Here is a 111,838-nt window from a genome sequence, read left to right on the forward strand (position 1 = left end):
AGCTAAAAAATGGGGGTGTTATCCCCCATTTTTTATTGCTGTAAAATCTTTTCGAGCAATGTATCATCAAATTGTTTTACTTTCAGCATTTCAATCTCAAAACGGTATGGCGGTTTTTTGTTCTTTTTATCTTCACCGACGTATGGTGTTTCAAGAATTTTTGGAATGTCTTTTAACTGCTCATGGTGAACAACATATTGCAGTGCGTCAAAACCTATTTCACCAAAGCCAATATTTTCATGGCGGTCTTTTCTCGCACCTTTGACATTTTTGCTGTCATTGATATGAAGCACTTTAATACGGTCAATGCCAATGATTTTATCGAACTCATTTAGCACTCCGTCAAAGTCTTCGACAATGTTATACCCGGCATCATGTGTATGGCACGTGTCAAAGCACACTGACAGCTGCTCATTGTGTGTAACGCCTTCGATAATCTGTGCAAGCTCCTCAAAGCTTCTGCCGCATTCTGATCCTTTTCCAGCCATTGTTTCTAATGCAATCTGGACATTTTGATTCGGATCAATCACTTCATTTAAGCCTTCAATAATTTTTTTGATGCCGGCTTCAGCTCCTGCCCCTACGTGAGCCCCAGGATGAAGGACAATTTGCTTCGCTCCAATGGCCGCTGTCCGTTCAATTTCTGAACGAAGAAAATCAACACCCAGCTCAAAAGTGGACGGATTTGTCGTGTTGCCAATATTAATAATATAAGGCGCGTGTACGATAATCTCGTCAATGCCGTTTTCTTGCATATGTGCCCGGCCTGCTTCTATATTTAAGTCTTCAATTTTCTTTCGGCGCGTATTTTGCGGTGCGCCTGTATAGATCATAAACGTATTCGCCCCATAAGAGACTGCTTCCTGGCTTGCAGCCAGAAGCATATGTTTTCCGCTCATAGAGACGTGTGAGCCTATTCTCAACAACAGGTTCCCCTACTTTCTTTTCTTAGATTGGTTTCTTCTCTGTTTTTTCTTGATTTTCTCCATCTCATAGCTCATTTTCTTTTTATACCCAGGCTTAATCTTCTTCGGCTTTTTCACGAGACGATGAGCAATTTCATCCGCTTCATTCGGCGTTTTTTTACGCTTTTTGCGGCGCTGACGGTCATCGCCTTTTTTCCATTCGCCCTTTTCAAGCTCTAAGTAATCAAATTCGATGCCCATTTTTTCAAGTCTTACTAATGCATCCTCATCAGTAAGCTCATAAATGGTCATTGCTTGTCCTGATGAGCCAGCACGAGCCGTTCTGCCCACACGGTGAACATAGAAATCGAGATCATCCGGCAGCTCATAGTTGATAACATGGCTGACACCTTTAATATCAATACCTCTTGCGGCAAGGTCAGTTGCAATGACATAAGTGAATTCCAAATCATTGATCTGCTTCATGACTTTTTTCCGCTCACGTGGTGTTAATCCGCCGTGCAGCAAGCCGATTTTCATGCCTTTGCCAGTCAGATACTTGGCAATATGGTCAGCCGTATTTTTCGTGTTGGCAAACACAATCCCCAGGTATGGATTCAGATGCGACATGATGTCAAAAAGGAGCTTGTCCTTGTCACGATGTTTCGAAGGAATGAGGATATGCTCGATTTTCGCAGCAGTCACCTGTTTTGGCTCCACATGGGCATATTTCGGATTTTCCATGTATTTCTTCAAAAATGGTTTCAGCTTTTCCGGTATGGTCGCTGAGAACACAAGCATTTGCAGATCCTCAGGCATGCGGGAACCGATGTAATCTACATCTGCAAGGAATCCCATGTCCAGCATTAAATCCGCTTCATCAATAACAAGAGATTCCGCTTTATGAACACTTAACGCCTGTTCTTTGATTAAGTCAGCAATCCGTCCGGGTGTACCGACAACAAGATGCGGCTGTATTTTCAATTTATCAATTGATTTTTGTTTATCAGTGCCTCCGATAAAACATTTCGAGCGAATCTGACTGCCTTCCTCACCCTGCGTGATTTTAAGCGCTTCCTGATAAATCTGGTTGGCTAGCTCTCTTGTCGGAGCCGTAATGACTACCTGAACGACATCCTTAGCAGGATCGATTTTGTTTAATAAAGGCAGTAAATAAGCGTGAGTCTTTCCAGTACCCGTCTGAGACTGGCCGATGACGCTTTCTTTTTTTAACACTGCAGGAATCAGCCTTTTCTGGATATCAGTCGGTTCGTAAAAACCAAGGCGATGTACTGCATCTATAATAAATGGTTTTAATTCATAAAGTTCAAATTTCGTTTCTTTCATTTTTCCCAGCTCCTTAAAGCGGCACATTATGTGTCCATCATCACATTATACCCGATTTTGCTTAAAAACACCACGTTTGCAAGGCGTTTGTTTTATTCAGTTATGTAAAGCAAATACCGCAGCCCATGCATATTCTAATAGCAGAGAGAGCTGAAAGGAGGTACAAGTATGTTTTCACCGCAGCAGCCAATGAGAAATTACCCACAGCCCGGACCGCCCCGCCCCATGCCAAATCAGCGAATGATGGGCAGAAGACCGCCTAATATGCGAGGACCTTCATTTGGAGCACAGCAGCAAGGTTTTCAGCAAGCCGGACAATTTCTTCCTCAGGCAAATGCCGGAGCGAGAAATGGTGCAGGTGCAGGCGGAGGCTTAAAAGGAATGCTGTCAAGGTTCCTACCCGGCGGAGGAGGCGCTGGCAGCGCCGGAGTTCCCGGAGTTCCAGGAGCAGGTGCCGCAGCGAGCGGAGGTGCTGGCCTGCAAGGCATTCAAAATATCGCCAATCCTGCATCATTATCCAGTATGCTTGGAAATGTGCAAAAAGTACTCGGCATGGCGCAGCAAGTCACCCCTATGATCCAGCAGTACGGCCCATTAGTCCGCAATCTGCCAGCAATGATGAAGCTGTACAGCCAATTAAGTAAAAGTGATGATACTGAGACAGAGACCAATGAGGAAAGTGAAAAACAATCCGTTTCAGAAGAATCATCAGAAAAAGAAAAAGAGACTGAAACAAAAACCTCAGATGGGAACAAAAAATCAAAACCAAAAAGTTCTTCTCTCCCAAAAAAATCTAAAACAACTGACAATAAAGAACAAGAATCAAAAACATCTGCCCCGAAGAAAAAGGAAGCTGCCTCTCCTGTTCCGAAAAGAACATCAGGCAGTTCAAAACCGAGATTATATATTTAACATTCTTTGATATCTGAAGTGAGATTGGCTATAATGAGATCAGAAGAATGCAAGAATAGAGCCGTTTGATTACGGCTTTTTATATTGCCTTTACTCACTTCAGTATTGGAGGACAACCGAAAATGGACGTAATTAAAATTTCACCGCGCGGCTATTGCTATGGTGTTGTTGATGCTATGGTCATTGCCAAAAATGCGTCACTAGATAAAAGCTTGCCAAGACCCATCTATATACTCGGGATGATTGTTCATAATAAACACGTCACTGATGCGTTTGAAGAGGAAGGGATTTTTACATTGGACGGTTCTAACCGTCTGGACATCTTAAAGCAGGTTGACAAAGGAACTGTCATTTTCACTGCGCACGGTGTTTCTCCCGAAGTCAGAAGAATCGCAGAAGAAAAAGGGTTAGTCGCAATTGATGCTACATGTCCGGATGTGACAAAAACTCATAATCTAATCTTAGAGATGAAAGAAAAAGGATATCACGTAATCTATATCGGCAAAAAAGGGCATCCAGAGCCTGAGGGAGCCGTTGGCGTAGCGCCGGAGATCGTTCACTTAGTTGAAACAGAAGAAGATGTAAAGAAACTTGATATCCAAGCAGAGAAGTTAATCGTGACGAATCAAACAACAATGTCTCAATGGGATGTTCACGACATTATGGAGCTTGTCAAAGAAAAATATCCTCATGTCGAATATCACCAAGAGATTTGCCTCGCTACTCAAGTGCGGCAGGAAGCTGTATCAGAGCAGGCAAAAAAAGCGGACTTAACAATCGTTGTCGGAGACCCGAAAAGCAACAATTCAAATAGGCTTGCTCAAGTGTCAGAGGAAATAGCCGGGACAAAAGCATACCGGATCGGCGACTTAAGCGAATTGAAGCTCGAATGGCTGAAAGGCGTTAATACCGTTGCAGTTACAGCGGGAGCTTCAACACCGACGCCGATCACAAAAGAAGTCATTCACTTTTTAGAGCAGTTTGATCACGAAGATCCATCAACTTGGACAACTGAACATAATATACCGCTCAAAAAAATACTTCCAAAAGTAAAAGCAAAAAACTGAGGCTGTAAAAGCCTCAGTTTTTTTATAGAAATGTAAATGGATTTGTATCTGTTTCAGAAACAAAGATATTCACGTCAAACGTTTTATCATTACACATTGATGTCAGTTTTCTCGTGACGCCTTCTTTCATGATTTTTTCCGCGTAATGGCCCGGATCAACCACATTTAGGCCAAGCATCATCGCATCATGGGCCACATGGAAGTATAAATCTCCTGTGACGTAAACATCGGCTCCCTTTCGTTTTGCATGATGTATATACTTGTTTCCATCTCCGCCAAGAACAGCTACCTTTTTCACCATACTGTCAGCATCTCCCACCATTCTGACACCGTTGACGTCCAACTTGTCTTTCACAAATAAAGCGAATTCCTTGAGCGTCATCTCATTTTTAAGGGTTCCGACACGGCCGAGCCCTTTTTCGGCGGGAGTCTGTTCGACAGGATAGATATCGTAAGCGACTTCTTCATATGGATGGCTTTTTATCATTGCATTGATAACAGCTTTTTCGATGCTTTTAGGAAATACAGTCTCAAGCCTTACTTCATGAACAAGCTCAAGCTCTCCCACTTCACCGATAAAAGGCTTGGCTCCGTCCAATGGCTTAAAGCTGCCGATTCCTTCAGATGAAAACGCGCAATGGCTGTATTCACCGATATGGCCGGCCCCCGCATTTCCGAGCGCGGCTCTGACCTGCTCTTCATATTCCTTCGGCACGTAAACTGCCAGCTTTTTCAGAGGATCCGTATAAGTAGGTGCCAGCACTTCCGTCTCACTCAGCTCTAATACTTCAGCAAGCAAATCATTCACGCCGCCGTCCGCAACGTCTAAATTTGTATGAGCTGCATAAACAGCAATATCATGCTTCAAACACTTTTCAATTAACCTTCCGGCAGGCTGATCTGTTGAAATATGCTTTAGCGGCCGGAAAATAGGAGGATGGTGTGCAATAATCAAGTCAACCTCTTTTTCAATCGCTTCATCGATAACGCTCTCTAACACATCAAGTGTAACCATCACATTTTTAATTGGTTTGTTTAAGGTGCCGATTTGCAGGCCGATTTTATCTCCTTCTACCGCATAGGCTTTCGGGGAAAATTGTTCAAACAGCTGAATGATCTGCTGCCCATTTACACTTTTAGCCATGATCGATTACCTCCTTTAACAGCTCCATTCGATCGGCGAGCTCCTTTAATTTTTGTTTGTTTTGCTCTGTATCCGCCGCTTGGCTGATCTGTTCATAAATGCTTTGAGTGTGCTGAAGCTCTTGTGTCCACTTTTTCAAAAAGACAGCATTTTTTTCTTTTGCCAAGAAAGGGCCGACGAGCATCCCGGCTGATAAAGAAATACCGTCATAAGCCGCATCCCTGTCTCCCGCTTCTGCCACCAGCACCTCATAGCACTTTCCGTCCTCTTCAAGGATTACCTCATCTATCAGCGCATATCCTTCTTTATAAAGCCACTCCCTGATATGAACAGCATGAATATTCGGCTGTAAAATGAGCCGTTCCTTCCCCGTTAATTTGTCTTTGCCCGCTTCTAAAATGTGAGCGATCAAAGCCCCGCCCATTCCGGCAATCGTAATGGCATCAGCTTCACCTTTTTTAATCACTTCCAGTCCGTCTCCCTGCCTTACAGAAATGTGCGAGTTTAAGCCTGATTTTTCAACCTGCCGCTTTGCAGACAAAAATGGGCCGTCTGTTATTTCTCCGGCAATCGCCCCGCTGGCTTTATGATTCAGCACCGCATAACAAGGAAGGTAGGCGTGGTCAGAGCCGATATCGGCCATCACCGCTCCATTCGGTATGTACTCCGCTACTGTTTGCAATCGTTTAGATAATTTTAATTCGTTCACTTGTCATCACAACTTTTCTCAATCATTTTTTCCTTTACTATCATATAAAAAATCAGCCCGGAATCCAAGCTGAAGCAAATGATTTTGAAATTATTTCTTTTGATGCGGGTCTACACGCGGCAGTCAAAAATAAAAGGCTGTCGAGAACATCTCGGCGGCCTGTGAATGTATAAAGAGAAAAATAGTTCTTTTATTTAATTTTTGACACCCACTCTGCCATATCATCCAGCTTATCGGCCGGAACAAGACCGGAAGGCATTCCATTACCGCCTTTTTCGATCTTTGTTTTAATTTCAGCGACATCTTTCTTATCCCCTACACCTTTTAAGCTAGGACCCGAAACACCTTCATAATTTTCACCGTGGCATGCGATGCAGTTTGCCTTGTAAATTTCTTCTGGTGAAGCGTTTGCATCTTTCTTTTCAGCAGATTTGCTTTCTCCTCCGCTCGCAATCTCCCGAGAGTCATCAAGTCCTTTTACTGATAAAAAGAAAGTTAGACCAATTCCTAAAACAGCGATCAGCAAAAATGGAATAAGCGGGTTCCATTTCATTTCCCTTCCCCCTTTTTGATCCTTCCCCCTATGTAAACACTTCTAATTCTAACTTATTTTTACAAAAAGTAAATGGATTGCTATACAAAAGTTTTTTATTCACACTTTATACAAAATTGAATAGAAACATGCCTAAATCTCTAATATCCTTTTTATTCTATTGTATAATGTATTGTATACGCTTACAATAGAAAATATGGAATTAGATTTTGAAATTTTTAGCCACAATGTTCATTTGCAAATGACATCATTTTTCAGTAAAATAAAGGCATATTATCCATATATCTTTTTAAAAAAAGAAGAACGGATCTTCAAGACCCGTTCCATCTTATTCGAGGAAATCTTTCAAACGTTTACTTCTGCTAGGATGTCTTAGTTTCCGCAACGCTTTGGCTTCGATTTGTCGAATACGCTCTCTCGTTACTCCAAATACTTTGCCGACCTCTTCTAATGTTCTTGTACGGCCGTCATCAAGACCGAATCGAAGACGCAATACATTTTCTTCACGATCAGTTAACGTATCAAGCACATCTTCCAGCTGCTCTTTCAATAGCTCGTATGCGGCGTGGTCAGAAGGTGAAGTTGCTTCTTGGTCTTCAATGAAATCACCAAGGTGCGAGTCATCCTCTTCACCGATCGGTGTTTCCAGAGATACCGGCTCTTGAGCAATCTTTAAGATTTCGCGTACTTTTTCAGGCGTTAAATCCATATCTTCCGCAATTTCTTCAGGTGTTGGTTCTCTGCCTAAGTCTTGCAGTAATTGACGCTGCACACGGATTAATTTATTAATGGTTTCAACCATATGAACGGGAATCCGGATCGTTCTCGCCTGATCGGCAATGGCGCGTGTAATCGCCTGTCTGATCCACCACGTAGCATACGTACTGAATTTATAACCTTTGCGATAATCAAATTTTTCAACGGCTTTCATCAGACCCATGTTTCCTTCCTGGATCAGATCAAGGAACAGCATACCGCGTCCGACATACCGTTTTGCGATACTGACAACAAGCCGCAGGTTCGCTTCAGCCAATCTGCGTTTAGATTCCTCGTCACCTTCTTCAATCTTTTGAGCGTAGGCGATTTCTTCTTTTGCAGAAAGAAGGTTAACCCGACCGATTTCCTTTAAATACATACGAACTGGGTCATTGATTTTAACGCCAGGCGGTACACTTAGGTCATTAAGGTCAAATTCTTCTTCGGCTTTGGCAAGCTGCTGAATATTAGGATCTTCTGTTTCTTCATTCTCACTAATTAATTCAACACCTTGTTCACCTAAAAATTCATAATACTCATCCATTTGGTCTGATTCAATTTCAAAGCTGGACATACGCTCAGCAATTTCTTCATATGTCAAAACGCCACGTTTTTTACCAGACTCTGTTAATTGCTCTTTTACTTGGTCGAATGTTAATTCTGTCTCGTGGGTTTGTTTATCAGCCATTATGGATCCCTCCTTCCAAAGCTTGCAACGAATTCTATAAGCGGTATGATTCTTATTCGGTCCATTCAGGCGTTTTCTATGTGAACTGCCTTTAACAATGTGCGAATAATGAAATGACAATTCATGATGAGGTTAAGCGATCTATTTGCTCCTCCGCAAGGAATCATTGCCAATACATGCTCCTCATCAGTTCTCCAGTTATTTTAAAGATCGGTTCAATGTAATGATTTCTTGAGCCAGAGAAGCAGCTCTTAAAAAATCTTTTTGCCTTTCGGCTTCGGCTCTTTCCGCCTCTTTTTCTTTTATCATTGACCAATTTCTTTGATTCAACACTTTTTTTACATAATCTGATAACTCGGCTTCGCTAAGCTCTTGATTAACCTGAAGCATTAATATATCAGACAAGAGCTGGCTTATATGATCATCCGTCACCCTAGCCATCAGATGCTGAGGCGTCAGCTCGGCTCCCTCTTCATAAAAAGCATAAAGATAGGCGGCTAATGCCCGGTGCTCATCAATATTAAATTGAAACCCTACCCGGTCAATCACTTTTTTGATGACGCTCCGATCTCGAAGCATGTGAGCGAGTAACAGCCTTTCTGCATTTTCATACGCCGGACGCAAACGTTTTTGCCTTGCTTTTGTCGTCAGATGCGCTCGCCGCGTTTTTGTTTCACCGCTATTGTCAGCAGGTTTGTTTTGCTTGCTGAAAACAGACAGCTGCTCAGTTAAAGACTCCTGTGAAAGCGAAAACTCTGAAGCAAGCTGCTTTACATAGACTTCCTGCTCTAGAGACCCTGAAAGCGTGCTGATTTCTTTCAGTACGTCTTTAATGTAAGCCAGGCGGTCGCCTTCATCGGACAGGTTCTTTCCTTTTCGGAAATATTGCATTTTGAACGCCATTACGGTGACACTGGCGTCAATAATGTCGTTTTTAAATTTTTCCCCGCCGAATTTTTTGATGTAATCATCAGGGTCCAATCCGTCAGGAATCATTGCAACTCTGACTTTGCAGCCTTTTTTTTGCAGAAGCTCCGAAGCTTTTAAGGTGGCTTCATAACCGGCTTTATCAGAGTCATAGCAAAGAATGATTTCTTCGACGTTTCTTCTCAGGATCTTGACATGATCATCTGTAAGAGACGTTCCCATCGTGGCTATGCTTTCTTTTACACCCGAGCTTACAGCCGATATGACATCAGCAAACCCTTCAAATAAGACTGCTCTTTCCTGCTTTCTGATATGAAGGCGGGCCTTATAAAAATTGTAAAGCAGTTTACTTTTATGAAAGAGCGGGGTTTCAGGACTGTTCATATACTTAGGCTGCTGGCTGCCAAGAGCCCTGCCTGAGAAAGCAACAACAGCCCCGTGATGATCATGGATCGGAAACATGACACGGTTTCTGAACCGGTCGAAATATCCGCTTCCGTCTTCGCGTCTGATCAGGAGACCCGCTTTTTCCATTTGCGCCTCACTAAATCCCCTCTTTACAAGGAATTTCGTGATAAAGTCCCAAGAATCAAGAGCATAGCCAATCTGAAATTCATCAATCAGCTCTTTCGTAAAGCCCCTAGAAAGCAGATAATCCAGTGCCTCTTGACCTTCTTTTGTATTTATTAACAAATGATGGTAAAATTTCTTCAGGAGCTCATGTGCCTCAGCCATTTTTTGTTCTCCAGAAGACTCTGGCCGGGCTCCGGAATGGACTGTTATATCATCTGGAAAATCAATTTGGTATTTGTCAGCAAGGTGAGAAACCGACTCGGCAAATGAGTAGCCTTCCATCTGCCTTAAAAAAGAGAAAACATTGCCGCCCGCTCCGCAGCCAAAGCAATGAAAAATCTGTTTGTCGGGCGATACGGAAAACGAAGGTGTGCTTTCTCCATGAAAAGGACAGAGTCCAAAGTAGTTTCGGCCTTGCTTCTTTAATTGAACATAATCACCTATGACTTCAACGATATCTGCCGACTTTTGCACCTGATCCACAATTTCATCTGGTATCCGATTTCCCATCTTATAACACTCCGTCGTACTTATTCGATGCTTTAGTGCAAAATCCCTTCATCGTTCGACAGGATTTTTTGCAGCAGTGTAATAAATCGTTCTCGATCTTCTTTATTCAATTTTTTAGGCCCTTTGGCATATACGCCTTTTCTTCTTTGTTTGCCGGAAAAATGACGGCCCTCTAGAGCAAAATCAATCGTGTCTTCTTTGTAAAGACGACCTCTTTCCGACATAACGGAGACATTTCTGTTCAACAGCAGAGATGCTAATCCGATGTCCTGCGTCACAACAATATCTCCCGGTTTCACGTGATTTGCGATATATAAATCAGCAGCTTCTTTATGAGGATCAACATACTTCCATTTTTCTTCATTGCTTCTGGAAAGCTGATAATGTTCAAATGAAGCGACAAAAAGAACTTGAACTTCATACTCGGATGCTGTTTGTAAAATTTCATCTTTTACCGGACAAGCATCAGCATCGACAAAAATCGTCTTTTCTTGTTCATTAAAAAGAGTAATTCTCCATCCCTCCATTAAACTCCTGCATAAAAGCAAGCAAAATCGCACATCCTTTATTATTGTGGATGTATATGAATTTGTCGAAAAATTTCCGGGAGAAATTCTTGACATCTTACCCATAATAGTTTATTCGTATCACACGATCCTTAAACCTAAAATTAATCATTTTATCACAATTTTTTATTATAATACAAACTTCACAAAGATGCTATTGTTTTTCATTATTCCCTTTTGGCACAGCCAAAAACCCAGGATAGAGCGTCCTGAGTTATATGTTTTTTGTTTTGAGATGATGGATAATATTTGCTGTTTCCTCAACCGCTTTATTTGAAACATCAACAACCTGGCAGCCGATCCGATCCACAATCTTTTCAAAATACTCGAGTTCCTCTTTGATTCTGTTGATATTTGCATAAATCGCTTTATCATTAAGCCCGAGTGATTTTAAGCGTTCTTTTCTGATATGATTCAGTTTATCAGGGCTAATCTTTAAACCGATGCATTTTTTCGGATCAACGTTAAAGAGTTCTTCCGGCGGATCAACCTCCGGTACAATCGGAACATTGGCAACCTTCAGGCGTTTGTGTGCGAGATATTGAGACAGCGGTGTTTTAGACGTTCTTGACACGCCGATCAAAACGATATCAGCTTTTAAAATCCCTCTTGGATCACGTCCATCATCGTATTTAACTGCAAACTCGATGGCCTCCACTTTTTTGAAATAATCTTCATCAAGCTGGCGCACCCGCCCCGGTTCGTATTTCGCTGTTAAACCGTAGGCTGTTTCCATTTTATCAATCAACGGGCCGATAATATCATAATATAAAACATTTGCTTTTTCCGCTTCGGCTATCAAATATTCTCTGATTTCCGGCACCACGAGTGTAAAACAGATAATGCCCCCGTCTGCCTTTGCAAGTGAAATCACTTCATTGATAGTGCCTATATCTTCAACATAAGGAATTCTTCTTACATGAGTATCATCCGCCGATCCGTTAAATTGGCTGAGTGCTGCTTTTACTACCAATTCAGCCGTTTCACCGACGGAATCCGATACAACATAGATGATGCGGTTATTCATATTATCCCCCCGTTAGTTTGCAATCTTATAGGATTTCATTTTCAGATAAACTGACAAGTATTTTGGTCATATTTGTTTTTGTCACTCTGCCGATAACTTCAAAGCCTTTATCGGTGTCTTTGATGACAGGCAGTGCATCAATTTGTTTTTCTATTAAGTGCTTTGCAATGTCCATCACATAATCCTCGCGTCTGCACACCGTAATGTTCGGCATCCTTGTCATGATGATGTGAACAGGGACCGATGTAAGCTCCTGCTGGCCAATGCTCGCTCTGAGCAAGTCTTTTCGTGAAAGCACCCCGACTAAAACAGCATCGCGGTCCACCACAAACAGAGTACCTACATCTTCTAAAAACATGGTGCAAATCGCATCGTACACAGAAACGTTTTCGTGAATCACTACGGGGATAGATTGAAAGTCTTTCACCTGAAGCTTTTTGAGTTTATCCGCCAAAAGCTGTGTGCCGGTTTTTCCCGTATAGAAATAACCGACTCTCGGGCGCGCCTCGAGGAATCCTGACATGGTGAGTATGGCTAAATCCGGGCGCAATGTCGCCCTGGTTAGGTTCAGCTTTTCTGCAATATGCTCCCCTGTAATCGGCCCGTTTTCTTTTACAATCTGCAAAATATGTTCTTGCCGTTTATTTAGTTCGATCGTACTCACCACCTTTTCACTTCATAGCTATGTAAAGAAATAATAATCCATATTATAACGTAAATATCTTGTAATCAAACAAAAAACTTATAAATGGGGAAAAGACGATTACCGATCACACAGCAACCGCCTTTTCTCTCTTTATTTTACAATAAGGGCATTCATATTCGCAAAGGACTTGATCTCATCCGCCAAGCTTACCATTTGCGCTAAACGATTTGCCTTTAATGACTCATTATCCGCTATAACCATTGTATGATCGAAGTAAGCATCGATCGGTTCTTTTAAGGCTGCAAGTGAAGCAAGCGCCGCCTCATAATCTTTTTTGCTGAAGTTTTCCTGCAGATTTTGCTTCGCTGTTTGGTAGGCATCAAACAGTTTTGCTTCGTATTCATTTTCAAACAGATCAGGCTGAATGTCTCCGCGGACTCCTTTTTTGCTGATAGAGATCACTCGGCCTAACGCTTCGGCTGTTTCCTTAAAACCAGGTGCACCAAGCTTTTGCTCCAGTACCTGTGCTTTATGCAGCGCAGAGTACGGCTCAAGCTCAGAGCTTTCTAGCACGGCGTCAATGACATCATGTCTGATTTGTTCAGCATTCAAGACATATTTCAAGCGCTGAGTGAAGAAATCCAGCAGTTCATTTTCTTTATCGGTTTGTACGAAAGTTAGCAGCTCTTCAAATGAAATTCCCCAGTTGCGGTCAAGAAGAATCGCAACAATACCGCTAGCTTGGCGGCGCAGTCCGTAAGGGTCCTGGGAACCGGTCGGAATTACGCCGATAGAGAAGAATGAAGCGATTGTGTCAAGCTTATCCGCCATTGCTACAACAGCTCCGGTGAAAGTAGAAGGCGTTTCTCCGCCCGCTGATCTAGGCATATAATGTTCATTGACTGCCGCCGCCACAGCTTCATCTTCGCCAAGCATTCTCGCATACTTTTCGCCCATAATTCCTTGAAGTTCAGGGAATTCATATATCATATGCGTCACAAGGTCGAATTTAGAAATTTCAGCAGCCCGCTTCACATGTTTTAATGTATCTTCATCAGCTTGAAGACGAACGGCAAGTTTCTCTGCGATTGATGTGACTCTTCTAACCTTATCAGCAAGAGAACCAAGCTCTTCATGGAAAACGATATTTTCAAGCTTCTTCACATTTGCATCAATGTTTAGTTTCTGATCTTCCTTGTAGAAGAATGAAGCATCAGATAAACGTGCGCGCAGCACTTTTTCATTGCCTCGGGCCACATTTTCAATCGCGTGGCTGTTGCCGTTTCGGACTGTGATAAAGTAAGGCAGCAGGTCACCGTTTTTGTCTTTGACAGGGAAGTAGCGCTGATGCTCTTTCATTGTCGTGACAAGCACTTCTTCAGGAATTGACAGAAACTCGGATTCAAATGAACCGTAAAGAGCTGTCGGGTATTCTACTAAATGATTCACTTCATCAAGAAGGTCTTCGTCAACTGGAATGCTCCAATTGTTTTCAGCAGCCATTGCTTCCAGCTGAGATTGAATCATTTGCTTTCGGACGCTAGGATCAGCAATAACATGCTGTCCTTTGAGCTGCTCTTCATAAGCTGAAGGTGATTCAATTGACACTTCATGTCCGAGGAAACGGTGTCCCTGTGTTGTCCGTCCAGACTCAACGTTTGTGATCGAAAATGGAATGACATCCTGTCCAAATAATGCGACAATCCATTTGATCGGTCGGATATAACGCAAATCTTCATTTCCCCAGCGCATGTTTTTCGGGAAATGCAAGCTTGTAATTAAACCGCTCAATTCTGGCAGAAGCGACTTCGTTTCTTGGCCGGCTTGGAATTTTTGCACGAATACATACTCTATGCCTTTTACTTCTTTGATGTACAGGTCTTCCACATTTGCGCCTTGGCCTTTTGAAAAGCCGATTGCCGCTTTTGTCCAGTTCCCGTCCGCATCAAGGGCAATTTTTTTCGCAGGCCCTTTTGCTTCTTCTTTTATATCATCCTGCTTTTCTGCGACATCCTTAACGAACACAGCAAGACGTCTCGGTGTATTGAAGAGTTTCACTTCACCGTGAGTAATATTTTTTTCTTTAAGCCAGCCTGTCAGCTTGTCGCCAAGCTGAACCATGCTTTCATTCAAAAAGCGCGCCGGCATTTCCTCTAATCCGATCTCTAAAAGTAAATCCTGTTTACTCATGAGAAGAACCCTCCCCTTTAAGCATTGGGAACCCTAGTTTTTCTCGTTCCTCATAATAGGTTTTTGCTACTTTTCTAGCTAAATTCCGCACTCTTGCGATATAGCCCGTCCGCTCGGTAACAGAGATCGCACCTTTGGCGTCAAGCAGATTGAAGGTGTGCGAGCATTTCAGCACATAGTCATATGCAGGATGAACAAGTCCGTTATCCATTTGCTTGATCGCTTCTTTTTCATATGTGCTGAACAGTTGGAACAGCATATCGACGTCTGATGTTTCAAACGTATAAACAGAATGCTCATATTCAGCCATCATGAATAAATCTTTTACTGTAAACCCTGACGTCCATTCCAAGTCAAACACGTTTTCTTTATCCTGAATATAAGACGCGAGACGCTCAATTCCATACGTAATCTCTACAGAAACGGGTTTACACTCTAATCCCCCGACCTGCTGGAAATACGTAAATTGTGTTATTTCCATTCCGTCAAGCCAAACTTCCCAGCCTAGACCCGCGCAGCCTAAAGACGGATTCTCCCAGTTGTCTTCAACAAAGCGAATATCGTGCTCAAGCGGATCAATTCCAAGAGCACGCAAGGAATCCAAATACAGCTCTTGAATGTTATCAGGTGACGGTTTAATAATGACCTGGAACTGATGATGCTGATACAGTCTGTTCGGGTTCTCCCCGTAGCGGCCGTCTGCCGGACGTCTGGAAGGCTCTACATAAGCCACTTTCCACGGCTCAGGGCCGATACTGCGCAAAAATGTATACGGGCTCATCGTGCCGGCTCCTTTTTCTACATCGTAAGCCTGCATAAGCACACAGCCCTGACTGGACCAATGCTTTTGCAAGGTTAGAATCATGTCTTGAATATTCATTTCAAGCACCTCCACTTTTCTTTCATAAGTTGACTGCGGCAGCAAGCAAAAAACTCCCGTCTCTATGCTTGCCAGCCGCAAACATAGGGACGAGAGTTCTCCCGCGGTTCCACCCTAGTTGCTGAGAACAAAATCCCAGCCTCTTTTTTAAAATTGCTCAAGAATGCCTTTCGTTGCGTGCTCATCCTTAGCTTACACCGCCCTAAGGTCGCTTTCATGAGGTAAACGCAAGTACTTCTTTCTCTCACTGCAACATATTTTATAATAAATGATCATATAAAAAGATGGACCAAATGTCAACTTTTGTTTTCACCCATAAGATGTTTCATGCTTTCCATTTGATCTAAAAAGCGCTTTGATTTTAAATACAATCCCGAATATTCTTCGTAATATAAATCAATCACTTGCTTTAATTCAGCTTTTGTTTCCTCTTTTAAGGACACATTGCCGAGCCTCGACAGATCAAAATAGTAAAAGAGTCTTAACAGCCTTGCCGTTTGCGGTTTAATCGGTATCCTGTAAGGATCTTTTTCAAAACAGCGGTGGCATATAAAACCATTATCACGAACAGAGAAATGAAAGGTTCCGTCTTGGCTTTTACAATGTACACAATGATTTAGCTCAGGATACAGGCCCATGACACCGAGCATCTTCATTTGAACAATGAAGGTGATAACATCCGGATCTGTTCCTTCATTCAGCTGTTTTAATGATTCTAATATGAATTCAAATAAATAAGGATTTGGCTTTTTTTCTTCTGTGCCTCTGTCGACTAACTCAGCAATATAGGCAGCATATGCTGTTAAAAACAAGTCTTCCCTGATGCCTCTCATGCTGAGGATCATTTCCCCCTGCTGAAGCGTTCCGAGGCCCGATGTTTTTTGCATTAAGAAAGAACCATACAAAAAGGGCTGGCTGACTGCTGATAAACGGCTGTTCGGTTTTTTGGCGCCTCGTGCCATAACACCTATTTTTCCGTGTTCTCTTGTCAGTAATGTTACGATTTTATTCGTCTCTCCGTAATCATTTGTGCGAAGAACGATTCCTTCACATTTTGTCAGCATTTCCGCACCTTCCTCAAGCAGGAGCGGCCAAGAGGTTTATAAAATTGGATAATCAAATCGGGCTAGCTCATCTTCTAGTTCTTCGGGTCTTTCCATGTTCTCTTTTTCCAGTTCTTTAAAAAGAAGATACGTATCAACATTTCCTGTTTGAGAAAATACGTTCCAGGTAAAATTCAACACAAGAAACCCACCTTTCTGTAGTTAAACTAGCTTACCTAAACTCCAAATTCTTACCTTTATCTTGACCAGATGTCCTCCATTTCATGTTAAACAAAATTTGCTAATGTATCCCTGTTCCTGTGAGATAATGACACACACAGGAAGAGATTAATATTCGTCCTCTTTAAAGCCAAAATCGCGAAGCTGGGACATTTTATTACGCCAGTCCTTCTGCACTTTCACCCACAATTCAAGGTAGACACGGGAGCCCAATAGTGCTTCAATATCCGCTCTCGCTCTTTTTCCAACCTCTTTTAGAAGGCTTCCTTTTTTACCGATCACGATGCCTTTCTGAGAATCCCGCTCGACCACAATCGTTGCCGCTACGTGCACAGAACCGTTGTCCTGCCCTTTGATGGATTCGATGGCCACCGCAATGCTGTGCGGGATTTCTTCTCTCGTCAAATGCAGCACCTTTTCCCTGATTAATTCAGAAATGATAAATCGCTCAGGGTGGTCAGTTACCTGGTCACTCGGATAGAATTGCGGCCCTTCCGGCAAATACGCTTCAATCTGAGCGAGCAAGGTTTCGATGTTATTTCCTTCTAAAGCAGAAATCGGAACAATTTCCTTAAAAGGATAACGTTTGCGGTATTCGTCAATTAGCAGAAGCAATTGGTCGGGATGAATTTTATCGATTTTGTTTACGATTAAGAATACAGGCGTAGACATCGTCTGCAATTTCTCAATGATGAATTCGTCGCCCTTCCCGTAGCCTTCCTCAGCATTGATCATAAACAAGATCAAATCGACTTCTTTTAATGTATTTTGCGCCACTTTCATCATAAAGTCCCCAAGCTTATGCTTAGGTTTATGAATCCCTGGTGTGTCAATAAAAATGGTTTGTGATGTGCCTGTCGTCAGTACTCCTTGCACCTTGTTTCTCGTCGTTTGGGGCTTATCGCTCATGATCGCGATTTTTTGTCCGATGACTCTGTTCAAAAATGTAGATTTTCCTACGTTTGGTCTTCCAATAATGGATACAAATCCTGATTTAAAGCTTTCGTTCGTCATGTAAATCCTCCGATGAAAATGCGCCTGGCAATAATTCTTCCACAGTCATTTCTTTTATTTGTCCTTGTAAATTAGTCAGTACGACAATAACGTCTTTTGTGCAAAGCTCAGAAATCACCTGGCGGCAGGCTCCGCACGGAGATACCGGTCCAGGGGTGTCAGCCGCAACGGCCAGCATCTGAAACTCTGTATCCCCTTCAGAAACAGCTTTAAATAAAGCGGTACGCTCGGCGCAATTGCACATGCTGTATGCCGCGTTCTCAATGTTGCAGCCTCTGTACACTTTTCCATCCTTGGTAAGAAGAGCGGCTCCTACTTGGAATTTGGAATACGGCGCATATGCCATATCACGCGCTTTTAAAGCTTCTGTTATTAATTCTTGTCTGTTCATGTGTACATTCCTCTCTTACCTATAATGGTACCGCTATCACTTTATATTTTACATAATCGCGCGCTTTTTTTCACGCCCATTTCTAAAAATGTAAAATAAATGTAAGAATTTTCAGCCATTACAGCTTTGGCAAAAAAATAAGTAAACCAATGATACACGAAATCACGGCAAAAACGCAAACAGCCCCGGCGGCAGCGTCCTTGGCCGCTTTAGCAAGAGGGTGATGTTTGTCAGTTATTAAATCAACTGTATGTTCAATGGCTGTATTTAAAAGCTCAAGCGAAAACATACCGCCTATCAAAAGGAATATAATCATCCACTCAATCATGCTGAGCTCTACAAGGAAGCCGCAAATGAGAACAGCGCAGGCGGCTGCGGCATGAAATTGGAAATTCCGCTCCGTCCGCGCTGTTTCCCAGATGCCCCGGCCTGCATGCACGAAGCTTTTGAAGAATCGCTTCAGCTCATTTCTATGATCTTTTGAGTCCATAAGCGTCCAGCAATTCCTTTTGCTTAGTAAACATCTCCTCTTCTTCCTCTTTCGTCATATGGTCATATCCTAAAAGGTGCAGAAATCCGTGTACAGCTAGAAATCCGAGCTCTCTTTTAAAAGAATGATTATACTCCTCTGCCTGCTCTCTTGTGCGATCGGCACTGATGATAATATCACCTAAAACCGGAGGCATTTCGGCGCCCACGATTTCGATCTCGCCTTCTCCCTCTTCTTCAAGAGCAAATGAGATGACATCTGTCGGAGCATCCTTTCCCCGGTATTCTTTGTTAATCTGATGTATGTCATCATTGGAAACAATCGTGACAGAAACTTCAGCCTGGTCTTGAACGCCTTCACGTTCAGCAGCAAATTGAAGCAGATTTTCTACTTCTTTGAGCATCTCTTCTGAGACGCTTCCTGTTTCATCAACGATATCAATCAGTAAACTCATCTATTTCACCTTCTTAGTAGCCTCCGGATATTCAATCCGGGAGTGGAAAATTCCTTTTAATGTTGCACAGAGCGTTTTTGCGATTGTATCCAGCTCTTTAAATGTCAAATCGCATTCACTGAACTGTCCGTCCTGAAGCTTATCGGATATAATACCCCGGACAAGCTTTTCAATTCGTTCAGGATTTGGATTGTGCATGGATCTGACGGCCGCTTCAACACTGTCGGCAACTGATATAATTGCGGCTTCCTTTGACTGCGGCTTCGGCCCCGGATAACGGAACTCTTCCTCTGTAATCTGGTCGCCTTTTTCCTTCGCTTTATAGTAAAAAAACTTTAAAAGCGAGGTTCCATGATGCTGCTCAGCAATATCGACAAGCTCTTTCGGAAATTTATAGCTTCTCAGCATATTCGCACCGTCTGTCGTATGCGAGATAATAATATTTTTACTCAACTGAGGTGACAGCTTGTCATGCGGATTGTCAATATTCATTTGGTTTTCAATAAAATATTGCGGGCGCTTTGTTTTTCCGAGATCGTGATAATATGCGCCGACTCTTGCAAGCAAACCATTAGCCCCAACCGCTTCACAGGCTGCCTCTGATAAATTGGCAACCATTACACTGTGATGATATGTACCTGGTGTTTCTGTCAGTATTTTGCGCAATAGCGGATGGTTAGGATTAGACAGCTCGAGCAGCCTCATGGTGGATAAAATGCCAAAGCCCGTCTCAAAAAACGGCATCAGGCCGATGATCAATACAGATGAAGCAAATCCCGACACAACCCCCATGAGCATTAACGTGCCGATTTCAAGACCCGACAGCGCAGTGTTCTGGATTAATAATAAGGATAGAACAACAACCATATTAATAAACGCCACGAAAAGTCCGGTCTGCAAAATCTTTGATCTTGCATTGTGTTTTCCTAAAAATAATACACCTGAAATGCCGCTGATCAAATAATAAATCCCTATGACATAATTGAATGTTCCTGTCACACCCTGATTAAACATCATACTTCCGCAAATCGCAAGAATGATACTTCCCAAAATGGCAATGCGTTCATTCATCAGCAGTTTGATTAAGATGGCGCCGGCCGCAATGGGGACCAGATAGCCGATATTATTATACTCCATCTTCTGAAACAAACTGACAACCTCCATGATCACAAGCAAAAGTGTTGTGATAATCGAGAATAACAGAATGGATTGATTTTTAAACTTCAGATTTTGTTTCTGTTTTTCAAAATAATATACAAGTGTTGCAATGAAAAGTCCAATCATAATCAATAGCCCGCTGATCGGTTTAAAGAGATTTGAGTTATTTAATAACCCGGTCAGCTCAAGTTTCCTGTACACTTCCCGATCAATGAGGTCATTTTCTTCCACGAGCACTTGTCCCTGTTTGATTTGAACCTGCTGGACATTATCTGAGGCTTCCTGCCGTTTTGCCTCTGTTGCTTTCGGATCGAAGACGTAATTCGGAATAATAGCAAAACGCCCGATTTCTGTCGCGGCTCCCAAGTATTTAGACGGAATAGAATTGCTCTTTAGCTCTTTTTCTACCTTATCCTTTGCATCAGATAGTTTATCCGAAGGGATTTCACTGCTCATGACCGTATTTACTGCGGTAATGACCGTATCTCTGACAAAAGAAAAGTCTTCGCTGTCTGCTTTCAGCAATGTCTTGATGGAATCCTCCGATATAGAATCATTCACATCTGAAGTCAATTTGTCCTTTACAGATTTGACCATTGATTTTTCCGATGGTGATTTACTGCCTTCTTCCGATGATTTTTTCACTTCACTAATACTGTCGAATATTGATGACACAAGGTCAATCCGATTGTCTGTATATTCTTTTTTTAATGTATATTGATCTTCAACCGCGTCCTCAGCGGCTTGCTTTTTTTCCTCCGTGGCTTTTTGATCTTCCACGGTTGCCGGAGCATAAATGGTCTTGTCGCTGACTGAAAACAGGTCTAAATCAAGTGTTTCCGGCTTAACATGTACAAAGAGCAAAGCAAACATAATGGCAGCCAGCAGAAGATACAGCAGTACATGCATGGAGCGAGCATTTTTAAAACTGCTCCATTTTTTTGAGCTGCTTTTGGTCTTAGCCTTCTTTTTCAACACAAGAACCTCCTCTTGAAACATCAAGCCCATAAGCAATCATAAAAATGACCCGATAACGCGCGATCGGGTCATTCAGCATTAATTTTGCTTATCGTATGCTTCAATAATTTTCGCAACAAGCGGATGTCTGACCACGTCTGTCTGGTCTAGCTCAATCATAGAAATGCCGTCTATTCCTTTCAGCATCTCCTTCGCTACTGCAAGTCCCGATTTGACGCCTTTCGGCAGATCAATTTGGCTGACGTCACCTGTAATGATCATTTTAGAGCCAAAACCCAGTCTCGTCAAAAACATTTTCATTTGAGCAGGCGTGGTATTCTGTGCTTCATCAAGTATAACATAAGCATCATCGAGCGTCCGTCCCCTCATATATGCGAGCGGAGCAATTTCAATGATGCCTCTTTCCATCAGACGTTCTGTATGATCTGCCCCAAGCACATCATGGAGAGCGTCATACAGCGGGCGCAAATAAGGATCTACTTTTTCTTTTAGGTCACCTGGGAGAAAACCGAGGCTTTCACCGGCTTCCACGGCAGGTCTTGTTAAAATGATTTTTTTGATATGTCCGTTTTTTAAAGCATGGACTGCTTTTACGACAGCCAGGTACGTTTTCCCGGTTCCCGCCGGACCAATGCCGAATACAAGGTCATTCCGCTTCATAGCGGCCACGTATTCCCGCTGTCCCATTGTTTTTACACGGATTGATTTACCTTTTGCGTTTTTTGTAATTTCTTCTTCATACATGCTTTCAAAGTATTCAAGTTCATTCTTCTTTGCCATTTTGATGGCGTAAATCACATCACGTTCAGAGATCTCTATCCCCTTGCGAATTAAAGCGAGGAGCGATCCCAGCAGCCTGTCTGCAATCTGAAACGATTCATCATCGCCTGAAACATAAATCGTCTCGCCGCGCGTAATGATATTTACATTCAGATCTTTCTCCATCAATTTCAAAAAAGAATCTTGGTTCCCGAAGAGTGAAAGCGCCTCGTCCGGGTTTTTCAGTTTTTGATTCATCGCAAGTAAATGTTCTGTCATTCTTCAGTCTCCCTGACAATAGGTGTGGTTTGAACGATATCTTCTATAACTTGGTAGAGAATAATCAACTTTACTTTACCATTCTCAACAGTCTGGTGCAAAACTTTTTCACTTTTCACCTCGCCGTTTTCGCCTATTTTATCCTCTACATCCTGTTTACCCAATTTAATGCCTTCTTGAACTGCTTCTTCTTTCGTATATTTTCGTAAAGCCTCTTCACTTTCTCTCGTTTGCTCTTTGACATAGGATACAGGGAGCTTAAATCCGAGAAAATGAAGCGAATGCTTTTCTTGTTCTGTTTTTGGATGCTTCAATTCCTCTTTTTTAAACGTCATCCCCCAGATCGGGATTGCCAAAGAACCAAAAGAAAGCTTGTGCTTTGTCCTTACTTTGCCCGTATAGACGTTAAATAATGTTTCAAGCGGGACTGTCACTTCTGATCTATACCAGGTTTCTCCGTAAATTTCTGCTTTTGAGGCGACTTCTTGCTGATGGTCTTCGCTGCCGATCAGTCCCGAAACAAGCAGCTGCCCCTTTTCAACATGATCGTGTATGGCGGCCATGGGCTGTCCTTTTTGCACAAACATTCTCGTAATGGTTGCTTTCTTTTTGGCGACAATATTGCGCGGGCTAACATACTTTTCTTTTTCGGGCTCATTTTTCTCCACAACTTTCATGTGAATGGTCGTCCCCTTCAGATCAACTCCGACCCAAGTGATATTGTCTATTCCATTGGTTAATGATTTCTGTATTTTTTCGGGCGACATCATTAAAAACTGCAGACGGCCCTTTTTGACGCCGATTTCATTAAGATGCTGCCTCATTTGATGTTCTGTTTCAGGCTTAGCGCCTGTCACATCAATTTTCCACACCATATTGGACAGCAAAAACAAAAGGATGAAAAAAATCGCAAAACCGATCGTAAACCCTATATTCAGCTTTGATTTCAGCAACAGGAAGGGAAATCCCTTCCGATTGATAAATCGGGCTTTACATTTAAATTTACTTCTCACCCGCCGAAAGGCATGTACATCCTGAAGCTGTATATATAACGATACGGCTTCTTTCTTTTTTTTGACATGAAAGACCGGAATCCCCTGTCTTGTGCATTCATTAAGGAGCCGCTCAATCCCTCTTCCCGTCAATTCAAGCTGGACCTTACCCGAAAAAAAAGACAGCCATTTATTTTTCACAACATTTCCCCCTCGGCTTTATGACTCAACATATCGAACGACATCAATCGTACCCTCCAAAAGTATCTCTTCCGGAAGAATCGCCTTGATGACAAAATTTTTACCAGATATGATGCACTGGCCCTGCTTCAGCATCAGCCTCACTTCATTCTCACTGAAAAGCAAAAGGCCTCTGTGGTTTTCTATGTAGATATGAAGTCTGCCAACCATTGTAATCCTCGGCAGATCCATCATAACGTCCGGGGGAATTTCCAATGCTCTTGTCAGCCAAGCTTTCATACGATTCTTTCTTTGCCCCATACAAAAAGAACCCCCTTTCATCTCATATGTATGATTTGAAAGGAGGTTCTAACACTTTAATTTTTACGGGCCGGGCGCATCGTACGGTGAGGTTTTTTCGCCCGTGGAGGTCCGAACACCTCTCCTAGAACGATCCCCTGTACAACGGTGTCTTTATTCACCTGAAGCATTTTTTGTTTTGTGTATACTGTTTTTTGTTTGGCAGCAGCAAGATCTCGTTCCAGCCCTTTCAGGTTTCTTTCTGTTTCCCTGCGTCTTTCTTCTGCTTCCCGTCTTGCCTGTTCCATACGGTTAGGGATAGGTGCAGGGGCATCTTCTTTTGACTGCTTCTTTTGAGGAGAAGCAGATTGCACGTGTTGAGGTTTTTTTCTTTTTTGGCTGTTTTCCTTTTCATCTTTGCTCTTTTTGCCGAAAATCGCAGAAATGATTCCGATGATCGCTGCAATAATAAGCGGATTGGTCAGTAAATCTTCCATCAGCGTTCTCCCTTCTTAGAGAGATTATGATTTGCGGTCTTCATCCGAAGGGTCTTTCGTCAGCTTGCCGAATGAATCACGCATTTCTGTGTCAGCATCGATGTTCTTGATATTCATGTAATCCATGACGCCAATATTCCCTTCACGCAAAGCTTCTGCCATCGCAAGCGGCACTTCCGCCTCGGCTTCTACCACTTTCGCGCGCATTTCTTCTACGCGGGCACGCATTTCCTGTTCTTGAGCGACAGCCATCGCACGTCGTTCTTCCGCTTTTGCCTGCGCGATGTTTTTATCAGCCTCAGCCTGATCGGTTTGTAAAATTGCACCGATGTTTTTGCCGATATCTACATCTGCAATATCAATTGAGAGAATTTCAAACGCAGTTCCTGAGTCCAATCCTTTTCCAAGGACTGTCTGAGAAATCATGTCAGGGTTTTCAAGCACTTTTTTATGATTATCAGATGAACCGATTGTAGAAACGATCCCCTCACCTACACGAGCTACAATGGTTTCTTCCCCTGCTCCCCCGACGAGGCGCTCGATATTCGCTCTTACTGTGATTCTCGCTTTCGCTTTCACTTCAATCCCGTCCATTGCGACACCGGCAATAAACGGTGTTTCAATCACCTTAGGATTAACGCTCATTTGAACAGCTTCCAACACGTCCCGGCCTGCAAGATCAATGGCAGCACAGCGCTCGAATGTGAGTTCAATGTTAGCTCGCTGAGCAGCGATAAGCGCGTTGACGACTCTGTCAACATTACCTCCAGCCAGATAGTGGCTTTCAAGCTGGTTTGTTCCAACATTAAGTCCCGCTTTATGCGCTTTAATCAGCGGGTTAACAACCCGATTCGGAATGACACGGCGAAGCCTCATCCCAACTAGAGTGAAAATGCTGATTTTCACTCCGGCTGCCAAAGCTGAAATCCAAAGCATTACAGGCACAAATGTAAAAAATACTGCCAAAACAATGATCGCTACTGCGACAATTGCCAGAATCATAAGTGTTGACGGATCCATATAACTTCTCCTCGTTTCTATTTAAATTTCTCTCACGACAATGCGTGAGCCTTCTACTTTAATCACTTTTACTTTTTTATCTTTTTCTGTAAACGATCCCTCCGAAACAACATCAAGGCGTTCATCATCAATAATCACGGTACCGGAAGGACGCAGCGGTGTAAAGGTTATACCCACTTTTCCCATTAAGTCCGTGCGCGTTTGATTTGAAACGTAGCCGCTCTCCGTGTTTGTAGAATCATTTAATATCAATTTCTTAAAGAATTTCATACGCTTTCCCAACACCCTTGTCAGTAAAATAAAAGCTGTAATCGAAACAGCTGAGGCGATCAAGAGAGAAACCGCCATGACAGTGAAGCTCCCCGCGGCTAAAAACAGGCTCGCAATAATCGCTCCCAAGCCCAGTAATCCAATGATTCCTCCGGGAAGAAAAATCTCAAGCAGGATGAGGATCACCCCTGCTATAAAGAGGAGAACCGTCTCATACCCGGCAAGGCCGGCTGCAAGATGCCCGTAAAAGAACAGCAATAACGCAATGAGTCCAGCCGTTCCAGGGAGGCCGACACCCGGTGAAAAAAGCTCCACCGTCAGACCTAAAAAAGCGATTGTCAGCAGAATAGGGACAATGACCGGATTCGTCAGCCACCTTGCCGTCTTTTCCGCAAAGCTCTCCTTTGCGTAGCTGATCTGCGCTTTTTCGAACCCAAGCTTCTTTACGAGCGTGGACAAATTGTCAGCAGTGCCTTCTGAATAGCCTACCTCAATTGCCTTGTCTGCGTTAAGTGTCAGCAGATCTCCCTTAGGCGCGCCGACTTCCTTGGCATCTATATCCGGGTCAGCCATTGCGAGCGCATATTTTGGATCGCGGTTATTTTTCACTGCGGCATCTTCCATCTCTGCCAGCCAAAGTGATTGAGCTTTTTGGTCAGCGGCATTGCCTTGGCCATCAACAATCGCGGCGGCTCCCATTTTTCCGCCAGGCGCCATATAAATGTGATCTGCTTGAAGTGCAATATATGCACCAGCAGACAACGCGCGTTTGTTGACATATGCAGTTACGGGGATCTCGCTTTCGGTTATCAAATCGGCCATATCAATAGCAGATTTGACCAATCCCCCCGGGGTATTGATATCAAGAATAATATGGTCTGCATGTGCATCCTTTGCGTCTTGTAACGAACGGGACAAAAACGAGGCGAGACCCTGTTCGACATTTTTTTCAACCGGAATCACATAAACAGTTTGTTTTTCTGCTTTTGCGTTCAGTTGTACGCCTAATAAAGAAAGCAATAATATACTCAAAAGAGCAGCACGGAATCCTTTGATTTGAAGCAAGGGCGGTGTATCCCTCCTTCCTTTTATAATAAGTGCCTTCTCTTCATACGTAACAAATGTATCAAAGGTTTCATTTTTTTATGTATAAAAAAAGACATCTCTCTTAGAAAGATGTCCTTTTCTTTGCCATTTAAGACAGTTGACTGCTCACAAGCTTATTAATTAAACTTCCGTCAGCTTTACCTTTTACTTTAGGCATAATTGCCCCCATCACTTTGCCCATGTCCGCTTTTGAGCTCGCACCGACCTCCGCGATGGTTTCATTTACGATTGTACGCAGCTCTTCTTCTGACAGCTGCTCAGGTAAATAAACTTCTAAAATGTCCAGCTCTTTTTGAACTTTATCTACTAAATCTAAACGATTAGCGTTTGAAAATTCCTGGAGGGAGTCTTTACGTTGCTTAAGTTCACGAGAAAGGACAGTGAGTTCCTCATCCTCGGTCAAACTGTCTTTCTTAAGCTTAATTGCTTCATTTTGAAGTGAAGCCTTAACCATTCGAACGACAGTCAGTTTGTCTTTCTCACGGTTTTTCATATACAGCTTCATATCCTGGTTGAGACGCTCAAGAAGACTCATAAATCCACCCTCTTTTAGAATTTGCGTTTTCTAGCAGCTTCAGACTTTTTCTTGCGCTTTACGCTAGGTTTTTCATAAAATTCACGCTTTCTTGCTTCTTGCAAAGTACCTGTCTTTGATACACTGCGTTTGAAGCGACGAAGAGCATCTTCAAGCGATTCGTTTTTTCTAACGACCGTTTTTGACATTCTCTTTCCCTCCCTCCGAATACACCAATCGACTACCTTTAAGTTACACATATAAACATGTACTTTGACATTATAATATAAGCCATCAGTCAGGTCAACTAAGTGAGTTCACTTTTCCGTCATGAGTGCGACTGCCTGTCTATATAATGAAAGAAAGGGGTTGGTGAATAGGATGTTAATTCTGATTAGCTTTACTGCTCTTATATTATTCTTTCTCGCAGGCATGAACATGCTTCGAAAGGGCTTAATTTCAATGGCGTACTCAAAAATTGAAGAACGTTTGCTTTTATTTACGGACCATCCGTTAAAAGCGTTTCTTATCAGCATTGTATTTACGGGGATACTTCAGAGCAGTTCAGCCTTTATGGTCATTGTCATCGGCTTTGTAAGTGCGGGCGTTCTTTCTTTTAAGCGGACGATACCGATGATTCTGGGGACAAATGTTGGCTCTACTTTTACAACTGAATTTATTGCTATCAAAATGGATATTTTGATTTGGGTTCTTTTAATAGGCGGTTTATTGTTTTTTCTGACTGGCAGGTATCCTTTGAAACAGCTGGGAACAAGCTTCCTCGGACTGGGCATCATCTTCTTTTGCATCAGCGGATTCAGCCACCTTGCCGGGCCGCTGACGAAGCTGAAAACGGGAGCCGACGTTCTATACCATGTTAACGATTCAAACTGGTCCGCTTTACTCATCGGGATGGTGTTAACTGCCATCATTCACTCCAGTTCTGTCTGTATCGGCATTTTGATGAGTTTTATGAATGAAGGGATTATCGGACTGACACAGGCGATGAACGTCGTACTCGGATCAAATATCGGGACATGCATTACAGCTGTCATGGCTGCTGTATCCGGCGGATATGCGGCGAAACAGACAGCGTATGCGCATGTGGTATTTAACGTGCTAGGGGTGGCTCTAGTATTGCCTTTTCTGACCGCAGCGACCGGCTTTGTAGAGCAGTTATCACCCGATCCTGCCCAAAGGATTGCTCATTTCAGTCTTTTATTTAATGTAGTAACAGCTCTTTTATTTCTTCCGCTTACAAACTTGTTTTACCGATTGATTCACCTTCTTATCCCGGCTAAATAAAAAACCGGTACATTTTAATGCACCGATTTTTTAGGTTAAGAAGACAAACGCATGTGTTCAGTTATTTCATCCTCAACCACACGGACAAACTGTCCTTCGTTGTAAGGATAACCTGCTTTTAGGATTTTGACTTTTACGATTTTGCCGATCATATCTTCCGTACCTTTGAAAACAACCTTCATATAATTGTCTGTGTAACCGACAAACATATTTTCTTCTTCTGTTTCCTTAAACGCTTCCTCAGGGATAATCTCAAGCACTTCATTTTCATACTGAGAAGCGTATTCTTTTGCAAGCTGGTCAGAAAGAGCAATCAGGCGGTGCACACGTTCGTTTTTCACGTTTTCATCCACTTGGTCTTCCATTCGCGCAGCTGGTGTTCCTGTACGTTTACTGTAAGGGAAAACATGCAGTTCAGAGAATTTATGTTCTTTAATAAAGTTATAGGTTTCCATAAATTCTTCTTCTGTTTCTCCAGGGAATCCGACGATGACATCAGAAGTAACAGCTAAGCCTGGCAGTGCTTTTTTCAATTTATTTAAACGGTCTGCAAAGAATTCCATTGTATATTTGCGTCTCATCCGTTTAAGCACTGTGTTTGATCCGGATTGGATAGGAATATGCAAATGATTCACTATCTTATCTGAGCGGTCTAAGACCTCGATCACTTCGTCAGTGATTTGGCTGGCTTCGATTGAAGAAATTCTGATCCGTTTCACGCCTTCCACACGGGTGTCTAATTCGCTCAAAAGCTTCGCGAAGTTGTAATCTTTCATATCTTCGCCGTAGCCGCCTGTATGAATACCCGTAAGAACAATTTCCTTATATCCGGCATCAACAAGCTGCTGCGCTTGTTTAATGACTTCTTCAGGATCGCGGGAGCGGAGCAGGCCTCTCGCCCACGGAATGATACAGAATGTGCAGAAATTATTGCAGCCCTCCTGTATTTTCAATGACGCTCTTGTCCGGTCCGTGAAAGCAGGCACATCAAGCTCTTCATATACTCTTGCTTTCATGATGTTACTGACACCGTTAATCGGCTGGCGTTCTTCTCGATATTGGTCAATGTAGCCAAGCATTTTTTCACGGTCCTGTGTTCCGACTACAATGTCGACACCGGGGATCGCCATAATCTCAGCAGGTGAGGTTTGCGCGTAGCAGCCTGTGACACAGATGACACCGTCAGGATTTTGACGAATGGCGCGTCTGATCACTTGGCGGCTTTTTTTATCTCCCGTATTTGTAACCGTACATGTATTAATGACATATACATCAGCTGTTTGTTCAAAGTCTCTTCTTTCATAGCCCGCTTCTTTGAAAAGCTGCCAGATTGCTTCTGTTTCATAATGGTTGACTTTACAGCCAAGCGTATGGAAAGCAACAGTTGCCATTACTGATCACCTCTTAATAACTCTGTTTGATAAGAAATCGCGCTCAACGCGTATAGCGGAGCGGTTTCTGTCCTTAAAATTCTCGGTCCAAGGCCGCACGTCACACCGTCTTGCTTTGTGAGCCGTTCAACCTCCGCTTCTGTTAAACCGCCTTCTGGACCAAATACGATCAATAGAGATGATCCTTTCGGAAGGCTGCTTACAATCGCGCTGAATGCGCTTATTTCCCCTTGCTTCGATGACTCCTCGTATGCAACGACACATTTATCGAAATCCTGCATCCTTTGAAGAAGCTGCTGAAAAGAATGGACATCCATCACTCGCGGCACTTCGTTACGGTACGATTGCTCAGCCGCTTCCTTTGCAATTTTCGTCCATCTTTCCCGCTTTTTCTTTGCCTTTTTGTCATCCAGCTTGACAACAGAACGCGCGGCTTGGAAAGGAATAAAGGCATGAGCTCCGAGCTCAGTCCCCTTTTGGATAATCCATTCAAGCTTATCTCCTTTCGGAAGGCCGCTCGCAATATAGACCTTTATCGGAAGCTCTCTGTTTTCATTCGTCCATTCTATCACAAGGCAGGACACTTTATCTTTGGAAACAGATTGAAGTTCACATTTTGCCTCGAAGCCGTCTTGAGAGCAGCAGATAATCTGATCTCCCTCATTCATTCTCATCACGTTCACAATATGATGAACATCTTCGCCGGTAATCGAAAAAGCCGGCGCTTCCTCTATTTGCTGCTTCGTGAGCTCGATAAAATATCGTTGCATACGCTGTGACACCTACTAACTGTTATTTTTTCGCAATAATGCTGACCCAATCTTCCATTGAAAGGATTTCTACAATGGTAAAGCCAGCTTGTTCCAGTGCTTCTTTTACTTCTTGTTTTTTATGACCGATGATTCCTGACGTAATAAAGTGGCCGCCTTCTTTTAACAGGCTGTACGCTTGTGAAGTAAAGCGAAGAATGACTTCAGCCAAAATATTGGCCACAATCACATCATGTTCCCCTTCAATCCCGTCTAACAAATTGTTTTGCTTCACTTGAGCAATATCGCTGACTTTGTTCAGCTTGAGATTAAGGCGTGCACTTTCTACAGCCACGGGATCAAGATCGTAGGCATGAACCGATTCAGCCTCAAGCATTGCAGCCGCAATACTTAAAATTCCCGAACCAGTGCCGACATCAATCACCTTATCACCCTTTTGCACAAAGCGTTCAAGCGCCTGAATGCAGAGTACGGTTGTCGGATGTGTCCCTGTGCCGAAAGCCATTCCCGGGTCCATTTCAATAATCAGTTCATCAGTATGGACCGGCGTATATTCCTCCCACGTCGGCACAATTGTAAACTTTTCAGAAATTTTCACAGGATGATAATACTTTTTCCAGGCAGTCGCCCACTCTTCTTCATTTACTTCAGAAATAGTGATCTGGTTTCTGCCCAAATCAATATTGTAAAGAAGGAGATTATTAATCGTTTCTTTAATGCCGTCTACAGTTTCGCCCAGAAAACTGTTAACCGGCAGATATGCTTTGACAATGACACCCTCATCTGGGTAATCATTGGGGTCGAGCTGGTAGATTTCCCCGTACACATTCTCACGTTCTTTAATTAAATCAAGCGGGTCCTCTATCACAACCCCACTTGCACCAGCTTCATGCAATATATTTGAGATAGGTTCGACCGCTTCATGTGTTGTGTGAATGCTTAATTCGGACCATTTCAAAACTACCAACTCCTCATCCAATAATTAATCGCCTTTAAACGCGCGTTTTACCTTGTCAAAGAAACTCATTTCCTGTTCGTCAGGCAGGTTTCCGCTGACTTCGGCAAATTCGCGGATAATGTCTTTTTGTTTATCAGTCAGATTTGTCGGCGTAACGACGCGGACGACGATATGCTGGTCACCCTGTCCATAGCCTCTGACATTTTGAACGCCTTTGCCTCTTAATCTAAATTTCGTTCCTGTTTGTGTACCGGCCGGAATTTTCAATTTCACTTTTCCATGCAGCGTCGGCACTTCTACCTCATCTCCAAGAGCAGCCTGAGCAAACGTTAACGGCATTTCGCAGTAAATATCATCGCCGTCACGCTCGAAGAACTCGTGTGCGCGTACATGGAACACGACAAATAAATCCCCGGCAGGGCCGCCGTTTATTCCTGGTTCACCCTGTCCCGAGAGACGAAGCTGCTGCCCGTCATCTACACCGGCTGGAATTGTCACGTTGATTTTCTTGCGTTTTTTGATTTTTCCTTTGCCGCCGCAGTCCGCACATTTGTTTTTAATGATTTTGCCTGTACCTTCACAGTGGTGGCAGACCCGTCTGTTAACGACTTTTCCAAACGGTGTATTTTGCTCCACGTTTAACTGGCCGGAGCCTCCGCAGTGGGAGCATGTTTCTGGATTTGTTCCAGGTTTCGCACCTGAGCCTTTACATGTTTCGCACGTTTCCTCGCGGGGAATTTCGATGGTTGTTTCTTTACCGAAAGCCGCATCCTCAAACGACAGGGTCATCGTATACTGTAAATCAGCACCCTGGCGCGGAGCATTTGGATCTCTACGTCTTGTGCCTCCGCCGAAAATACTTGAGAAAATATCATCGAAACCAAAACCGCCGAAATCGCCGCCGCCAAAACCTCCGCCGCCGAAGCCTTGGTTAGGATCAGTGTGACCAAATTGATCGTAATGCGCTCGTTTTTGGTCATCTGACAGCGTTTCGTACGCTTCTTTTACCTCTTTAAATTTTTCATCTGATCCGGCTTCTTTGTTAATATCAGGATGATATTTTTTTGACAGCTTCCGATAAGCTTTTTTAATTTCATCCTTTGAAGCGCTCTTACTTACTCCCAGCACTTCATAGTAATCACGCTTACTCATCTCGCTTCACTCTCCCGAATTTCTCACATAAATTAGATTGTATCATTTTGAATTATGATTTTTCAATTCCTTTTATCCCGGGCAAGAAAAAAAGTCAAAGCCAAGAGATGCCTGACTTTGACTTTCTAATCATTGAATCAGATTATGAAATGTGTTCTTTTCGGTCAGCTCCGGAAGCGGGGCTGACACTAAAAAGAACTTATTTTTTGTTTTGGTCGTCGTTTACTTCTTCGTATTCAGCGTCGACAACGTTGTCATCCGCTTTGCCTTCAGCGTTTGCTCCGCCTTGAGCTTGCTGTGCTTTAGCAGCTTCTTCATAAAGCTTCATAGAAAGCTCTTGAACGATTGTTTGAAGCTCATCTTTTTTCGCTTTGATCTCTTCAAATTCGTTTTTCTCAATCGCTGCTTTTAAAGCGTCTTTGGCATCGTTGGCTTTTTTCACTTGTTCTTCGTCCACTTTGCCTTCAAGATCTTTTAATGTTTTCTCAGTTTGGAAAACAAGCTGATCTGCTTCGTTGCGGACTTCGATTTCTTCTTTTTTCTTCGCATCAGCGTCAGCATTTTCTTCCGCTTCTTTTACCATGCGTTCGATCTCTTCATCTGAAAGACCTGAAGAAGATTTGATTGTAATGTTTTGTTCTTTTCCTGTGCCTAAGTCTTTTGCTCTTACGTTTACGATACCGTTTTTGTCAATATCGAAAGAAACTTCGATTTGAGGCACGCCGCGCGGTGCTGGCGGGATATCAGTAAGCTGGAAGCGGCCGAGTGTTTTGTTGTCGGCAGACATTGGGCGCTCACCTTGAAGAACATGGATATCAACAGCTGTTTGGTTATCAGCAGCAGTTGAGAACACTTGAGATTTGCTTGTCGGGATCGTCGTGTTGCGGTCGATCAGTTTTGTAAACACGCCGCCCATCGTTTCGATACCGAGAGAAAGCGGTGTAACGTCAAGAAGAACAACGTCTTTTACGTCACCTGTGATAACGCCGCCCTGAATCGCAGCACCAAGCGCTACAACTTCATCCGGGTTTACGCCTTTATGCGCTTCTTTTCCAGTTTCTTTTTTGATTGCTTCTTGTACGGCAGGGATACGAGTTGATCCGCCGACAAGGATGACTTTGTCGATTTCGCTTGCAGAAAGTCCTGCATCTTGAAGCGCTTGACGGACAGGACCCATCGTGCGCTCTACTAAATGAGAAGAAAGCTCTTCGAATTTAGCGCGAGTTAATGTAAGTTCAAGGTGAAGCGGTCCTGCTTCTCCAGCTGTGATAAACGGTAAAGAAATTTGCGTAGAAGAAACGCCGGAAAGATCTTTTTTCGCTTTTTCAGCTGCGTCTTTCAAACGCTGAAGCGCCATTTTGTCTTTTGATAAATCAATGCCGTTTTCTTTTTTGAATTCAGACACAAGATGATCGATGATAACTTGGTCAAAATCGTCCCCGCCCAGACGGTTGTCGCCGGCAGTTGAACGAACTTCGAATACACCGTCGCCAAGCTCAAGGATGGAAACGTCGAATGTACCGCCGCCAAGGTCGTATACTAGGATCGTTTGATCTTCATCTGTTTTATCAAGTCCGTATGCAAGCGCTGCTGCAGTCGGCTCGTTGATGATACGTTCTACTTCAAGACCGGCAATTTTACCAGCGTCTTTTGTTGCTTGACGCTCAGCATCGTTAAAGTATGCAGGAACTGTGATAACTGCTTTTGATACTGTTTCGCCAAGATAGCTTTCAGCGTATGATTTAAGATGTTGAAGGATGATAGCAGACACTTCTTGTGGAGTGTAATCTTTTCCTTCAATTTCAACTTTATAATCAGTACCCATATGACGTTTGACTGACATAATTGTGTTAGGGTTTGTAATAGATTGGCGTTTAGCCACTTCCCCTACTTGACGTTCACCGTTTTTAAACGCAACAACTGATGGCGTTGTGCGGTTTCCTTCAGCGTTAGCAATCACTTTAGGCTCGCCGCCTTCAAGCACTGCCACACATGAGTTTGTTGTTCCTAAGTCGATTCCGATAACTTTACTCACTTGAATAACCTCCTGCTATGTAATTATTGATTCACTTTGACCATGGAAGGGCGAATGACGCGATCCTTCAGCTTATAGCCTTTTTGCATTTCCTCAACAACAATGTTGGAGCCGTAATTTTCGTCTTCAGCCTGCATAACGGCTTGGTGCAGATTAGGATCAAATTCCTGCCCTACAGCTTCGATGGCTTCGACGCCTTCTTTTTTCAAGGCTTCTACGAGCTGACGGTGGACCATTTCCATTCCCTGGAGCAAACTTTTCGTCTGTTCATTGTCGGCTTCAACCTGAAGCGCTCGTTCAAAGCTGTCAAGAGCCGGCAGCAAATCAGTCACGATATTTTGAGAACGGTATTTTTGGGACGCTTCCATCTCTAAACGGCTGCGTCGTTTATAGTTTTCAAAGTCTGCTTGAACACGCAAAAGTTTGTTTTCTTTTTCCTCAAGCAAACCTTGCAATTCGTTAATTTGGTTTTGAAGAAGTTCGCTTTCATTTGTTTCTTCCTGCTGTTCATCAGCGGCAGCTTGTTCTTCAATGATTTCTTGCTCTTCTGTTTCGTTTTGTTCAACGGTTTGTTTTTCTTCTGACATTGTGTTCACCTCCCTCAAAGTGTAAGGAGAAGGACAGGTGCTGCCCTTCGATAAAATTTGCCAAAATTCCCTTATTCATCATACAGACTTGTTAATGCTTTTGACAAGTCCGAAGTCACATGCTGAAGCAGGCTGACAACCCTGGAATAATTCATGCGGGTCGGGCCGATAATCGCAATTGAGCCGATCTGCTTCTGGTCTACGGAATAAGAAGCCGTAATCAGACTGCAATTTTCCATCTCTTCATAGTCGTTTTCTTTTCCGATTTTAATCGAAATTCCCGTGTGCGGGGATTGAACCAGCTTTAAAACATCCTGTTCTTTCTCAATTAATGAAAGCAGTGACCGAACTCGGGTGATATCATGGAACTCAGGCTGGTTCAGCATATTGATTTTCCCGCCAAAAAACAACTTTTCAACATGATTTGTGGAATGAAAGGTTGAACGAAGCGCGTCGAGTATATTGTCATAGTTCTTAATGTGCTGTCTTAGGTACATGACAACTTCTTTAAATATGCGCTCATTCAGTTCATCCATTGGAACGCCGCTTAAACGGTCGTTCAGTATATTTACCAGTTTTTCAATATCAGACAGATCCATTTTGGTCGGAAAGTTAATCGTTTTGTTTTCCACATGTCCCGTATTGGTAACGAGAATCGCTACCGCCATATCAGGCTGAATCGGAATGATTTGAATCTGTTTAAGGTAATTCTCACTCAGCTTCGGCCCGAGTACGATGGATGTGTAATTCGTCAGATCGGACAAAATTTGCGCTGATTTTTGAACTGTCTTCTCCAGCTCGAAAATTTTCTCTTTGAAGATCGAGTGGATTTGGTCCAGGTCGCTTTTCGTCAGTTTGACGGGTGACAGCAAATGGTCAACATAGTACCGATACCCTTTTTCTGACGGAACACGTCCTGAGGATGAATGGGTTTTTTCAATAAAGCCCAATTCCTCCAAGTCAGCCATCTCGTTTCTTATTGTTGCAGAGCTAAATGTGATTTCATCTTTTTTCGAAAGAGTTCTTGATCCCACCGGCTGTGCCGATTTAATAAAATCGTTGATTATAACCTGAAGGATCAGCAGCTGACGATTTGTTAACATCATCATCACCTCTGTTAGCACTCTCAATAAGCGAGTGCTAATTCTATAACAAAAGTATCAAACCACAAGAAAAATGTCAATTATAACTCACCCAAAAAAGCGCCAAAAACTTCATTGCCTAATAATTTCCCTTGATGAGTCAAATAAACGGCAGACTCCGAATTGTGAATCAGCCCTTTTTCAGCGAGGTCTTTTAACACGCTTGGGAAAAGTCCATCCAGGGAACGGCCGTATTTTTCTGCGAATCGTTTTTTGCTGACACCGGCTGTTTTTCTCAAACCTAAAAACATTTCTTCCTCAATCTGTTCTTCTGTTGTCACTTCATGTGTATCTCTGTACGGAAAACCCTTTTCAGCTATCAGGTCAATGTAATGCTTAACAGGTCCGACGTTCACTGTTCGTGTGCCGCCGATATATCCGTGAGCGCCGGCTCCGAAACCGAAATATTGTTCGTTGCTCCAATACGTTAGATTGTGCTTAGATTCCATGCCTGCCTTAGCGAAGTTGCTGATTTCATATTGATGAATGCCGTGAGCTTCCATCTGGCTCATCACCATTTCATACATTTCAGCTTCCTGCTCCTGCGGTGGAAGATGAAGCCGTCCTTTTTGCATCAAATTATAAAATACCGTTTTCGGTTCTACAATAAGGGAGTAAACGGAATAATGCTCGGCGTCCAATGATAAAGCAGTGTTTATGGAATGTTCCAGATGCTTGAGGGTTTGCCCCGGAAGCCCGAACATTAGATCAAGACTGATATTCTCAAAACCGATTTCCCGCGCTCTTTCAAAAGAGGTGAATACATCTTTTTGCTTGTGCACTCGGCCGATTTTTTCTAACAGATCGTCTTCGAACGTTTGCACACCAAAGCTGAGGCGATTTACGCCTGCTTCTTTTAATATTTTTAATTTCTCTGCGGACAAGTCGTCCGGATTCGCTTCAACCGCAAATTCCGATAAGTCGCTTGAGGGCTTCAGCACGCGGTTGATCATATCCATCAGCTTTTTGAGCTGTTCCTCAGACAGGGAGGTTGGCGTGCCTCCTCCGATAAAGATTGTTTTAAGATCAGGCTGCCCAGTTTTTGCTATTGTATTTATCATTTCCTGTTCGAGTGCGTTTAAATACTCGTCGACTGGCTGACTTTGAATAAAATATTTATTGAAATCGCAGTAGTGGCAAATATGCTCACAAAATGGGATATGGATATAAGCTGATTTCAACGGATTCACCTTCTTTACAGAAAGAAGCCGCAGTACAAGACTGCGGCGGCTTCTATTGTTTTTTCGGACTGTCGTCCATTTTCAGAACTGCCATAAATGCTTCTTGCGGCACTTCAACTGAGCCGACCTGCTTCATCCGGCGTTTTCCTTCTTTTTGTTTTTCAAGAAGTTTCCGTTTACGTGAGATGTCCCCTCCGTAACATTTAGCCAATACGTTTTTACGCATTGCTTTTATGGTAGAGCGGGCCACGATTTTCTGGCCGATTGCGGCTTGTACCGGAACTTCAAACTGCTGGCGCGGAATGAGTTCTTTCAGTTTTTCAACGATCACTTTTCCGCGTTCATATGCGTAATCACGATGCACGATAAAGGAAAGGGCATCGATTTTTTCACCATTCAGCATAATGTCCATTTTCACAAGCTTGGACGGTTTGTAGCCGATCAGTTCATAATCAAAGGACGCATAGCCTTTAGTGCTTGATTTCAGCTGGTCAAAAAACTCATATACGATTTCCGCTAATGGCATATCATAAATGATGCTGACACGGTTTGCGTCCAAATACTGCATATCAATGAAATTGCCGCGTTTTCCTTGGCAAAGCTCCATTACAGCGCCGACATAGTCATTCGGCACCATCATCGTCGCTTTTACGTATGGCTCCTCAACCCTTTCGATCTTTTGAGGATCCGGCATGTTGGACGGGTTGTCGACAACGACCTTTTCGCCGTCTGTCATATACACGTCATAGATAACGCTTGGCGCTGTCGTAATCAGGTCGATGTTGAACTCACGCTCAATTCGCTCCTGAATGATCTCCATGTGAAGCATGCCTAAAAATCCGCAGCGGAACCCGAATCCAAGCGCTTGCGAAGTTTCCGCTTCATATTGAAGGGAGGAATCATTCAGCTCAAGCTTTTCAAGAGCTTCCCTTAAATCATTATACTTCGCTGTATCAATCGGATACAAACCACAGTACACCATCGGGTTTAGCTTGCGGTATCCCGGCAGCGCTTCTTCTGCAGGATTGGCAGCGCTCGTTATTGTATCACCGACACGTGTGTCACCGACATTTTTGATTGAGGCAGTCAGGAAGCCTACATCACCGACCGTCAGTTCATTTGTCGGAGTTGCTTTCGGCGTGAACACGCCCACCTCTGTTACTTCGAATTCTTTGCCGGTTGCCATCATTTTGATTTTTTGTCCCGGCTTTACCGTTCCTTCAACGACTCTGATATAAGCCACGACACCGCGGTAGGCGTCATAAAGCGAGTCGAAGATCAGCGCTTTGAGCGGCGCCTCCGGATCTCCGGTCGGAGCTGGCACCTTTTCTACGATTTGTTCTAAAATCTCCTCAATCCCGATACCGGCTTTTGCTGAAGCAAGCACGGCTTCTGATGCATCAAGGCCGATAACGTCTTCTACCTCTTGGCGCACACGTTCGGGCTCGGCGCTCGGAAGGTCGATTTTATTGATGACCGGAAGGATTTCAAGATCGTTGTCAAGCGCTAAGTAGACATTGGCGAGCGTCTGCGCTTCAATCCCCTGGGCTGCATCCACGACAAGAATCGCTCCCTCGCAGGCAGCAAGGCTTCGGGATACTTCATACGTGAAGTCGACGTGTCCCGGCGTATCGATTAGATGAAAGATATATTCTTCTCCGTCTTTTGCTTTATATTTAAGCTGAACAGAGTTTAATTTAATGGTTATGCCCCGCTCACGTTCAAGATCCATAGAATCGAGCAATTGTTCTTTCATTTCTCGTTGAGTGATTGCCGACGTTTTTTCTAAAATACGATCCGCTAAGGTCGATTTTCCGTGGTCAATATGGGCAATGATAGAGAAATTCCGTATTCTCGATTGCCTCTCTAAACGCTTTTCTTTATCTGTCACAATCTATCACTCCTACTATTAAACGCAAAATACACTAGCTTAGATTATATCAATAGGATTGTAAAGATTCAATGTAAAACAAGAAAGAGAAAAGTTCCCTATCATATCTGGGCTGCTTTTCTCTTTCACGTACTTATTGATTCATATCCCGTATCCATTCATACATTGACTGGGCAGTATTGGTTACGGTGTCCGAAAGCGCTTTTCCGGCTTTTGAAAACATATTGAATGTCTCCACCTTTTCCAGCTCTTTTTGTTTTTCTTCTAAATCTTTTGCCGTGACTGTTTCTCCTAGGATTGAGGCTTCTTTTTCATTATCTTTTCCGTCGGTGAGCGTAAACGCCCCCTTCAGTGAAGGGTCATGATAGCCTTTCATACTCAGCATCCCGTTGTTTGCCTGCTGCATGCCGAACAGAACGCCTAAAAACATGATCGTGACAAGCAGTAAGCATTTTCCAAAGTATGCAATCAAATCAACCACCTATTTCTTATTGTTTTTTCGTCTCCCCGCTCGCTGCGTTGACCTTTTCAGCATCCCAGTACATTTCGCTGAATACGTCCGCGGCCGCGTTAGCCGCACGCTGCAGCTCTTCGAGATTATTATCTACTCCGCCAAACTCGAGCAAAAGCGCTCTATCGGTTAAATCCTGATTGTAAACACCATTATCGCCTGGCGAGCCTTTGGAAAAGACACCTGTGCTAAGCCCGGGGTATTTTTTCTCCATCAGTTTATGAAGCTCACTCGCAATTTTATAGTTTTCTTCGAAGTTTTTGCTTTTTTTCCCGACGACAAAGGCTACCCTGGCATAGCTTTTTCCTTTAATCGTTGCGGTTGTGTCTTTTTTGCGCCGTGAGTCTCTGTGGATGTCAATGATATATTGCAGATTTTTGTTTGAAGCAAGGGCGTCTTTCACGACCGGCCTTGATTCATCATAGGACCTGGCATAGTTTAAGCCTTTTTTATTCAATTTTGACTGTATATCGGTTTTATTCACTGTGGCTCCGATTCCCTGGGATTCAAGCGCTTGTCCGAACATATCTCCTACAAGCGTGACGTTGGCTTTAGAATGGCGCGCCATGTCAGGATCGGTCTCGCCTTTTAATAGAGGGAGATATGATTCCGTATTGTGTGTGTGATAGATAAACACGACCTTTTTATCACCTGTTGTTTGTTTGGGCGGATCTTTTTGCGCATTATCTGATTGCGTTTGCTGTTTTTCAATCTCTGCCAAATTCGCTTCCCTTTCTTCCTCCATCACCTTAGACGGCGGCGGCGATTCCGCAGGCATATTCGTATAATCCGTTCCTTGTCCAGCTAACAAAATCTCGGTATCAAATTGTGCAAATCCTGGCAGCTCCCGACCGAGAAAGCTCCGCGGATCTTCGAGGTTAATGCTCGTCGCCAGCTTTAAAGAAAGACGAGAAAGATGAAATGAGCTGTCTGTTTGAGAGAGGTCAGAAGCGAAATAATGGTTTTCCATCCGCAGCAAATGTGCAAATACGTCACCCGGCAATTCTTCAGCAATCCCATAAAAAGAGTCAGACGACGGCCTAAGTTCCGGCCGGAGAGACGTCAGCACACCGGATAGAACAAAAATCACGATAAGGCTTACGATAAATAGAAAGATGGCTTTTACCGCTTTCCCGCCATTTACCGCAACAACAATCTGTCTGTTTCTGCGTTTATTTCTCATTGAATCCCTCCAGCGCTTGTCTAGTAATTACTCTATGAACAAGCTAGAGGAAGTAGAACTGTTTAGTGATTGTAGGAGCCTTTGTTTTCTTGTGACACTTTTTCATGAAGCGCTGTGTTTAATCCGTTCGCTAAAACATTTGCCATATCGTCGATAAATGAATCGACTTCCTTCGGCGTAACCATTAAGTTGTGCCCTAAAGGCGAAAGCACCTCGTGAATGAGCTGCCGTTTTTCATCTTCTTGAAGGGTTCCTACAATACCTAGGAACGATTGGCGCTGCTTTTGATCGGGAAGATCTTCTTCAGTGAGCACTTTCTTCTTCCCAAACGTCATGCCTGCCGGAACAAGCGATCTTGATGGCCTGTTATCCTTCATTTCTCTGCCAAAATGTTTTAATATGTAGTCCACCGTGTCACTGGCAATTGTCACGGCATCTACTACTGTCGGAACACCAATAGCAATCACTGGAACACCAAGCGTGTCTTTGCTTAAATCTTTTCGTTTATTCCCTACCCCAGATCCCGGGTGAATGCCTGTATCCGATATTTGAATGGTTGTGTTGACCCTTTCCACCGCCCGCGCCGCCAACGCATCAATGGCGATGACAAAATCAGGCTTCGATTGCTCAATCACACCTTTAATAATGTCACTTGTTTCGATTCCTGTTATCCCCATTACACCCGGTGCAAATGCACTGACAGGCCTGTACCCCTCCTGTACGTTTTCCGGCTGAAGCTTAAACAAGTGCCTTGTTACCAACAGATTTTCTACTGCCATCGGTCCAAGCGCGTCAGGTGTCACGTTCCAGTTGCCGAGCCCAACGATCAAACAGCTCGCATCTTTTGAGATATTAAGGTTTTCAAGAAAAGCTGAGAATTCCTCCGCAAAGACAGCAGAGACCTTCTCCTGCATTTCCGAATCATTCTCCCTGATTCCCTGTGCTTCAAGCGTTAAATAGCGCCCTTCTTTTTTTCCCGAAAGCTCTGCGCCTTCCTTTGTAACATCAACTGTGCGGATTTTAATGCCGCCGTGATCACGCTCTTTTTCAATAAAGCCTTTAATTTCTTTTGTCGGCACAGCCTGCTGATTGGCCATTGCTTCCTTCGTTTCCACTGCCAAATCGGTACGTATCAAATACTGATTCACATCCAGCTCACTCTTTTTCATACAGGGGCCTCCTTCACATTAAGTACCTATATTGTTGCCATTTGCTGAATGAATCATGCTAAAAAGAGAACCTTCAATGAAAAATACTTTACATTTATATTGCAATCTAAAGGTGTGTTTGATAGAATACAATTTGTTCTATTGTGAAGAAGATTTAACCTTAAGACACTGTGCTACAGGTTGTATCTTAGGAGGTGAAACACATGCCAAACATTAAATCAGCGATTAAACGTACAAAAACAAACAACGAACGCCGCGTTCATAACGCGACAATCAAATCTGCTATGCGTACTGCAATCAAACAAGTTGAAGCTTCTGTTGCCAACAACGAAGCTGACAAAGCGAAAACTGCTCTTACTGAAGCAGCTAAACGTATTGATAAAGCAGTGAAAACAGGTCTTGTACACAAAAATACCGCAGCTCGATACAAATCAAGACTAGCGAAAAAAGTGAACGGACTTTCTGCATAATATAAAAACGATCCTCAATAATGGGGATCGTTTTTTTCATTTCTTTTTAACAGCTGTAAAAGGAACAGTTCGAGCAGGAGCTGCTTGTCCTTTTTCCCGGTTTTCATCTCATAGTCCATGACGGCAAGCTGTTCAATAATTGAACGGAGCTCCTCCTCTGAAAAAAGCCTTGCTTGATCCATCGCCAGCTTTACCCGAAATGGGTGAACTTTTAGATTAGAAGCGATTTGTTTTTGTCCGTATCCCTGTTCCGCGAAGTACTTTGTCTGCAGAATCAGCCGGAACTGGTTCGAAATAAGCGCCATAATTTTGATCGGTTCTTCATTTTGTTTAAGCAAATCATAAAAAATTTGCAGACTCTCTGTTCGTTTTCTGTTGACGATTTTATTGATCAGCTCAAAAATATTTTGTTCAAGGCTTCTAGCAACAAGCATTTTCACATCATCCAGCGTAATTTCTTCACGATCTCCAATAAACGTGCAGAGCTTTTGAATCTCCTGAAAAATCGATGACAGATGCCCGTTCACAAGCAGAACCAAATGCTCCGCCGCTTCCGTGCCGATTGTTTTCTGCTCTGTTTTTGCAAGATTGACAGTAAAGTCCGTCGTTTCCTTTGCGTTTAATTCCTTCGCCTCCATCATAAACGCGTGCTTCTTTAACGCTTTCGTCAGCTTTTTCCGCTCATCAAGCTTTTCATACGGAGCAAGCAGGACAAAGACTGTGTAAGGCGCAGGTGATTGTATATATAATTCAAGCGCACTGACGTTATGCTCAATTTTTTCTTTTTTCTTTTCACCTGTTAAAAAATATGGATTTTTCACAATGACAAGACGCCGCTCCCCCATAAACGGAAACGTTTCAGCATCTGCAATTGCTTGATCCAGCGGGTCCTCTTCCAGATCAAAAACGGACAGATTGAAATCCTTTGTCTCCTGATCAACGACCGTCTGTCTGATCCTGCTGACGGTTTCTTGCAGCAGATATGTCTCTTTTCCGTATAAACAATAAACTGGATGGACCTCTCCTTTTTTCAGGCTTTTCCACACATCAAATACCATTGTTGTACGACTTCCTCTCTTTCATCATCCCCTTCTATCCTAAATTGAGTTTGGAAAATAGTAAAGAGGAAGCCTGACTGCTGCTTCCCCATTTATATTAAACGCCTGTTCGCAAGCCCCCGGGACAGCTTGTAAAAAGGCGATAATCACCAGAACAGAAAACGTTACCTTAGCTTCTAGATTTTTCAAAACAATTCCATTATACTTAAGTCAGTCAGGAGGGATAAAGTTGAATGATTTTGAAAAAAACGTTCAAAGCAAACGAAATGATGCTGTAGATTCAGCTGTTGGTTTTGTTGTGTCCTTCGGATTTTTCGCCTTCTTGTTTGTCATGGCAACGGTTATTCACCTAGTTGGTTCATAACAGCGACTGCCCGGGCTGCTGATTTCTCGGCAGTCTTTTTTAGTTCGTCTCTGTTATATCTGATGTATCATATGGAGGATAGACAGAAAAGGTTCCAACTCTGTTTTTGTATCTATATTGGATCGTTCCGTTTTGATCTGTTCGCAGCACGCGGATAGAATGTCTCTGTAATAGTTGCAGAACTTCTTGATGAGGATGATGGTACCGATTGTTTTTCCCGGCTGAGATAATGGCCGTTTTCGGCTGAAGCTGTTGGATGAATTCTTCACCGGTAGAGCCTTTGCTCCCATGGTGCCCCACCTTTAAGACATCTGCTTTAATATTTGGAAACACGTCCATCACCTCCTGTTCCCCTTCTTTCTCCAGATCACCCGTCAAGATCCAGCTCATATCGCCCATTTCCATCCAAAGAACGAGAGATGAATTATTTTTGCTTGCCGGATCAGGTGCTCCAGGTGACAGTACATGGAACTGCAAATCCTTTATTTGCAACACATCGCCTCGCTTCACCTCTTCAATTGCCACTCCCTCTTCTCTGGCTGCCTGCAGCACTTTCTCATCTTTAGGTTCAGAAACGAACCCTTTCGGAATCACGAGGCGCTTTACTTTATGATGCTTCAGCAGAATCTCCGCCTCTCCGATATGATCTTGGTCAGCGTGCGTCAGAATTAAAGCATCAAGCTGTTTGATTCCCTTAGCAGTTAAAAACGGAATCAGCACCTTTTCCCCCAGTGAAAACGGATGCTGTTTTTCGCGCCAAGGCTCTGACGAGTAAGACAAAGTGCCGCCGGTATCAATTAAGACACGACCCCGCTGATGCGGAGCACCTACAAACATGCTGTCACCCTGTCCAATATCTATTATATCCACTTCTCCTTCGGAACTAAGACACGGATATATAAAGAGCAGAAACAGCACCGTGCAGCAAATGCCTCCGGTTACCATCAACTGCGACAAGGAGCGTTTTTCAATCGCCATAAGCAATAGGATGATCGTGACCGTGAATAAAAAAAGCAAAACAGGTGCAGGATGTGCGATCATAATCGTGAACACTTCAACATCTGCAATGTTTGTGATTAGCCTATTGGTCCAGCTTATCAATAAATCAAACCAGCTGAAAAACAATCTCCCAAACGAAGCGGAAAGACTTAATAGAAGAACACCTGCTACAGCTCCCGGCAAAATACAGAAGGTATAAAATGGTACCATCAACATATTCATCGGTACGCTGATGATAGAAAACTGATGAAAATGATATAGGAGAATCGGAAGCGAGCCCAGCTGAGCGATGAGTGATACAATTGTCAGCTGCCCCAAGGAGGTTTTAACCTGATGAAAAATAGAAGAGGATAGAATTAAAGAAAAACTGACGGCGAACGATAGCTGAAAACCGGCTTCAAAGAGATGATAAGGATTGAAGAGCAGAAGGACGATGTATGAAAGACAAATTGCAGTTGCAGAGTGGACACGCCATTTGACAAGGCTTCCAGCTAAGTAAACACCCGCCATGAGAGCGGCGCGTAGCACTGAAGGAGCAGCGCCGGTCAACATTACATAGAGCGGCAGAAATAACAGCAACAGAATTGACGCCTTTTCTCTAGTTATACCAAGGCGAATCATGATATAAAACAAACCTGCTGTCAAAATCCCCACGTGGAGCCCTGATATTGCCAAGAGATGGACAACACCAAGCTTTTGATACGCGGTAAGCACTTCATCCTCCACATAAAATCTGTCACCAACTGTAAGTGCCTGTACAATCCCTGCCGAATCAGGAGGCAGAAGGCTGTTTGTGAATGATATGATATGTTTTCTCAAGCTGAGCACCTTGTACTTAAAATTTTCAGGTTCGCTGCAGTTTTGGATAGACGTGACAGAGTAGTTCCAATGAATATGCTGCCGATAAAGATACTCGTTATAATCAAATGCACCCGGCACAGTTGCGTGATTCGGTTCTTCCAATGTACCAGTCAACTCACATGACATTCCTGGTTCTATGTATAACAGCTGTTCTTTTTCATCAGCAGACTGAATGCGATACGCAGCAGCCCATTTTTCCTTATCAGGTGTCTCAACCATCATAGACATACGGTCGCCGTCAATTTTGGGAATAGTGTCAATCACTGCCTTGAATTGATAGGTTCCCTGCCGATAGGAAGAGACATTCTGAGAATCTGTGACTGCATACAGTACAAAAAACAATATAAAAGAGAAGAAACAAACAATAATAAGAAAAGCGTGCCTCGTTTTGATTAAAATGATGAGGAGAAAGAGGATGAAAAGAAAAATAGCGGGGAAATAAGCGGCGGCAGTAATTCCAGCCGTTGCCGAAGCTGCCGCCATAGGCAATAACAAACGCGAATTACGCATTCATCACACGTAGCTCGTGAAAAGTGTATTCGCCTGTTCATGTATCTTTTTCAATTCTTCCTCCGCTAAACCGGCATCGGCCAATTTCCCTATAAGACCCGCTACAAATGAAAGCTTTTCTCTGTTTTTCAGATCAACGATCATTTCATCGAGTTCAACCTGTTCAACAGTTACACCCGCCTGTTCAAATAATTCCTGCGCATACGGATGTGTTTTGTAATCCTCAGCATAATAAACCGTTTTGATACCAGCTTGAATAATAGATTTGCAGCATTGAATGCAAGGATAATGCGTCACATAAATCTCCGCTCCATCAGTCGGCACCCCAAACTTAGAGCATTGAAGAATCGCATTCATTTCAGCGTGAATGGTTCTTGCGCAATGATCATCTATCATTAAGCATCCTTCATCTGCACAATGTACGCCGCCCGCGATTGACCCGTTGTAGCCTCCTGCTATCATGCGTTTGTCTCTGACTATAGTAGCGCCGACAGATAATCTCGGACATGTGCTGCGCAGCGCCAATAAATGGCTTTGAGCCATAAAGTATTGATTCCATGAAATTCGTTCCACGTTGTTCCCTCCAAATGTTGTGTTGCCTGACCTTTAGTTTACCTACCATAATGCATGACCGTCAAATCACTTTACTGTAATGGAAGACTTTATTTTCTCAAATGACTTTTCACCTATTCCTGAAACCTTAGTGATATCTTCAATTGTTTGGAAACGCCCTTTTTCTTCCCGGTATGCAATAATAGCTTCAGCTTTGGATGGCCCCACCCCTGAGATGCCTTGTAACTCCTCTAAGGTTGCTGTATTGATATTCACCAGCGCTCCCTTCCCTCCATCGCTTTGGACAGATCCTCCGCCACCTTGCTGCACTGCTGTTTCCTCTCCTTTTTTTGGGATGTACACCACTGTCCCGTCCTGCAGAATCTCCGCCAAATTTACTTGCGCTTCGTCTGCTTGTTCACTGGTCCCGCCCGCTTTCTCAATTGCCTGAGATACTCTGTCCCCTGTTCGCATTTCATAAACGCCAGGATGCTGAACAGCACCTTTGATGTCTATCACAATTGTTTCGCTTGACTCGTCGTTGTTTGCTTCCTGCTTTATCACTGTATTTTCTGTCTCTGTTGGTACAGCTTGCTTCACCGGCTCTTTATTTTTCCCTGTGGCCAGAAAGATCATAATCGCTGTGAAAACAGCCGCAAAAGCCGCTAAAATAATTGCTTTCTTATGCTGATTCAACCAATTCATCGTGCATGTTCCCCGCTTTCGTCATATTTTATTTTCATAACACATATGGTTTAGAGGATAATAGCTCAAAGGAGGGGAAACCATTGAAGATAGGCTTTATCGGCACAGGAAATATGGGTACGATCCTTATCGAATCATTTATTGAATCAAAAGCGGCCGATCCCTCAAACATAACAATCACAAACCGCACAATTGAAAAAGCGTTGCACATAAAAAACCGCTACAACAGCATAAACGTTACCGAAAGTCTCGAAAAGCTCGTTTCTGAGAACGAGATGATTTTTATTTGTGTTAAGCCGCTTGATATATATCCTTTACTGGCAAGAGCGTTACCTTATTTAAGAAAAGATCATATTCTCATTTCAATTACAAGCCCCGTTCAAACCGAACAGCTCGAACAATATGTGCCGTGTCAAGTGGCGCGAGTGATCCCAAGTATTACGAACAGAGCGCTGGCAGGTGTTTCTCTCGTCACTTTCGGCACAAGCTGCGGCGAATCTGCAAAAACGAAAATCAATGAGCTGATGCAGCATATCTCTCATCCGCTGCAAATTGAAAGTGACATCACAAGGGTTGCATCAGACATCGTAAGCTGCGGCCCCGCTTTTATGAGCTATCTGATTCAACGGTTTATAGATGCAGCTGTTTCGGAAACATCAGTGTCTAAACAGGACGCGATTTTGATGTGTAAGGAAATGCTTGTCGGAATGGGAAAACTGTTAGAAACCGAATTATATACCTTGCCTGCATTACAGGAAAAGGTTTGCGTTAAAGGCGGTGTAACAGGAGAAGGCATTAAAGCGCTGGAAAGCGGTGTGCAGGATATGTTTCACCGGGTATTTCAAAATACTCATATGAAGTACGAGGAGGATATTTCCGCAGTGAAAAAGCAGTTTCATGTGTAGACGAGTATGTCATACTTTCGTCTGTACTGCAAAAGCATAAAAAAGCATTTTAAAAAACCATCGTTTTAGGAAACGATGGTTTTTGATTTCTGCGCCTTGAAAAAGAGGCGTTCTGATTGTGCTGATGGCTCGGTATCCGTAAAATCAGCTGTCACGCGATGGAGCTGAAAGCCGCAGTTCTTAAGCATTTCTTCGTATTCTTCCACTGGGAACGTTCTTTGCTCGTGTGTCTCATCAAAACGATCATACGCTTCTCCATTCCACACAAAAAACGACATATCATGAATGACAGAAAGCTCGCCACTTCCGGCAAAGCTCTGCCAAATATAGCTGATATCTTCGTCCTGGTCAGCAAATGTGCTATCCGGAAAGACTTCCGCAATTTTATAAGATGAATGAACATCAAACAGCAGAATGCCTTCAGGCTTTAACACCCGAAATACACTTTTAAAGGTTTCGATCACATCATTTTTTGTTTTTAAATAATTTAATGAGTCACAGCATATCACAACAGCGTCAAACTGACCGTCAAAGCCGGTAATCTCTCTCATATCCTGCTGAAGAAATAAAATAGGCTGGCTACTCGATACCTTTTGCTGGGCGAAAGAAAGCATCTCTTCGCTGAGATCGATGCCTGTAACCTCGAAGCCTTTTTCGGCAAGCCGGATGGAGATTTCCCCCGTGCCGCATGCCAGATCGAGAATACGGCCTTTTTCCGGGAGGGATGCTTCAATCCATTTTGTCCATTGATCGTAAGGCGCGTGTGACATTAACTCGTCATACACGCTTGCAAAGCCTTGATAAATCATTGATTCATTCCAAGGTCAAGATCTGCGAGCGGAGCGTCTCCCCATAGCTTTTCAAGGTTGTAGTAGCTTCTTTCGTCCTTGTGGAAGACATGGACAATCACATCGCCAAGGTCAACGAGAACCCATCTTGCTTCATCAAAGCCTTCCATCTTTTTGACTTGAATGCCGTTTTCATCAGCCTGATCCTTGATTTCACGGGCAATCGCCTGTACCTGTTTATCTGAATTTCCGTGGCAGATCAGAAAATAATCAGCAACCAGAGAAATACCTTCCATATCCAGTGCTAAAATATCCTCTGCCCGTTTATCGTCGCAAGCCGCAGCTGCGATCTTTAAAATGGACTTTTGGTTCATTCACAAATTCCTCCTGTTCAGCTGCCAGACACAAGCCAGTTATACGTTAAAAATGTGTCTGGAAAAACCGGTTGATTTTTTTTCATAAGAAAAACCATTGTATTTTTAATGGACTGAATCAGTGCTTGATTCAAATCTGTCTCAGCAAGCTTACGCACCTCATCGACACCGGGAAATGCCCGGTTTGGCTCAATGTAATCGGCAACGTAAATGACTTTTTCTAAAAGTGTCATGCCGGGGCGCCCTGAGGTATGATACCTAATGGCGTCAAGAATGTCTTCATCTTGAACCCCTGCCTCTCTTTGGACCAAATAAGCGCCGACCGGAGCGTGCCAGAGCTCCGGATTATGATCCAATAAATGCGCAGGCATTTTTTCTCGCGCAATAATTTGTTTCATTTCTTCTTTCGGGCGGAATTTGGCGTAATCATGAAAGATCGCCGCTGTTTCCGCTTTTTTAGAATCTGCTCCAAAACGCTCCGCAAGTTCGATCGCCGTGTTCATCACGCCAATCGTATGGATATATCGGTGTTCGGTCAATTGCTGCTTAACGCATGCAAGTGCCTCCTCACGATTCATATAAACCATTCTCCTCTACATACTTCTTCACTTTATCAGGGATTAAGTAGTCAGTGGGCTTCTTGCTTTTAAACCGTTCCCTTATCATAGTTGATGATACCTCAAATTCCGGAACGTCTGCAAAGAGAAGCGGATAAGGGGTTTCAACATGAAAACCGGGGCGCTTTACTCCAATAAATTGAATGAGGTTCAGCAGCTCGTCCAGCTTATACCATTTCGGCAAATATTCAATCATATCAGCGCCGATAATAAAGAACAGCTGATCATTTGGATAACGCTGCTTCAGTAAAGAAACGGTATCAAAGGTATATGATGGCCCTTCTCTTTCCATTTCAACAAGCTCCAGCTTAAAGGACGGATTAGATTGAATTGCAAGCTTTAACATTTCCACGCGATGAAAGCTGTCGGTATAGTCTTCGTCCTGTTTATGGGGCGGAATTTGATTAGGCATAAACCAAATTTCATCAAGCCCCGCCTGGTACAGCACCTCATTCGCCATTAAGAGGTGACCATTATGCGGAGGGTCAAACGTGCCTCCGAAAATTCCGATTTTCTTCATTTCAACCACCTTTAAGGAAGCTCGATTTGTTTATTTTCCTTTGATTCCTTATATAACACAATCGTATTGCCGATTGTCTGCACCAATTGAGAGCGGCTTCCTTTTACAAGAGCTTCCGCTACATCGTTTTTATCCTCTTCGCAATTCTGAAGCACGCTGACTTTAATCAGCTCTCTCGCTTCAAGCGCCTCAGCAATTTGTTTAATCATGTTGTCGTTTACTCCGCCTTTACCTACTTGAAAAATCGGCGTTAAATGATGCGCTTTTGAACGCAAAAAACGTTTTTGTTTACCTGTTAACATTCTGTTCCTCCTAATTTTCCTATTACAATAGATCTCATTTTTTCAATATCAGGCTCTTGTCCAGTCCACAATTGGAAAGACAATGCTGCCTGTTCAACAAACATGCCCACACCATCGAGTGTTTTCAAGCCTTTTTGGCTTGCTTCTTTTAAAAGGGCCGTCTGTATTGGATTATACACGATATCACATACGACGGCACTGCTCGCGGCACGCTGTAATGAAAGCGGCACATCGTCCACGTTCGGATACATGCCCACAGACGTTGTATGGATGATAACATCATACTGCCCAAGACGTTCTTCTGCTTCTTTTATGCTTAATACTTCTTTATTGTGAAACGAGGGAGTAGCTTCTGTAAGCCGCTTTGCTTTTTCTAACGTCCGGTTGCAAATGTCAAATTTTTTCGGGGTATTTCGGACAATTGTTGTAAAAATGGCTCTCGCCGCTCCGCCAGCGCCGATCATTAAGAATGACAGTTCAGAGATGGGCTTGTCTAATACCTTCATTAATGACTTCACGAAGCCTTCCCCATCGGTATTGTATCCGACAAGCTTATCTCCCTCTCTTCTGACCGTGTTTACGGCACCGATCACTTTTGCACTCTCATCAATATGATCCAGATAATCCATAATGGAAACCTTGTGCGGAACAGTCACATTGATTCCTTGTACGCCTAGAGCTCTTATTCCTTTTACCGCATCCTCCAGATCATTCTCTTCTACCTTGAAGGCATGATAATGTCCGTCAAGCCCGAGGTCTTTCAATGATGCGTTATGAATATCAGGAGACATAGAATGGCCAATCGGATTTCCGATAACCCCGTACAGCTTTTTCATACTCCTCTCCCCTTTTCTTAAATTAATGAACGCCGAACAAATACATGAACGCCTTTTGGCGCGTATGCAGTTACCTTTTTATCGGCGTCATGGACAGTAACCCAGCCTAACCCAGAGAAAACGATATCTGTCTTTTTGTCTTTTATCGTAAACGTATGGGCGACCAATTCCGGAAACTCATCCATTTCATCTTTACCCGGAGGTGTGAGCAATTCCCCTGCATGCTTTTCATAAAGCGCGTCTGCATTTTCAAGTTTTGTTCTATGAATCATCAGCTCATTCGGCATATAGCAAATAAAAGGAGATCTTTCCCCAGACACATAATCAAACCTTGCAAGTCCGCCAAAATACAGTGTTTGCTGATCATTAAGCTGGAATGTGCGAGGCTTCAGCTCCTTTTTAGGAGATAATATTTTCAGATCCTTTTTATTGACATAATGCGCCATTTGATGGTTGTTGATAATTCCCGGTGTATCATAAAGCGATGAACCGTCATCCAGCGGGATTTCAATCGCATCAAGGGTTGTGCCAGGAAATTGGGATGTTGTAATAATATCTTCTTCACCTGACACTTCTTTAATAATCCGGTTAATAAAGGTTGACTTTCCTACATTTGTACATCCGACAACATAGACGTCTTTTCCGTTGCGGTAATGCTCAATCGCGTCAATTACTTCTCTGATTCCCTGGCCGCGTCCCGCACTGACCAAAAATACGTCAACCGGTTTTAAGCCAAGCTCTTTCGCTTCACGCTTCATCCATTGGATCAGACGCTCTCTTTTCAGTGACTTAGGCAAAATATCCGCTTTATTGCCAACTAATAAGATAGGGTTTCCCCCCACCAAGCGCTGCAGCCCATTAATCCAGCTGCCGTTAAAATCAAAAATATCAACAATTTTTACGACAAGAGAGTCCGTTTCTCCAATACCGTGAAGAATGTTCAAAAAATCATCATCAGTTAAGGAGACATCTTGTATTTCATTATAGTTTTTCAGTCTGAAGCAACGCTGGCAAATCACATTTTCTTTCGTAAGCGATGCAGGCGGCGCGTACCCCAAACCTGTTTTGTCCTCGGTTTGGATCGTAACTCCGCACCCGATACAAACAACCTTTTCCATTTCTTACTCCTCCCACTGAATGTGCCCTTTTCGTTTGAGAGCACTCAGTATTCTGCGTTCGACCTGGCGGTTAAAGCGCGTAATGAATCCGTCAGAGGAAGCGACTGGCACGACCAAAATCGTATGGTAGCCGTTTCGGTTTCCCCCGAGTACATCGGTCAGCAGCTGGTCTCCGATGACAACGCAGTCCTCTTTTTTCAGCTCCATATTGCGCACCGCTCTATTAAAGGCTTTACCCATCGGTTTTCTTGCTTTATAGATGAATGGGATTCCAAGCGGTTCTGAGAAAAGTTTCACTCTTCTTTCGTTATTATTAGAGACAATTGTCACTTTAATGCCGTGTTCCTTCATTTCTTCAAACCACTCGATCAATCGCGGCGTCGCGTTCGGCCTGTCCCATTCAACAAGCGTATTATCCAGGTCAGTAATAATTCCTTTTACATTTCGTTCCTTTAATTTCTCAGGTGTAATATGAAAAATATTTTTTACAAACTCGTCAGGTAAAAAAAACTTTTTTAACAAAACCCGCACCCTTCCCTTTTCTTTCTTTCAAAATGATTGTCGAAAAAAATCGAACTTGCGCCTAAAGAAAAACTGAGCAAAAAAATTTCGACAAAAATTGGGTTTCTTCACCAGGTGTGGATAAATTTACACACACTATCCACTCTTACCACATCACTCTTTAGACAAATTATAAACACGATACTCACAAGTTATCCACTTTTTGGTGTGGATAACAGAACGATTGTTCTTATATGCATTTCATGGTAGATTAAAGATAACTTCAACCTCAGATGAACGCAACTTATCATTGTATGCGTTAAAATCATGAATGATTCCAACTTTTAAGGAGGTGCCTCTCCCATTAATTGGGTTCCTAGCATGAGAAAACTGTCTGATGAATTACTAATAGAATCTTATTTCAAAGCCACCGAAATGAATTTAAACCGTGACTTTATCGAGTTAATTGAAAACGAAATAAAAAGAAGATCGCTCGGACATATTATTTCCGTATCTTCTTAATAGGAACTTGTCTATTTTTTCCGGGCGTATTTCCTTTTTTTACTCAGATGACTGATATTATATCACTTTGGCTGCGCGCTTTACTACTATTTTCAGCAAAAAACACCCCTAAAAAGAGGTGTTTTAAAGGGCCGGTTATTATGCTAACCAGTATATGCCGCCCACAACCAGGAGAACAACAACTAAAACAACAATAAAAGCGTATCCATATGCTCTGCCTGCGCCATACATGTGAAGCGCCTCCTTAATAAGGTTTTATAACAGCCTATGTAGGAGAAATAAATCGGACTAGGCGGTTGTCCGGCTCAACGCTGCAGAATCTGCCCATCTTGTATTCCTTCATATACGATCCTTGCCCCTTTAGGTGTCATATGATTTCCAGAAGGATCTATTAAACCAGATTGGATAAGCGCTTCATCAGTTGCTTTTCCGCCGTCTGCTTCTATAAAATGCTTCCAGTTATCTACAAGAGGGACATCCAGGCGCTTCGACACATCTCTTGTAATATCGTTATATGAGTTGTGCCATTTCCTTGCTCCGCCTTTTGGTTCAAAAGCAGCTGCTTGATATCTGGAATAGTAAAACAGATGATGCTTCCCATTACCTTCTATAATTGGGATACACGTCATTAAGATAGGCTTGATCCCGTGTTTTCTGCTTTCTTCAATAAAATAAACCAGATTTTCTCTAAAACGCTGCTTCGACACTCTCGGTTTCCCCTCAGTCAGTATGGCAGCGTCATTGGTGCCGAACATAATAAACAAATACTTCGGTTTTTGATCCAGCACATCTGTCTGAAATCGGAGACGGGCATCCTCTGTCGTCTGTCCGCCGATTCCCGCATTGAGTATATCAAGGTTACCGCGCTCAGCTGTTTTTAATATATTGACCCACTGCTGTGCTTTTGGATAATCGCGATAATCCCAATTAGAGCCACGCGTATTGCTGTCACCAAATGCTACAACGTCTTCGTATCCCCTTCCCTCGCATCCTGCTGTAACGAACAGCAGAAGGAAAAGGATGATAAAATGTTTCATCTTTACACCCCCAAAAGCCTCACCTTAATGTTATACCTCTGTTTCTCTTCGTTCAATGAAGAGTTTTTCACTATCACTGTTTTTTCCTATAGTTAACGTGTCCCCCTCAGTGAATATCATTCTGCTTTCATTGCGGCGCAGCTGATGATTTTTTAAAATTCCCTTCTTTCCAATCTGAAAAACACACAAACCAAAGAAAAGAAAATAACCTGAATCCGCACCGGGAACAGGTTATCCGTTAAATCCTGCATTTACTTTAACTTCGATTTAAGCTTGGCCTTTGTTTTTGGCCCATAAATCCCGTCTGCAGTTAATCCGTTCATGAGCTGAAAACGCTTGACGGCATTCGCTGTTTTCGGTCCGTAAACTCCATCTATGCCATTGTTTTTGGCTCCCTTATCAGGGTAAAAGTGAAGTGCAGCTAAAGCCTTTTGCAGCTGGAGAATGTTTGTGCCCTTTCGATAAGGCGAAGTGAGCTTTATAACCCCAGACGGCAGAGGATATGATGGTGAAGATTCTTTTGGAGGTGTATCCGAGGAAGAAATTCCGTTTATAAAAGAGTTTCAGTGGTTCAAGAGTTTCCGCGGACATTCTTTCCCAGACCATTTTTTGTGGGGAACAACACGATTTAACGGAATATTGTTTTCCTTCATCAGCTTTCTGATCAGCCACTGGGCATTTGATGTTGCTTTTTCAAAATCGCCGTCAGCATTTTCGCAGATTTCAATCCCGATCGATTTGCGGTTTCCTGTCCCGTTTGTACCGTCTCCCGCATGCCAGCCGTTTTCATCTATCGGGAGATGCTGATAAATGACTGAATCGTCAACTGTAAAATGCCAGCTTTCGGATGTGTTCGGGTTTTTCACAAAATTGGCGTGCATTTTCGCATCAGCGCCTTTTGCTGTATTCGCTGTATTATGCACCGTAATATAAGCAGGCGTCATCGAATAGCCAGGACGATTATCATTTGATAGCGGTATAAAATCCTTTTTTATGGTAACCATTTCTATCCCTCCCTATTATTAAGAATGCAGAAAACAGAGAGATGGACAGCCTTTTTTATGAGGTAAAAAAGAATTGTGTTCTTAACCTGGTTTTCAGTTGAACCGCTGAAATGGCACCAGTTATACTAATTTAGATGACGGAGGTTTTGGCTCCTGACATCACCTAAGTTGGGAGTGACCATAGACATGTTAAAAAAAGTAATAGGTATACTTGTGATTATCGCTATTATTGCAGTCGGTTTTTTTCAGAAAGAAGCTTGGCTTGATGCAATCAAAGCAAGAGGGATGTTTTCCGTTTTATTTAGTGTGCTGCTGATTGCTGCCGATGTTTTTTTCCCAATAGTGCCGTTTGCTTTGGTTGCTGCTTTAAATGGCGCAGTGTTCGGGACTGCAAATGGAATTTGGATTACACTGACCGGCTCAATGCTTGGTACTATATTGCTGTTTTTTCTCGCCAGGTACAGTTTTAGAGATTGGGCCAGAAAAAAAGTTCAGGCCTACCCTGCCATACAAAGCTACGAGGCTTCCTTCAACAAGAACGCTTTTACCGCTGTTTTATTAGGAAGGCTGATACCAGTCATACCTTCCCTTATAATGAATGTGATCTGCGGTCTGAGCCAGGTTCGCTGGCATGTTTTTTTCTTTGCTTCTTTAATAGGGAAAATCCCCAATATTGTTGTTGTCACTATTGCAGGCGCCAATTTCACCAGCAATAAATTATTGTCTATCAGCATTTACGGTGCATATATTCTGATCATCATGCTGGTCATTTATAAAAAGTTCCCTCATCTTCTGAAGGTGCCAAAAAAATAAGGAGGCTTGTTGGCCCCCTTACTTTTTTTCTGTCGCATGGCCTCCAAATTCATTTCGAAGCGCAGCGACCACCTTTCCTGTAAACGTATCGTCTGTTAAAGAACGGTATCTCATCATCAGTGACATGGCGATGACCGGAGTTGCCATCTGCAGATCAAGCGCGGTTTCCACAGTCCATTTTCCTTCACCTGAGGAATACATAATGCCCTTGATCTGATCCAGTTTCGCATCCTTAGCGAAAGCTCGCTCAGTCAGTCCCATAAGCCAAGAACGAATGACAGAACCATGATTCCACACTCTGGCAACCTTCTCATAGTCAAAATCAAATTGGCTGTTTTCAAGCACTTCGAATCCTTCACCAATCGCGGCCATCATTCCATACTCAATTCCATTATGGATCATTTTTAAAAAATGTCCGCTTCCCGCTTCACCAGCGTATAGATAACCATTTTCGATGGCGGTATCACGAAAAATCGGTTCCACAATCTCCCATGCTTCATGATCGCCCCCCACCATAAAACAGGCTCCATGCCGTGCGCCTTCCATTCCGCCCGACGTTCCGGCATCGAGATAATGGATACCCGCTTCTTTCATTTGATTGTAGCGGCGAATTGATTCTTTATAATGAGAGTTTCCAGCTTCGATAATCATATCGCCTTTACTTAATAAAGGTGATACATCACGCAAAACAGCATCGACAATGCCATGCGGTACCATAACCCATAGGATACGCGGCGGGTCTAATAAAGAAATTAACTCTTTAAGATTCGTTGTCCCCTCAGCCCCGTATGCTTTCAGTTCATCAACAGCCGCTTGATTTACATCATATCCAACCGCTTGATGATTGCGGTCAATGAATTGCTTTCCTATGTTTATGCCCATTTTCCCTAAGCCGATTAATCCGATTTTCATATCTGTTCCTCCTGATTGTCTAAAAAGCCTTTACTCTTTATGTTCCCTTTGGATTGTATTGTGATACGCAGAAAACAAATGGGGCTTACATCGTCTGCGCATGTAAATTTTATTTTTCATGACTGACTGTGCCTGCCAGTTCTATTACTGAATCTCTTTATATCCATAATTATCGCTTTATCCTTGATTTACCATCAATTTAAGTTAAAATATGGGAAGGAATTCGATATTTTCAGTAAAAAGAAGGTGATATGTTGCAGAATCAATCTCATACTCTTATTGGAGTTACGAAAACCGCTGTATTTTTTTTATACGCTGCACTTGCAATCATCGGTTTTGCAATCGGGTATTTTATTCCGCAGATTGCGAAATGGGCATTATCCCTCCCCTGGATCCCTCTTGAAGGACCGCTTCGGCTCATTACCTCTTTTCAGGGATCTACAGCTTCATTTATCACTGCTCTTCTCGGTATGTGTGCGGGGATTTGGTTGGCTCATTCTGTTATTGCAATGCTGCTGTCTGTCAAAATTACAAATCGCACAGTGGAATTCATCAAAGGAAAAAAAGTGCAAACAATTCATTCCGATGACATCGCTCTTGTATTTATGGATCACAAACGGCTTGTCCTCCTGGGAACAGCCGGATATGAATTGGTACGGGAAGAAATTGATGAAAAACCAGTAAACGTTGAGAAGGCCTTTAGACAGCATCATTACGAATGGGCAACAGATGGTGATCCGTTTAAAGATCAATTTCGCCGATGGATTCCTGATGCACCAGACCTATCGCAAGGCGCCCATGCCTTATTAAAAGCTCGTCACAAAGCGCTGCAGGACGAAGAAAAAGACGATATTGAAGAATTCCGTCTCGAACTGGCACAGCTGGGCATCGTTGTACGGGACGAAGGCACACGCCAATATTGGCGAAAAGCAGAAACCTATCCCCCGAAAATTCAGCTCGGCGAAGGATTGTAACAACAGAGGCTCAAGAAAGAGCCTCTTCTTTACTACTGCACAATAAACAGCACTCTGGTACCGTCAGGATAGCTGCTCATTCGATTCCCTACCCACGAGCCGGCGCCGCGATTATCAGAAGGCGTCACATATCGGACATCAGCCCCTGCGCCGCCTTCCTCGCAGACCGCCATCGGCCACTCATCCCGGTCATAGCCCGGCTTGGTCGGGATTCCCTTTAAAGATTCCTCCCGCCTTTTGTCTGCTCCATCTCTGTCAATGGTACAAATATCTGGATGTCCCTCTGCAATTGCATCTCTAATATGACTGCCGGTTTCCGGATAACGAGACAGCGGAAAATATAACACTTTGTCATACGAAGATGCGCCTTGGATCTGTTGCGGAACCATTAAACAAAGAAGAACTGCTGCAGCAAGAAACAGGCCTGCCATCCATTTTTTCATTCCCATCCCCCCATACCTTTGTTCATTTCAATGTATGGGCGCTTGATAAAGATTATTTTTAACATTTGAAGTTAGTATGCTGCTTACAAAAGCCGGACTCCCCCGCGAGAAATTTCCCGGTACAGACACAGACAGCCTCCCGGTCACATACATTTACATATAGGCTTTTGCCTACATACTTTTGTGGAGGTGACGATGGTGACAGGTGTTTTCGCAGCGCTCGGCTTTGTTGTTAAAGAGCTTGTCTTTTTAGTATCTTACGTGAAAAACAATGCCTTTCCACAACCGCTCTCAAGCAGCGAAGAAAAAAAATACTTAGAGCTCATGGCTAAAGGGGATGAACATGCCAGAAACATGCTGATTGAGCATAATCTTCGCTTGGTCGCCCATATTGTGAAAAAGTTTGAAAATACAGGTGAGGATGCAGAGGACTTAATCTCCATCGGAACGATCGGGCTGATTAAAGGAATTGAAAGCTATTCCGCTGGTAAAGGGACAAAGCTGGCGACGTATGCTGCGAGGTGTATTGAAAATGAGATTGTAATTACAAAAGGGGGGTGCATACACCCCTTTTTAATACGTTTCAATATATACGGTGTCAGAATCCACAACGGTAACTTCTTTCACAATAAAGTTAACAATTGTTTTTTTATCTTCAAGAGTTAAGTTATCTGCACCGATTGATTGAAAATAGTCGACAGCTCTTTTTAGAGCATTTTCACTTGAGCTTGTATCATCCAGGACTTTCATTTTTGATTGAATTTCGCTACACTTTTCAGTAAGCTGGTTTTGCTTTTTTTGCAATTCAATAATCTGTGCTTTAATTTCATCAATATCTAAATCATCGTCATCGCTTAGGCTGATTAGCGTTAAAAGACGCTTGCGGCCTTTTTTTGTTTTCTCTATCTCTTTTTGAATAAGTTCTAATTCATCAGAAAGGTGATTTGACTGTTCAATCTCTTTAAAAGAAGCATATTTTTGAGGATTGGTGATGAATTTAAAAATCTCACCCCATACATGCCGGTTTAATTTATTCTCAGACATTTCTTTTCCGCAGCCGCGGTCCTTTGCTCCAGAATAATTTTTCCGGCATGTATACACATAGTAGTCTTTACCGTGTGATTTTCTTTTCTTCCCTGTCATGGTATTTCCGCATTTCCCGCATCTAACCAAACCCGATAACAAGTAATTGTGAGGGCTAATACTCAAGTGTTTTCTTTTACTTTGACCTAAGAGTTCTTGAGCATAATCCCATTGTTCGGCTGGGATTATTGCTGGGATTGAAACAGTGATTTGCTCTTCTTCAGGTCTTATTTTAATTATAGATTTGTTTCCTGCCTGTTTTGAAACATAGGAACCCTCTGTATCATATTTATACTGTTTATGTTCACCCTTATAAGAAGAGTTCATTAATATCTGTCGAACAACCTGCCTGTGCCATACTTTGGCGCCTTTTTTTGTTTTAATCCCCATCTGGGTTAAATGTAGAGCAATACCATTTACTCTGCCAAAAAAAGGGCTTTTATGATCGGTGAAATAGTTGAAAATCATCCGAATGATTTTTGCTTCCTCTTCTAATATCTCAAGAGTTCTTTTCTCTTTAACAAATTTATAGCCATATAGTTTGGAATCTTTAATAATCATGCCTTTTTTCATTTTTTGAAGTCGGCCGCTTGATGTCCGTTCTTTGATTTTGGCTTTTTCAAATTCTGAGATTGCTCCACGCATAGCGAAAAATAATTGCCCTTCAGGAGAATTGGCGTACTCACCATTTACAAAAATCAAGGGTATGTTTCGCTTTCGCAGTTCATCATCAATAATAAGCTGATTCATTAATTTCCGAGAAAGACGGTCAGGATCGTAACAAATGACTTGACTTATAAGTCCTTTGCTTGCATCCTCCCTCAAGCGATTCAAAGCCGGTCGTTCTAAAAGCTCTCCAGAAAACCCTTCATCTGCATACTTCAGCACATCCTTAGTCCCTGCTTTCTTTATGCAGGCCTCGATCTGGCTGTCGATGCTCGATCCCTTGATCGCTTGTTCCTCGGTCGATACCCTTACATATATTGCTATCACCCTGGATCTCCTTCCTATAAAGTTTTATTAAATAATGATAGCAATCGTTAATGCATTTGTCAGCTTGAGGTCCCTCGATAATAATTACCTTCATAAAATGCATCACCCCTTGGGTAATGCTATGTAAAAGGTGTTTGTCCTAATGAGGTAATTTTCAATATGAAAACAGATAAAAAACCGCTAGTTTGGACCATCGGTTTTTTCCAGAAATTTATTACATCCAATAGGCCCTCAATAAGTGGATGCTTATGTCGATTACAAAAGCCTATTATTTCAAGCATTTGAATTCATTCATTTCACTTATTTATATCATTTTATATTCATTTTGGACACAAAATGGGCATTGTTTTTAGGAAATATACAACCACTAATATTGTAGTATGCACATGTCACTGGTGTCTGAAATAGTCATTTCATAAATACTACCAAGTTAGTATATCGACATGCACTTGAGACATGTCGGTTAAAGTAAACCAAAATTAATACTTATTGCCCCTACATAATTTCTTCTTTGTTCCGTTTCCTTTTATTAAGGATTTTCAAAAATCAAGTTAAATTGCAAAAAGACTTGATTTGTTCCATGTATTTATTTAGTTGCTGTAGGTAAACTATACATATACTAAAGAAAAGGAGTTTTACACATGAATATTCAACAAATTCGTAATGCCACACTTGTAGTCGAATATGCAGGCAAAAAGTTTTTAATAGATCCCATGTTAGCTGAGAAGGGGGCTTACCCTCCATTCCCAAATGCGCCAAGACAAGATCAAAACAACCCTTTGGTTGAATTGCCAACATCTGTTGACAATATTATTAAAGATATTGATGCTGTTATTGTTACTCATTTACATTACGACCATTGGGATGAGGCTGCTAAAGAGTTGTTGCCAAAAGATATCAAGCTGTTCTCCCAAAATGAAGAAGATGCAACAGAAATACGAAATGCCGGATTCAAAAATGTAGAGGTATTAACAAAAGATACAGTCTTTGAAGACATTCAATTGATTAAAACAAAAGGCGAACACGGAAGAGGAGAAATTTTAAAACTTGCAGGTCTTGTTTGCGGTGTTGTCTTCAAACACCAACGCGAGAAAACATTATATGTAGCCGGAGATACAGTATGGTATGATGCCGTTCAGGAAGAGATTGATACACATCAACCAGAAATTATTGTCGTAAATGGCGGAGATAATCAATTCTACGAAGGCGGTTCTCTCATCATGGGTAAAGAAGATATCTATGAAACATATAAAGCTGCTCCAAATGCAAAAATTATCGTGAGCCACATGGAAGCTGTTAACCATTGGGGATTATCAAAAGAAGAATTAAAATCCTTTATTAAGGAAAAAGGAATCGCTTCTGATGTTTTAGTGCCTGAAGATGGCGAATCATATTCATTTTAATCTAACACATGAGATGAAGTTTTAACTAAGGGAGGGAGCGTTCATTATGTCCGTTGAAAACAATAAAGAATTAGTGCGTCGTTACTTTGAAACGATTGAACAAGAAAAATACGATGACTTAAAAGACTTTTGCCATAAAGACTTTGTATTCTATCCACAATTAGATACACCGTATCCAGGTGTAGAGGGTTTAATTGAATCAGAAAAGAAAAACTTTGATGCTTTCCCAGGTTTCAAAATGCCAATTAAAGCAATGGTAGCTGAAGGCGACCTTGTTGCAGTTTATTTTATATTTGAAGGCAAGCATACAGGTATTCCATTTGCTGGAGTTTCTGCAACGGGAAAAACCGTTAAATTCTCTCTTATGATGTTATTACGTATTGCTGACGGTAAAATTATTGAGCATAGATCTCATGTAGATGTGCATGATATTCTCCGCCAGCTAAACAGTGATGCCTAAAACTTTAAAAGCTTGAAGTGTGTCTAGTTTTGATTTATCAATGTATGTAGTTAGAAGACCCTTCTTTTGAGGGTCTTCTTTTATCTAAAACGATCTCAATAATTTCAAATTTCTCGGAGTTCAATAAAGCAAAGGAAAAATTGCAAAAATTACTTAAGGAAGTGTTTATTTTGAAATCAAATGTTAATATCGTTTGGAAGAGTGGTTTAAAAGGGAACGGATTTCTTGAAACAGAGTTTCTAGATACAAAGATTGCTATTCCTGCTGAATTTGGCGGAAGTGGAAATGGAGCCTCTCCAAAAGAGATTCTTGTAGCATCTGCAGCAGCTTGTTATACCTCAGTTCTTGTATCAATGATTGAATCAAGGTATCTTCCTGTTGTGGATTTGACTGTAAATTCTGAAGGAATTAATTCTGATGATGAATTTAAAATCATCCACTATCCTCATATTGTTTTATCCGGAAAAGCAACAGAAAAACAAATTCAAGCATCCAATAGAATATTTTCACTTGCAGATAAAGGATGCACTGTAGGAAACTTATTAAAAAAAGCTGGTGTCAAGATTGAGATACAAGGAAATATTTCTTCTACTAACTAGTTTGAAGTATTGATAACTAAAAGGCAAAAAACATTCTGATCAAAAGTAATACTATTTTTTTATATTGTTTTTAGATCAAGCAATTGCTTGGTCTCTTTTCTATCTAGCCTGTTTTATGTATTCTCTTCTTTTCTACATATTATTATGACACCATTAATCCCTCATTCAAAATACTCGCATCCTTAGCGTCTTAACATAAAAAAAGAAAGACCAACGTTTGAAACTGTCTGTTGGTCTTTCTTTTTATCTCACCCTTAAGAAAGTCAATCTATTTTCATAGAATATCTAACCAAATTTTAACGGTAGTCACTAAAATCAAAAGAGCTAAAATCCATTGCAGAAACTTAGTCTCTACCTTTTGTCCAACTATTGCACCTATAGGAGATGCAATTAAACTAGCAATAATAAGAACCAGAGCTGGTACAAAAAGCACCTGACCTGTGATCACTTTTCCAACTGTTGCTCCAATAGATGAAAGAAATGTAATCGCTAGAGATGAAGCGACGGTGATTCTTACAGGAATATTTAAAATCGATAACATAATGGGGACTAGGATAAAGGCGCCGCCAGCTCCTAAAATACCCGATACGCCGCCAATGATAAAGGCTATGGACGAAGCTAACCATTTATTAAATATCACTTCTTCGCCTTCTTTATGTGCTTGTCCTCTTTTAGGTATCAACATTAAAATAACCGCTATAAGAGCCAGAATTCCGTATATAAAGTTAATTCCTTTTTCAGATATGAAATGAGAAAAGTAACTCCCAAATACACTCCCTATAAGAATACTGCTTCCCATGTAAATGATTAATTTTTTATTTAAAAACCCGCTCTTACGATAAGCCCAAACACCACCAAGTGTCGCAAAAAAAACTTGAATAGCTCCTATCCCTGAAACTTCATGGGCTGTTAATGACAACACTCCCACTAAAGAAGGAATGTACAATAACATTGGATAATTAATAACAGATCCGCCAATACCAATCATTCCAGAAATAAAGGAGCCAATAAACCCTATGATGAAAAGAGTGATAATAAAGGCAATGTCCATTTAGGTTTCCTCCTTTTCAAAGGAAAAAGGGGTATCTTTTTATTCGATACCCCTTCATATTAATTAGCCTTTTTTAATCCAGAATTTTAGTACATCACCTTCTTCAGTTTTCTCTAAAAGGTCATGCCCACCTGATTTAGACCAAGCCGCTAGATCACTTTTGAATCCTTTATCCGTTGCATGTACTTCTAATATTTGACCTGATTCTAATTCATTCATCGCTTTCTTTGTTCTGACGATTGGCATTGGACATGCCAACCCTTTTGCGTCTAATACTTTATCTGATTTCATGTTCATCTCTCCTCTTTTTAATAGGAACTTATATTACCGTATTGCACAGCGGTTTGGACCAATCTCCATTTCACGCTGTTTTTCTTCATCTGGGCTGATTTTCCCCATGTTTGTTTCTCGAATCTCTTGGTATGCATTTGGTTGCGGAGGCAAATGATCTGTTACTAGGTGTCTGAATTTTGTTTCATCCGCAATGTTCAAACCATGGTTCTCGGCAAATAATGTACTTAGTTTTTTACCAACACTTCCGTCTTCATTTAACTCATCAATGATCATGAAGTGTGCCGGTAATACAATTAAATCCTTTGATAACGCTTTGTAACGTTTATAAAGGGTTTCTCTTAAATCTCCTACCCAATCTTCTGCCATACCGGCTAAATCAGGTCTGCCGATTGAATCGATAAACAAGATATCACCTGAAAGGAGATACTGATCATCGACAATGAAAGAAGTGGAGCCAATGGTATGTCCAGGTGAATAAATTGGTTGAATTTTAATCGTCGTTTTTCCAATGATAATGTCATTTCCTTCTTCCAACGGCTGATAATCGAATAACACTTCTTCAGCATCTTTAGGCGGTAACCAGTAGGTTGCTCTTGTTTTTTCAGCAATCACTCTCCCCCCTGAAATATGGTCTGCATGGAGATGGGTATCAAATACGTGAGTAATTGTTGCACCCTTCTCTTTAGCAAAATCTAAAAAGACATCCGCCATACGTGTAGCATCTACTATGGCTGCTTCTCCATTGGATAATATCATGTATGATAGGCAGCCTTTCCCAATTCGAACAAACTGATAAATTTCCCCACCATCTTTTAAATCCCCGACTTTTACTGGCTCTAAATGTTCACTCCATGCTTTCATTCCGCCTTTAAGATAGGATACAGAAAGACCTGCTTCTGAAAGCATCTCGGATACCATTACTGATGAACCTTCTTTTGCGCAAACGACTAGCACTTCTTTATCAGAAGGAATTTTCTCTAGCATATCTTCTACGCCATCTAAAAGATCGAAATAAGGAACATTCAAATGGTCAAAGTCATGCCCTTCAATCTTCCAATTACTAAAATCATTTTCATTACGCACATCCAAAATAAATAAAGGTTCATTGTTAAAGATTTTTTTTGTCACTTCTTTTGGGGTCATTGCCTTTACAGTCATGTTTCAATGCCTCCTATATCGAATTTTTTTTAACGGGACTAAAATGTTAAGGATACATCAGCATCTTTAGCAAAATCTAAAAAGGTGACAGCCCCGCCTACTTCAATTCCTTCTACAAAATCATCTTTTGTTAAACCCATAACGTCCATCGTCATTTGACAACCAATAAATGTAACACCCATCTCTTGTGCCATTTCAATCAGTTCAGGAATAGACGGCACGTTTGCTTTCTTAAATCCTTCCGCGAAGTGTTCTTTTCCTTTCGGCATTTCTAATTCTTGATGTGCTTGCTTATGAATTAGATTTAATCCCTCGAATGTAAAGAAGATAGATACTTCTTGATCACTTGCTGCTGCCGCAGTCGCAATATTAAATACCTTATAAGCATCAAATAGACCACCATTTGCCGCAATAATCGCTACTCTTGTACTCATTTGTTCATCATCCTTTTTATTTATTCTGTTTTACCTGTCCAATCACGCATACCAGGGACAACATTAATCACCTTTTTAAAACCTTGTTTTTTCATCGTTTGGGCTGCCATTTCACTTCTTCTTCCAGAATGGCAAATGATATAAATTTCATCATCTTTGTTTAACTCGTTAGAGCGCTTTTCTACTTCACCAAGAGGGATATGCACAACTCCCGGGATATGAGCGTCTTCATACTCATCTACCTCTCGGACATCTAAAATGTTAAGCGGCTCGTCACTTTCCACTTTCTGTTTGAAAGCTTCTAGTGAAACCTCAGGAATAGAAGGTGCGCTTTCTGATGAATGCACTCCTCCTTTACGAAGAAAATGATGAAGTATTTCTCCCTCTGTTTCAGTACCTAGATATTCGTGACCTGTGCTATTTGCCCATGCTTGCAGATCTGCTGTAAATCCTTTGTCTGTTGCTTGAATTTCTAATACTTCACCAGCTTTTAAATCCTTCATCTTCTTCTTCGTTTTTACAATGGGCATTGGACACGTCAAGCCTTTAGCGTCTAACACAATATTTGCCTTCACCATTTTTTCCTCCTTTTCAAATAGGGGTGGGGGTATATAAATATACAAAAAATAATATCTAAGGTTTTATGGCCATGTATTCATACCACCTTTAATATTTGTGATATTTTTAAATCCTTGTTTTTTCAATACCTTGCTCGCCTTTAGACTTCTCATTCCACTTTGACAAATAACAAAAACTTCTTGGTCTTTCGAAAGTTGACTTGTTTGATGAGCCAATTTTGACAAGGGAATATTTTTGAACTCTTTAATATGCCTTGTACGAAATTCATGAGGTGTTCGTACATCGATAAACTGTTTTCCTTTATTTTTCAGCTCTGACTTTAAATCAGTAGTTGTTATTTGTTTAACACCTTGCACTGGTAAAAAACGTCGAAATACAATCCAAAGTAAAAATAAAATAAGTAAGGTATTGATGATAACGCCACTATTCATTGTGTTTCACCTCCTTTATTTAATTTGCAATTGGTAACATTAAATAAATAAGTTGACACTGCCTTCTTCAGCATCTGCTAAATAAGCGGCTACACCAGCATAGTCGATTTCATCTAATAGTTCTTTTTCCTGTAAACCAAGAAGATCCATTGTCATCGTACAAGCTACAAGCTTTACACCCTGTTCTTGAGCCATCTCAATCAACTGAGGCAACGTAAGTGCATTATGCTTTTTCATCACATTTTTAATCATTTTAGGGCCCATACCTGCAAAGTTCATTCTAGATAAACCCATCTTATCAGCACCACGAGGCATCATCTTTCCAAACATTTTTTCAAGCAATCCTTTTTTCACAGGAACCAGCTCTTCTTTACGCAAAGCATTTAATCCCCAAAAAGTATGAAAGATCGTCACTTCATGATCGTAGGCAGCAGCACCATTTGCAATAATATAGGCTGCCATTGCTTTATCGTAATCCCCACTAAATCAGACAATTGTTGTACGTTTTGTTTGTTTTGTCATGTTTCTCCTCCTAACTAAATTACCCCAAGGGGTATCTGGGATTCTAAAAATTTTTGAATGAAAGATATACAATTACGCAATCAGTTAAATCTATATACCCATGGGGGTATATTATTACACAAATAAAAATTCGTCAACCTTAAAGGATTATAGGTTGATGAATTTTTTATCGACTCTTTACCAATAAGTCGACTGCTTCTTTTACTAAATTTTGTGTATCTTCACCCTTTTCTAAATTTTCACGAACACAATGTTCAAGATTTGTGCTCACAATTAAACCCAATGCTCGGTCGATAGCATTACGTGAAGCTGCTAATTGGGTCACAACCTCTCTACAATCTTTTCCTTGCTCCATCATAGTCAATACACCTTTAATTTGTCCTTCTATCCGGCGTAAGCGATTTTTAATCTTTCGATCATACTCCATATGGATGAAATCCTTTCTTTAATTTATTTGAACATGTTACCAACTCATAACATTCCACATGAATACCTTTAAGCTTTAGGAAAGGAATTCCTAAATTCAGTTCTACCCTATCATGAGCTATTATGTGTATTTTATCACGTTGTATCTTTGAATAAAAACATTTAGATACGCATATGGAAGAAATCAAGTCTTGTTGCAGTTTGACTTGATTTTTGAAAGTGTGTATCTTATATGTTTAACAGGTGTATTATATCCATTCGAATGGGGATATTATGTAATTTAAAAATACCAAGTAAATTCTTACCGCATTTAAAAGTGATTGGTATAGTATACCTAGGAAAGGATTTGATTTTATGTTGGATCACACTGATATAAAAATATTAGAAGAATTGTCCATAAATAGTCGCATAACAATGAAAGATAGGAGAGAAAATTCATTTAACAGGACAAGCAGCTGCGTCGAGAGTTGCTAAATTAGAAGATACCGGGGTAATTGAAGGTTATACAATAAAAGTGAATCAAGCTAATTTAGGGTGTTCTATTCACGCCTTAATTAACATCTACACAAAAAGTACTTATCATCAGCCTTATCTTTCATTTATAAAAGAACAAGAGAAATTTGTTATCAATAACTATAAAATAAGTGGAGATGGCTGTTATCTTCTTGAATGTAGATTTCCATCTAATGAATTGTTAGATCAATTTCTGATGAGCTTAAACAAACATGTAAATTATAAATTGTCTATTGTTATTAACAAGTTGTAGCAAGTACCGTTAGCCAGTAATGCTGCCTCTAGTCTGCATTTTGTTCACTCAGGGCACAATTTCAGCAATCTTAAATGAAGAGGAATGGATTATTTCCCTTCCTCTTTATGCACCAACTCGATCTGCGGCAATTTTGAAACCACCATATGAAGCCCTGTCTTCATCTACGATAATGAGCTAATCCTCAAAACCACTTAATTCACCATCGAGAGATTTTCCATGAGAACTAAAAAGTTATTGCGGTCTCACCGAAAATTTAAATTGCGGTGCCCTATTGCCTTTTTCCGCGAAGGAAAACTTGTTAATATTTACATTACTAGTAGAGTTAAGGGAAGGGTGAATATCTTGATATCAATCACATCAGCTGAAGTGGGAATGAAGATTAATGAATGGCATAGGCATATTCAAAAATTCAACGTAACTGATGCTGAAATGTTAAAAGCTGAAATCGAACGTGATATAGAGGTTATGGAAGAAGATCAAGATTTGCTTATTTATTATCAATTAATGGCCTTTCGCCATAAAATTATGTTGGAATACACGCTGCCATCTGATGAAAATCGAATGGAACTTTCAGAATATTTAAAGAAAATTGAAGGGCATAAGAAGAAGCTGGACAATATGCGAGCGTATTATTATAACTTCTTCCGCGGGATGTATGAGTTTAGAAACGGTGAATACACAAAGGCCATTACATATTACAAAAAAGCTGAACGCAAAATTCCAACGATCTCCGACAAAATTGAAAAAGCTGAGTTTTATTTTAAGTTATCCGAAGTCTATTATCATATGAAAATGACTCACATCTCAATGCACTACGCTGAACTTTCATACAATATCTATAAGAAACACGAGCTTTATTCTGTTCGGCGTATTCAATGTCATTTTGTGATTGCCGGCAACTACGATGACCTTGAAAATCATGAAAAAGCTCTTCCCCACCTTCAAGAAGCTTTAAAAGGTGCCGAGCTGCTTAAAAGTAAAAATACTCACATCTATGCCACTGCATTTTTCAATCTCGGCAATTGCTATCACAAAATGGACAACCTAAATAAGGCTGCACGTTATATCGAACAAGCCTTGGTTCAATACAGAAAAATAAACTCTGACGTACTTCCGCAAGCTTATCATGACTTAGCATTGATTTATTTTAAACAAGGCAAAAAAGAACAAGCAATGGATTGCTTCCGCAAAGGAATCAGAAGCGCCATAGACTTTAAAGACGAACTTTTTATGAACTTATTTGAAGCATTAGACGTTCTTTATATAAGAAATGGCGATACACCTAAACTCCTCAACATTTTTTCTCGTTTAGAGAACGGCAAAGGATACCCTTATCTGGAAGAGCTGGCATTGTTAGGAGGCAACCTTTTCGATTATAATGGAAAAATAGAGGATAGTATCATCTGTTTCAAGAAGATGGTATATGCTCAAAAGCAAATATCGAAAGGGGAATGCATGTATGAAATCTAAATTGTTTATCAGTTTATCCGCCGTTTTAATTGGACTTGCCTTTTTCGGATCTATGTCTAATGGCGAAATGAAGGAAGCATCCCGGAATGTAACTCTAGCACCTACTCATGAATTCCTTGTTTGATTCGATAAACAACATTAGTTCTGATTCCCTTTAGCCGTTTCATAACGGCTTTTTCTTATTTCTAATACTGAAAAAATCCATCATACATAAAGCTTTTGAGGTGAACATTTTGGACTTATTTGATGAATGCTTAGAAGCTTTAGGGAAAAACAAAGAAATCTTATCAGAAGAATTAACGGCAAAATATTATGAACTGCTTTCAAACAGTTTTCCCTTTACATCTTGGGGACGAATCAAGTGGGAAGAAGTTTGTTGTCATCAATCTATAGTTTACGAGGAAGAAATTTACGATTGGCTAGCTAAACACCATTTTAAAGATAGGAACATTATTATTCTTTGGGGTTACGGAGAACAGCCAGCATTAAAAACCAGTCTTGAGCATGCGTTAAACGTAATTGATGATGTAACTGCCGTTGGATCAGATACTTTTATGTTTAGTGAATCTGGCTACGTTATCGAATTTTTTCATGATGGCGATGTTACAATTGGAAAGTCCCCTTTCATTGAAAGGATTAGCAAATAGGTAAAATGACACAGATCGAATGATTCATTTCCACCATTTGATCCACACAACAGTTAGTTTCATCATTCTTCCATGGTAATATTTTGTTATACGATTAAATGAGAGGGTATGATTATGAAAGTCTTTGAAGCTAAAACACTTATGTCAGAAGCTACAGACCGCGCCAAAGAATATAAAGAACTAAGGACGCAAATGGTCAACTTGAGAAAAGCTTTACAAAGCGTCGCTGAACTGGACGACAGCGAATTCTCAGGTAAAGGCGCTAATAACATTAAAGCATTCTATCACGATCATGTTGGTGTGACTGATCAATGGATCGATTACATTGACATGAAAATTGCATTCTTTAACAGCATTGCTGGAGCTATCGAGGATAAAGGTCTCTCTGACGCGTACGTGGAAGAATCTTTTTTAGAACATGAACTGGCTAACGCCCATCAAAAATCAAAATCCATCATGTCTGAACAGAAAAAAGCCATGAAAGATATCCTAAACGATATCGACGACATCCTCCCGCTCGACTTGTTTTCAACAGAAACCTTCAAAGATGAGCTTGCAGATGCCAACGATAAACGCAAAAAAACAATTGAAAAACTAGGTGATCTTGACGAAGATTTACTGACAGAATATGCCCTGTCAGAACCTAATGAACAATTCATCAAGTCAGATTTCCAAAAGCTCCAAGAAGCAACGGGCAAAGGCAAAAACGCTACGCCCATCCACTACAACGCCAAGGCGTACCGTGAAAGCGACATACATAAGAAAAAAGGCGATATTGAGAAACGTACAGAAGCTTATTTGACGATTAAGAAGAAAGAAGAAAAAGAACGGGAAATCGAAAAGCTGAAAGAAAGACTGAAAAATTACGACTATGCTGATGCAGATGAATTCTATTCAATGGCTAAAACTATTGGTTACGATAACCTAACAGAGGATCAGCAAAGATATTTCACACAGATTGAAAACACACGTGAGTTGATGGCTGGAGCCAAAGGTACTGTTACAGCTCTTTATGATATGACAGCTGAAACATTAGACTATATGGCACACAATCATCCTGTCGACATGCTTATTAATTCTGCAGTTGCAGTTTATCACTATGATTCCACATTTAATTCAATTAAAGATGCAATTTTAACCTCCTATGTAAGAGACGTAAAGAACGGTGACACAGAATCAAAGGCTCATTGGTTTACATATGCAGCAGTAAACATCTTTGGCTTAAAAGGTGCTGGTTCAGTTGCTAAAATAGGAGTGAAAACAGCCGGAAAAGCTGCAGTCAAAAAAGTATCAAAGAAACTTGATGCAACTCCTGATCCTCTTTCAACTCTGAAACCATTTGTTATGAGAGAAGAAGTTGTGACAGTTGAGGGCTTTCCCTATAATGTTATTAACGATGTAAGTTTGAAGGATCGTTTGCTCCAATTAATTGAAGCAACCAATCCAAGGAAAAGGCTACCTAGAACTAACGGCAGATGGGAAGGAACTCCGGGTAACGGAAAATGGTATTCAGATAAACCAGAAGTTAACGAAGTTACCAAAGGGGAACCCGTTGTTTTCAAGAATGGTCGTCCTGATTTTTCTCCTTGGACAGAAGCAACAATAAAATTTAAACCAGGGGAATTAAATGGGAGCCAAGATGACTTTACTAGAGTTTATGAGAGAATTAAAGAAATGAAGGGATTTAAAAGTAATAACCAAGCAAAAGAATGGTTAAGGGATGTTAAAAAAGTAACACCTCATCATTTTGATGGGAATACTATTCAACTAGTACCAACCAAACTCCATAAAAACATTCCACATATAGGTTCAGCGTCAGATTTGAGAGGAGGATATAAATAATGAGTTTTGATGTTATTAAAAACAAATTAGAGCAATTTGATATCAAAAAATACGGTGAGAATACATATTCAGAAAGTGACGTCATTGCTATTGAATCGAAGTATGGTTTTACATTGCCGTTAGAATATAAAAATTTCCTTCTGGAGTATGGAGAGTGTGCATTTAATGAAGATGACATTTATTGCAACTCTTTAGAAGAAAACCCTTGGGTTAAAGATAAATTAATCACGGTCGATTTATTTTATGGATTAAATAATAATGATAATTCACTTGTCTACAACATAGAGGCATATAAAGAGGAATTCCCTCAAGGAAGAATTCCGATTGCAAGTTGTCCAGGAGGAAATGAAATAAGCTTAACTATCGAGGGCAATTCGATAGGAAGAGTTCATTTTTGGGATCATGAATCTACAAATGAACGAGATGCATTTTATTTGGTTGCGGAAAGCTTTACTGACTTTATAATGAGGTTTAGTAAGCAGATAAAGGATAAGTCTTTTGATGATTCCGGAATAGAATCAATGGAATTCAAAGATGGTTTTTTTGATGATTAAAATAAGATTTATCCAATAAAGATGACTTTTAAAAAGAAGAGGCACTTTATAAGCCCTCTCAACGAGAAGGGCTTATTTTATTTAATTTGAAATCAGCTGCAAATAATAGAAGAAAATGACTGAGGTAAGGAGAATTCTATGATTAATGAAGAAAAACACACAAACCCTCAAGCTAATAACAATATATTTGGAAGGATAGATACCTGGTATTCTGTTCATAGGAGTTCGAACTTGAGGGAAAATAAAGAAAGACCAGCTTATTATGTGGCTGGTCCTTATCTTTAATTAAAGAAATGGTTATGTAAAGCTTTAGAAAATCCAAAACCTTCTTCTGGTCCCTTTAACCAGAGAGAAATAAACTTTTCGAAATCCACTTCTTTTTCAATATCTTTCAAAATTCTTTTAAATTCTTCAGTAAAGTTATGAAGAGAGACCTCTTCGCCATTTTTAATCTTATCAGTGTACTGGCTCGTTAACTCTCTTAATTCTTGATACTGTTTTTCACTTAAATCATAGGCCAAAACTTGATCAAATAAGCCAAACCGATCATAATCAGCTGCTAATTGTTGGACTAACCTTAGTTGAAAAGCCTGCTTCTCGACTTTTTTTTCTAGGTTGTCAAGCCTTTCTTCTACTGTTACCAATTCAAATCACCTCAATTAAAAAGCTAAGAAAGTAAATACACTTGCAATAGTTCTAGCTGTAGAAGATTTTACACCAGCATCAATTAGATATGAGGAAACCGTGTCAATAATTGCGTCCTCCACAACGTCACCTCGTTTAACTAACTCGTCCAAAGCATCTGCTACATCATCAGTATGTTTTGCGAATGTTTTTCCTGCTGATCCACCTAACTCATCGACTACCTCACCAACAATTCTCCCACCATGTCGAAGCGCACTGGCTGTTGCCTTCATTGCTTCTTTAGCAATCCATTTTTTAATACCATTTGTGTGAAATTCACCAGATTGTTCAGTTGTATTAGTTGGTAATTCGGATAGTTTAACGGGAGTTTGATAAGTGACTTCCTGCTGTGCCTGTAATGTTACCTCTTGAGCTTTGGCATGTCCATCCAACGGAAGAACTAATGATAAAGAGAATGTTAATGCAGATGTTGCTAAAAGTAATTTCTTAAACATGAAATCAATCCCTTTCTTTTAAATTATTTACATGTAAATGATAACATTATGTTCAGACTAGAAAAATAATACTTTTTACTCAAATATTAGAATAGTTTTGAACTATCTGTAACAAAATAAACATAAGTATCTCCTTGAGAAAGATACTCAAGGAGACTATTTATTTACTTCAAGAGAGCTTCAAGTTTCGCTTTCGTTTTTGGTCCGTAAATACCGTCTTGAGTAAGCCCGTACATAGACTGGAATCGTCTAATTGCATCTGCTGTTTTCGGACCATACACGCCGTCAATGCCGTTGTTTTTTGCTCCTTTATCCGGGTAAAAGTATAGTGCAGCCAGTGCTTTTTGAATTTGTGTTACCTTTTCCCCTCTCATCATTGGGCTCTTCACTTTAAAAATACCGGATGGTAGCGCATATGACGTTTTTTTGCTGCTTGTGTTTGTTGTTTTCTTTTTAGCTACACTTGCTTTGCTTGAGTTTGTTTTCCCACCTAGCGCCTTTAATTCTTTTTCAATGGCAGCCTTAACTTGATTCCATCTTCCCTCTGACAAAATACGGTGCGGGCAATACTTACCGTTCCAGTCTTGATGCTTGCGGACACGATCAATGCCCCAGCCGCGTTCTTTAAGTAGCTGCGCCACAAACTTAATAGCAAGCTTTTCCGCTGCCTTATATCGTACCCCTCCTGACTTGCTATAACAAATTTCGACACCAATCGACTTGCGATTCCCTGTACCGTTTGTTCCATCTCCTGTGTGCCAAGCGTTACGATTCGTTGGAATCCCTTGAATGACTTGTTTATCGTCTACTGCAAAGTGAAAACTCGTTGAGCTAGAGTTATTCTTCATGTAAGAAATCTCATTGGCTGCTGAAGCATCATTTGCAGTGTTATGAATAGTGATATATTCAGCTTTCATTGGATTAGGACATTTCAATCCATACTTTGATTTAGAGACTAAATTCTTTACAACTTTAATGGCCATATATCCTCTCTCCTTCTGTCTGTGTAATAAAAAAAGCCACTGGCTTAGCCAGCAGCTTTGTCTGCGTTATTCTTACTCTGTTCTTTTTCGTTCTCAATTGTTTGTAATCGATCTGTTATTGATGATGGTATTTTAACACCGATCTGTGCTAAGTTTTCAGTTATTGACAAACCTTCATTAGCGATATAAAAAAGAACGGTACCAAAGGTTAAGACACCGTTCAAATTGAGTACTGTATCAATCACGTTTGCTAAAATGACCGCAAAGAAATTGAGTAGCTTGCGGACATAGCCAAACCATGCGCTTCGGCTTCGCAGTTTTTTGAATTTCCATGCCTTGATTACTCCTGTTAAAACGTCAATTATGCTAAGTACTAGAAGTAAATCAAGGTACTTCACCCCTCCAAATAAATATACTCTTGCTAAATCTAATGTTTCAAAATTGATAAACAAACTTGTCTCCTCCATTTCTAATCACCTCCTCCGAGGCAAATAAAAAAGGACAGCCGGATCTTATGAGACGGCCGTCCCTCTAACTGAAAAGTTTCCATTTGTTAAAGCTGTAAGCTCCATAACAATTTCTTTAAAACCAGTAATGTTAAAAGACCAAGCTTCTGATTTCCCTTTTGTGCTAGTGGCAAATGTTCCGTCATCCACTTTCTGCCCTCTAAGGGCTCTTTTTGTCCCCGATAAGGATTTACCCCAGAACTTCAATTCGCTTGTCTCAGCCGTCCCATAAACCTCAATGAGCAACGTTTTGAATGATCCAACGGTGAATGGGTTACCCTCACCTATGTTTTCTGTTTTATCGTGAAAGACAATATCCATCGCTTTTGATTGAGTGTCCAAAGATCTAAGGTTCAGGCCTTCAGTCTGAACTTTTAAACGACCATCATCAGTTAAGCTGCTTTTATCTAACTGGACTGAGAACGGAGCAACTGCTGTAATTGGAACAGTGTGGTTAATGGTTATATCCTCTTCACCTGCGCCCAATGACTGGTAAAGTAAGAATTCAGATTGTTGTAGGTTACCATTTACATATCTGAAACGGAAATAGCGTTTAGTTAAATGAATCCATTCAGTCTCGCCAAGTGTATTTGCTTTAACAACCAACGAAGAGACTGTGGTCCATGAATTCATATCGTTACTTTCTTCAATGAATAAGGTACCTTCACGATCAGAATAAGCATGACCTTTTACTTTTGAAATTAAAATCTGACCTAATCGATCTTGGCCATATTGCGTGTACACTTCGGTCGCTTTTAAGACTGCGTTTGTCAGCAGCTCCGCATTACCTGAAATAGTAGCCACAGGTACTATAAAATCATGGTTCCCTTCTCTGTACGGTTTAGCCGCTCCTGGCTTACCCGTTGCATCTGTTGGGAATTGAAAACTATATGATGCCATAGAAAATCCTCCTTGCTATTGTTGATCTTTAGTGATGAGCATGGGTTTTACAACGGCACCACCCCCTTTTAGGCAAAATAAAAAAGCCCTAAATGGCTTCTCCTGTGATCTCTTTATACTGTTCAGCTGTAATGAGTTTTTTCTCTACCCCTTTTTGTAAATCCTCAGTCGAGCAATCTTTATAATGGATTGCCTTTTTCACCATTTCAGAAGAAGCCCAGTTATAATGCAAAGCCAGCACCCAATAATTCATGAACCTTGCCCTCCTTGTAGAGTAAGCAGTTGCAACTTTATTTTTGAAAGCTCGCTTCCCAAAGTTTGGTTTAATTCTTCAAGCTGTTTACGAGCCAGTTTTTCCTGTGACAACTCTCTTGCAAGTAGATCCACTTGAACTGGTGGTTCATATGCAGATGTACTCTGAAGCTCTTCCCACCAAGTTTTTAACTCTGCTTCCGTGGGTATAGGTGCCCTAATATTCCACTCTGCTATATATGAGGGAGTTCCATCACCATTATTCTGGACAATAAAATCCTTTGTGGGATCAGCTGTTGGGTATTTAAAAAGAATAGCTTCACCTATATTCATCGTTACCTCCTAAAATCTTGGATAGTTTCGGCCTCCAAGTTCTTGTATATCAAAAAAGTTAAATACACCATTTTTATCATCTACTGCCCTTTTCAGTGTTTCGTCTCCTCCGTAATTACAGTAGCACCAGATTTCAACGTAATCTCCTTTATTCATGGGTACAGTCGCATTGCCGTTTAAACCAAGATTCATCCTATTATCCTTTTCCTGAAAGTCTCCTCTTACATGGTGCAGTGTTTTATATGCTTTTCCATTTAGGTAAACCTTCAAATGAAAGTTTATATAAGATGTATAATTTAAGGTATATATACTTGCCCCGATTAAGTACATTCCATCGTTCGGAGCAATAAATCGATTGTTTTTAGTATCAAAGGCATCATGGCTATCTTTTATGATCCTGTTAAATGCAATTTTAGTGTGATCAATCTTTTTCAAATACTGAACACCAGTAGTTCCAATATTGGCATGAGCAAACCCTGATATCTTTTGCCACGGGGTCCAGCCTGAGCCACTCCACCAGTGTCTAATCCAAACTCCTGTACTATCGTAGTAAGTCCCAGACTCATTCCCTGTTCCGTAAAAGTATTGAGTGAAACGGTAATTATTATATTTTTCATTTTTGACAATGCCATAACCCAAGGGGTAGCCTGTAGTATTTCCCTGCCCAATGTCCATTAAGGTCAGTCCTAAAGGATATTCTTCCCCTCCTGTTCTTGCATCTTGAATAGCATTGTCTCCAGTAATTAACGTCAGATTGTTATTTTTATAGTTGGTATCCACGTAATATTTTGCATCCGATAAAGCCTTATCCGCTTTTTCCTGAGCTCCGACAATTGTTTCTTTTGCATTCCAATTCTCCCGTTCCACTGGTGAAATGTGCCGTTGTAAATCATTACGATGCTCTTCAAATTCTTTTTTCGAAGCTTGCTGTACATTATCAACGTTCCCTAGCCCGATTTGCGCCTTTGTTGTATTGTGAGGGTTGTTCATGTCATTTTTATGTACAGCTAAATCTTTATGCGCATCTTGAATGCCTTTCTCCCAACGGTTCACATCATCTTCATTAATCGGATCGTCCGGGAGCCAATCTGTTTTTGCATCATAAGCCATTGTTACACCACCTCAAAAGTAATCCTAAAATCTAGCGTTCTATTATTACTGACGTCTAAATCTGTTGTTCTTTCCGTAATCACGTTGTTTTGATCATCAAGTATCTGAACACTCTTAATATGTTTGATGTCTTCCTCTCGTTGAGTAAGTACCGTGACAACCGCACCGTGAATGGTGAGTTCCACAATTTTTGTTTCATTTCCATTCAGCAGCACTTTCGATATTCTATTTTTCAAATCTGCAGCTGTTCGCTCTCTATAAAGCTGTGTAATCATACAAGGACCACCTCGTTATTATTGAGCGTGACGGAATAACCTACCTTTAGCTCACTTGTTTTTCGATACCTTCTGTTATTCAGAATGACAGTATCTTTTATCTTGAGTGGCTCATTCAAAGCAGCTCGCAAGGTATATGCCAAATGAGCTGGCTTCATATTCTCCAATGTTTCTATGAGCTCGCTCATATGCTGCATATCATCTATATCAATATCAACATTAAAACGGTACTGTCCTTGAAGTAGCCTGACCTGAGCAGACGGATTTTTCAGGAACCGATTTAATGCCTGTTCAATAGCCTTATATGTTGCCGGCGGTATGTTGGACATTTTAGAGATTAGACGCAATCGGCGGATCTCATCGGTGTCACCTGATTCCCGCGGTACGTTCAAAATCTTTTCCCATCGTTCAAGCCCCCAGGTTGCCGTAGTAACAAACAGCTGATCTGCCAGATCAAAGATACTGTTATTTTGCTTCTCAAATTCCGGAGCTTCTGCTTTAAGAAGTTCAGCCATTTCCTTTAATTTGGTAAGAAACTGCGGCAGGTAAGCAGTCATTTCATCGAGTTTGCTCAATGATGTTCACCTGCCCCAATTTAGGGATTTCAACGTCACTCAGAACCAAATTTTCGGCCACGCCATTGATTTTAATATCTGCGTAATCACTTACTGAAGGTGAATTGTAGACAATATTATTAATCTGCGATAAACGGATGACGTTATCTTCAAAGGCAATCTTTTTAAAAAGATTTAAAACACCTGATTCGATTTCTTGCTTTACCTGATCGATAGAGCTATTGACCTCCGGAAGTACCTCGGCTGAAATCTCAACCTCTTTCCATACCGCACTCTCCACTGTGACAAAGGCACCTATTGGCGCTTGTCCCTCACCTTGGCTGGGTTCAGGATCAATATAGTTTTTCACCTTTGATATTAAAATATCGGAAGCAGGTTCCAAGTTAGCATTGGTCACGACAATTTTGACTGTGCCGTCTCCATTCCAAAGTGGAAAGATCTTTGCCTTCCCCACTCCGTCTACTTCTTCAGCCCATTGTTTATAGTGTGCTTTATTGGCACTGACAGCTTCCCGACGCACGCGGGTAAAATATCTAGCCCTTAAACTGTCATCATCCTCCTCTTCTCGGCCAGGGATTAGAATCTCTTTCACGATCGCTTTTTGGAGTCCTGGTATTGTGTCTAATGACAATAGATTTTGACCGGATATGTTTGCGTTCCCTGCTTCCCCCGCTGTTTCACATTCCAACGTCCCGTCAGCTGTGTATTGAAAATAAAGATTATCAACATAAAAGCGAGACCCTACAGGAATGGTCACGCCTTCAGTAAACTCCCCTGCCCTGACTGCTTTTGTGGCAGCCGTTCGCTCAATGCCTGCTTCAGTAGCCCGACGATCTAAAAATTCCCCTTGTGCTGTGTCTGAGAAGACAAGTTCCAGCACCGTATCGAGCCAAATATAAGACTTAGCCAATTCTGCAGCTGCAGGAGCTAAGGCATTATAAATCACGCTGCCTTCCCTCGTATCAATATCCGCTGAAATGCTGTTTAACATCCCATCCATAATCACTTCAAAGGTTTGATCTTCAAACATCTTCGCCAAGCGCCTCCTCGATCTCCAATGTTCCTTCGTCAGTCTCGACTGTAAAGGAGACACGGAACAATTCGCCTTGTTTTTCTATTTCAAAATCTGTAACAGCAGAAATCCGATCGTCATAGATCAGTGCTTCCTCTATCAGTCGAGGGATCTCCATTTTCTTATATGCGTCTGTTGTTTCGTTATCTGCCAGCACGTCTTGAAGCTCATTACCAATGTCATGACTGTAAACAGAATATGTATATCGCTCAGTATGGAGAGACAGATATACAAACTGCTTAATCGCTTCAAGGCCTGTGATGATTTCATTTGTGATACGGCCATTTTCAAAATCTATTTTGTAGGTTTGCGAGGTCTCTATGACTTCGCTGTCATCTTCAATATCATTAAATTCAACTTCTGGTGAAAGGGCCAACCCAGGCACCCCCTATATTTTGTCGAGAATAAAAAATGATTGTCCGCCTTTTAAGGAGACAATCATCACACGCTCACCTGTATTTAATGCTTCTTCTTCACCGGCCCGCAACCGCTTTGGAACAATAATCAAATCAGCAGGTATTATTAATTTGTTATTTTCATTAAGCCTTATCTCAACAGGGGAAACGGAAACCACTTCAGCCGGCATAATATCCACCGGTGACTCAGAATCAACTGCACCGACAGCCAAATGCTTGATTGCTTCACTTAGTCTCATGAGGAAACACCATCAGGAATAGAGTTTTTCTCCACAACATCAATGGTCATAGTGTGCGTGGATCCTTTAAATTCGTGTTTGTCTGTATCAATCCAGTATGTCTTCTTAACCCCAACTTCCGGAATTGAAATATAGACGGGCAAACCACTCTGAAGATCCGGAATCCCAATCGCTTGAATACTTTTGAGTTCTTTTTTGACGCCTTTTTTCTGTGCCTGTTTAACTTTCGCACGCTGCTGAAGCTGTGCCTGGTTAATATTATCGGAAACTGTTTCGACATACTGAAGCACACCGTATTTACTGATGCCAGAGCTATCACTTGCGGTGGCCGTGTAAGTTTTATTGTCTTTCTGACGCCGCAGCTTTACTCTCGTGGCAGTTTCATTAATGGAAGTGCTGTATTGATAACCAGTGATGTTTACCCCTGTTTCTAGCACCCATACCTCTGACGGATCAGGCCAAGCACGAAGGCCTAGCTTTCCCTTTGCAGAATATAATTGATAATTACGTCCGGTTTGGCTCTTCGTTTGTTTCAAGGCTTTCAGAATCATATCATAAAGACTCGTATCATCTTTAAACACTAATGATTTAATGGTGTAACCCGTATTTGCAATAGATGTCGTCGGGATCTGAAAATCTCTTGCCAGACGCTTAATAATCTCGTCTGCTCGCTGATTCGAGAACACATAAACATCTTTGTTCTTAACCAGATATTGCAGCATGTCATAAGCCGTAAAGGTCAGCCCATGTTCTTCCGGATTGCGAGAAAACACAATACCTCGAAACAGCTCTTTCCCTTTCCACTTAAACAGAACCGTATCCCCTTCTGATACGCTGTAATATGAATGGGTTCCTTGTTTGGTTATGATCTTTGCTGTGATCGATCGCGGCGCCTGATACCGTTGCCCTTCGAGGGAAACACTTTCAGTTACCAGCTCAAGCCATTCCGTTTCTTTAATGACGAAAAGTTCTATCATGTCATCACCTGCTTATTGCGGTATCTTTAATTTTTGACCAGGAAAGATCCAGTGTCCTGGCTGTCTTATATTCCGTTTGCTTCGCTTGATCATAGCCTTTTTATTGACGTTCCAAATCTTACGCCATTTTGTGCTGTCCCCATAAAATTTACCGGCAAGGTCCCACAATGTATCCCCTTTTTTAACCGTGTATGTTTTAGGAGCTGACTTAGACGGCCGTTTTTTCTTTGTCTTTTTCTTTTGCTTGATCTTCCGCGGCGAAGCGGTTTTGTATTCCTTCAGCTTTATTTCATAATCACGATCACCTATGTCTTTTTGGCCCTCGCTATAAGAAAAAACCTCGATACTGCAAGTTACATTAATTTTCGTTCCAGTAATCAAGAATTGAACAGGCTTTTTAGATTTCACCCATTTCTCGATCTTTGCAATAGCATTTTCAGGAGAAGGAAATCCCTTATACTCAGCAAGCGGGCTATGTTTCTTTGGAAAAAAAGAAGAGAACGAAATTTCTTTCGCTCCCGGTTTATCAATAAAAGTGATCTCCCCAAAACTAGCCACTTTTACTGATTCATTTTGAATTGTGTTTGAAATATCAATTTGTTCAGGAAGGACAGGAAGCCGTAGCTTATCCTTCCCTTGTGAAATCCAGAATTCATATATGGATTTAGTCAAAAGCAACGACTCCCTTCGTTCCAATGTTGATTTCCTGTTCAAGCTCATCGACAAGGGCCTGCTTAATCTTAGCTACAAGACTGTTCATGTCTTGGTCATTGTGAAAATGCTGATCGCCATTAAACTGAATAATGACCTCTTTGCCGCCTGCAGCTGTAACTGTTGTTTGATTGCTTCCCGTTGTGGCAGCTGTTACCTGACCGGAAGATAATTCAGTTTGCCCGTTTTTAGATGGGTCTGTGACTTCCATTCCGAGTGCCTTAGCTGCTTGTGCTAACAGATAACGTCCACGGATGCCTCGCTCCTCTGGAATGATCCATTCCCGTTTGTTTCCTTCACCGACACGGGCAATCTGCTCTTTGGTAATAAGTCCGCCGTTAGCGTAGCCAACATATGGACCTCCGTGTCTCATGCTTCTAATGCCTGGTACATTATTAATTGACCCATATCTGCTTTTGATATAGCCAATCGCAGCAGCAGCGTTGTGAATCGGGTTAAGAATGTTATTCATGCCCGGCAATTTATGTGCGTTGAAAGTACTTGGGATTGTCTGCATGAGCCCCTGAGATGGATGTCCTGCTTTCGCATTACTATCCCATAAGTTGATTGCCTTCGGATTACCGCCTGACTCATGCTGAGCAATTGTCATCAGCCCTGGGAGCCAGCTCATCGGTGTCTTTGTAGCCATGATAGCAGCCATGAGCCATTGCTTTACATTTCCGCTTACTGCTCCCATTCCGGAATAAGCAGCAGCTAGTGAGCCCGCTTGTTTTTCAGCAAACTTTTTCACATCAACTGAATCCAGACCTTTTACAATACCTATAGAGGCAAAGCGACCGAGACTCATCATGACACGGGAAGGTGAGTGAATATCAAGCTCTTCACGAAATGCCTTCTCAACTTTTTTCGCCAGCTCCTTGGCAGCTTCATGCACTTCACTTGCCTTAGAAGTCATGCCTGAAACAAAATTACCGATCATACCGCTTCCCCATCCGTTTGAAGATTCTTTAGATCGGATAAACGGCTTGTTAATATGAGTGCTGACGTATTGATCAGTACCAGTTTGTGAACTATTTTGTCCGGAAGCAAAACCTTTGACCGTTCCACTTCCCCATGAAGAGGATTTATTTACGGTGTTCTGGAATGGTGTTTTAATCTTCGTCTGCAAGAAGCCATCTGTACCGGTCGAAGTACTGTTTTGACCTTTAGCATATCCATTGACCACTTGCTTTCCGTAATTCGGAGAATAAGAGATTAAATTGTTCATTGGCTGCCCAACGTTTTTCTGTTTCCAAGCGTCCATAGAAACAACATGATCCCCAATTCCTTGATCAAAGCCTTTAGTGAACTGTTGACCAAATGAAGTCGCTTGTTCATCAAGACTGGATATGTCAATGATAGGAGATACAGAAGCAGTCACCGCCGCTCTACGGACTAGCGGGGAAGTTGCTGGTTCACCTCCTGCAGATGAAGCAGACGCTATATCATCAACAACACTCATCCCTAATTTTGAAGCAGCTTGAGAAAGGAGCATTTTGCCGCGCCCTTTATTATTCTCAACAGGGATAACGAATTCTTTACCAGCTTCACCAATCCAAGATATTGTTGGCTTCGTAATGTAACCACCAGTAGCATGTTTCTTTGGCTTTTCTTTTCCGGTACCAAATAAATAATTTACGCCACTCTTCACATATCCCCACGCTTTACCAGCAGTTTTTTTCGCACTTGAAGCTACTTTACCACCAACTTCTTTTACTCCACCTAAAATACTGCTTCCCAATTCCTTTACACTCTGCCACTTTTCAGACCACCACTTCTTACTAAAAAGGGTTTCTGAGATGGAACTCTTAACACTTTTCCATATTGATTTAGCATTGTCCCATTTATTTTTTGACCAGCTCTTTACACTTTCCCATTTTCCTGACCACCATTTCTCGCTAAATAAAGTGGATTTCAGCTTTCCTTTAACAGATTGCCAAACAGAAGACGCGCTGTCCCATTTACTTTGAGCCCAACCTTTTACACCTTCCCACTTTCCTGACCACCACTTCTCACTAAACAAAGTGGATTTTATTTTTCCCTTTACGGACTCCCAAACAGATGATGCACTATTCCATTTGTCCTGTGCCCAGCTTTTAACACCAGACCACTTTTCAGACCACCATTCACTATTAAATAAAGTGGACTTCACCTTTTCTTTTACATGAGACCATGTATCACTTAACCCATTGAGAGAAGTCTTCGCATTACTCTTAATGCCGGACCATTTTTCAGACCACCATTTTTGATCAAATAATGTACTGTCTAGTTTCTTCTTTACTTCTGAACCATCAAACGCTTTACCTAAACTTGATCCACCCAGGGTGCCTGCTATACCACCAACTATTCCACCAATGGCTGTTCCCACTCCTGGAATAACACTGCCAATAGCTGCTCCTGTAGCCGCTCCAGCAAGGCCACCGCCAGCTGATCCAATTTTTTCACCAACATTGTCTTTATTCATCCCAATTAAATCAGTTGCCGCTAATGCTGTTCCTAATAGAGGAACTCCCTTTGCAAACTTGCCAACACTTTTCAGAGGACTTAAGACTTTCCCGACCTTCGATGTACCGCCTGCAGCTCTACCAGCTGAGTATAGCTCCGATCTCGTAGTGATTATTGCTGATCTTGAACCTCTGGTTGGATTAGTACCTACAGTTCTACCGGAACGCCTTCTCTCCAACCGTTCAGATGACACAGCAATTGAACTATCAGAAGGATTCATTCGGTTTGAATTACCGCGTCGTCCTAAAACTCTTTTCCCTCGTCTTCTACGAATGCGATCATTTTTACCTCCATCGCTACAACAGCAACATGTTAAGCTGCCGCTTCGAGGTAAACTAGTTGGACTTGTGGTAGTTTTGGATTCTCTACTCCTTGTGCTGAGATTACGATTACTGTTTCTGTTCCTCCTTTCACTTCGCATGTTAGCGCCAGCTTCAGGAGTACGTTTTGGAATTAACTTTCGGATTACGCCTGCTGCATCACTTCCGACAGTACCTATGCCTTTTAAAAGCGGACGTAGTATTTTCAAATAACCAATCAACCCAATTAAAGAAGGGATCACAACTTTAATCGCTGTTTTTAAATCATCCCAATGGTTGACGCTCCACTCAATGGCTACGTTTAACTTATCACCTATCTCCTTACCAAGATCAGCAATATCTTTTTTGATCTCTTTAAGCTTTTCCTGACCTTCTTTACTGTTAATGAACGAGCTGATTTTATCAAAGGCCGGTCCTAATCCAGTTAGCAGAGATGTTCCCATATCCTTAGATATGCTTTCAAAATCTCTCATGGCATCATTAACCGGTGTCATTGGGTTATTATCCCGAAGTTTCGTAAAGCTACGTTCTAATTCACCGCTTGTTTTGGCACTTGTACCAATACCCTCAGCCATATCTAAAATCGGCTGCTTAAGGTCTTCATATTGTGTTCCAATAAGCTCAGTCGCAATAGCAGCCCGCTTTGTTTTATCTTTCACTTTAGAAAGGGCTTTTGCCACCCTAAATAAACTTTCCTCACCGCTTATTGAACCATCTTTGAAGCCCTTGAACATTTTCTTAGTTTCCTTGGCTCCGAACAGCGTTTTAAATGCGTCCACTTGACTATCAGACATTTCGGTTCGGCGGATGTTAAACTCACGCATACTATCGGCTAGGTTATCGAAGTTTCTGGCGCCACCCTTTGTTCCTTTTACCATGGCGTTTGCAATTTGGCCGCCTGTGAGCTTCAAGTCTTTAAAGGTGGAACTGTATTCATTCATCGTGTCTAATAAATCATCAGCCTGGTCACCGGCATTCCGGTATACATAAGCAATTAAGTCTCCGCTTTGTTTCCCAGACAATTTCAAGTTGTTATACATTGAACTGAAAGCACGATCTACCTCAGCCTGATCAGCATTCATGAGCTGAGCGATCTTACTTGACGACTCAGTCAATTCAGCTAGAGCTTTTTTAGACGCCCCTGTCTGTTGCGATAAGTTTCTAAGAGATAAACTGACTTCTTCCCGAGAACTGCCTGCTTTATTATTGAAATAGATCTGATCCGTCATTCTTGCAACATCTTTCTTATTAACGTTTGAAGTTGCTGACACATAAGCATCCTGAGACATTGTACTTTTACCAGACCCCATAATTGAACCTGCAGAAAAACCACCTGCAACTGCCAGAGTAATGGTAGCATCCTTCAAGCTGTCTATTTTCGCTTCAATTGCATCCAGAGCAGCTGAAGCTCTGTTCTTAACAGAGACGGTTGGCTCAGCAAGTTCGTCGTCTACATCGGACACATGACGACGGATCTCATCTAATTGGTTTGTTGCATGATCACGAACTGAAACAGTTGGCTCAGCGTGCGAGCGATTCAAATCAGAGAGACCTCCACGGATCAAACGAAAACGTGGTGTAGCTTGATCATTTACGGAAACTGTCACCTCATGGCTGCCCTCGGTAAGATCCTCAGCTTGCTGACGTATAGAATGTAAGCCATTCGAAACTCGATCATCTAAATCCACTTCAAGCGATCGAGCCCGTCCGGTCAAACGGTTGGCCGATCGGTCAATCCGCCGCATAACTCTCTCAGTCCGGTCTTCAGCCTCAAAAATAAGAGGGCCGTTAGCGGCCCTCTTAAGTCTTTCAGCATTGCCTTGTATCATTCGAAGCTTGCGGGAAATCTTATCATGTAATTCAAACGTGGCTGTTAGTTTAGCCATAGTTAATTACCTCCCTTCTTCGCTTCTTTTTCTAACAGCTCAAGCTTATAACCGATTAACCCATATAAGAGCGCCTTGAATTCTTTCGGAGCCTCATATAGTTCTCTTAATTCTGACGGGGCGTATTTGAGCTCATGCATCGCGTAATAAAGATATACAGCCTCTTTGTCCCCGTCCTTTACTAGTTTTTTGCCGCTTCTTCAAGGTCTTCGAGATCATCATCAAATCCATTGATTTCAATTGCTTTGTTTAGCCAGTTCGCATACTCACCGCCGACTGAAAGAACACGTTTGGCGACTTCCACTGGATCTTCTGTTTTGTAAGCCTCACGTAGTTCCTTAGCTTTAAAGTTTGGGTAAACAGTTGTTTCAACTGCAATGCGAGCATAAAAGCGTTGGCTGTCCAACTCCTTTACACGACCGCGGCCTTTTACATTTCTGTAAGTGGTGTTCTCTTTCTCAAGTTCGTCAATTCGTTCAGTCGTAATTGCTTTGAAAATGAATGGAATCACCTTTCCTTGCTTGTCCACAAACCGCTTTGAGATAGGCACTTCTACTTCTTCCGCTTCGATTGTTTGGCCTGGCATAAAGAATGAAAGGTCATATACTTTTTCGTTTTGTTTTTCGCTCATAATCATTGTCTCCTTTTCATTTCAGAAATAAAAAAAGGCATATTTTCTATAAAAAATATGCCTTACCAATTTTTTCAGTTATAATATTAGATAAGCTGCTTTAAGCAGCGTGTAGGTCCCTCCATACAATCATTCCTTAATTTATATTCTGTAAAAGGAGGTGAATTCATATGTCTGCCTATGAAACATTCATGGTCATCATAAACTTTGCTAGTTTACTTGGCAGTGTTGTGACTGTGGTTTTGACTTTTTTGACCTTTATATTCACTTTCAAGAAAAAAGACACTCATCCGGTTTATACAAGAGCGGAAAAGTGTCCAAGTGAAAAAATGGACCCTCAGGAAGGGTAATTTTCAAAAGATAGAGTGTTGCCGCACTCTATCTTTTTTTATTTTATGCATTTCTTGTTCAAGAAATACACGAAAAACCAAGAAAAATGAAACACATTACATCGGTATTCGTGAATACCTGACTTCCAGTAGTATTAATACTACTGATAGTACCAGTACTACCAATACTATTGTTAACATTAATATTAATATTAACAACCAGAGTTATCAAGTGATATGTCGTAGATTCCTCTAAATTCTGTTAGATTCCTCTAAGTTCCCCTAAATTCCACTTGATTTTAAGAAAAAATAAAGAGTTTCTGAAACGCATTACAAGAAATGCATTACACATTATTTTCCCTTTTGGGATTACTATCACTACTCAGGCCAACAAAAAATGATAACTGCTATACGGTTGTCTAGTGTATAATTATTCCTGTACATTTGCACGGCTAACTCAAAGGTGGTCTGCTGGCTAAATCCCCTGAAAGGGGGTGACGCCTATGTCGACATTTCAAGCGCTTAGTTTAATGCTTGGAACGGGAATGTTTATTCTCGCCTTGTTGACGTATATAGACAAAAAGAAATAGACCACCCTTTGAGGCCTAGGAAACTTCTAGGGTAGGTCCATATCTAAATACACCTATAGCCAGCGCTCCAATGAGGAGCCAGCATTTGTACAGGCCGGAGTGCGCCAACACTCCGGTATTTTTTTATTTTATGCATTTCTTTTGAAAGAAATACAAGTTTCTATTTGAAACTTGTTCAGTTGAATCACTTCTAACGTAATCTTACCACATTTTTTCGTGAATATCTCGTCTGAGTTTCGCCTTTTTTTCGTTAATATCTCGCCTGAGCTTCGTCATCTTTTACGCAAGCTTTTCGTAATCTTTTTGGCGATTTTGTGAAAGTAATTAGAATGTTGATTTCAACTGCTCAGGAACATCAAAGTCCTCAAAGGTAAACGGTACTTCTTCCTCTAATGCTTCTGAATCAACATCAAGCCCAGCGATTTTCGCAGAATCAAAGTTCACGTCGTACAAGGTGACTCGTTCAGTACCACGCCCTGAAGATGCGTCATCTAGTACAGCTTGTAAAGTGAAGTAAGGATCACTTCCCTTTTTCACATAGTCCATCATAATAAGAACAAATTGAGAAGTCACTTTATAAAAAGTAGCTGTCCCTGTCCCGTTTGCACCGGTTGTTTTATGCCCTGTCATCCGACGCCCCATGATATTTACCTCGGATTTATTTTTCTCCACGTTGGCTTCAAACGTTTTGATATGGGCCATTTCTTCTCCATCAAGAAACAGCCTGCCCTCTTTACCTGAAATGGTGTTTTGCGCTTTTAATGCCATTCTTATTTCACCTCAACATTAAAGTAGAATTTTTCAGCTGCATCCACCGGTTGAACTGCAAGATCAATCAGGAAGCCGTCACGATCGTTATTCAGAGCAATTGTAATGTCATTCTCTGAATCAAAATCAGTAATGCCCCCGTTATCTTGAAGAACACTCAAGTATTGAGTAATCAGCGTTTTTACAAACTGCAGTCCGTCATTTGTAGCGGGAACGTCACTGCCGCTTGCTTTGCGAGACTTGATCAATGCTTTTAATTGAGATGTAAGGTCATTATTGATTGCATCAAGTACACGGACAATTTTGTTTTTCTGGAACATCTTATTTTTCTCTGCTGTTAGGCTTGTGAGTGAATTAATGTCCTTTTCAACCGATACTGATTTATCACGAGAATCATAAGTAAACAAAAATTCCCCATTTGACAATCGTTCAACGATTTCGTCGTTGTCAATTCGGTTAAGGACATCTACAGCTCCCCCGTATTCTACAAATGTAAGTGATTGATTAAATGTAGCCCCCGCACTTGCGCCTGCAACCCAAGCAGTAGCTTTTTCAGGAGTGATCTCCGTTCCATCTTCAAGTAGGACGCCACCAGTTACATTGATAATACCCTCATGGTCTCCCTTGTAATTTGAAAGAATACCTTGAACCTTTTGCCCTTGGTTGTCTCTCAGCCGTTTGATGAACGCAACAAACGTTGCTTTTAATTGCTCGTTATCCTCTACAGGTAAAGCGATTGTGTCAAAGTATTCCGTTTCAGCCGCTTCCAAGAAAGCTGTATAATCGGCATTTGTCGGTGTTTTGTCTGTTCCGCCTGACAAGCGGATTCCGGAAGTTGTAGGGAGAGCACCGCTAACATCTTCAGGGGCCGTACCGGTTAATGGAATAGTAACTGTTAAATCTCCTTTCCCCGTAAACGTGACATAGTTATTTGGTTTAAGCTCTTCAGCTTTAGACACTGTTTGTTTATCCACTTCAGATTGATCAAGGTAGGTAGTGACATCAACTTTCGAAGAGTCAATAACGTTCTCCGTAATACTAATAATGATGTCATTACCTTTAGTGCCGCCATAAAGAGCAGTAGCCTTTACACCTTCGCCAATGTCTGCCGAAGCACGGAGACCTTCCGTCAGGCGATAAAGCAAGACTGTATTTGCCTTTTTCATTGCCTCACGTAAAAGCAAAAGAGACGGATCATCGATATTTAATCCGACTTTTTTATTCAAGTCCTCGATGGAAGAGATAGAAATGAATTTCTTAACCTCGCCCCAGCTGGAAGCTATCGGCAGCGCAACTGTTCCACGTTCTCCTGCAGAAACACGGTTTTCCGCGGTCGTTTTGAAGTTGAAGTAAATACCGGCACGCTCTTTTTCCTTGCCGGGCGTGAAAGTCCCCCCGTTCATCTATTTGACCTCCTTTTGAAGAAACTGATTAATTAACCTCTTCGCTTCCGATTTTGTAATACTCGTTTTATGAACATGAAAAAGAGCACCGTCAAACACCTCGGGTTTTACCCCAAAGAGCTCTCGACTGTGCTCTCGCAAATCCTTAATATAAAAAGCATTTTCCGCTTTCTCTTTTTTAGTGGCCATCATTTCACCCCGCTTTTAAATTTAAAACCATCTATTGAACGCTGTTCTTCCCGCTCATACCAATAGCGGCTCGTCCAGTTTAAGACAATGGTCGCGTAATCATCTGATACCCGCGTTTCTATTCGAGATAGACGAATAAAATCCCCCGTATCCTCGCCAGATTCTTGTATAAGCGGAATTATGCCCCTTTTGCTTCTAAGTGTATCCACAATCCTTTCTGCTTCGTTATGAGCCTTCTGTGCGTTTTCGTGAAAGAGTTTTACGTTTAAAACATAGGATTTCTGAAACGTAGATACTGTGTCCACCCCATCGACTGTGGAAGCGGGTGGAAAGTAAAGAGACGGAACAGCAAAGTCCTGCGGTATTTCTTCTTCATACACTTGAACTGGATACAGTTTGTATAGATAGCCCATAATTGAACCTACTTCTTGATTCATGGCAACACCGCCTTAAAATTCTTCATCAATCCATTGCTGTAGCTTCCGCTCAAGGCTTCTCTCAAACATCAACTGAAATATAGCCATGGCGTTATCCCAAAAGCCAGAACCGTCGACCCATTGGAACTTCAGCAACATTCCGGTTTTTCTTTCAGCAGGGTCATACTCGAAACGGTCGCCTTTCCACCGCCCTGGGACCCACCGTCTATCCTGATTTTTAGACGGATCGATAGTAAAGTGCCCGTCATTCACATATGAGGCGTATTCTAGATTTGTTCCAATATCCAACTTTAAGCTGCCTTTTGTCATTGAAAAGATATTATCCTGGTCACCTTTCTGAAAGGAATTAAGCAAGCGGCGTGTGTCTACCGTCTTCGTCCTGATAATTTCATCTTGAATAATGTCTAGGAACTCAAAACCCATAGCTTCAAGCCATTCCTCGTATCTCCCTTTCAATTCTCTACGAGAAGCACGGTTTAATGACTGAATGAACTGATCAAGACCTTTGATCTTCACAAATATTCAACCTCCCGTACTGCCGTAACTTCCCAATGATGATTCCTGACTTTGCGGGGCTTCTGTAATTTATAAGCAGTACCATCCCAAACCGCCCTGTCATTTACTCGAATATCAGCAGTAGCAGGGAAATGCACAAGGAATGATTGATAAATAGCTACATTCGGTTCTTGTTGGATAACGGACTGACTCTTTTCTGTAAAATAACACGGCTGATTTTCTATATCCGGCTCATCAGGGTACGAAAAAACCGGTTGAACATCTTCAACCGGCACCCCGAATTTTTGCTGTCTATTTTCTTTTTTCTCCTGTAGATGGTAAATGCCACATCTGTGAGTCAATAAGGATTGATAACTCATATTGATCTCATCCGCACTTTCGCTTCAATCCCTTCTAAATCAGGGTCAGCCGGTTTCACATAATCTTTTATTAATGCATACACATCAGGTTTTTGAAGAGATCTGCCATCCCCTAGAGTATAAGAATAGTCACCAATTTTTTCAGTTGTATATCCTTTAATAATTGACTCGTCGCCATTTATAAGAGCATAAAACTGAGACAACTTTAATAGGGCCAGTCGAACCGTTTCAGGCAAAGGAATATACTCTGCATCTGAAAAATCATGTCCAACTTTAAGAATGATATCGGCAGTTGCCTCAAGTATATCCTGTTTTAACAACTCGTCAGGTCTGGTCTTTACAGACTCAAAAACCGAATAACTCTTTAATTCATCGGGAGTGATTAACAGCATAGGTCACTCCCCTTTGTTATCTAATTGCTTAAGGATGTAGGCAATTCTTTCATCTGCGTTTTTGAAGTCAGACGGATTGCCACCAAGATTAGAAATAATGGATTCATGCTCTGCTTTATTCATACCTTTCAATTCCGATTCAGTATAATTTATCGGATCATCCTTTTGATTCTTAAGATCTTTACCCAGCACAAAATATGGATTTTCATTTAAATACTGATAGAGCCTTTTTGGTACTGTTTGACTGACACCTGCTCGAAAGGTTATTCCCATGACATTGTATGTTTTGCCTTTAATAAGCTTTGCAGTGTACACACCAAACCACCTACTCCTTCACTTTCACAATCTTGGCTACGGCGTCTTCTTCTTCAAAAACACTATCCAATTTCGCTGTCAGAACAATGATAAACATACGGCGACGGATGTCTTTATCTACTTCAATCCGAATGTTACGAGAGAATCCAAGAATAATATTCTTCGGATGAGTAAGGATGATATCAGAAACATCAGTTGTTGTATCTCCCTCTCCAATCGTATAAGGCTGTAAATTCGCAATACCTTTGACCGGAACACCAAAAGCAGAAGAAAGGCCACCTTGAACAGCTGCATCCCCTAAATTTGTTTGGCGATCAGCTACGCGATCTTTCCATTCAACCTCAATACCAGGCGATGTATAGAAACGGAACTCCTGCGGAATTCGCAAATATTTTGGAGGTACAGCTTTGTACCCTCGCTTGAACGTTTGGCGTGTCAGTTCCTCACCTGCAGCATCAACAATGTGAGATGTAGCTTGTTTTCTGATGCCATCTAATTGTGCAAGATATGAGTCGGATGAAGATGTGTCTCCATTTACAAGCAACTCTTCAATATCAACCGCAGCACGCTCAGCTATCATTTGCATAATTGTATTTTGAAGACCATCTTTTTCGATGTTGTTTTCAAGTGTGTCATAGGTAATGTTAACTTCAGCAATAACTTCTTTTGTACTTAAGTTAACTGTGCTAGTTGATGGAACTGATTTTTGATCTTTAGTTAACGCAACTCCCTCTTGGGCTGCCCTTAAAATACGCTGACCAAAACCGATCTTCTCGATTTTCTGTGTGTCATGGTCCATTTGAATAACACGCGCATCTCTTAAAATAGTTGGCGTATCTTGAACCATTCGAATAAAAGTTGAAGCTTGAGTAGGATTCATAATCCCGCCGCTCTCTAAAGTAGAAAGCGTCATTTCTGCTTTATTAATAACCTCTTGATTTCTCATTCTTATCCCCCTTATACATTAAAACAACCCTGACCAGATTGATTTTTGAACTTGTTCGGAACCCGATTCTTCAGTTTGCTTAGATGTTCCCCGGCTTTTTTCAATTGCTTCAATACGATCAGCGAGCGGTTGAATAGCTTCTGAAATTGCCTTTTTGATTTTCTCGTCCTCTTTTTCAACCTCTTCTTCTGTTTTTTCTCTATCTTTCTTTTTAAGTTCTTCCTCTTTTTCTAATGTTTCGAGCCGCTTCTTAATTGGCTCTAATGCTTCTTGAATGGATTTTGTTACTTCATCCGAAGTCATTTCTTCTTCCTCCTCTTCTGTTTCTACCTGACTCAGTAAATTACCGAGAGCAGTATGAGCATTTTTAATTTCCTGCAGGTTTGAAGCGGAAAACTTTCTGCCCGCCTTTGTAACTGGCTCTTCATATGATTGCTGTTGCTTACCCGTAAAAAAGTTTTTGAGCAAATTAAAAAGCCCTTTCTCATCTGTTTTCTCTTGAGAAACGGGCTTTTCTTCTTGTTTTTCAATTGTCTCAGCGGTACCAGCCATTGAATAGCCTGTAATTACGCCTTTTTTAATTTGCTCCCATACTTCTTCGGAAGCCTTCGTCACAAGGACCCATGAACCCTTTTTGATGGTTTCCCCATTCATTACAAAGTCAGCAGGTGCGACATAGGACTCTACCACCTCACCAACACCGCCCTGAAAGTCATGTTGCTTGTCAATTTCTCGGGCATCTTTCAGGAATCCATGAGCGGCTTTTTCGATTTCTGCAGCTGTCATGAAATCCCCGTGGGCGTCCACTGTTTCTGGTTCATATACGATTCCATAAACGAGTTTTTGCTCGTCCGCTTCTTTGGTAAGAACCTTGACTTCTTTTTGAAATACCGGCTTTTCTTCTGACTTCATAAAAAAGAACTGTTTTTGATTAGCAGCCTTGTCGACGTATGAAACATGGGTGATTTTTGCGTTCACCAATTCTCTTGGCATGTTGTTCACCTCCTTTCAAAATAAGAAGACCCTCATGAATGAAGGTCTTCTGCTAGTGTTTTTGATAACTCAGTACGAAGTTGTTCAAGCGACTCTGCACAAAATTTGTAATAATCACTTGCCTCAATTGCAAATTGAACTCTTTTATCTTTACTAACTTTTCTAACTTTGAGGCTATTGCTTTCAACCGATTTAGAAATTATAAATAAATCTTTTATGGCATCAGCCGCTTGCTTTGAAACTTTACCGTTTCCGTACAGCACATCCATAACGTGAGAAATATCGCCTTCAAACTCTAGATCAGTTTTTACTTTTACAAAATTCATGATATTTTCTAAACCTATTAAAAAATCACTCCAAATATCTTTAATGGTTTGAGTTGGATCTATTAGTGCCTTTTGAAATACTGCATCTAACATCAGTTGATCATTTATCATTGTTTGTACAGGAATGTCTATAACAGCTTGAATATCTTTAACATCTTTTTTAGGTGCCTCTTTTAAATTTTCCGCTACTGTTTCCAGTCTATCCCCAATAGAGACCAATAAACCATTTCCCCCTCCCCCTGATACCGTGATTTCTCTTTCTTTTAAAAGATTAAGTATTCCTTTTTTGAAAGCAAATGCAATAATAACTACAGCTAATGGCCAAGAAGTAATTGCGCTAGTAATAAATTTAGAATTTAAAACAGACGATATCAACTTAGTTGCATCATCCACTGGAATATGAAAATCTAATAAATATGTAATAAACAAAAAACTGAAGAGTATTGCCATAAAAATCCCCCATTCAACTAATGAGGATATTATACTATTTTATTCCATGTTTGCTAAGGCTTCTCTTCGAATCTCTTCTTTTTCCTCAGCTGACAGTCCTAAAATCTCATTATCTACCACAGGCGACAAAACACAATGGCAATGAACCCGCTCGCCTGCAGATAGTTTAGGATCTCGCGGAAACATGCAGGTCTCGCTGCTACCTGGTATCTGAAATTCTTCATCCACTCCAATGACTGTGCCATCAAGATCGATGTGATTTTCACGCGGGTTGTTCTTCTTCCCTCCGCTGTGCCGCCATTTCTTTTTCTTTACTGCCGGCGATTGTGCATAAGATTCATGCTGCGCGGCAGAGGAAGCGGCAAGCACTTCAGTTATGGCCGTTGTGCGAGCTCGTTCCCTATCAAATTGAGGCATGTCTTTAAGCTTCAACTCAATATCCTGGATGGATAATCCGTTTTCTATGGCGTCTGTCAGTACATTCTCCACCGCTTCATGAGTGTTTAACTTCATGATCTCAGCTAGCTTCTTTGACCAATCCTTAATCCAATTAACTGTACGGGTAGATAAGACTTTAAAAGGCACCTCTGGATCTATTGAATCCATGATTACTTCAGCCAGCTCTTCAATAGTCTGTTGCAGGAATCCCTCAGTCAGTTCCTGAAATTCTTCCTCGAAATCATCCTCCGCGAATAGGTTCTGAGTAAAAAACACTAAAACGGCTTTTAACGTCTCTTCTGAGTCTTTGCTTACAAAACCTTTGAGACCATCTAAAAACTTCTTATGCTGGCGTCTGAGCAATCTGGCAATGCCTTTTTCATATTCCTCCACATACTTGGGTATATTAGATTTGCCAGGAAAGTCAGGTACCATTTCCTCTAATTGCTTATACTGATTTTCCTCGGCTTTTTGAATGAATGCGTTCAGACTGTCCAATAGCTTATCTGTTTTGTTCATCTCTTCAGATCCTCCAGAACATCCCTCATATCTTTTAATAACCCAATCATATCAGGAGTACCGGTCTTAGATTTAAACAGCGCAGCCAAAGGATCGGAAGCGGACTCAGTGCTATTCTTACCAAGCGGCCGGTTGTATTCTTCCTCTGGCCATTCTTCAAGCGTCTTACCAAGTACCCGTCCAGCCAGATCACGTAGATCATTCGGAGAAACTGCACCAGCTGTTATAAACGGTGTTAGAACCTTAGCAATCTCAAGCGGGTCTCTAAAGTCAGGCCCTTTCAACATAAGACGAACCTTATGAATTTCAAGATCATTTAGAAATAAAGCATTCAGTTTACCTGTGATTAATTTTCGTTCAGGCTGAAATACTTGTTCCTCAGTAACCTTTCTTGCTGTGTCAGCTGTCGCTCTGTTGTAATCTTGAGCTTCACCTGTATAAAGTGGAGGCAAACGAAAAGCCGATCTAATTTTGTCTCGGCTCTTTTGGTCATATTCAAGAAACAAGGCATCCTCTTGAAGGATTTCAGCAAGTGATTTAATATCAACTTTCACTGGAGCAATCTCTTCATCACCATGAATGTTTTTCCCCTTCGCTATGCCTTCCGCTTCAAGTAAAAGAAACTTATGAGCATTTTCCACACCTTCAAGCCCATTCATGTAATCCTGCAATTGTGTATATGAGTCCTCAGACAACATACCATTTTCAATTGTAATGGCAGCGGGAATATGTCTACCTTGTTTGAAGTACATGAAGTTTAGCTCTTCAGCTTTTCGAGCCCCGTACAGATTAACAATATGGCCAATCCATCGCGGTTTCCCATAAGTACCGCTTCCTATTTTGAAATGGACCACTTCATTTGCTCGTTTCTCGAATGGGGTTTGTTCATCATATTGACCTGTCTCTAAATTTAAAGTGCGAGGATCACCATATTCTTTAAAATAAACCATACGGCCGTCAATCATCTGAACATACTTTCGAAATCGTTTCTCTCTTTTGATTGATTTTCTTTGTCCTTGTTCAAAGTACGTAAAATCAACTTCGATTGGTTCAGACAGTTTGCAAACTCGTACATTTTGAACGTCCATGTATTCAATGCCGGCTGGCTTATTTTCACCGTTTCGGATAACCTCAATAAATCCATTACCGGTCTTTTCTCGGTCTTCAATCACAAAGCCGAGTAAAGTCTCAGCTGACTCATCAAAGTGAAGATATTTAACGAACTCTTCAAGCTTTGTCCATTCACTTTCAGCTTCTGTTTTTTCTTCATTTGTCACATCTGGAGAGTTTACATCAAACGAATACTCAAAATCAAAACCAAAACCCACAATATTTGTCCTGTAAGCATCAACGCATTGCTGTAAGATCGTTGAATACTCAGCAATCATCTTTAATTCTTTTAGGTTATACGGAGGCGGTAAAATATTACTGTCATAACTGTCCGCAAATTCATCTTCATAAATTTGTTTCGTTGATTCAGTAGGTGGAGAAGCTTTGATCACTCGTGCTTTAACAGATTGTTTTGACATGCTTTACCTCCTTCCTGGTCTTGATCTTTGAGGTCTCCCTTTAGATTCTTCTTTCAAATCGGTTACCTCATAATCATCGAGAGCATACCAGATAGCTGACAGTGTATGCGGGTCTATGGTGAACTCGTCTTCTATGATGTTCCCCAGCTTATCGGTAGCATAAGTGAGCGGCTTTAGCTCATAAATCGTGTTCTCGCAACGATCAGAGCAAATAATCTTCCTGAACCGTTTGATCTTCTTTGTATACTGAAGGCGTGATCCTTGATATTTACGGGCACCCACCATATTGAAACCGTGTTGCTGAAAATAACGGATTGTCGTTGGCTCTGCTGAATCCGCCTTGATTGATTCCTTAGTCTCTGCAAATTCCTTAAGTTCTTCGGCCGTCTTATCGTCCGTTAGTCCATTTTTGTAATACTCCCAGTAGATATAGAGATATTTCTTTTCATGATCCACAGCAACCCTAACGACGGCGTTATACGACTCAACAAAACCAAAGTCCATTCCAACTCGTTTAAGCGGCCGATTAATATCAGCAATAGCTTTCATAACCTCTTCATGTGGCCGTTCTTCAAACTGCGGTAATACCCGAATTCCATTCACGCCAAAATGACCTTTCCGCGCAATCCGGTAAAGGTCTGGATCGTATTCCTTTAATTCTTCAAGTTGCTGGACGTAGCTTTCTGGCAGAAAAAGATTATCATCCGCCGTTGAGTGATGATAATAGGTGTCGTTGCTAACGATTATCCGTTTTTTATAAAGCTCCTTATCATCCAGTACAAAGTGCTTCTCCCTATCATCCTTGAAGAAATGCTTAAAAGTCCAATTGTCCTCTCCGACTGGATTTGTCGAAAGTATCATGTGAAGCGGCAATGTCGGGTGACGAAGACGTCCTAACAGCTCCTTGAATCCCTCATACTTCACTTCTGAACATTCCTCAATCCAAATGAGTGAAATATTATTGATTGATTTCAGTTTGGCTGGCTTATCCATCCCTTTAAAGATGATTCTGCTGCCATTTGAAAATCGAATCTGCATCGGAGAAGATACACATCTAACGATATGATCTAATTTCAGATCACTTACAAGTTCATCAAAAAGTGAAAATGTTGAGTCCCTATGTGTGTCGTACACTTCTCTGATAACAAGTGCAGTACGCTTTTCTCTGAGCAATTTCAGAACAATCTTGAGCGCCACATGATAGCTTTTGGATGATCCATAACCACCCACAAGAAACTGAAACTTTTGATTCCAGTCAAAGAGAAATTCTTTAAAATGTGGATTTACCTGTTTAATCACTGTCATCACCTTTGTTTACAATGGTGATCTCAAAAGGTTTATCTTCTTCTGTAAGTTCTTCGATCTCTATTTTTTTCTTGTTGATATTTAAGCGCATATGCTCCAATTTAAGGCGTCGTTCGTCTTTCGAATGAGCTAATCCATCAAACTGTTTAATTAAATTCCTGAGCTCTGCCATTGCACGAGATTGAGCGTTCAAGAACGTTGCATGACGATCCCAAGAAAATTGAAATTCGAATTCTTCCTCTTCGACTTCGTTTGTCTCAGATAAAACCGATTTTTTCTTTTTCAGTTCCTTAATCATTTCTTCCTTGTCAGAAACGAACATGATTTTTTGTGCCCTTATAATTGCAGCATATTGAATCTGTATCTGATCCCATATCATATCGACAGGTGAGCATTCCTGAATCTCTTCCATGATGGAGAGAGTTTCTTCTGGCAGGAATTTCGAGAAGAATCCATGAGTCACAGCGTTTTGATTTCCCCTTGGTGGGCCGCCCTTATTCCCTAAAGCATTTTTGTTACCAAGCGGTGCACCAACTTTTTTTGTGTGCACACTTTTCTTAGAGGGTGCACACTTTTTTCTTTGCCAACCATGCCGCTGTTTCCATGATTTGATTGTGTTTACAGACACACCATATTTCTCAGCAAGGTCTTTGTATTTCATACCTTTGACATAATCCTTATACGCCTGTATGTGCTTTTCAACCATCTACATTCACTGCCGCCTCCTTAAAGATTGAGTTGTTTTGGTAATCTCTTAATTTTATTCATAATGTTAAAATCAATTTTTTAAACTGGACAAAAAAACGCCCCCTAATATAGGAGAGCGTTCAGTTTAACTTTTATTCAATACTTAACAAGTCTTCAACTAAATCTAGTATCTCAAAATCAGTAAGAGAATTATACAAAAGAACTGTTCCATCAACGTTTATCCTAATTGTAACTGCTTGCTGAGGCATGTCATAATTTATAATTACTGCTGACAACTGTCCGCGTCTAAGCATCTCTGAATAGTATTGGGTATCATGAACCCTAGTCCCACCCATACTTACTGAACTAACAGTTTCTATTCTTACTTTAAATCGTGCATTTCTAACGTCAGATGCTGCATCTATTATCTTGAGTATGTCAAATTTGTGCTGTTCATACTCGACATTGAAATTCTCTTCCAGAATTTCTTTTGCCTTTAATGAACTGTCTTTTCTACAAAGAGTAACAAGATTCCCAACTCCTCTTTGTCTTTTGTTTTTCACTTTAATATACGCCTGGTACATATCTTGTTTTATAACTTGATGAACCACTTCGCCTTTAACTCTAACTGTCTGAGCAAATACCTCATCATTAATAATCTGGATATTTTGATATCCAGTAGGAGAAATATTATTAATGAGTATGTAGGTCTTTAGTTCTTCATTGTAACCATTGATAATTTCTCTCTTTTCGTGTGAAAATACCTCAAGTTCCTCGTCTTCTCCAGTATCATTGAGTTTATCGTAAATATTTATACTAATAATACTCATGTAATCACCCCTCCAACAATAGACATTTTCTTGTAACATCTTCTATTGTATCATAATTATGGTGATTTATAGATATATAGTCCTTATAAACTGTTAATTCTTGATCGATTTCTTGTTGTTCTACTCTCTGGTTGAAGGCTTTTTGTGATAACGTATTTATCGGAAAGGAACAGTGAAAATATTTTATATGCTCTGGTCCAAGCCTTTGTATCATTAAACCGAAAAATGGATTCTTCATAGTTATGAAATAGATCTTCATGCTGTAGTTTTCATTTTTTAAATCAACCCTACTACTGAGCGTGCTAAAAAAGCGACGTAAACTTCTAAGCTTCTCAACTGCAGTTGACTTTGTAGCTGTTATATTACCGAATAACAGGTCAACAGTTACATACTCACCTTCACGACAGTCCAAATCATATTGAACAGTCAATGTATAATCGGAAAATTCATACTGTTTTTTATTTTTCAGATTAAAAACTCTGTGCTTTCTTTTATAAATGTCATCGATGACGCCTTCTAGAGACCTAAAAAAATCAACATCTTTACGCACATCAAAGCTGACAGTTAATTTCCACTTCGTATCTCTCCATTTTTTAAATTTTTTAACGAAGAAGAAATAATACTTTGGAAATTTATTATATAAAAATTGGTGGAGAGCTCCTACACTTATCAACCATGGCAAAGCAGCAAATATAATTTTTAATACTTTAAAAAGAGCTACCAATTCCATAAGTGCCCCCCCCCCTTAAACAGATGATATTGTTATCATTTTACACTAAGTATTTGGTTTTTAGGCGTTTTTTTCCTTGATACTTCAATATCAAATTATTCGAATAATAAGTACTGGTTCTTAATACCCGATATTATCTTCGTTTGAACCAATATAAAAGACATCCTAAGGATGCCTCATGATCTTCTGCTCTTTATGTAATCTTCCTTACTGATCCCTAAAAGCTCCGCAGAGTGCTCATCTGCTGAATGTTCTAAATGATGCATTTGATATTTAACGAATTCTTCTTCGGTAAACACCTTTTTATCGATGAGAATATCAATTAGAGCTTCTATTGTGCATTGACGGTTTACCGATCCGCCTGCTAACTGTTCTAACAAATGTTGCTGATTAACATTAATTGTTCTTGTCATGTTTTCACCTCCTACCTTAATATCGGCAAGAGATTATGACAAAGAATATTTTGCAGAATTTGTCGAACGAAAAACTATTAGTCAATTTGATCAGCTCCTACATTAATTGAACCCAGTATACAGAGAATATAAAAAACACCCCAGTGGGTGCTATACTATTCAATACTTTTTATAACTTCGTCTATTTGCCTTTTTATATCTTCACTTGACCCAAAGTATAATGTGAAAGTATGACTCTTACTGTTAGTTACAAATCCTGAAGTACCTATTGTTACGTCAACACCATCAGAGTTTTCAGTAGTATGACCTGGAAACAATTTCAATTGAAATCCTTTTTCTTTAACATACTTAGTTGCGAAATTTAACATTTCTTCAGAATTTTCAAAGCTAAAATTCTTATTGTTCATATACTTATCCCCCAATCTTCTTTTCTCCATATATTTCGACATGAAAGAAGATTTCCCTTCAGTGTTACAGTAACTTTCTTTGTCACTATATTGGGGGGGGTATGAGAACCTGCCGCGCCGACCTGCCTCCCATTTTACACTACAGATTTTTTCGGATTCAACAAACGCTCAAAGTGGCAATCTTGGCATAATTGGCTGATCAATTCGTCTTTCATTTTGCGTACAGTTTCCCTTGAAATACCAAGATGAAGACCAATAGCACGGTAACTCATCCCCTCCATCATGCAATCATAAATGACTTTATGCTGCTCCCCTTTGATTATTTCGGCACCTAACTCCACTGCATATACTCGTTCTTCATAATACTTAAGACGTTTGAAAAGACGTTCTTCTCTCATGTCCATTTGCCGCAACTCAGCCTGACTCTTCCCGGGACTTCCTTTTGGCATAACAGCTTCTAATCCATATTGAGCAACTCCCCAATTTTTCATTGGAATTACTGAACCATAGAGTACTCTCTGCAACCGTTGAACCTCTTTCACCATCCAGTAATAGCTATTGATTAAATTTTCAATTTCTTTTCGATGCATGATTGTGTCCTCCTTTTCCAAATAAAAAACGGACACCAAACAAACAACGTAAATGCTGTAAGTTCAGTGTCCGCAGGCTTTCCGTCTAGGACATGTATTTTATTTTTATCTGTTTGAGAGTCTGTTTTTAATGTGTAATAGATTTTCCCATAGAACTTTACGTAGTTTATCTAATATTGCATAGACAAAATAGAAAAGAGCAAAATTGAACAACAAATTAAAGACTTGAAAACTAAAAAGAAAATCACCAGAATAACCAAACCATTTAGCTGGATATCCAAATAAATAATGAGGCTTAGAAAATTCATTATCAGCAAATAGACCTAATCCAGGGATAAGAGACAAGATTACAACTGTGATAATACTTAAAAGAGAATATACTTTCTTTCTTGACAACTTCATAATTTCTCCTTTTTTTCAAAAATATATAGACTACCATAGTTTTACATGTTATTATATCATACGTTACATTATTATACAAAGGAGTTTTCAACATGAAAAAAGTCGCAGTTTTAGTCGCACTCTGTACAGCTTTAATATTTACTCCATTCAATACTAAAGCTACAACAGCAGTCCAAAAAGACCAAAAAACTATCAAACAAGAACTTCAAAAGTTTGATAAGCAAACAGATAGCGTGGAGCTAGTTTATAACTTACCAAAAGGTACACCTACAATCAAATTTGATAATGTAGAAGAATTTAAGAAAGCTGTTGCTGATTATGAAAAAGCTTCGAAAAATAAGAAGCAGAACATTCAGGAGTATAATGATAACACAACTCCAACTAGCTATACATTCTTAGCTGCATCTTCTACAAAGACAGGAACAAAAAGAATTCGTTGGAGTAATGCAGAAAGTTTAAGATGGGCATATTCTGTTTGGTTACCATATGATATGTGGATTGACTTCAAATATACATACACAGGATCAGGAAAATCTAAAAAATTCAAAAAAGTAACATCCATTAAGTCTGACTCTTCAAGCTTCCCATCTTCTTGGCATCAATCAATGTCAAACTACTCTTTTTATGATAAAAATAGAGGAGTTAAGATTCACATAAAAGGATCATTTTTATTGGGTGTAAACATTGGTGGACAATCAGTGGGAGCTAAATTCCCTGATTCATACACCAAAAAATATCACTTTTAATTAGCAATTAGCAGGCCACCAGGCCTGCTTTTTTCTTTGATCGACTCGTTTACTATGCAATATTCAACGCTTTTTCTCTATATACTTATCAATATCTTTAAAGTAAGCTGCAGCCGTAAATGAAATGATTGCCCCTACCATTGCAAGTTTCGCTTTCATGTCCGTTCATCCCTTGCAGAGGAAAAGCCCCTGCTACTTAACTTTGTAACCTATCTCATGGTCAACCCGCGCAAAACTGCCCTTTACCGTCTGGATCACCGTTTTACCGTGCTCAGGAGCATCTAAGACATGGGCTGTACATTGATTCCCATCTAAAACAATGATCTTAACTTTCCCTGGATCAATCTTCTGCTGAATAGTGAAGTCTTTTTTGATGTTTATTTCTCTTGGATTGTACACTCAAAGCGCCCCCTGTGTTATGATAGAAGTACCAGTTCATATCAAGAACACTGAAGCTAAGCGCTTCGGTGTTTTTTATTTTTAAGCAGAAACCTCTCTTATCATGACTTCCACTCTCGGCTCTTCGCTATAAAACTTGCTAACTTTCAGGTCCACTACTTGGCTATCATCTTTATAAATAAGATGGTTCAGAGCATCTTTTACACCCTTTACATTGTTATCAACATCAGGCTTTGTAGTAGGCCGCAGAAGACCCTTTTCAGCTTTTTCTTTCTTCTTTGATGAGTTTGAAACCGATTTTGGCATTGGTCTGTACACTTTGACATCCATTGCAACAGGACCAGTAATAACATTCTCAGGACGATACTGAGACGCCACCAAAGCTACATACTGTTTAAAATACTTTGATTTTGCTGGATCTCGCATATGCACCTTCCCATTTCGTATTGATCCACGAGGCCTTCCTTGTGCGACTGGCTCACCATAAACAGTGAACTTAATGCAATCCAACTGTTCTTTACCTCCCGTCAAGTTGTTCCCATAGCTGAATTTCTTTTTCTATCCTCGGTGCCGAGATTAAAACTGCCAGCAGAGACACGACTGCTTTAAGCACTCAGCATCCGCTCCATTTGCTTTATTTTTTCCTCAAGTAAACAGATTGTTGGTGTAAGATCTTTACCTTCTGTAGGACTTAGAGGTCCGAATATATAAAGTCCATCAGCTGCTTTTACATTCGTTTTCTCCTTCATTCCCAATCACCTAACCTATGATTTAATTGCATTCGATCACCTTTAATAATCACTATGTAATCACGACACATCTGGTGAATTCGTGAACCAAGAGCCTCGTCAATGTCCAAAATCTCATCAATTGTTAGCTCTGAAGAAATCAGCAAAGGCTTGTGATTTAAATATCGGTAGTTTAAGACTGACTGGATTTGTTCAACCTGCCAATCGGTTGCCCTTGGCTGACCGTTTATTGGTTTGAATAAGTCATCAATGAATAGAACTTCAACCTTTCTCATGGCATCGAGTTTCGCTTCTAAGTTATCAAAGTTAGCTTTCAAATCACCCATGCCCTCTACGTAAGGGAAATACATGCAGTGTACTGATTTTTTCTTGATCAGATTATTCATAATCGCTGTGAGCAAATGAGTTTTACCGCTACCTGGCTGTCCGAGTAATGCGATACTGTTTTGCCGTTCTCCTTTGATTTTTTGAAAATCTTTATAGTATTCCACTGCACATTCATAAGCATCTTTGATCATGTCTGGCTTACCGTCCGTGATGAAGTTACCAAAGAGAAGCTTTTCAAACTCTTCTGTAATGCCACTAGCTGACATGAGTCTGGCTATTTTCTTTCGTCTCACACATTCACACTGTTTTGAATAAGTATCTTTCCATTCACTAGCTTTGTCCGGCGTGCAAACCTTCCCCAAAAGAAAATCATCTTCCGATACCATATCGTCTGGAACCATAAGATCTAACTGATCATCTAAATGCCATGGAGTATCTTTATGGACCCGATAAACGACAATTCCACGATCCTTACAATAAGTACAATCAAATTCAGCCTTTTCTTCTGATACGGCCTGTTTTGTTCCCAAAAAGCGGGCAGACCTTTCCCGAAGTTCCTGCATGATCTTTTGGAATGCGGTGTCTATACTGACTGCTTTGTTTATAGCCATATTGTTTCTCCTTTCTTTTTTGAGTGAATGGATTTGATAAAATGGCTTGAACGTATGACAAACTAGCTGATTTCCCCTTTAATTGAAAAGCTGTCTTGATAGCCTCCATCACTTTTTCTTCACCATAATCGTCGACCATGTATCCAATTCGCTGTGCCTCTATAGGACCGACTGACCGAGCAACTTTGTTTTCATATAGCTCAAAGGCATTTTTCATTTTGTCATCGACCTCCTGATGTTCAATCTCAGCTGGTTCCAAAGCTTTTTTCTTCATGTAATTTCCTAGTTGTATGTAGTCTGCATAATGAAGTATGGTGACGATGAACCCTCTTTTTTGTGGAAGACGGTGCAATTTGATATATCCCTGTTTCTCCATTCGGTCTAGTGAGTATTTGATCTGTGCAGCTGACCAGTTAAAATCTTTTGCAAGTTCCACAACTTTTATAATGGTCTGCCCAAGCTCTAGCTCTTGATTTGGCCTGTATTCAGCTCTTTTGAACAAGTGATCATAAATTTTTTCATCCCTAAACTCTTCGAATGGTAGTCGGGGTATGACCACATACCCCATTGCTTTGATGTCCAAGTCAATCACCTACTTCCTTTCACAGAGTGCAGTTATGTCAGAGATGCCGACCTCAATCAAACGGAAGTTCATCGTCTTTTATATCTACAGGCTTGCCGTCAAAAGGATCAGCTTCTTGTTCGCTTGTTTTTTCCGGTTCGTCTTTGTTTGAAGGCTCGGAATCGATAATTTCTGAACTATCCGCTTCATTGGTAATGTCAATCCGTTCCCTTATTTCATCTTCCTCAATAACGGCTTTTTGCATTTCCACAGAGAGAATTCCCCACTTACTCAAAACTGCTTTTAATACAGTCTTAAGTGCCATAGCATCCCAGTCATTTTTCCATCCAAAATCAGACTTACTGAATTTCTTTTTGTGCTTCTCCACTTGTGCCTTTGTCCAGTACACTGTTTTTCGGAAGCCATTTATCAACTCAAAATAAGCTGCATAACCAATTACCACGTCTGATTCTCGTTTTTCAAAATCAATCTCGATTTCTTCAGTCAATGGATTCCACATCTGCAATTCGCCTTCATGAATCGGTATGCAATTGATGGATTTATATTGGCCTGTTCGCAAGGCAAGCTGTATATATCCTTTGTATCCAAGCTGGAATTGAGCCTTTCCTCCATAAGGCACAATCCAGGCATACCCTAAGTTTTTATCTATAGGCAGGTCGAGTGTAGCTGCCACCATTGCAGATGAGATAACGCTCATAGGATCTGTTTTCTGTAACATCTGCTCGCTGTTATAAAGGCTTAAGATAGAAGCTGTAAACTGTGTAGCCCTCTTCCCTAACACTTCCTCAAATCGCTTAATAACGGATGATGAGGAAAGCAAGCCTTTCATGGTTGCTCCTTGTTGCTGAACAGGAGCGCTTTTTTGTTTTTTTTGGATGTTGTTTTTAATTGATTGATTAGTAGCCATAGTCAGCTAACCTCCTTGATTCCAAAACGTCTGAAATGAGTTTCCTTTTTGACCTTCTCGTAAATATCCGGAAACTGCTCTTTGAGCTTTTTCGTGTCAACTCGATATGAGACAACAGGCTTCCAACAAGCTTGATAGTTTCCGATAAACCCATACTCTGCGTCCTTCATTTCATGTTTGATCTGGTTCTCTAATTCTTTTGCCTGGCTTTGAAGTTCTGAGATCTGTTCTTTAAGTAGCAAGTATTGTTGAATACGTTCTCGATTAACCCCAGTTAAATCAATAGCTTTGTTAATTTCCGATTCGGCATATCGTTTTTTGAGATATTCCTCCGCCGCACTCGAACCATCTAAAGCAGGTGCTTGTCCGCCTAAGACCTTGTCATTCCAGAACTCAATCTCTGCTTCAAAGATCATGTCAATTAACTCGTCGTCTCTTTCAATCTCTTTCCAGACAAATTTATTCCCCCCGATCAGCACAGCAAAGTAGGCTTTCTGATATTCAGGTCCAAGCACACCCAAATAATGCTGAACCTGAACGATATAGCTTTCGGGGATTTCTTCGTCTTCCCATTCTTTTAAGTTGTAGGCAGAGGTTGTTTTACATTCAAGGATCGCTTTTTCACCAACGATCATTCGGTCTACATTAGCCAAAATGAAATCATGTTCTGGATGTCTAAGTATTGCTTTTTTACGTCTAACCTTCTTGCCACTACGAATCTCAAATTCTTTTGCAACAATGTCTTCAAGCAATGATCCAAAGTAAGCAGCTTCACTTTGCGATTCACTAACAGGGACCTGTCCTGTTTTGTCTAACCATAATTCAAAAGGTGTCTTCCACTTGTTTAACCCCAAGATAATGGATGCATCTGAGCCGCCAATCCCTTTTCTTCTTTCAATAAGCCATTCATCACGGCTCATTTCAGAAGTCTTAGCAAGAACCTCAGCTCTTCTTGTCATAACCCTAACCCCCATTGTTTTTATTGAGGCTATCTGATAAAATATTTGCACATGAGTTTTTTAGATAGCCTTTAAAGAAGTCCACTTTGCCGAGTGGGCTTTTTTATTGCGCATTTTTAAATTCAAAACCAAGTTGCTCCCTTAAATATCTTTCCAAGTTCTCTCTGAGAATGATTTCGCCGCCATCAATTACATAATCATCAACTGGTGTTACTTCATCACCGTAAAAATCTATTTGCACATCCGTTTCAGTCAGCTTATCGTGCCAGTTGTTTATGACCATTGGATTTTCGACCATTCTTATTCTCCTCTCTGAATTTGTCTGCACGTCTATCCCATAACAGATGGAATTCACTATTGTTACGAATCATCGCACACCATTTACGAACTTCCAGAGCAGTTGCCGGTTTATGAACAAAATGAACCATCATCCTATACACCTGCTCACTACAGTCAAGTTGATACCTTGCTGTTGCATTTTCAATGCCGTTTCATAAAGGCGTCCTTTGTTTGCCAGCCGGCTAATATCCTCAGTAAGAACCTTGATGCTTCCAGCAAGACTAATCGCTTCTTCATAATCACCATCACGTAAAGCCTCTGACAGCATGATTGATAGCTCTTCTGCTGATTCGATTTTTCTTTTTACGATAAGAACATCTGATTTCAAGAAATGATTAGTATTCATATTGAAACCGCCTGCCTTTCTTCTTGTTTTGCCATAGCAACTTGATCAACTAGAGCTTTCCGTGTCCACCTATCTGCAAGCTCCTGCATTTTCAATCCGTGAGTACGAACAAGTGAATAAATCAATGTTTTGTTAGCCGCAATCAAATCAAAAATCTGCTTAATATCAGCCATTGGCAGCTCCTCTGTTTTACCTGGTCGGTTATCCGTGAGCCAACGGGCTAAATGTTTGGTTGCTTGCAGTGCTTCCTCCAATTGGTGAACCATATTAATCACCGCATTACTTGCACATTCATTGAGTGCCGGATCAATAGGAGCAGCGGCTGTAGGATGAAGTTTGAATAAGTAATGTACAAGATCAATATGTTCATAGGCATCGCACTTCTCAAACCACTTGATACATAACTCTGGAGTAAGCTTAGCAAATCCATTTTCAACGTCTGAAACATACCTTTGGTCCTTACCTCCGATTAACTTGCCGATTTGGTATTGTGAAAGACCTGCAGCCTTACGGGCACTACGCATAATCTGCGGTAAATTCCGCATGTTGTATGGGTTGTTCTCCATATGTTTGCCTCCTGATATATTAAGTTTTTAGTTTTAAAATTGAAGTTGAAAGACCATGCTGTATATATGACTTAGGCTGATTCTTTTTTATTTTGTTGTGCAAGCTTCTCTTGGTGTTCATTCATGCGCTGAACAAGTATGCCTCTGAGGTATTTGTAAGCTTTGGCTTCTGCCTGTTCAAACAGCGGTCCTTTTTTCAAGATGACTTTCATAATTAAGCCCCCTTATCTGTCCTTGTCTTATATTAAGGACACATTTTGTGTCTATTTTGAGTAAAAAAAATTTCATCTACAGTTGTACCATAATAGTCTGCAATCTTTTTGGCCAGACTTAAGGAGGGAGTTCTATCCCC

General features: G+C 41.0%; 136 protein-coding genes, 6 pseudogenes and 1 other annotated feature (2 of these 143 only partly in view). Of the genes and pseudogenes, 24 read left to right on the forward strand and 118 right to left on the reverse strand.

Annotated elements, in window-relative coordinates:
• Window positions 1–6: the 3' end of a DUF2624 domain-containing protein gene (locus NYE56_RS12225; RefSeq protein WP_003230076.1), read on the forward strand. 249 nt of this gene lie to the left of the window's left edge; 6 of the gene's 255 nt are visible here — the last part of the coding sequence; its start codon lies off the left edge, out of view; the stop codon is at window positions 4–6.
• 26 nt (window positions 7–32) lie between these two features.
• Here the strand turns inward: NYE56_RS12225 and NYE56_RS12230 are convergent, their stop codons facing one another.
• Together NYE56_RS12230 and cshB are read right to left on the reverse strand one after the other, a co-directional pair.
• Window positions 33–926, reverse strand: coding sequence for a deoxyribonuclease IV (locus tag NYE56_RS12230; RefSeq protein ID WP_341283904.1), 894 nt, complete (start codon window positions 924–926; stop codon window positions 33–35).
• Window positions 927–935: 9 nt separating this feature from the next.
• On the reverse strand, window positions 936–2,252 hold the full coding sequence (gene cshB / locus NYE56_RS12235; RefSeq protein ID WP_341283905.1) for a DEAD-box ATP-dependent RNA helicase CshB: 1,317 nt from the start codon (window positions 2,250–2,252) through the stop codon (window positions 936–938).
• A 168-nt stretch (window positions 2,253–2,420) separates the two neighbouring features.
• On the opposite strand from cshB, the gene vrrA reads away from it, so the two are divergent.
• Together vrrA and NYE56_RS12245 are read left to right on the forward strand one after the other, a co-directional pair.
• A complete protein-coding gene (vrrA, locus tag NYE56_RS12240; protein WP_341283906.1) occupies window positions 2,421–3,164 on the forward strand; it encodes a VrrA/YqfQ family protein in 744 nt (247 codons plus the stop codon).
• A 122-nt stretch (window positions 3,165–3,286) separates the two neighbouring features.
• Complete coding sequence (locus tag NYE56_RS12245) at window positions 3,287–4,231, forward strand: 4-hydroxy-3-methylbut-2-enyl diphosphate reductase (protein ID WP_341283907.1); 945 nt, start codon at window positions 3,287–3,289, stop codon at window positions 4,229–4,231.
• A 22-nt stretch (window positions 4,232–4,253) separates the two neighbouring features.
• On the opposite strand, the gene NYE56_RS12250 is transcribed toward NYE56_RS12245, so the two are convergent.
• The 25 genes from NYE56_RS12250 to rpsU form a co-directional block, all read right to left on the reverse strand.
• On the reverse strand, window positions 4,254–5,375 hold the full coding sequence (locus NYE56_RS12250; RefSeq protein WP_341283908.1) for a Nif3-like dinuclear metal center hexameric protein: 1,122 nt from the start codon (window positions 5,373–5,375) through the stop codon (window positions 4,254–4,256).
• Window positions 5,368–6,018, reverse strand: a complete 651-nt coding sequence (gene trmK / locus NYE56_RS12255; RefSeq protein WP_069837638.1) for a tRNA (adenine(22)-N(1))-methyltransferase TrmK — start codon at window positions 6,016–6,018, stop codon at window positions 5,368–5,370. The genes NYE56_RS12250 and trmK overlap by 8 nt, the downstream gene beginning before the upstream one ends.
• Window positions 6,019–6,274: 256 nt before the next feature.
• Window positions 6,275–6,637, reverse strand: a complete 363-nt coding sequence (gene cccA, locus NYE56_RS12260; RefSeq protein WP_003230068.1) for a cytochrome c550 — start codon at window positions 6,635–6,637, stop codon at window positions 6,275–6,277.
• Window positions 6,638–6,965: 328 nt separating this feature from the next.
• Window positions 6,966–8,081 (reverse strand): RNA polymerase sigma factor RpoD, encoded by a 1,116-nt coding sequence (gene rpoD / locus NYE56_RS12265; protein ID WP_003226225.1) that lies wholly within the window; start codon window positions 8,079–8,081, stop codon window positions 6,966–6,968.
• 198 nt (window positions 8,082–8,279) lie between these two features.
• Window positions 8,280–10,091, reverse strand: a complete 1,812-nt coding sequence (gene dnaG, locus NYE56_RS12270; protein ID WP_341283909.1) for a DNA primase — start codon at window positions 10,089–10,091, stop codon at window positions 8,280–8,282.
• A gap of 32 nt (window positions 10,092–10,123) precedes the next feature.
• A complete protein-coding gene (locus NYE56_RS12275; RefSeq protein WP_341283910.1) occupies window positions 10,124–10,618 on the reverse strand; it encodes a YaiI/YqxD family protein in 495 nt (164 codons plus the stop codon).
• Between the two features lie 253 nt (window positions 10,619–10,871).
• Window positions 10,872–11,684, reverse strand: a complete 813-nt coding sequence (locus tag NYE56_RS12280) for a pyruvate, water dikinase regulatory protein (RefSeq protein ID WP_003230064.1) — start codon at window positions 11,682–11,684, stop codon at window positions 10,872–10,874.
• 25 nt (window positions 11,685–11,709) lie between these two features.
• Window positions 11,710–12,348: a transcriptional regulator CcpN gene (gene ccpN / locus NYE56_RS12285; RefSeq protein WP_003237058.1), complete on the reverse strand. Its 639-nt coding sequence runs from the start codon at window positions 12,346–12,348 to the stop codon at window positions 11,710–11,712.
• 132 nt (window positions 12,349–12,480) lie between these two features.
• Window positions 12,481–14,520, reverse strand: a complete 2,040-nt coding sequence (gene glyS / locus NYE56_RS12290) for a glycine--tRNA ligase subunit beta (RefSeq protein WP_341283911.1) — start codon at window positions 14,518–14,520, stop codon at window positions 12,481–12,483.
• Window positions 14,513–15,400, reverse strand: coding sequence for a glycine--tRNA ligase subunit alpha (gene glyQ, locus NYE56_RS12295; protein ID WP_003226213.1), 888 nt, complete (start codon window positions 15,398–15,400; stop codon window positions 14,513–14,515). The genes glyS and glyQ overlap by 8 nt, the downstream gene beginning before the upstream one ends.
• An 82-nt stretch (window positions 15,401–15,482) precedes the next feature.
• Window positions 15,483–15,657: a binding site (T-box leader), on the reverse strand.
• 39 nt (window positions 15,658–15,696) lie between these two features.
• A complete protein-coding gene (gene recO, locus NYE56_RS12300) occupies window positions 15,697–16,464 on the reverse strand; it encodes a DNA repair protein RecO (RefSeq protein WP_014477369.1) in 768 nt (255 codons plus the stop codon).
• A gap of 36 nt (window positions 16,465–16,500) precedes the next feature.
• The gene (locus NYE56_RS12305; RefSeq protein ID WP_003230053.1) at window positions 16,501–16,644 is read right to left on the reverse strand and encodes a YqzL family protein; all 144 of its coding nucleotides are present in this window, start codon (window positions 16,642–16,644) and stop codon (window positions 16,501–16,503) included.
• Between the two features lie 147 nt (window positions 16,645–16,791).
• Window positions 16,792–17,697, reverse strand: coding sequence for a GTPase Era (era, locus tag NYE56_RS12310; RefSeq protein WP_003230051.1), 906 nt, complete (start codon window positions 17,695–17,697; stop codon window positions 16,792–16,794).
• Window positions 17,678–18,088 carry a cytidine deaminase gene (locus NYE56_RS12315; protein ID WP_003230049.1) on the reverse strand — a complete coding sequence of 137 codons (411 nt, stop codon included), beginning with the start codon at window positions 18,086–18,088 and terminating at the stop codon, window positions 17,678–17,680. Before NYE56_RS12315 ends, era begins: the two co-directional genes overlap by 20 nt.
• Window positions 18,089–18,206: 118 nt before the next feature.
• The gene (locus tag NYE56_RS12320; RefSeq protein WP_015384119.1) at window positions 18,207–18,578 is read right to left on the reverse strand and encodes a diacylglycerol kinase family protein; all 372 of its coding nucleotides are present in this window, start codon (window positions 18,576–18,578) and stop codon (window positions 18,207–18,209) included.
• The gene (gene ybeY, locus NYE56_RS12325; RefSeq protein WP_003230039.1) at window positions 18,559–19,032 is read right to left on the reverse strand and encodes an rRNA maturation RNase YbeY; all 474 of its coding nucleotides are present in this window, start codon (window positions 19,030–19,032) and stop codon (window positions 18,559–18,561) included. Before ybeY ends, NYE56_RS12320 begins: the two co-directional genes overlap by 20 nt.
• Entirely contained in the window at window positions 19,033–21,168 is a 2,136-nt protein-coding gene (pgpH, locus tag NYE56_RS12330) for a cyclic-di-AMP phosphodiesterase PgpH (RefSeq protein WP_010886570.1), read from the reverse strand.
• A gap of 78 nt (window positions 21,169–21,246) precedes the next feature.
• Entirely contained in the window at window positions 21,247–22,206 is a 960-nt protein-coding gene (locus NYE56_RS12335; protein WP_014477373.1) for a PhoH family protein, read from the reverse strand.
• Window positions 22,203–23,399 carry a sporulation protein YqfD gene (gene yqfD / locus NYE56_RS12340; RefSeq protein ID WP_003230033.1) on the reverse strand — a complete coding sequence of 399 codons (1,197 nt, stop codon included), beginning with the start codon at window positions 23,397–23,399 and terminating at the stop codon, window positions 22,203–22,205. The genes NYE56_RS12335 and yqfD overlap by 4 nt, the downstream gene beginning before the upstream one ends.
• A gap of 18 nt (window positions 23,400–23,417) precedes the next feature.
• Window positions 23,418–23,699 (reverse strand): sporulation protein YqfC, encoded by a 282-nt coding sequence (yqfC, locus tag NYE56_RS12345; protein WP_003226191.1) that lies wholly within the window; start codon window positions 23,697–23,699, stop codon window positions 23,418–23,420.
• A 56-nt stretch (window positions 23,700–23,755) separates the two neighbouring features.
• Window positions 23,756–24,175, reverse strand: coding sequence for a hypothetical protein (locus NYE56_RS12350; RefSeq protein ID WP_341283912.1), 420 nt, complete (start codon window positions 24,173–24,175; stop codon window positions 23,756–23,758).
• Window positions 24,176–24,199: 24 nt separating this feature from the next.
• Window positions 24,200–25,195, reverse strand: coding sequence for a flotillin-like protein FloA (gene floA / locus NYE56_RS12355; protein WP_003230026.1), 996 nt, complete (start codon window positions 25,193–25,195; stop codon window positions 24,200–24,202).
• A gap of 21 nt (window positions 25,196–25,216) precedes the next feature.
• The gene (locus tag NYE56_RS12360) at window positions 25,217–26,530 is read right to left on the reverse strand and encodes an NfeD family protein (protein ID WP_268555547.1); all 1,314 of its coding nucleotides are present in this window, start codon (window positions 26,528–26,530) and stop codon (window positions 25,217–25,219) included.
• A gap of 130 nt (window positions 26,531–26,660) precedes the next feature.
• The gene (locus NYE56_RS12365; protein WP_003230022.1) at window positions 26,661–27,107 is read right to left on the reverse strand and encodes a GatB/YqeY domain-containing protein; all 447 of its coding nucleotides are present in this window, start codon (window positions 27,105–27,107) and stop codon (window positions 26,661–26,663) included.
• A 14-nt stretch (window positions 27,108–27,121) separates the two neighbouring features.
• Window positions 27,122–27,295, reverse strand: coding sequence for a 30S ribosomal protein S21 (rpsU, locus tag NYE56_RS12370; RefSeq protein ID WP_003152957.1), 174 nt, complete (start codon window positions 27,293–27,295; stop codon window positions 27,122–27,124).
• Between the two features lie 172 nt (window positions 27,296–27,467).
• Between rpsU and NYE56_RS12375 the strand changes: the two genes are divergently transcribed.
• Entirely contained in the window at window positions 27,468–28,391 is a 924-nt protein-coding gene (locus NYE56_RS12375; RefSeq protein ID WP_341283913.1) for a Na/Pi symporter, read from the forward strand.
• A 35-nt stretch (window positions 28,392–28,426) separates the two neighbouring features.
• Here NYE56_RS12375 and mtaB read toward each other — a convergent pair whose 3' ends face one another.
• The 12 genes from mtaB to gpr all read right to left on the reverse strand — a co-directional run bounded on the left by mtaB (window position 28,427) and on the right by gpr (window position 42,361).
• Window positions 28,427–29,782, reverse strand: a complete 1,356-nt coding sequence (gene mtaB, locus NYE56_RS12380) for a tRNA (N(6)-L-threonylcarbamoyladenosine(37)-C(2))-methylthiotransferase MtaB (protein WP_003230017.1) — start codon at window positions 29,780–29,782, stop codon at window positions 28,427–28,429.
• The gene (locus NYE56_RS12385; RefSeq protein WP_038829708.1) at window positions 29,782–30,552 is read right to left on the reverse strand and encodes a 16S rRNA (uracil(1498)-N(3))-methyltransferase; all 771 of its coding nucleotides are present in this window, start codon (window positions 30,550–30,552) and stop codon (window positions 29,782–29,784) included. Before NYE56_RS12385 ends, mtaB begins: the two co-directional genes overlap by 1 nt.
• A 22-nt stretch (window positions 30,553–30,574) precedes the next feature.
• Entirely contained in the window at window positions 30,575–31,510 is a 936-nt protein-coding gene (prmA, locus tag NYE56_RS12390; protein ID WP_032726187.1) for a 50S ribosomal protein L11 methyltransferase, read from the reverse strand.
• A gap of 24 nt (window positions 31,511–31,534) precedes the next feature.
• The gene (gene dnaJ / locus NYE56_RS12395; RefSeq protein ID WP_003230010.1) at window positions 31,535–32,662 is read right to left on the reverse strand and encodes a molecular chaperone DnaJ; all 1,128 of its coding nucleotides are present in this window, start codon (window positions 32,660–32,662) and stop codon (window positions 31,535–31,537) included.
• Between the two features lie 199 nt (window positions 32,663–32,861).
• On the reverse strand, window positions 32,862–34,697 hold the full coding sequence (gene dnaK, locus NYE56_RS12400; protein ID WP_014477380.1) for a molecular chaperone DnaK: 1,836 nt from the start codon (window positions 34,695–34,697) through the stop codon (window positions 32,862–32,864).
• A 23-nt stretch (window positions 34,698–34,720) separates the two neighbouring features.
• Window positions 34,721–35,284, reverse strand: a complete 564-nt coding sequence (gene grpE / locus NYE56_RS12405; protein WP_003230005.1) for a nucleotide exchange factor GrpE — start codon at window positions 35,282–35,284, stop codon at window positions 34,721–34,723.
• A 71-nt stretch (window positions 35,285–35,355) separates the two neighbouring features.
• Window positions 35,356–36,387, reverse strand: a complete 1,032-nt coding sequence (hrcA, locus tag NYE56_RS12410; protein WP_003246126.1) for a heat-inducible transcriptional repressor HrcA — start codon at window positions 36,385–36,387, stop codon at window positions 35,356–35,358.
• Window positions 36,388–36,467: 80 nt separating this feature from the next.
• Entirely contained in the window at window positions 36,468–37,607 is a 1,140-nt protein-coding gene (gene hemW / locus NYE56_RS12415) for a radical SAM family heme chaperone HemW (protein WP_015714284.1), read from the reverse strand.
• Window positions 37,608–37,659: 52 nt separating this feature from the next.
• On the reverse strand, window positions 37,660–39,498 hold the full coding sequence (gene lepA / locus NYE56_RS12420) for a translation elongation factor 4 (protein ID WP_003229999.1): 1,839 nt from the start codon (window positions 39,496–39,498) through the stop codon (window positions 37,660–37,662).
• A gap of 133 nt (window positions 39,499–39,631) precedes the next feature.
• Window positions 39,632–39,970, reverse strand: coding sequence for a YqxA family protein (locus NYE56_RS12425; RefSeq protein ID WP_014477382.1), 339 nt, complete (start codon window positions 39,968–39,970; stop codon window positions 39,632–39,634).
• A 16-nt stretch (window positions 39,971–39,986) separates the two neighbouring features.
• Window positions 39,987–41,192, reverse strand: coding sequence for a spore autolysin SpoIIP (gene spoIIP / locus NYE56_RS12430; protein WP_014477383.1), 1,206 nt, complete (start codon window positions 41,190–41,192; stop codon window positions 39,987–39,989).
• 62 nt (window positions 41,193–41,254) lie between these two features.
• Window positions 41,255–42,361, reverse strand: coding sequence for a GPR endopeptidase (gene gpr, locus NYE56_RS12435; protein ID WP_014480309.1), 1,107 nt, complete (start codon window positions 42,359–42,361; stop codon window positions 41,255–41,257).
• 203 nt (window positions 42,362–42,564) lie between these two features.
• Here gpr and rpsT point away from each other — a divergent pair, with 203 nt between their 5' ends.
• The gene (rpsT, locus tag NYE56_RS12440) at window positions 42,565–42,831 is read left to right on the forward strand and encodes a 30S ribosomal protein S20 (RefSeq protein WP_003229989.1); all 267 of its coding nucleotides are present in this window, start codon (window positions 42,565–42,567) and stop codon (window positions 42,829–42,831) included.
• Between the two features lie 14 nt (window positions 42,832–42,845).
• On the opposite strand, the gene holA is transcribed toward rpsT, so the two are convergent.
• Complete coding sequence (gene holA, locus NYE56_RS12445) at window positions 42,846–43,889, reverse strand: DNA polymerase III subunit delta (protein WP_341283914.1); 1,044 nt, start codon at window positions 43,887–43,889, stop codon at window positions 42,846–42,848.
• A gap of 39 nt (window positions 43,890–43,928) precedes the next feature.
• Entirely contained in the window at window positions 43,929–44,078 is a 150-nt protein-coding gene (locus NYE56_RS12450) for a hypothetical protein (RefSeq protein WP_120363468.1), read from the reverse strand.
• 40 nt (window positions 44,079–44,118) lie between these two features.
• On the opposite strand from NYE56_RS12450, the gene NYE56_RS12455 reads away from it, so the two are divergent.
• A complete protein-coding gene (locus NYE56_RS12455) occupies window positions 44,119–44,253 on the forward strand; it encodes a YqzM family protein (RefSeq protein WP_003229983.1) in 135 nt (44 codons plus the stop codon).
• 39 nt (window positions 44,254–44,292) lie between these two features.
• Here the strand turns inward: NYE56_RS12455 and NYE56_RS12460 are convergent, their stop codons facing one another.
• The 3 genes from NYE56_RS12460 to comEA all read right to left on the reverse strand — a co-directional run bounded on the left by NYE56_RS12460 (window position 44,293) and on the right by comEA (window position 47,880).
• Complete coding sequence (locus NYE56_RS12460; protein WP_341283915.1) at window positions 44,293–46,623, reverse strand: DNA internalization-related competence protein ComEC/Rec2; 2,331 nt, start codon at window positions 46,621–46,623, stop codon at window positions 44,293–44,295.
• Between the two features lie 3 nt (window positions 46,624–46,626).
• Entirely contained in the window at window positions 46,627–47,196 is a 570-nt protein-coding gene (locus NYE56_RS12465; RefSeq protein ID WP_003229978.1) for a ComE operon protein 2, read from the reverse strand.
• 66 nt (window positions 47,197–47,262) lie between these two features.
• Entirely contained in the window at window positions 47,263–47,880 is a 618-nt protein-coding gene (gene comEA, locus NYE56_RS12470) for a competence protein ComEA (protein ID WP_341283916.1), read from the reverse strand.
• A gap of 83 nt (window positions 47,881–47,963) precedes the next feature.
• Between comEA and comER the strand changes: the two genes are divergently transcribed.
• On the forward strand, window positions 47,964–48,785 hold the full coding sequence (comER, locus tag NYE56_RS12475) for a late competence protein ComER (RefSeq protein WP_063335455.1): 822 nt from the start codon (window positions 47,964–47,966) through the stop codon (window positions 48,783–48,785).
• 65 nt (window positions 48,786–48,850) lie between these two features.
• On the opposite strand, the gene NYE56_RS12480 is transcribed toward comER, so the two are convergent.
• The 8 genes from NYE56_RS12480 to NYE56_RS12515 are packed head-to-tail and all read right to left on the reverse strand — an operon-like array spanning window position 48,851 to window position 53,862.
• Window positions 48,851–49,594, reverse strand: coding sequence for a class I SAM-dependent DNA methyltransferase (locus NYE56_RS12480; protein ID WP_029317885.1), 744 nt, complete (start codon window positions 49,592–49,594; stop codon window positions 48,851–48,853).
• Window positions 49,591–49,947, reverse strand: coding sequence for a ribosome silencing factor (rsfS, locus tag NYE56_RS12485; protein WP_014480315.1), 357 nt, complete (start codon window positions 49,945–49,947; stop codon window positions 49,591–49,593). The genes NYE56_RS12480 and rsfS overlap by 4 nt, the downstream gene beginning before the upstream one ends.
• A 17-nt stretch (window positions 49,948–49,964) precedes the next feature.
• The gene (yqeK, locus tag NYE56_RS12490) at window positions 49,965–50,525 is read right to left on the reverse strand and encodes a bis(5'-nucleosyl)-tetraphosphatase (symmetrical) YqeK (protein ID WP_268550201.1); all 561 of its coding nucleotides are present in this window, start codon (window positions 50,523–50,525) and stop codon (window positions 49,965–49,967) included.
• Entirely contained in the window at window positions 50,515–51,084 is a 570-nt protein-coding gene (locus tag NYE56_RS12495) for a nicotinate-nucleotide adenylyltransferase (RefSeq protein WP_014477393.1), read from the reverse strand. The genes yqeK and NYE56_RS12495 overlap by 11 nt, the downstream gene beginning before the upstream one ends.
• 11 nt (window positions 51,085–51,095) lie before the next feature.
• Entirely contained in the window at window positions 51,096–51,386 is a 291-nt protein-coding gene (gene yhbY / locus NYE56_RS12500) for a ribosome assembly RNA-binding protein YhbY (RefSeq protein WP_003226133.1), read from the reverse strand.
• Window positions 51,380–52,222 (reverse strand): shikimate dehydrogenase, encoded by an 843-nt coding sequence (gene aroE, locus NYE56_RS12505; RefSeq protein ID WP_014477395.1) that lies wholly within the window; start codon window positions 52,220–52,222, stop codon window positions 51,380–51,382. The genes yhbY and aroE overlap by 7 nt, the downstream gene beginning before the upstream one ends.
• Window positions 52,223–52,239: 17 nt before the next feature.
• Window positions 52,240–53,340, reverse strand: a complete 1,101-nt coding sequence (gene yqeH / locus NYE56_RS12510; protein WP_003229966.1) for a ribosome biogenesis GTPase YqeH — start codon at window positions 53,338–53,340, stop codon at window positions 52,240–52,242.
• A 3-nt stretch (window positions 53,341–53,343) separates the two neighbouring features.
• A complete protein-coding gene (locus NYE56_RS12515; RefSeq protein WP_003226126.1) occupies window positions 53,344–53,862 on the reverse strand; it encodes a YqeG family HAD IIIA-type phosphatase in 519 nt (172 codons plus the stop codon).
• A 360-nt stretch (window positions 53,863–54,222) separates the two neighbouring features.
• On the opposite strand from NYE56_RS12515, the gene NYE56_RS12520 reads away from it, so the two are divergent.
• Window positions 54,223–54,363, forward strand: coding sequence for a sporulation histidine kinase inhibitor Sda (locus NYE56_RS12520; RefSeq protein ID WP_003226124.1), 141 nt, complete (start codon window positions 54,223–54,225; stop codon window positions 54,361–54,363).
• Between the two features lie 305 nt (window positions 54,364–54,668).
• Here NYE56_RS12520 and NYE56_RS12525 read toward each other — a convergent pair whose 3' ends face one another.
• The gene (locus NYE56_RS12525) at window positions 54,669–55,400 is read right to left on the reverse strand and encodes an SGNH/GDSL hydrolase family protein (protein ID WP_003229964.1); all 732 of its coding nucleotides are present in this window, start codon (window positions 55,398–55,400) and stop codon (window positions 54,669–54,671) included.
• Between the two features lie 251 nt (window positions 55,401–55,651).
• Window positions 55,652–56,404, reverse strand: a pseudogene (cwlH, locus tag NYE56_RS12530) (N-acetylmuramoyl-L-alanine amidase CwlH).
• A 186-nt stretch (window positions 56,405–56,590) separates the two neighbouring features.
• Between cwlH and NYE56_RS12535 the strand changes: the two are divergent.
• On the forward strand, window positions 56,591–57,217 hold the full coding sequence (locus NYE56_RS12535; protein WP_268555554.1) for a TVP38/TMEM64 family protein: 627 nt from the start codon (window positions 56,591–56,593) through the stop codon (window positions 57,215–57,217).
• Between the two features lie 18 nt (window positions 57,218–57,235).
• Here NYE56_RS12535 and gnd read toward each other — a convergent pair whose 3' ends face one another.
• Window positions 57,236–58,129, reverse strand: coding sequence for a phosphogluconate dehydrogenase (NAD(+)-dependent, decarboxylating) (gene gnd / locus NYE56_RS12540; protein WP_341283917.1), 894 nt, complete (start codon window positions 58,127–58,129; stop codon window positions 57,236–57,238).
• Window positions 58,130–58,380: 251 nt separating this feature from the next.
• Here gnd and NYE56_RS12545 point away from each other — a divergent pair, with 251 nt between their 5' ends.
• A complete protein-coding gene (locus NYE56_RS12545) occupies window positions 58,381–59,103 on the forward strand; it encodes a YqeB family protein (RefSeq protein ID WP_268555556.1) in 723 nt (240 codons plus the stop codon).
• Between the two features lie 32 nt (window positions 59,104–59,135).
• Here NYE56_RS12545 and nucB read toward each other — a convergent pair whose 3' ends face one another.
• Window positions 59,136–59,546, reverse strand: a complete 411-nt coding sequence (nucB, locus tag NYE56_RS12550) for a sporulation-specific Dnase NucB (RefSeq protein ID WP_268555557.1) — start codon at window positions 59,544–59,546, stop codon at window positions 59,136–59,138.
• 195 nt (window positions 59,547–59,741) lie between these two features.
• Here nucB and NYE56_RS12555 point away from each other — a divergent pair.
• Window positions 59,742–60,092 (forward strand): annotated as a pseudogene (locus tag NYE56_RS12555) (sigma-70 family RNA polymerase sigma factor); the annotation flags it as partial.
• Between the two features lie 27 nt (window positions 60,093–60,119).
• Here the strand turns inward: NYE56_RS12555 and spoIVCA are convergent.
• A complete protein-coding gene (spoIVCA, locus tag NYE56_RS12560; RefSeq protein WP_341284397.1) occupies window positions 60,120–61,580 on the reverse strand; it encodes a site-specific DNA recombinase SpoIVCA in 1,461 nt (486 codons plus the stop codon).
• Window positions 61,538–61,716 (reverse strand): annotated as a pseudogene (locus NYE56_RS12565) (hypothetical protein). The gene spoIVCA and the pseudogene NYE56_RS12565 overlap by 43 nt, the downstream one beginning before the upstream one ends.
• Window positions 61,717–62,263: 547 nt before the next feature.
• Between NYE56_RS12565 and NYE56_RS12570 the strand changes: the two are divergent.
• The 3 genes from NYE56_RS12570 (at window position 62,264) to NYE56_RS12580 (ending at window position 64,084) form a co-directional block, all read left to right on the forward strand.
• Window positions 62,264–63,025 carry an MBL fold metallo-hydrolase gene (locus NYE56_RS12570; RefSeq protein ID WP_341283918.1) on the forward strand — a complete coding sequence of 254 codons (762 nt, stop codon included), beginning with the start codon at window positions 62,264–62,266 and terminating at the stop codon, window positions 63,023–63,025.
• Between the two features lie 46 nt (window positions 63,026–63,071).
• The gene (locus NYE56_RS12575) at window positions 63,072–63,485 is read left to right on the forward strand and encodes an ester cyclase (protein ID WP_341283919.1); all 414 of its coding nucleotides are present in this window, start codon (window positions 63,072–63,074) and stop codon (window positions 63,483–63,485) included.
• Between the two features lie 170 nt (window positions 63,486–63,655).
• Window positions 63,656–64,084: an OsmC family protein gene (locus tag NYE56_RS12580; protein WP_341283920.1), complete on the forward strand. Its 429-nt coding sequence runs from the start codon at window positions 63,656–63,658 to the stop codon at window positions 64,082–64,084.
• A 274-nt stretch (window positions 64,085–64,358) separates the two neighbouring features.
• Here NYE56_RS12580 and NYE56_RS12585 read toward each other — a convergent pair whose 3' ends face one another.
• From NYE56_RS12585 to NYE56_RS12620, 8 genes and pseudogenes are all read right to left on the reverse strand, one after another.
• Window positions 64,359–65,135, reverse strand: a complete 777-nt coding sequence (locus NYE56_RS12585; RefSeq protein ID WP_341283921.1) for a sulfite exporter TauE/SafE family protein — start codon at window positions 65,133–65,135, stop codon at window positions 64,359–64,361.
• Between the two features lie 63 nt (window positions 65,136–65,198).
• Complete coding sequence (locus tag NYE56_RS12590) at window positions 65,199–65,426, reverse strand: sulfurtransferase TusA family protein (RefSeq protein WP_268477860.1); 228 nt, start codon at window positions 65,424–65,426, stop codon at window positions 65,199–65,201.
• A 33-nt stretch (window positions 65,427–65,459) separates the two neighbouring features.
• Window positions 65,460–66,594, reverse strand: a pseudogene (locus tag NYE56_RS12595) (MBL fold metallo-hydrolase).
• A 31-nt stretch (window positions 66,595–66,625) separates the two neighbouring features.
• Window positions 66,626–67,021, reverse strand: coding sequence for a DsrE/DsrF/DrsH-like family protein (locus NYE56_RS12600; protein ID WP_014114508.1), 396 nt, complete (start codon window positions 67,019–67,021; stop codon window positions 66,626–66,628).
• 20 nt (window positions 67,022–67,041) lie between these two features.
• Complete coding sequence (locus tag NYE56_RS12605; RefSeq protein ID WP_341283922.1) at window positions 67,042–67,599, reverse strand: sulfurtransferase TusA family protein; 558 nt, start codon at window positions 67,597–67,599, stop codon at window positions 67,042–67,044.
• A gap of 63 nt (window positions 67,600–67,662) precedes the next feature.
• Window positions 67,663–68,031, reverse strand: coding sequence for a rhodanese-like domain-containing protein (locus NYE56_RS12610; protein ID WP_341283923.1), 369 nt, complete (start codon window positions 68,029–68,031; stop codon window positions 67,663–67,665).
• A gap of 39 nt (window positions 68,032–68,070) precedes the next feature.
• Window positions 68,071–68,553 (reverse strand): annotated as a pseudogene (locus tag NYE56_RS12615) (DsrE/DsrF/DrsH-like family protein).
• A 166-nt stretch (window positions 68,554–68,719) separates the two neighbouring features.
• The gene (locus NYE56_RS12620) at window positions 68,720–68,980 is read right to left on the reverse strand and encodes a metal-sensitive transcriptional regulator (protein ID WP_341283924.1); all 261 of its coding nucleotides are present in this window, start codon (window positions 68,978–68,980) and stop codon (window positions 68,720–68,722) included.
• 353 nt (window positions 68,981–69,333) lie between these two features.
• Here NYE56_RS12620 and NYE56_RS12625 point away from each other — a divergent pair.
• The 7 genes and pseudogenes from NYE56_RS12625 (at window position 69,334) to NYE56_RS12655 (ending at window position 74,546) form a co-directional block, all read left to right on the forward strand.
• Window positions 69,334–69,745, forward strand: a pseudogene (locus tag NYE56_RS12625) (Lrp/AsnC family transcriptional regulator).
• A gap of 345 nt (window positions 69,746–70,090) precedes the next feature.
• A complete protein-coding gene (gene rapE / locus NYE56_RS12630; protein ID WP_087961317.1) occupies window positions 70,091–71,218 on the forward strand; it encodes a response regulator aspartate phosphatase RapE in 1,128 nt (375 codons plus the stop codon).
• The gene (gene phrE / locus NYE56_RS12635) at window positions 71,208–71,342 is read left to right on the forward strand and encodes a phosphatase RapE inhibitor PhrE (protein ID WP_014114495.1); all 135 of its coding nucleotides are present in this window, start codon (window positions 71,208–71,210) and stop codon (window positions 71,340–71,342) included. Before rapE ends, phrE begins: the two co-directional genes overlap by 11 nt.
• A 109-nt stretch (window positions 71,343–71,451) precedes the next feature.
• Window positions 71,452–71,865: a CDI toxin immunity protein gene (locus tag NYE56_RS21330; protein WP_017696292.1), complete on the forward strand. Its 414-nt coding sequence runs from the start codon at window positions 71,452–71,454 to the stop codon at window positions 71,863–71,865.
• A 114-nt stretch (window positions 71,866–71,979) separates the two neighbouring features.
• The gene (locus NYE56_RS12645) at window positions 71,980–73,707 is read left to right on the forward strand and encodes a T7SS effector LXG polymorphic toxin (protein WP_341283925.1); all 1,728 of its coding nucleotides are present in this window, start codon (window positions 71,980–71,982) and stop codon (window positions 73,705–73,707) included.
• Window positions 73,707–74,261, forward strand: coding sequence for an SMI1/KNR4 family protein (locus tag NYE56_RS12650; RefSeq protein WP_046663661.1), 555 nt, complete (start codon window positions 73,707–73,709; stop codon window positions 74,259–74,261). The genes NYE56_RS12645 and NYE56_RS12650 overlap by 1 nt, the downstream gene beginning before the upstream one ends.
• A gap of 138 nt (window positions 74,262–74,399) precedes the next feature.
• Entirely contained in the window at window positions 74,400–74,546 is a 147-nt protein-coding gene (locus NYE56_RS12655; RefSeq protein WP_009967791.1) for a hypothetical protein, read from the forward strand.
• Here the strand turns inward: NYE56_RS12655 and NYE56_RS12660 are convergent.
• From NYE56_RS12660 to NYE56_RS12745, 18 genes are all read right to left on the reverse strand, one after another.
• Window positions 74,543–74,905, reverse strand: coding sequence for a hypothetical protein (locus tag NYE56_RS12660; protein WP_003229947.1), 363 nt, complete (start codon window positions 74,903–74,905; stop codon window positions 74,543–74,545). The two genes, NYE56_RS12655 and NYE56_RS12660, sit on opposite strands and share 4 nt — an antisense overlap.
• A gap of 15 nt (window positions 74,906–74,920) precedes the next feature.
• Entirely contained in the window at window positions 74,921–75,400 is a 480-nt protein-coding gene (locus NYE56_RS12665; RefSeq protein ID WP_004399085.1) for a hypothetical protein, read from the reverse strand.
• A gap of 164 nt (window positions 75,401–75,564) precedes the next feature.
• Window positions 75,565–76,383: an N-acetylmuramoyl-L-alanine amidase CwlA gene (gene cwlA, locus NYE56_RS12670; RefSeq protein ID WP_163116813.1), complete on the reverse strand. Its 819-nt coding sequence runs from the start codon at window positions 76,381–76,383 to the stop codon at window positions 75,565–75,567.
• A 44-nt stretch (window positions 76,384–76,427) separates the two neighbouring features.
• Window positions 76,428–76,850, reverse strand: coding sequence for a phage holin family protein (locus NYE56_RS12675; RefSeq protein WP_003246208.1), 423 nt, complete (start codon window positions 76,848–76,850; stop codon window positions 76,428–76,430).
• Between the two features lie 45 nt (window positions 76,851–76,895).
• The gene (gene xepA, locus NYE56_RS12680; protein ID WP_335450853.1) at window positions 76,896–77,789 is read right to left on the reverse strand and encodes a phage-like element PBSX protein XepA; all 894 of its coding nucleotides are present in this window, start codon (window positions 77,787–77,789) and stop codon (window positions 76,896–76,898) included.
• 88 nt (window positions 77,790–77,877) lie between these two features.
• Window positions 77,878–78,042 carry an XkdX family protein gene (locus tag NYE56_RS12685; protein ID WP_041850053.1) on the reverse strand — a complete coding sequence of 55 codons (165 nt, stop codon included), beginning with the start codon at window positions 78,040–78,042 and terminating at the stop codon, window positions 77,878–77,880.
• Window positions 78,039–78,374: an XkdW family protein gene (locus NYE56_RS12690; protein WP_009967793.1), complete on the reverse strand. Its 336-nt coding sequence runs from the start codon at window positions 78,372–78,374 to the stop codon at window positions 78,039–78,041. Before NYE56_RS12690 ends, NYE56_RS12685 begins: the two co-directional genes overlap by 4 nt.
• Before the next feature lie 9 nt (window positions 78,375–78,383).
• Window positions 78,384–79,484: a pyocin knob domain-containing protein gene (locus NYE56_RS12695; protein ID WP_341283926.1), complete on the reverse strand. Its 1,101-nt coding sequence runs from the start codon at window positions 79,482–79,484 to the stop codon at window positions 78,384–78,386.
• Window positions 79,485–79,486: 2 nt separating this feature from the next.
• Window positions 79,487–79,759, reverse strand: coding sequence for a hypothetical protein (locus tag NYE56_RS12700; RefSeq protein ID WP_341283927.1), 273 nt, complete (start codon window positions 79,757–79,759; stop codon window positions 79,487–79,489).
• Window positions 79,756–80,334, reverse strand: a complete 579-nt coding sequence (locus NYE56_RS12705) for a YmfQ family protein (RefSeq protein ID WP_341283928.1) — start codon at window positions 80,332–80,334, stop codon at window positions 79,756–79,758. The genes NYE56_RS12700 and NYE56_RS12705 overlap by 4 nt, the downstream gene beginning before the upstream one ends.
• A complete protein-coding gene (locus NYE56_RS12710) occupies window positions 80,318–81,364 on the reverse strand; it encodes a baseplate J/gp47 family protein (protein ID WP_341283929.1) in 1,047 nt (348 codons plus the stop codon). The genes NYE56_RS12705 and NYE56_RS12710 overlap by 17 nt, the downstream gene beginning before the upstream one ends.
• A complete protein-coding gene (locus NYE56_RS12715) occupies window positions 81,357–81,782 on the reverse strand; it encodes a DUF2634 domain-containing protein (protein ID WP_327847293.1) in 426 nt (141 codons plus the stop codon). Before NYE56_RS12715 ends, NYE56_RS12710 begins: the two co-directional genes overlap by 8 nt.
• A 12-nt stretch (window positions 81,783–81,794) precedes the next feature.
• Window positions 81,795–82,061: a DUF2577 family protein gene (locus NYE56_RS12720; RefSeq protein WP_327847292.1), complete on the reverse strand. Its 267-nt coding sequence runs from the start codon at window positions 82,059–82,061 to the stop codon at window positions 81,795–81,797.
• On the reverse strand, window positions 82,058–83,038 hold the full coding sequence (locus NYE56_RS12725) for an XkdQ/YqbQ family protein (RefSeq protein ID WP_341283930.1): 981 nt from the start codon (window positions 83,036–83,038) through the stop codon (window positions 82,058–82,060). Before NYE56_RS12725 ends, NYE56_RS12720 begins: the two co-directional genes overlap by 4 nt.
• 12 nt (window positions 83,039–83,050) lie before the next feature.
• Window positions 83,051–83,710, reverse strand: a complete 660-nt coding sequence (locus NYE56_RS12730; RefSeq protein WP_101861093.1) for a LysM peptidoglycan-binding domain-containing protein — start codon at window positions 83,708–83,710, stop codon at window positions 83,051–83,053.
• Window positions 83,703–88,460, reverse strand: a complete 4,758-nt coding sequence (locus tag NYE56_RS12735) for a phage tail tape measure protein (RefSeq protein ID WP_341283931.1) — start codon at window positions 88,458–88,460, stop codon at window positions 83,703–83,705. The genes NYE56_RS12730 and NYE56_RS12735 overlap by 8 nt, the downstream gene beginning before the upstream one ends.
• A gap of 2 nt (window positions 88,461–88,462) precedes the next feature.
• Window positions 88,463–88,600, reverse strand: coding sequence for a hypothetical protein (locus tag NYE56_RS12740; RefSeq protein WP_021480099.1), 138 nt, complete (start codon window positions 88,598–88,600; stop codon window positions 88,463–88,465).
• Between the two features lie 41 nt (window positions 88,601–88,641).
• Window positions 88,642–89,091 carry a phage tail assembly chaperone gene (locus NYE56_RS12745; RefSeq protein ID WP_341283932.1) on the reverse strand — a complete coding sequence of 150 codons (450 nt, stop codon included), beginning with the start codon at window positions 89,089–89,091 and terminating at the stop codon, window positions 88,642–88,644.
• Between the two features lie 170 nt (window positions 89,092–89,261).
• Between NYE56_RS12745 and NYE56_RS12750 the strand changes: the two genes are divergently transcribed.
• Both NYE56_RS12750 and NYE56_RS21335 read left to right on the forward strand, forming a co-directional pair.
• A complete protein-coding gene (locus NYE56_RS12750) occupies window positions 89,262–89,441 on the forward strand; it encodes a Toxic peptide TxpA (protein WP_268472499.1) in 180 nt (59 codons plus the stop codon).
• 482 nt (window positions 89,442–89,923) lie between these two features.
• Window positions 89,924–90,010 (forward strand): putative holin-like toxin, encoded by an 87-nt coding sequence (locus tag NYE56_RS21335; protein WP_106610765.1) that lies wholly within the window; start codon window positions 89,924–89,926, stop codon window positions 90,008–90,010.
• A 324-nt stretch (window positions 90,011–90,334) separates the two neighbouring features.
• On the opposite strand, the gene NYE56_RS12755 is transcribed toward NYE56_RS21335, so the two are convergent.
• From NYE56_RS12755 to NYE56_RS12855, 21 genes are all read right to left on the reverse strand, one after another.
• Entirely contained in the window at window positions 90,335–90,778 is a 444-nt protein-coding gene (locus tag NYE56_RS12755) for a phage tail tube protein (RefSeq protein ID WP_003229930.1), read from the reverse strand.
• A gap of 2 nt (window positions 90,779–90,780) precedes the next feature.
• Window positions 90,781–92,181 (reverse strand): phage tail sheath family protein, encoded by a 1,401-nt coding sequence (locus tag NYE56_RS12760; RefSeq protein WP_341283933.1) that lies wholly within the window; start codon window positions 92,179–92,181, stop codon window positions 90,781–90,783.
• Complete coding sequence (locus tag NYE56_RS12765; RefSeq protein ID WP_019715093.1) at window positions 92,182–92,373, reverse strand: hypothetical protein; 192 nt, start codon at window positions 92,371–92,373, stop codon at window positions 92,182–92,184.
• Window positions 92,370–92,807, reverse strand: coding sequence for a phage tail terminator family protein (locus NYE56_RS12770; RefSeq protein ID WP_188323159.1), 438 nt, complete (start codon window positions 92,805–92,807; stop codon window positions 92,370–92,372). The genes NYE56_RS12765 and NYE56_RS12770 overlap by 4 nt, the downstream gene beginning before the upstream one ends.
• A gap of 12 nt (window positions 92,808–92,819) precedes the next feature.
• The gene (locus NYE56_RS12775) at window positions 92,820–93,323 is read right to left on the reverse strand and encodes an HK97 gp10 family phage protein (RefSeq protein WP_341283934.1); all 504 of its coding nucleotides are present in this window, start codon (window positions 93,321–93,323) and stop codon (window positions 92,820–92,822) included.
• A complete protein-coding gene (locus tag NYE56_RS12780) occupies window positions 93,320–93,682 on the reverse strand; it encodes a YqbH/XkdH family protein (RefSeq protein ID WP_341283935.1) in 363 nt (120 codons plus the stop codon). The genes NYE56_RS12775 and NYE56_RS12780 overlap by 4 nt, the downstream gene beginning before the upstream one ends.
• Window positions 93,679–94,074, reverse strand: coding sequence for a protein YqbG (gene yqbG / locus NYE56_RS12785; protein ID WP_341283936.1), 396 nt, complete (start codon window positions 94,072–94,074; stop codon window positions 93,679–93,681). The genes NYE56_RS12780 and yqbG overlap by 4 nt, the downstream gene beginning before the upstream one ends.
• Before the next feature lie 3 nt (window positions 94,075–94,077).
• Window positions 94,078–94,389: a YqbF domain-containing protein gene (locus NYE56_RS12790; protein WP_088679326.1), complete on the reverse strand. Its 312-nt coding sequence runs from the start codon at window positions 94,387–94,389 to the stop codon at window positions 94,078–94,080.
• Window positions 94,390–94,399: 10 nt separating this feature from the next.
• Window positions 94,400–95,335, reverse strand: a complete 936-nt coding sequence (locus NYE56_RS12795; RefSeq protein ID WP_187957546.1) for a phage major capsid protein — start codon at window positions 95,333–95,335, stop codon at window positions 94,400–94,402.
• An 18-nt stretch (window positions 95,336–95,353) separates the two neighbouring features.
• Window positions 95,354–96,328, reverse strand: coding sequence for an XkdF-like putative serine protease domain-containing protein (locus tag NYE56_RS12800; protein WP_335450872.1), 975 nt, complete (start codon window positions 96,326–96,328; stop codon window positions 95,354–95,356).
• Between the two features lie 32 nt (window positions 96,329–96,360).
• Window positions 96,361–97,104 carry a hypothetical protein gene (locus NYE56_RS12805; RefSeq protein WP_341283937.1) on the reverse strand — a complete coding sequence of 248 codons (744 nt, stop codon included), beginning with the start codon at window positions 97,102–97,104 and terminating at the stop codon, window positions 96,361–96,363.
• Between the two features lie 39 nt (window positions 97,105–97,143).
• Entirely contained in the window at window positions 97,144–98,061 is a 918-nt protein-coding gene (locus NYE56_RS12810) for a phage head morphogenesis protein (RefSeq protein WP_341283938.1), read from the reverse strand.
• The gene (locus tag NYE56_RS12815) at window positions 98,058–99,590 is read right to left on the reverse strand and encodes a phage portal protein (RefSeq protein WP_341283939.1); all 1,533 of its coding nucleotides are present in this window, start codon (window positions 99,588–99,590) and stop codon (window positions 98,058–98,060) included. Before NYE56_RS12815 ends, NYE56_RS12810 begins: the two co-directional genes overlap by 4 nt.
• A gap of 3 nt (window positions 99,591–99,593) precedes the next feature.
• Window positions 99,594–100,889 carry a PBSX family phage terminase large subunit gene (locus NYE56_RS12820; protein WP_341283940.1) on the reverse strand — a complete coding sequence of 432 codons (1,296 nt, stop codon included), beginning with the start codon at window positions 100,887–100,889 and terminating at the stop codon, window positions 99,594–99,596.
• A complete protein-coding gene (gene terS / locus NYE56_RS12825) occupies window positions 100,882–101,601 on the reverse strand; it encodes a phage terminase small subunit (RefSeq protein ID WP_341283941.1) in 720 nt (239 codons plus the stop codon). The genes NYE56_RS12820 and terS overlap by 8 nt, the downstream gene beginning before the upstream one ends.
• Window positions 101,602–101,734: 133 nt before the next feature.
• Window positions 101,735–102,412 (reverse strand): hypothetical protein, encoded by a 678-nt coding sequence (locus NYE56_RS12830; protein WP_258173516.1) that lies wholly within the window; start codon window positions 102,410–102,412, stop codon window positions 101,735–101,737.
• A gap of 4 nt (window positions 102,413–102,416) precedes the next feature.
• Window positions 102,417–103,142: a hypothetical protein gene (locus tag NYE56_RS12835; RefSeq protein ID WP_044455018.1), complete on the reverse strand. Its 726-nt coding sequence runs from the start codon at window positions 103,140–103,142 to the stop codon at window positions 102,417–102,419.
• Between the two features lie 176 nt (window positions 103,143–103,318).
• Window positions 103,319–103,555: a hypothetical protein gene (locus tag NYE56_RS12840; RefSeq protein WP_044455020.1), complete on the reverse strand. Its 237-nt coding sequence runs from the start codon at window positions 103,553–103,555 to the stop codon at window positions 103,319–103,321.
• A gap of 155 nt (window positions 103,556–103,710) precedes the next feature.
• Window positions 103,711–103,962: a hypothetical protein gene (locus tag NYE56_RS12845; protein ID WP_341283942.1), complete on the reverse strand. Its 252-nt coding sequence runs from the start codon at window positions 103,960–103,962 to the stop codon at window positions 103,711–103,713.
• A 134-nt stretch (window positions 103,963–104,096) separates the two neighbouring features.
• Entirely contained in the window at window positions 104,097–104,552 is a 456-nt protein-coding gene (locus tag NYE56_RS12850) for a sigma-70 family RNA polymerase sigma factor (RefSeq protein WP_341283943.1), read from the reverse strand.
• A 105-nt stretch (window positions 104,553–104,657) separates the two neighbouring features.
• On the reverse strand, window positions 104,658–104,948 hold the full coding sequence (locus NYE56_RS12855; protein ID WP_341283944.1) for a hypothetical protein: 291 nt from the start codon (window positions 104,946–104,948) through the stop codon (window positions 104,658–104,660).
• Window positions 104,949–105,046: 98 nt separating this feature from the next.
• Here NYE56_RS12855 and NYE56_RS12860 point away from each other — a divergent pair, with 98 nt between their 5' ends.
• Window positions 105,047–105,700, forward strand: coding sequence for a hypothetical protein (locus NYE56_RS12860; RefSeq protein WP_341283945.1), 654 nt, complete (start codon window positions 105,047–105,049; stop codon window positions 105,698–105,700).
• A 192-nt stretch (window positions 105,701–105,892) separates the two neighbouring features.
• On the opposite strand, the gene NYE56_RS12865 is transcribed toward NYE56_RS12860, so the two are convergent.
• The 13 genes from NYE56_RS12865 to NYE56_RS12925 form a co-directional block, all read right to left on the reverse strand.
• On the reverse strand, window positions 105,893–106,099 hold the full coding sequence (locus NYE56_RS12865) for an XtrA/YqaO family protein (protein ID WP_341283946.1): 207 nt from the start codon (window positions 106,097–106,099) through the stop codon (window positions 105,893–105,895).
• 81 nt (window positions 106,100–106,180) lie between these two features.
• Complete coding sequence (locus NYE56_RS12870) at window positions 106,181–106,609, reverse strand: RusA family crossover junction endodeoxyribonuclease (protein ID WP_341283947.1); 429 nt, start codon at window positions 106,607–106,609, stop codon at window positions 106,181–106,183.
• Between the two features lie 95 nt (window positions 106,610–106,704).
• Window positions 106,705–106,854, reverse strand: coding sequence for a hypothetical protein (locus NYE56_RS12875; protein WP_088679336.1), 150 nt, complete (start codon window positions 106,852–106,854; stop codon window positions 106,705–106,707).
• The gene (locus NYE56_RS12880) at window positions 106,845–107,786 is read right to left on the reverse strand and encodes an ATP-binding protein (protein WP_341283948.1); all 942 of its coding nucleotides are present in this window, start codon (window positions 107,784–107,786) and stop codon (window positions 106,845–106,847) included. The genes NYE56_RS12875 and NYE56_RS12880 overlap by 10 nt, the downstream gene beginning before the upstream one ends.
• Entirely contained in the window at window positions 107,668–108,345 is a 678-nt protein-coding gene (locus NYE56_RS12885) for a DnaD domain protein (protein ID WP_154232102.1), read from the reverse strand. The genes NYE56_RS12880 and NYE56_RS12885 overlap by 119 nt, the downstream gene beginning before the upstream one ends.
• Window positions 108,346–108,421: 76 nt before the next feature.
• Window positions 108,422–109,276 carry a recombinase RecT gene (locus tag NYE56_RS12890; RefSeq protein WP_341283949.1) on the reverse strand — a complete coding sequence of 285 codons (855 nt, stop codon included), beginning with the start codon at window positions 109,274–109,276 and terminating at the stop codon, window positions 108,422–108,424.
• A gap of 2 nt (window positions 109,277–109,278) precedes the next feature.
• Window positions 109,279–110,235: a YqaJ viral recombinase family nuclease gene (locus NYE56_RS12895; RefSeq protein ID WP_445684727.1), complete on the reverse strand. Its 957-nt coding sequence runs from the start codon at window positions 110,233–110,235 to the stop codon at window positions 109,279–109,281.
• Window positions 110,236–110,338: 103 nt separating this feature from the next.
• Window positions 110,339–110,533: a YqaI family protein gene (locus NYE56_RS12900; protein WP_003229905.1), complete on the reverse strand. Its 195-nt coding sequence runs from the start codon at window positions 110,531–110,533 to the stop codon at window positions 110,339–110,341.
• The gene (locus NYE56_RS12905; RefSeq protein ID WP_120028409.1) at window positions 110,493–110,666 is read right to left on the reverse strand and encodes a hypothetical protein; all 174 of its coding nucleotides are present in this window, start codon (window positions 110,664–110,666) and stop codon (window positions 110,493–110,495) included. The genes NYE56_RS12900 and NYE56_RS12905 overlap by 41 nt, the downstream gene beginning before the upstream one ends.
• On the reverse strand, window positions 110,663–110,920 hold the full coding sequence (locus NYE56_RS12910) for a YqaH family protein (protein ID WP_341283950.1): 258 nt from the start codon (window positions 110,918–110,920) through the stop codon (window positions 110,663–110,665). The genes NYE56_RS12905 and NYE56_RS12910 overlap by 4 nt, the downstream gene beginning before the upstream one ends.
• The gene (locus NYE56_RS12915) at window positions 110,917–111,486 is read right to left on the reverse strand and encodes a helix-turn-helix domain-containing protein (protein ID WP_341283951.1); all 570 of its coding nucleotides are present in this window, start codon (window positions 111,484–111,486) and stop codon (window positions 110,917–110,919) included. Before NYE56_RS12915 ends, NYE56_RS12910 begins: the two co-directional genes overlap by 4 nt.
• 71 nt (window positions 111,487–111,557) lie before the next feature.
• Window positions 111,558–111,698: a hypothetical protein gene (locus NYE56_RS12920; protein ID WP_088679343.1), complete on the reverse strand. Its 141-nt coding sequence runs from the start codon at window positions 111,696–111,698 to the stop codon at window positions 111,558–111,560.
• A gap of 32 nt (window positions 111,699–111,730) precedes the next feature.
• On the reverse strand, window positions 111,731–111,838 hold the 3' portion of the coding sequence (locus NYE56_RS12925) for a helix-turn-helix transcriptional regulator (RefSeq protein ID WP_341283952.1). Its footprint extends 102 nt past the window's final position; 108 of the gene's 210 nt are visible here — the last part of the coding sequence; its start codon lies off the right edge, out of view — the gene reads right to left on this strand; the stop codon is at window positions 111,731–111,733.

Source organism: Bacillus sp. FSL R5-0603, from assembly GCF_038050295.1.
Taxonomy (GTDB): Bacteria; Bacillota; Bacilli; order Bacillales; family Bacillaceae; genus Bacillus; species Bacillus subtilis.

What these genes read in the sequence shown, in the direction of transcription:
- cshB (WP_341283905.1), bottom strand. Translation starts at nt 2,252, where the DNA reads ATGAAAGAAACGAAATTTGAACTTTATGAATTAAAACCATTTATTATA.
- vrrA (WP_341283906.1), top strand. Translation starts at nt 2,421, where the DNA reads ATGTTTTCACCGCAGCAGCCAATGAGAAATTACCCACAGCCCGGACCG.
- NYE56_RS12245 (WP_341283907.1), top strand. Translation starts at nt 3,287, where the DNA reads ATGGACGTAATTAAAATTTCACCGCGCGGCTATTGCTATGGTGTTGTT.
- NYE56_RS12250 (WP_341283908.1), bottom strand. Translation starts at nt 5,375, where the DNA reads ATGGCTAAAAGTGTAAATGGGCAGCAGATCATTCAGCTGTTTGAACAA.
- trmK (WP_069837638.1), bottom strand. Translation starts at nt 6,018, where the DNA reads ATGGCCGATATCGGCTCTGACCACGCCTACCTTCCTTGTTATGCGGTG.
- cccA (WP_003230068.1), bottom strand. Translation starts at nt 6,637, where the DNA reads ATGAAATGGAACCCGCTTATTCCATTTTTGCTGATCGCTGTTTTAGGA.
- rpoD (WP_003226225.1), bottom strand. Translation starts at nt 8,081, where the DNA reads ATGGCTGATAAACAAACCCACGAGACAGAATTAACATTCGACCAAGTA.
- dnaG (WP_341283909.1), bottom strand. Translation starts at nt 10,091, where the DNA reads ATGGGAAATCGGATACCAGATGAAATTGTGGATCAGGTGCAAAAGTCG.
- NYE56_RS12275 (WP_341283910.1), bottom strand. Translation starts at nt 10,618, where the DNA reads ATGGAGGGATGGAGAATTACTCTTTTTAATGAACAAGAAAAGACGATT.
- NYE56_RS12280 (WP_003230064.1), bottom strand. Translation starts at nt 11,684, where the DNA reads ATGAATAACCGCATCATCTATGTTGTATCGGATTCCGTCGGTGAAACG.
- glyS (WP_341283911.1), bottom strand. Translation starts at nt 14,520, where the DNA reads ATGAGTAAACAGGATTTACTTTTAGAGATCGGATTAGAGGAAATGCCG.
- glyQ (WP_003226213.1), bottom strand. Translation starts at nt 15,400, where the DNA reads ATGAATATTCAAGACATGATTCTAACCTTGCAAAAGCATTGGTCCAGT.
- recO (WP_014477369.1), bottom strand. Translation starts at nt 16,464, where the DNA reads ATGCTGACAAAATGTGAAGGAATCGTTCTTCGCACAAATGATTACGGA.
- era (WP_003230051.1), bottom strand. Translation starts at nt 17,697, where the DNA reads ATGACGAACGAAAGCTTTAAATCAGGATTTGTATCCATTATTGGAAGA.
- NYE56_RS12315 (WP_003230049.1), bottom strand. Translation starts at nt 18,088, where the DNA reads ATGAACAGACAAGAATTAATAACAGAAGCTTTAAAAGCGCGTGATATG.
- NYE56_RS12320 (WP_015384119.1), bottom strand. Translation starts at nt 18,578, where the DNA reads ATGGACTCAAAAGATCATAGAAATGAGCTGAAGCGATTCTTCAAAAGC.
- ybeY (WP_003230039.1), bottom strand. Translation starts at nt 19,032, where the DNA reads ATGAGTTTACTGATTGATATCGTTGATGAAACAGGAAGCGTCTCAGAA.
- NYE56_RS12335 (WP_014477373.1), bottom strand. Translation starts at nt 22,206, where the DNA reads ATGACAGAACATTTACTTGCGATGAATCAAAAACTGAAAAACCCGGAC.
- yqfC (WP_003226191.1), bottom strand. Translation starts at nt 23,699, where the DNA reads ATGGGGCAAAGAAAGAATCGTATGAAAGCTTGGCTGACAAGAGCATTG.
- NYE56_RS12350 (WP_341283912.1), bottom strand. Translation starts at nt 24,175, where the DNA reads ATGGAAGATTTACTGACCAATCCGCTTATTATTGCAGCGATCATCGGA.
- floA (WP_003230026.1), bottom strand. Translation starts at nt 25,195, where the DNA reads ATGGATCCGTCAACACTTATGATTCTGGCAATTGTCGCAGTAGCGATC.
- NYE56_RS12365 (WP_003230022.1), bottom strand. Translation starts at nt 27,107, where the DNA reads ATGAGTCTTCTTGAGCGTCTCAACCAGGATATGAAGCTGTATATGAAA.
- rpsU (WP_003152957.1), bottom strand. Translation starts at nt 27,295, where the DNA reads ATGTCAAAAACGGTCGTTAGAAAAAACGAATCGCTTGAAGATGCTCTT.
- NYE56_RS12375 (WP_341283913.1), top strand. Translation starts at nt 27,468, where the DNA reads ATGTTAATTCTGATTAGCTTTACTGCTCTTATATTATTCTTTCTCGCA.
- mtaB (WP_003230017.1), bottom strand. Translation starts at nt 29,782, where the DNA reads ATGGCAACTGTTGCTTTCCATACGCTTGGCTGTAAAGTCAACCATTAT.
- NYE56_RS12385 (WP_038829708.1), bottom strand. Translation starts at nt 30,552, where the DNA reads ATGCAACGATATTTTATCGAGCTCACGAAGCAGCAAATAGAGGAAGCG.
- dnaJ (WP_003230010.1), bottom strand. Translation starts at nt 32,662, where the DNA reads ATGAGTAAGCGTGATTACTATGAAGTGCTGGGAGTAAGTAAGAGCGCT.
- grpE (WP_003230005.1), bottom strand. Translation starts at nt 35,284, where the DNA reads ATGTCAGAAGAAAAACAAACCGTTGAACAAAACGAAACAGAAGAGCAA.
- hrcA (WP_003246126.1), bottom strand. Translation starts at nt 36,387, where the DNA reads ATGTTAACAAATCGTCAGCTGCTGATCCTTCAGGTTATAATCAACGAT.
- spoIIP (WP_014477383.1), bottom strand. Translation starts at nt 41,192, where the DNA reads ATGAGAAATAAACGCAGAAACAGACAGATTGTTGTTGCGGTAAATGGC.
- gpr (WP_014480309.1), bottom strand. Translation starts at nt 42,361, where the DNA reads ATGAAAAAGAGTGAGCTGGATGTGAATCAGTATTTGATACGTACCGAT.
- rpsT (WP_003229989.1), top strand. Translation starts at nt 42,565, where the DNA reads ATGCCAAACATTAAATCAGCGATTAAACGTACAAAAACAAACAACGAA.
- holA (WP_341283914.1), bottom strand. Translation starts at nt 43,889, where the DNA reads ATGGTATTTGATGTGTGGAAAAGCCTGAAAAAAGGAGAGGTCCATCCA.
- NYE56_RS12460 (WP_341283915.1), bottom strand. Translation starts at nt 46,623, where the DNA reads ATGCGTAATTCGCGTTTGTTATTGCCTATGGCGGCAGCTTCGGCAACG.
- comEA (WP_341283916.1), bottom strand. Translation starts at nt 47,880, where the DNA reads ATGAATTGGTTGAATCAGCATAAGAAAGCAATTATTTTAGCGGCTTTT.
- NYE56_RS12480 (WP_029317885.1), bottom strand. Translation starts at nt 49,594, where the DNA reads ATGATTTATCAAGGCTTTGCAAGCGTGTATGACGAGTTAATGTCACAC.
- rsfS (WP_014480315.1), bottom strand. Translation starts at nt 49,947, where the DNA reads ATGAACCAAAAGTCCATTTTAAAGATCGCAGCTGCGGCTTGCGACGAT.
- yqeK (WP_268550201.1), bottom strand. Translation starts at nt 50,525, where the DNA reads ATGAATCGTGAGGAGGCACTTGCATGCGTTAAGCAGCAATTGACCGAA.
- NYE56_RS12495 (WP_014477393.1), bottom strand. Translation starts at nt 51,084, where the DNA reads ATGAAGAAAATCGGAATTTTCGGAGGCACGTTTGACCCTCCGCATAAT.
- yhbY (WP_003226133.1), bottom strand. Translation starts at nt 51,386, where the DNA reads ATGTTAACAGGTAAACAAAAACGTTTTTTGCGTTCAAAAGCGCATCAT.
- aroE (WP_014477395.1), bottom strand. Translation starts at nt 52,222, where the DNA reads ATGAAAAAGCTGTACGGGGTTATCGGAAATCCGATTGGCCATTCTATG.
- yqeH (WP_003229966.1), bottom strand. Translation starts at nt 53,340, where the DNA reads ATGGAAAAGGTTGTTTGTATCGGGTGCGGAGTTACGATCCAAACCGAG.
- NYE56_RS12520 (WP_003226124.1), top strand. Translation starts at nt 54,223, where the DNA reads ATGAGAAAACTGTCTGATGAATTACTAATAGAATCTTATTTCAAAGCC.
- NYE56_RS12525 (WP_003229964.1), bottom strand. Translation starts at nt 55,400, where the DNA reads ATGAAACATTTTATCATCCTTTTCCTTCTGCTGTTCGTTACAGCAGGA.
- NYE56_RS12535 (WP_268555554.1), top strand. Translation starts at nt 56,591, where the DNA reads ATGTTAAAAAAAGTAATAGGTATACTTGTGATTATCGCTATTATTGCA.
- gnd (WP_341283917.1), bottom strand. Translation starts at nt 58,129, where the DNA reads ATGAAAATCGGATTAATCGGCTTAGGGAAAATGGGCATAAACATAGGA.
- NYE56_RS12545 (WP_268555556.1), top strand. Translation starts at nt 58,381, where the DNA reads ATGTTGCAGAATCAATCTCATACTCTTATTGGAGTTACGAAAACCGCT.
- nucB (WP_268555557.1), bottom strand. Translation starts at nt 59,546, where the DNA reads ATGAAAAAATGGATGGCAGGCCTGTTTCTTGCTGCAGCAGTTCTTCTT.
- NYE56_RS12570 (WP_341283918.1), top strand. Translation starts at nt 62,264, where the DNA reads ATGAATATTCAACAAATTCGTAATGCCACACTTGTAGTCGAATATGCA.
- NYE56_RS12575 (WP_341283919.1), top strand. Translation starts at nt 63,072, where the DNA reads ATGTCCGTTGAAAACAATAAAGAATTAGTGCGTCGTTACTTTGAAACG.
- NYE56_RS12585 (WP_341283921.1), bottom strand. Translation starts at nt 65,135, where the DNA reads ATGGACATTGCCTTTATTATCACTCTTTTCATCATAGGGTTTATTGGC.
- NYE56_RS12590 (WP_268477860.1), bottom strand. Translation starts at nt 65,426, where the DNA reads ATGAAATCAGATAAAGTATTAGACGCAAAAGGGTTGGCATGTCCAATG.
- NYE56_RS12600 (WP_014114508.1), bottom strand. Translation starts at nt 67,021, where the DNA reads ATGAGTACAAGAGTAGCGATTATTGCGGCAAATGGTGGTCTATTTGAT.
- NYE56_RS12605 (WP_341283922.1), bottom strand. Translation starts at nt 67,599, where the DNA reads ATGGTGAAGGCAAATATTGTGTTAGACGCTAAAGGCTTGACGTGTCCA.
- NYE56_RS12610 (WP_341283923.1), bottom strand. Translation starts at nt 68,031, where the DNA reads ATGAATAGTGGCGTTATCATCAATACCTTACTTATTTTATTTTTACTT.
- NYE56_RS12620 (WP_341283924.1), bottom strand. Translation starts at nt 68,980, where the DNA reads ATGGAGTATGATCGAAAGATTAAAAATCGCTTACGCCGGATAGAAGGA.
- phrE (WP_014114495.1), top strand. Translation starts at nt 71,208, where the DNA reads ATGAAATCTAAATTGTTTATCAGTTTATCCGCCGTTTTAATTGGACTT.
- NYE56_RS12645 (WP_341283925.1), top strand. Translation starts at nt 71,980, where the DNA reads ATGAAAGTCTTTGAAGCTAAAACACTTATGTCAGAAGCTACAGACCGC.
- NYE56_RS12650 (WP_046663661.1), top strand. Translation starts at nt 73,707, where the DNA reads ATGAGTTTTGATGTTATTAAAAACAAATTAGAGCAATTTGATATCAAA.
- NYE56_RS12655 (WP_009967791.1), top strand. Translation starts at nt 74,400, where the DNA reads ATGATTAATGAAGAAAAACACACAAACCCTCAAGCTAATAACAATATA.
- NYE56_RS12665 (WP_004399085.1), bottom strand. Translation starts at nt 75,400, where the DNA reads ATGTTTAAGAAATTACTTTTAGCAACATCTGCATTAACATTCTCTTTA.
- cwlA (WP_163116813.1), bottom strand. Translation starts at nt 76,383, where the DNA reads ATGGCCATTAAAGTTGTAAAGAATTTAGTCTCTAAATCAAAGTATGGA.
- NYE56_RS12675 (WP_003246208.1), bottom strand. Translation starts at nt 76,850, where the DNA reads ATGGAGGAGACAAGTTTGTTTATCAATTTTGAAACATTAGATTTAGCA.
- xepA (WP_335450853.1), bottom strand. Translation starts at nt 77,789, where the DNA reads ATGGCATCATATAGTTTTCAATTCCCAACAGATGCAACGGGTAAGCCA.
- NYE56_RS12685 (WP_041850053.1), bottom strand. Translation starts at nt 78,042, where the DNA reads ATGAATTATTGGGTGCTGGCTTTGCATTATAACTGGGCTTCTTCTGAA.
- NYE56_RS12690 (WP_009967793.1), bottom strand. Translation starts at nt 78,374, where the DNA reads ATGAATATAGGTGAAGCTATTCTTTTTAAATACCCAACAGCTGATCCC.
- NYE56_RS12695 (WP_341283926.1), bottom strand. Translation starts at nt 79,484, where the DNA reads ATGGCTTATGATGCAAAAACAGATTGGCTCCCGGACGATCCGATTAAT.
- NYE56_RS12700 (WP_341283927.1), bottom strand. Translation starts at nt 79,759, where the DNA reads ATGATTACACAGCTTTATAGAGAGCGAACAGCTGCAGATTTGAAAAAT.
- NYE56_RS12710 (WP_341283929.1), bottom strand. Translation starts at nt 81,364, where the DNA reads ATGTTTGAAGATCAAACCTTTGAAGTGATTATGGATGGGATGTTAAAC.
- NYE56_RS12720 (WP_327847292.1), bottom strand. Translation starts at nt 82,061, where the DNA reads ATGAGACTAAGTGAAGCAATCAAGCATTTGGCTGTCGGTGCAGTTGAT.
- NYE56_RS12725 (WP_341283930.1), bottom strand. Translation starts at nt 83,038, where the DNA reads ATGATAGAACTTTTCGTCATTAAAGAAACGGAATGGCTTGAGCTGGTA.
- NYE56_RS12735 (WP_341283931.1), bottom strand. Translation starts at nt 88,460, where the DNA reads ATGGCTAAACTAACAGCCACGTTTGAATTACATGATAAGATTTCCCGC.
- NYE56_RS12740 (WP_021480099.1), bottom strand. Translation starts at nt 88,600, where the DNA reads ATGCATGAGCTCAAATACGCCCCGTCAGAATTAAGAGAACTATATGAG.
- NYE56_RS12745 (WP_341283932.1), bottom strand. Translation starts at nt 89,091, where the DNA reads ATGAGCGAAAAACAAAACGAAAAAGTATATGACCTTTCATTCTTTATG.
- NYE56_RS12750 (WP_268472499.1), top strand. Translation starts at nt 89,262, where the DNA reads ATGTCTGCCTATGAAACATTCATGGTCATCATAAACTTTGCTAGTTTA.
- NYE56_RS21335 (WP_106610765.1), top strand. Translation starts at nt 89,924, where the DNA reads ATGTCGACATTTCAAGCGCTTAGTTTAATGCTTGGAACGGGAATGTTT.
- NYE56_RS12755 (WP_003229930.1), bottom strand. Translation starts at nt 90,778, where the DNA reads ATGGCATTAAAAGCGCAAAACACCATTTCAGGTAAAGAGGGCAGGCTG.
- NYE56_RS12760 (WP_341283933.1), bottom strand. Translation starts at nt 92,181, where the DNA reads ATGAACGGGGGGACTTTCACGCCCGGCAAGGAAAAAGAGCGTGCCGGT.
- NYE56_RS12765 (WP_019715093.1), bottom strand. Translation starts at nt 92,373, where the DNA reads ATGATGGCCACTAAAAAAGAGAAAGCGGAAAATGCTTTTTATATTAAG.
- NYE56_RS12770 (WP_188323159.1), bottom strand. Translation starts at nt 92,807, where the DNA reads ATGAATCAAGAAGTAGGTTCAATTATGGGCTATCTATACAAACTGTAT.
- NYE56_RS12780 (WP_341283935.1), bottom strand. Translation starts at nt 93,682, where the DNA reads ATGAGTTATCAATCCTTATTGACTCACAGATGTGGCATTTACCATCTA.
- yqbG (WP_341283936.1), bottom strand. Translation starts at nt 94,074, where the DNA reads ATGCTGTTAATCACTCCCGATGAATTAAAGAGTTATTCGGTTTTTGAG.
- NYE56_RS12795 (WP_187957546.1), bottom strand. Translation starts at nt 95,335, where the DNA reads ATGAGAAATCAAGAGGTTATTAATAAAGCAGAAATGACGCTTTCTACT.
- NYE56_RS12800 (WP_335450872.1), bottom strand. Translation starts at nt 96,328, where the DNA reads ATGCCAAGAGAATTGGTGAACGCAAAAATCACCCATGTTTCATACGTC.
- NYE56_RS12805 (WP_341283937.1), bottom strand. Translation starts at nt 97,104, where the DNA reads ATGGCAATACTCTTCAGTTTTTTGTTTATTACATATTTATTAGATTTT.
- NYE56_RS12810 (WP_341283938.1), bottom strand. Translation starts at nt 98,061, where the DNA reads ATGAACAAAACAGATAAGCTATTGGACAGTCTGAACGCATTCATTCAA.
- NYE56_RS12815 (WP_341283939.1), bottom strand. Translation starts at nt 99,590, where the DNA reads ATGTCAAAACAATCTGTTAAAGCACGAGTGATCAAAGCTTCTCCACCT.
- terS (WP_341283941.1), bottom strand. Translation starts at nt 101,601, where the DNA reads ATGGTTGAAAAGCACATACAGGCGTATAAGGATTATGTCAAAGGTATG.
- NYE56_RS12830 (WP_258173516.1), bottom strand. Translation starts at nt 102,412, where the DNA reads ATGAGTATTATTAGTATAAATATTTACGATAAACTCAATGATACTGGA.
- NYE56_RS12835 (WP_044455018.1), bottom strand. Translation starts at nt 103,142, where the DNA reads ATGGAATTGGTAGCTCTTTTTAAAGTATTAAAAATTATATTTGCTGCT.
- NYE56_RS12840 (WP_044455020.1), bottom strand. Translation starts at nt 103,555, where the DNA reads ATGACAAGAACAATTAATGTTAATCAGCAACATTTGTTAGAACAGTTA.
- NYE56_RS12845 (WP_341283942.1), bottom strand. Translation starts at nt 103,962, where the DNA reads ATGAACAATAAGAATTTTAGCTTTGAAAATTCTGAAGAAATGTTAAAT.
- NYE56_RS12850 (WP_341283943.1), bottom strand. Translation starts at nt 104,552, where the DNA reads ATGCATCGAAAAGAAATTGAAAATTTAATCAATAGCTATTACTGGATG.
- NYE56_RS12860 (WP_341283945.1), top strand. Translation starts at nt 105,047, where the DNA reads ATGAAAAAAGTCGCAGTTTTAGTCGCACTCTGTACAGCTTTAATATTT.
- NYE56_RS12880 (WP_341283948.1), bottom strand. Translation starts at nt 107,786, where the DNA reads ATGGCTATAAACAAAGCAGTCAGTATAGACACCGCATTCCAAAAGATC.
- NYE56_RS12890 (WP_341283949.1), bottom strand. Translation starts at nt 109,276, where the DNA reads ATGGCTACTAATCAATCAATTAAAAACAACATCCAAAAAAAACAAAAA.
- NYE56_RS12895 (WP_445684727.1), bottom strand. Translation starts at nt 110,235, where the DNA reads ATGACAAGAAGAGCTGAGGTTCTTGCTAAGACTTCTGAAATGAGCCGT.
- NYE56_RS12900 (WP_003229905.1), bottom strand. Translation starts at nt 110,533, where the DNA reads ATGGTCGAAAATCCAATGGTCATAAACAACTGGCACGATAAGCTGACT.
- NYE56_RS12905 (WP_120028409.1), bottom strand. Translation starts at nt 110,666, where the DNA reads ATGATGGTTCATTTTGTTCATAAACCGGCAACTGCTCTGGAAGTTCGT.
- NYE56_RS12910 (WP_341283950.1), bottom strand. Translation starts at nt 110,920, where the DNA reads ATGAATACTAATCATTTCTTGAAATCAGATGTTCTTATCGTAAAAAGA.
- NYE56_RS12915 (WP_341283951.1), bottom strand. Translation starts at nt 111,486, where the DNA reads ATGGAGAACAACCCATACAACATGCGGAATTTACCGCAGATTATGCGT.
- NYE56_RS12920 (WP_088679343.1), bottom strand. Translation starts at nt 111,698, where the DNA reads ATGAAAGTCATCTTGAAAAAAGGACCGCTGTTTGAACAGGCAGAAGCC.